The 115,343-nt window shown below is 61.7% G+C and carries 100 protein-coding genes (2 of these 100 cut by a window edge); 46 read left to right on the top strand and 54 right to left on the bottom strand.

What is annotated here, in order from left to right:
- Window positions 1-782, top strand: partial view of a glutathione S-transferase family protein gene (locus NPS56_RS11880; protein ID WP_274074773.1) — the 3' portion only. The gene continues 220 nt to the left of window position 1, outside the view; 782 of the gene's 1,002 nt are visible here — the last part of the coding sequence; its start codon lies beyond the left edge, outside the window; its stop codon occupies window positions 780-782.
- Window positions 783-899: 117 nt separating this feature from the next.
- Here the strand turns inward: NPS56_RS11880 and cysG are convergent, their stop codons facing one another.
- From cysG to NPS56_RS11850, 6 genes are all read right to left on the bottom strand, one after another.
- Complete coding sequence (gene cysG / locus NPS56_RS11875; protein ID WP_274074772.1) at window positions 900-2,294, bottom strand: siroheme synthase CysG; 1,395 nt, start codon at window positions 2,292-2,294, stop codon at window positions 900-902.
- Window positions 2,295-3,575 (bottom strand): serine--tRNA ligase, encoded by a 1,281-nt coding sequence (gene serS / locus NPS56_RS11870; protein ID WP_274074771.1) that lies wholly within the window; start codon window positions 3,573-3,575, stop codon window positions 2,295-2,297. It abuts the gene before it with no gap.
- Between the two features lie 15 nt (window positions 3,576-3,590).
- Window positions 3,591-3,965 carry a fluoride efflux transporter CrcB gene (gene crcB / locus NPS56_RS11865; protein WP_274074770.1) on the bottom strand — a complete coding sequence of 125 codons (375 nt, stop codon included), beginning with the start codon at window positions 3,963-3,965 and terminating at the stop codon, window positions 3,591-3,593.
- The gene (locus NPS56_RS11860) at window positions 3,965-5,287 is read right to left on the bottom strand and encodes a replication-associated recombination protein A (RefSeq protein ID WP_274074769.1); all 1,323 of its coding nucleotides are present in this window, start codon (window positions 5,285-5,287) and stop codon (window positions 3,965-3,967) included. Before NPS56_RS11860 ends, crcB begins: the two co-directional genes overlap by 1 nt.
- Window positions 5,288-5,440: 153 nt before the next feature.
- The gene (lolA, locus tag NPS56_RS11855; protein WP_274074768.1) at window positions 5,441-6,064 is read right to left on the bottom strand and encodes an outer membrane lipoprotein chaperone LolA; all 624 of its coding nucleotides are present in this window, start codon (window positions 6,062-6,064) and stop codon (window positions 5,441-5,443) included.
- A gap of 68 nt (window positions 6,065-6,132) precedes the next feature.
- Window positions 6,133-8,574 carry a DNA translocase FtsK gene (locus NPS56_RS11850; RefSeq protein WP_406592019.1) on the bottom strand — a complete coding sequence of 814 codons (2,442 nt, stop codon included), beginning with the start codon at window positions 8,572-8,574 and terminating at the stop codon, window positions 6,133-6,135.
- A gap of 274 nt (window positions 8,575-8,848) precedes the next feature.
- Between NPS56_RS11850 and trxB the strand changes: the two genes are divergently transcribed.
- The 4 genes from trxB to infA all read left to right on the top strand — a co-directional run bounded on the left by trxB (window position 8,849) and on the right by infA (window position 11,645).
- On the top strand, window positions 8,849-9,808 hold the full coding sequence (gene trxB / locus NPS56_RS11845) for a thioredoxin-disulfide reductase (RefSeq protein ID WP_274074766.1): 960 nt from the start codon (window positions 8,849-8,851) through the stop codon (window positions 9,806-9,808).
- 62 nt (window positions 9,809-9,870) lie between these two features.
- Window positions 9,871-10,551, top strand: coding sequence for a leucyl/phenylalanyl-tRNA--protein transferase (aat, locus tag NPS56_RS11840; RefSeq protein ID WP_274074765.1), 681 nt, complete (start codon window positions 9,871-9,873; stop codon window positions 10,549-10,551).
- Between the two features lie 56 nt (window positions 10,552-10,607).
- On the top strand, window positions 10,608-11,315 hold the full coding sequence (locus tag NPS56_RS11835) for an arginyltransferase (protein ID WP_274074764.1): 708 nt from the start codon (window positions 10,608-10,610) through the stop codon (window positions 11,313-11,315).
- 111 nt (window positions 11,316-11,426) lie between these two features.
- Window positions 11,427-11,645: a translation initiation factor IF-1 gene (infA, locus tag NPS56_RS11830; RefSeq protein WP_002553999.1), complete on the top strand. Its 219-nt coding sequence runs from the start codon at window positions 11,427-11,429 to the stop codon at window positions 11,643-11,645.
- A 239-nt stretch (window positions 11,646-11,884) separates the two neighbouring features.
- Here the strand turns inward: infA and clpA are convergent, their stop codons facing one another.
- Both clpA and clpS read right to left on the bottom strand, forming a co-directional pair.
- Window positions 11,885-14,155: an ATP-dependent Clp protease ATP-binding subunit ClpA gene (gene clpA, locus NPS56_RS11825; protein ID WP_046817173.1), complete on the bottom strand. Its 2,271-nt coding sequence runs from the start codon at window positions 14,153-14,155 to the stop codon at window positions 11,885-11,887.
- A gap of 30 nt (window positions 14,156-14,185) precedes the next feature.
- Window positions 14,186-14,569: an ATP-dependent Clp protease adapter ClpS gene (gene clpS / locus NPS56_RS11820; RefSeq protein ID WP_020799529.1), complete on the bottom strand. Its 384-nt coding sequence runs from the start codon at window positions 14,567-14,569 to the stop codon at window positions 14,186-14,188.
- Window positions 14,570-14,793: 224 nt separating this feature from the next.
- On the opposite strand from clpS, the gene cspD reads away from it, so the two are divergent.
- Entirely contained in the window at window positions 14,794-15,060 is a 267-nt protein-coding gene (gene cspD / locus NPS56_RS11815; RefSeq protein WP_274074763.1) for a cold shock domain-containing protein CspD, read from the top strand.
- 80 nt (window positions 15,061-15,140) lie between these two features.
- On the opposite strand, the gene icd is transcribed toward cspD, so the two are convergent.
- Entirely contained in the window at window positions 15,141-16,397 is a 1,257-nt protein-coding gene (icd, locus tag NPS56_RS11810; RefSeq protein WP_057399856.1) for an NADP-dependent isocitrate dehydrogenase, read from the bottom strand.
- A gap of 495 nt (window positions 16,398-16,892) precedes the next feature.
- Between icd and NPS56_RS11805 the strand changes: the two genes are divergently transcribed.
- The 22 genes from NPS56_RS11805 to nuoN all read left to right on the top strand — a co-directional run bounded on the left by NPS56_RS11805 (window position 16,893) and on the right by nuoN (window position 43,056).
- Window positions 16,893-19,118 (top strand): NADP-dependent isocitrate dehydrogenase, encoded by a 2,226-nt coding sequence (locus NPS56_RS11805; protein WP_274074762.1) that lies wholly within the window; start codon window positions 16,893-16,895, stop codon window positions 19,116-19,118.
- A gap of 190 nt (window positions 19,119-19,308) precedes the next feature.
- Window positions 19,309-19,755, top strand: coding sequence for an NUDIX hydrolase (locus NPS56_RS11800; RefSeq protein ID WP_274074761.1), 447 nt, complete (start codon window positions 19,309-19,311; stop codon window positions 19,753-19,755).
- A gap of 59 nt (window positions 19,756-19,814) precedes the next feature.
- Window positions 19,815-20,948 (top strand): tRNA 2-thiouridine(34) synthase MnmA, encoded by a 1,134-nt coding sequence (gene mnmA / locus NPS56_RS11795; protein WP_274074760.1) that lies wholly within the window; start codon window positions 19,815-19,817, stop codon window positions 20,946-20,948.
- Entirely contained in the window at window positions 20,945-21,568 is a 624-nt protein-coding gene (gene hflD / locus NPS56_RS11790; RefSeq protein ID WP_046817168.1) for a high frequency lysogenization protein HflD, read from the top strand. The genes mnmA and hflD overlap by 4 nt, the downstream gene beginning before the upstream one ends.
- A 124-nt stretch (window positions 21,569-21,692) precedes the next feature.
- Window positions 21,693-23,063, top strand: coding sequence for an adenylosuccinate lyase (gene purB, locus NPS56_RS11785; protein ID WP_007940861.1), 1,371 nt, complete (start codon window positions 21,693-21,695; stop codon window positions 23,061-23,063).
- An 86-nt stretch (window positions 23,064-23,149) separates the two neighbouring features.
- On the top strand, window positions 23,150-24,319 hold the full coding sequence (locus NPS56_RS11780; protein ID WP_274074759.1) for a cupin domain-containing protein: 1,170 nt from the start codon (window positions 23,150-23,152) through the stop codon (window positions 24,317-24,319).
- Window positions 24,312-24,737, top strand: a complete 426-nt coding sequence (locus tag NPS56_RS11775) for a GNAT family N-acetyltransferase (protein WP_032831798.1) — start codon at window positions 24,312-24,314, stop codon at window positions 24,735-24,737. Before NPS56_RS11780 ends, NPS56_RS11775 begins: the two co-directional genes overlap by 8 nt.
- Before the next feature lie 353 nt (window positions 24,738-25,090).
- Complete coding sequence (locus NPS56_RS11770; RefSeq protein ID WP_274074758.1) at window positions 25,091-25,852, top strand: secretin N-terminal domain-containing protein; 762 nt, start codon at window positions 25,091-25,093, stop codon at window positions 25,850-25,852.
- Window positions 25,853-26,328: 476 nt separating this feature from the next.
- Window positions 26,329-27,654: an isocitrate lyase gene (gene aceA / locus NPS56_RS11765; protein ID WP_007970439.1), complete on the top strand. Its 1,326-nt coding sequence runs from the start codon at window positions 26,329-26,331 to the stop codon at window positions 27,652-27,654.
- A gap of 462 nt (window positions 27,655-28,116) precedes the next feature.
- Window positions 28,117-28,530 (top strand): NADH-quinone oxidoreductase subunit A, encoded by a 414-nt coding sequence (locus NPS56_RS11760; protein WP_007905050.1) that lies wholly within the window; start codon window positions 28,117-28,119, stop codon window positions 28,528-28,530.
- Window positions 28,531-28,540: 10 nt separating this feature from the next.
- On the top strand, window positions 28,541-29,215 hold the full coding sequence (locus NPS56_RS11755; RefSeq protein WP_046037844.1) for a NuoB/complex I 20 kDa subunit family protein: 675 nt from the start codon (window positions 28,541-28,543) through the stop codon (window positions 29,213-29,215).
- Between the two features lie 73 nt (window positions 29,216-29,288).
- Window positions 29,289-31,073, top strand: coding sequence for an NADH-quinone oxidoreductase subunit C/D (gene nuoC, locus NPS56_RS11750; protein WP_274074757.1), 1,785 nt, complete (start codon window positions 29,289-29,291; stop codon window positions 31,071-31,073).
- 2 nt (window positions 31,074-31,075) lie between these two features.
- A complete protein-coding gene (gene nuoE / locus NPS56_RS11745; RefSeq protein WP_008053447.1) occupies window positions 31,076-31,573 on the top strand; it encodes an NADH-quinone oxidoreductase subunit NuoE in 498 nt (165 codons plus the stop codon).
- Window positions 31,570-32,925 (top strand): NADH-quinone oxidoreductase subunit NuoF, encoded by a 1,356-nt coding sequence (nuoF, locus tag NPS56_RS11740; RefSeq protein WP_034146908.1) that lies wholly within the window; start codon window positions 31,570-31,572, stop codon window positions 32,923-32,925. Before nuoE ends, nuoF begins: the two co-directional genes overlap by 4 nt.
- A 137-nt stretch (window positions 32,926-33,062) precedes the next feature.
- The gene (nuoG, locus tag NPS56_RS11735; protein WP_274074756.1) at window positions 33,063-35,777 is read left to right on the top strand and encodes an NADH-quinone oxidoreductase subunit NuoG; all 2,715 of its coding nucleotides are present in this window, start codon (window positions 33,063-33,065) and stop codon (window positions 35,775-35,777) included.
- On the top strand, window positions 35,774-36,781 hold the full coding sequence (gene nuoH / locus NPS56_RS11730) for an NADH-quinone oxidoreductase subunit NuoH (protein WP_274074755.1): 1,008 nt from the start codon (window positions 35,774-35,776) through the stop codon (window positions 36,779-36,781). Before nuoG ends, nuoH begins: the two co-directional genes overlap by 4 nt.
- Before the next feature lie 12 nt (window positions 36,782-36,793).
- Window positions 36,794-37,339, top strand: a complete 546-nt coding sequence (nuoI, locus tag NPS56_RS11725) for an NADH-quinone oxidoreductase subunit NuoI (protein WP_007970449.1) — start codon at window positions 36,794-36,796, stop codon at window positions 37,337-37,339.
- 9 nt (window positions 37,340-37,348) lie between these two features.
- Window positions 37,349-37,852, top strand: coding sequence for an NADH-quinone oxidoreductase subunit J (nuoJ, locus tag NPS56_RS11720; protein ID WP_274074754.1), 504 nt, complete (start codon window positions 37,349-37,351; stop codon window positions 37,850-37,852).
- A 2-nt stretch (window positions 37,853-37,854) separates the two neighbouring features.
- A complete protein-coding gene (nuoK, locus tag NPS56_RS11715) occupies window positions 37,855-38,163 on the top strand; it encodes an NADH-quinone oxidoreductase subunit NuoK (RefSeq protein ID WP_007946416.1) in 309 nt (102 codons plus the stop codon).
- Window positions 38,160-40,013, top strand: a complete 1,854-nt coding sequence (gene nuoL / locus NPS56_RS11710) for an NADH-quinone oxidoreductase subunit L (protein WP_274074753.1) — start codon at window positions 38,160-38,162, stop codon at window positions 40,011-40,013. The genes nuoK and nuoL overlap by 4 nt, the downstream gene beginning before the upstream one ends.
- 39 nt (window positions 40,014-40,052) lie before the next feature.
- Entirely contained in the window at window positions 40,053-41,585 is a 1,533-nt protein-coding gene (gene nuoM, locus NPS56_RS11705; protein ID WP_274074752.1) for an NADH-quinone oxidoreductase subunit M, read from the top strand.
- A gap of 7 nt (window positions 41,586-41,592) precedes the next feature.
- On the top strand, window positions 41,593-43,056 hold the full coding sequence (gene nuoN / locus NPS56_RS11700) for an NADH-quinone oxidoreductase subunit NuoN (protein WP_274074751.1): 1,464 nt from the start codon (window positions 41,593-41,595) through the stop codon (window positions 43,054-43,056).
- A 552-nt stretch (window positions 43,057-43,608) separates the two neighbouring features.
- On the opposite strand, the gene NPS56_RS11695 is transcribed toward nuoN, so the two are convergent.
- The 6 genes from NPS56_RS11695 to NPS56_RS11670 are packed head-to-tail and all read right to left on the bottom strand — an operon-like array spanning window position 43,609 to window position 49,562.
- Complete coding sequence (locus NPS56_RS11695; protein WP_274074750.1) at window positions 43,609-45,351, bottom strand: extracellular solute-binding protein; 1,743 nt, start codon at window positions 45,349-45,351, stop codon at window positions 43,609-43,611.
- A gap of 47 nt (window positions 45,352-45,398) precedes the next feature.
- Window positions 45,399-45,671 carry a DUF2160 domain-containing protein gene (locus NPS56_RS11690; protein ID WP_274074749.1) on the bottom strand — a complete coding sequence of 91 codons (273 nt, stop codon included), beginning with the start codon at window positions 45,669-45,671 and terminating at the stop codon, window positions 45,399-45,401.
- A 10-nt stretch (window positions 45,672-45,681) separates the two neighbouring features.
- Window positions 45,682-46,482 carry a carbohydrate ABC transporter permease gene (locus NPS56_RS11685; protein WP_274074748.1) on the bottom strand — a complete coding sequence of 267 codons (801 nt, stop codon included), beginning with the start codon at window positions 46,480-46,482 and terminating at the stop codon, window positions 45,682-45,684.
- Between the two features lie 7 nt (window positions 46,483-46,489).
- On the bottom strand, window positions 46,490-47,356 hold the full coding sequence (locus tag NPS56_RS11680; protein ID WP_020801179.1) for a carbohydrate ABC transporter permease: 867 nt from the start codon (window positions 47,354-47,356) through the stop codon (window positions 46,490-46,492).
- Window positions 47,353-48,468 carry an ABC transporter ATP-binding protein gene (locus tag NPS56_RS11675; protein ID WP_274074747.1) on the bottom strand — a complete coding sequence of 372 codons (1,116 nt, stop codon included), beginning with the start codon at window positions 48,466-48,468 and terminating at the stop codon, window positions 47,353-47,355. The genes NPS56_RS11680 and NPS56_RS11675 overlap by 4 nt, the downstream gene beginning before the upstream one ends.
- The gene (locus tag NPS56_RS11670) at window positions 48,468-49,562 is read right to left on the bottom strand and encodes an ABC transporter ATP-binding protein (RefSeq protein WP_274074746.1); all 1,095 of its coding nucleotides are present in this window, start codon (window positions 49,560-49,562) and stop codon (window positions 48,468-48,470) included. The genes NPS56_RS11675 and NPS56_RS11670 overlap by 1 nt, the downstream gene beginning before the upstream one ends.
- A gap of 355 nt (window positions 49,563-49,917) precedes the next feature.
- Between NPS56_RS11670 and NPS56_RS11665 the strand changes: the two genes are divergently transcribed.
- Window positions 49,918-51,753, top strand: a complete 1,836-nt coding sequence (locus NPS56_RS11665; RefSeq protein WP_274074745.1) for a sigma-54-dependent Fis family transcriptional regulator — start codon at window positions 49,918-49,920, stop codon at window positions 51,751-51,753.
- 196 nt (window positions 51,754-51,949) lie between these two features.
- On the opposite strand, the gene cysS is transcribed toward NPS56_RS11665, so the two are convergent.
- Together cysS and NPS56_RS11655 are read right to left on the bottom strand one after the other, a co-directional pair.
- Window positions 51,950-53,332, bottom strand: coding sequence for a cysteine--tRNA ligase (gene cysS, locus NPS56_RS11660; RefSeq protein WP_077185927.1), 1,383 nt, complete (start codon window positions 53,330-53,332; stop codon window positions 51,950-51,952).
- Between the two features lie 14 nt (window positions 53,333-53,346).
- Window positions 53,347-55,044 carry a glutamine--tRNA ligase/YqeY domain fusion protein gene (locus NPS56_RS11655; protein ID WP_274074744.1) on the bottom strand — a complete coding sequence of 566 codons (1,698 nt, stop codon included), beginning with the start codon at window positions 55,042-55,044 and terminating at the stop codon, window positions 53,347-53,349.
- A 252-nt stretch (window positions 55,045-55,296) separates the two neighbouring features.
- Here NPS56_RS11655 and NPS56_RS11650 point away from each other — a divergent pair, with 252 nt between their 5' ends.
- A complete protein-coding gene (locus tag NPS56_RS11650; protein WP_008053603.1) occupies window positions 55,297-55,800 on the top strand; it encodes a peptidylprolyl isomerase in 504 nt (167 codons plus the stop codon).
- On the top strand, window positions 55,797-56,525 hold the full coding sequence (lpxH, locus tag NPS56_RS11645) for a UDP-2,3-diacylglucosamine diphosphatase (protein WP_274074743.1): 729 nt from the start codon (window positions 55,797-55,799) through the stop codon (window positions 56,523-56,525). Before NPS56_RS11650 ends, lpxH begins: the two co-directional genes overlap by 4 nt.
- 86 nt (window positions 56,526-56,611) lie before the next feature.
- On the opposite strand, the gene NPS56_RS11640 is transcribed toward lpxH, so the two are convergent.
- The 4 genes from NPS56_RS11640 to NPS56_RS11625 form a co-directional block, all read right to left on the bottom strand.
- Entirely contained in the window at window positions 56,612-58,141 is a 1,530-nt protein-coding gene (locus tag NPS56_RS11640) for a DHA2 family efflux MFS transporter permease subunit (protein WP_274074742.1), read from the bottom strand.
- A 168-nt stretch (window positions 58,142-58,309) separates the two neighbouring features.
- Entirely contained in the window at window positions 58,310-59,512 is a 1,203-nt protein-coding gene (locus NPS56_RS11635) for an efflux RND transporter periplasmic adaptor subunit (RefSeq protein WP_274074741.1), read from the bottom strand.
- Between the two features lie 15 nt (window positions 59,513-59,527).
- Window positions 59,528-60,997, bottom strand: a complete 1,470-nt coding sequence (locus NPS56_RS11630) for an efflux transporter outer membrane subunit (RefSeq protein WP_274074740.1) — start codon at window positions 60,995-60,997, stop codon at window positions 59,528-59,530.
- A complete protein-coding gene (locus tag NPS56_RS11625) occupies window positions 60,994-61,467 on the bottom strand; it encodes a MarR family winged helix-turn-helix transcriptional regulator (protein ID WP_046817145.1) in 474 nt (157 codons plus the stop codon). Before NPS56_RS11625 ends, NPS56_RS11630 begins: the two co-directional genes overlap by 4 nt.
- A gap of 236 nt (window positions 61,468-61,703) precedes the next feature.
- On the opposite strand from NPS56_RS11625, the gene zapE reads away from it, so the two are divergent.
- Window positions 61,704-62,834: a cell division protein ZapE gene (gene zapE, locus NPS56_RS11620; protein WP_274074739.1), complete on the top strand. Its 1,131-nt coding sequence runs from the start codon at window positions 61,704-61,706 to the stop codon at window positions 62,832-62,834.
- A 116-nt stretch (window positions 62,835-62,950) separates the two neighbouring features.
- Here the strand turns inward: zapE and NPS56_RS11615 are convergent, their stop codons facing one another.
- Complete coding sequence (locus tag NPS56_RS11615) at window positions 62,951-63,655, bottom strand: YebC/PmpR family DNA-binding transcriptional regulator (protein WP_008063883.1); 705 nt, start codon at window positions 63,653-63,655, stop codon at window positions 62,951-62,953.
- 219 nt (window positions 63,656-63,874) lie between these two features.
- Here NPS56_RS11615 and NPS56_RS11610 point away from each other — a divergent pair, with 219 nt between their 5' ends.
- Window positions 63,875-65,272, top strand: coding sequence for a type VI secretion system Vgr family protein (locus NPS56_RS11610; protein ID WP_274074738.1), 1,398 nt, complete (start codon window positions 63,875-63,877; stop codon window positions 65,270-65,272).
- Window positions 65,273-65,275: 3 nt separating this feature from the next.
- Here the strand turns inward: NPS56_RS11610 and NPS56_RS11605 are convergent, their stop codons facing one another.
- Together NPS56_RS11605 and NPS56_RS11600 are read right to left on the bottom strand one after the other, a co-directional pair.
- Window positions 65,276-66,667, bottom strand: coding sequence for an FAD-dependent oxidoreductase (locus NPS56_RS11605; RefSeq protein WP_274074737.1), 1,392 nt, complete (start codon window positions 66,665-66,667; stop codon window positions 65,276-65,278).
- Between the two features lie 69 nt (window positions 66,668-66,736).
- Entirely contained in the window at window positions 66,737-68,062 is a 1,326-nt protein-coding gene (locus NPS56_RS11600) for an MFS transporter (RefSeq protein WP_274074736.1), read from the bottom strand.
- A gap of 267 nt (window positions 68,063-68,329) precedes the next feature.
- Between NPS56_RS11600 and NPS56_RS11595 the strand changes: the two genes are divergently transcribed.
- Window positions 68,330-69,202, top strand: a complete 873-nt coding sequence (locus tag NPS56_RS11595; protein WP_274074735.1) for a LysR family transcriptional regulator — start codon at window positions 68,330-68,332, stop codon at window positions 69,200-69,202.
- Window positions 69,203-69,321: 119 nt separating this feature from the next.
- Here NPS56_RS11595 and NPS56_RS11590 read toward each other — a convergent pair whose 3' ends face one another.
- A complete protein-coding gene (locus NPS56_RS11590; protein WP_274074734.1) occupies window positions 69,322-70,185 on the bottom strand; it encodes a LysR substrate-binding domain-containing protein in 864 nt (287 codons plus the stop codon).
- Window positions 70,186-70,294: 109 nt separating this feature from the next.
- Between NPS56_RS11590 and NPS56_RS11585 the strand changes: the two genes are divergently transcribed.
- The 3 genes from NPS56_RS11585 to NPS56_RS11575 all read left to right on the top strand — a co-directional run bounded on the left by NPS56_RS11585 (window position 70,295) and on the right by NPS56_RS11575 (window position 73,162).
- The gene (locus NPS56_RS11585) at window positions 70,295-71,404 is read left to right on the top strand and encodes a 2-aminoethylphosphonate--pyruvate transaminase (protein WP_274074733.1); all 1,110 of its coding nucleotides are present in this window, start codon (window positions 70,295-70,297) and stop codon (window positions 71,402-71,404) included.
- A gap of 153 nt (window positions 71,405-71,557) precedes the next feature.
- Complete coding sequence (gene phnX, locus NPS56_RS11580) at window positions 71,558-72,385, top strand: phosphonoacetaldehyde hydrolase (RefSeq protein WP_274074732.1); 828 nt, start codon at window positions 71,558-71,560, stop codon at window positions 72,383-72,385.
- A 210-nt stretch (window positions 72,386-72,595) separates the two neighbouring features.
- Window positions 72,596-73,162, top strand: a complete 567-nt coding sequence (locus tag NPS56_RS11575) for a cytochrome b (RefSeq protein WP_274074731.1) — start codon at window positions 72,596-72,598, stop codon at window positions 73,160-73,162.
- A 118-nt stretch (window positions 73,163-73,280) separates the two neighbouring features.
- Here the strand turns inward: NPS56_RS11575 and NPS56_RS11570 are convergent, their stop codons facing one another.
- The 15 genes from NPS56_RS11570 to pedF form a co-directional block, all read right to left on the bottom strand.
- Complete coding sequence (locus tag NPS56_RS11570) at window positions 73,281-74,204, bottom strand: 1-aminocyclopropane-1-carboxylate deaminase/D-cysteine desulfhydrase (RefSeq protein ID WP_425313625.1); 924 nt, start codon at window positions 74,202-74,204, stop codon at window positions 73,281-73,283.
- Window positions 74,205-74,336: 132 nt separating this feature from the next.
- Window positions 74,337-76,376 carry an NADPH-dependent 2,4-dienoyl-CoA reductase gene (locus tag NPS56_RS11565; RefSeq protein ID WP_274074730.1) on the bottom strand — a complete coding sequence of 680 codons (2,040 nt, stop codon included), beginning with the start codon at window positions 76,374-76,376 and terminating at the stop codon, window positions 74,337-74,339.
- Between the two features lie 140 nt (window positions 76,377-76,516).
- Window positions 76,517-78,253: a PAS domain-containing hybrid sensor histidine kinase/response regulator gene (locus NPS56_RS11560; RefSeq protein WP_274074729.1), complete on the bottom strand. Its 1,737-nt coding sequence runs from the start codon at window positions 78,251-78,253 to the stop codon at window positions 76,517-76,519.
- Entirely contained in the window at window positions 78,237-79,400 is a 1,164-nt protein-coding gene (gene ercA / locus NPS56_RS11555) for an alcohol dehydrogenase-like regulatory protein ErcA (protein WP_274074728.1), read from the bottom strand. Before ercA ends, NPS56_RS11560 begins: the two co-directional genes overlap by 17 nt.
- A gap of 218 nt (window positions 79,401-79,618) precedes the next feature.
- Entirely contained in the window at window positions 79,619-80,761 is a 1,143-nt protein-coding gene (pqqE, locus tag NPS56_RS11545) for a pyrroloquinoline quinone biosynthesis protein PqqE (protein WP_274074727.1), read from the bottom strand.
- Window positions 80,739-81,011 carry a pyrroloquinoline quinone biosynthesis peptide chaperone PqqD gene (gene pqqD / locus NPS56_RS11540; protein ID WP_274074726.1) on the bottom strand — a complete coding sequence of 91 codons (273 nt, stop codon included), beginning with the start codon at window positions 81,009-81,011 and terminating at the stop codon, window positions 80,739-80,741. Before pqqD ends, pqqE begins: the two co-directional genes overlap by 23 nt.
- A complete protein-coding gene (gene pqqC / locus NPS56_RS11535; RefSeq protein WP_274074725.1) occupies window positions 81,008-81,760 on the bottom strand; it encodes a pyrroloquinoline-quinone synthase PqqC in 753 nt (250 codons plus the stop codon). Before pqqC ends, pqqD begins: the two co-directional genes overlap by 4 nt.
- Before the next feature lie 114 nt (window positions 81,761-81,874).
- A complete protein-coding gene (gene pqqB, locus NPS56_RS11530) occupies window positions 81,875-82,789 on the bottom strand; it encodes a pyrroloquinoline quinone biosynthesis protein PqqB (RefSeq protein WP_274074724.1) in 915 nt (304 codons plus the stop codon).
- A gap of 55 nt (window positions 82,790-82,844) precedes the next feature.
- The gene (gene pqqA / locus NPS56_RS11525; protein ID WP_003253598.1) at window positions 82,845-82,916 is read right to left on the bottom strand and encodes a pyrroloquinoline quinone precursor peptide PqqA; all 72 of its coding nucleotides are present in this window, start codon (window positions 82,914-82,916) and stop codon (window positions 82,845-82,847) included.
- A gap of 265 nt (window positions 82,917-83,181) precedes the next feature.
- Window positions 83,182-84,702: an acetaldehyde dehydrogenase ExaC gene (gene exaC / locus NPS56_RS11520; RefSeq protein WP_274074723.1), complete on the bottom strand. Its 1,521-nt coding sequence runs from the start codon at window positions 84,700-84,702 to the stop codon at window positions 83,182-83,184.
- Between the two features lie 167 nt (window positions 84,703-84,869).
- Window positions 84,870-86,645, bottom strand: coding sequence for a PQQ-dependent methanol/ethanol family dehydrogenase (locus NPS56_RS11515; RefSeq protein WP_274074722.1), 1,776 nt, complete (start codon window positions 86,643-86,645; stop codon window positions 84,870-84,872).
- Between the two features lie 252 nt (window positions 86,646-86,897).
- A complete protein-coding gene (locus NPS56_RS11510; RefSeq protein WP_274074721.1) occupies window positions 86,898-87,836 on the bottom strand; it encodes a quinoprotein relay system zinc metallohydrolase 1 in 939 nt (312 codons plus the stop codon).
- A gap of 16 nt (window positions 87,837-87,852) precedes the next feature.
- Window positions 87,853-88,620, bottom strand: coding sequence for a quinoprotein dehydrogenase-associated SoxYZ-like carrier (locus NPS56_RS11505; protein WP_274074720.1), 768 nt, complete (start codon window positions 88,618-88,620; stop codon window positions 87,853-87,855).
- Window positions 88,621-88,629: 9 nt separating this feature from the next.
- The gene (locus NPS56_RS11500; RefSeq protein WP_274074719.1) at window positions 88,630-89,505 is read right to left on the bottom strand and encodes a substrate-binding periplasmic protein; all 876 of its coding nucleotides are present in this window, start codon (window positions 89,503-89,505) and stop codon (window positions 88,630-88,632) included.
- Window positions 89,506-89,508: 3 nt separating this feature from the next.
- Window positions 89,509-89,970 (bottom strand): cytochrome c-550 PedF, encoded by a 462-nt coding sequence (gene pedF, locus NPS56_RS11495; protein WP_274074718.1) that lies wholly within the window; start codon window positions 89,968-89,970, stop codon window positions 89,509-89,511.
- Between the two features lie 253 nt (window positions 89,971-90,223).
- On the opposite strand from pedF, the gene exaA reads away from it, so the two are divergent.
- Together exaA and NPS56_RS11485 are read left to right on the top strand one after the other, a co-directional pair.
- Window positions 90,224-92,116 carry a quinoprotein ethanol dehydrogenase gene (gene exaA / locus NPS56_RS11490; RefSeq protein ID WP_274074717.1) on the top strand — a complete coding sequence of 631 codons (1,893 nt, stop codon included), beginning with the start codon at window positions 90,224-90,226 and terminating at the stop codon, window positions 92,114-92,116.
- 91 nt (window positions 92,117-92,207) lie between these two features.
- Window positions 92,208-92,855: a pentapeptide repeat-containing protein gene (locus tag NPS56_RS11485; RefSeq protein WP_274074716.1), complete on the top strand. Its 648-nt coding sequence runs from the start codon at window positions 92,208-92,210 to the stop codon at window positions 92,853-92,855.
- A gap of 139 nt (window positions 92,856-92,994) precedes the next feature.
- On the opposite strand, the gene NPS56_RS11480 is transcribed toward NPS56_RS11485, so the two are convergent.
- The 3 genes from NPS56_RS11480 to NPS56_RS11470 are packed head-to-tail and all read right to left on the bottom strand — an operon-like array spanning window position 92,995 to window position 95,017.
- The gene (locus tag NPS56_RS11480) at window positions 92,995-93,633 is read right to left on the bottom strand and encodes a response regulator (RefSeq protein WP_274074715.1); all 639 of its coding nucleotides are present in this window, start codon (window positions 93,631-93,633) and stop codon (window positions 92,995-92,997) included.
- Complete coding sequence (locus NPS56_RS11475; protein ID WP_274074714.1) at window positions 93,630-94,892, bottom strand: HAMP domain-containing sensor histidine kinase; 1,263 nt, start codon at window positions 94,890-94,892, stop codon at window positions 93,630-93,632. The genes NPS56_RS11480 and NPS56_RS11475 overlap by 4 nt, the downstream gene beginning before the upstream one ends.
- Window positions 94,893-94,894: 2 nt before the next feature.
- Window positions 94,895-95,017, bottom strand: coding sequence for a hypothetical protein (locus tag NPS56_RS11470; protein WP_274074713.1), 123 nt, complete (start codon window positions 95,015-95,017; stop codon window positions 94,895-94,897).
- Window positions 95,018-95,174: 157 nt separating this feature from the next.
- On the opposite strand from NPS56_RS11470, the gene NPS56_RS11465 reads away from it, so the two are divergent.
- The 6 genes from NPS56_RS11465 (at window position 95,175) to NPS56_RS11440 (ending at window position 100,261) form a co-directional block, all read left to right on the top strand.
- On the top strand, window positions 95,175-96,359 hold the full coding sequence (locus tag NPS56_RS11465) for an ABC transporter substrate-binding protein (protein WP_274074712.1): 1,185 nt from the start codon (window positions 95,175-95,177) through the stop codon (window positions 96,357-96,359).
- Between the two features lie 28 nt (window positions 96,360-96,387).
- The gene (locus NPS56_RS11460) at window positions 96,388-97,347 is read left to right on the top strand and encodes a YVTN family beta-propeller repeat protein (RefSeq protein WP_274074711.1); all 960 of its coding nucleotides are present in this window, start codon (window positions 96,388-96,390) and stop codon (window positions 97,345-97,347) included.
- The gene (locus NPS56_RS11455; protein WP_274074710.1) at window positions 97,344-98,075 is read left to right on the top strand and encodes an ABC transporter ATP-binding protein; all 732 of its coding nucleotides are present in this window, start codon (window positions 97,344-97,346) and stop codon (window positions 98,073-98,075) included. Before NPS56_RS11460 ends, NPS56_RS11455 begins: the two co-directional genes overlap by 4 nt.
- The gene (locus NPS56_RS11450) at window positions 98,072-98,863 is read left to right on the top strand and encodes an ABC transporter permease (protein WP_274074709.1); all 792 of its coding nucleotides are present in this window, start codon (window positions 98,072-98,074) and stop codon (window positions 98,861-98,863) included. Before NPS56_RS11455 ends, NPS56_RS11450 begins: the two co-directional genes overlap by 4 nt.
- 118 nt (window positions 98,864-98,981) lie before the next feature.
- Window positions 98,982-99,539: a PQQ-dependent catabolism-associated CXXCW motif protein gene (locus tag NPS56_RS11445; protein ID WP_274074708.1), complete on the top strand. Its 558-nt coding sequence runs from the start codon at window positions 98,982-98,984 to the stop codon at window positions 99,537-99,539.
- Window positions 99,540-99,595: 56 nt separating this feature from the next.
- Entirely contained in the window at window positions 99,596-100,261 is a 666-nt protein-coding gene (locus NPS56_RS11440) for a response regulator transcription factor (protein ID WP_046817100.1), read from the top strand.
- 121 nt (window positions 100,262-100,382) lie between these two features.
- Here NPS56_RS11440 and nahK read toward each other — a convergent pair whose 3' ends face one another.
- The 6 genes from nahK to NPS56_RS11410 all read right to left on the bottom strand — a co-directional run bounded on the left by nahK (window position 100,383) and on the right by NPS56_RS11410 (window position 109,805).
- Window positions 100,383-102,977, bottom strand: a complete 2,595-nt coding sequence (gene nahK / locus NPS56_RS11435) for a hybrid sensor histidine kinase/response regulator NahK/ErcS' (RefSeq protein WP_274074800.1) — start codon at window positions 102,975-102,977, stop codon at window positions 100,383-100,385.
- Window positions 102,946-104,109 (bottom strand): nitric oxide-sensing protein NosP, encoded by a 1,164-nt coding sequence (gene nosP / locus NPS56_RS11430; protein WP_274074707.1) that lies wholly within the window; start codon window positions 104,107-104,109, stop codon window positions 102,946-102,948. The genes nahK and nosP overlap by 32 nt, the downstream gene beginning before the upstream one ends.
- Window positions 104,110-104,327: 218 nt before the next feature.
- The gene (locus NPS56_RS11425) at window positions 104,328-105,512 is read right to left on the bottom strand and encodes a porin (RefSeq protein WP_274074706.1); all 1,185 of its coding nucleotides are present in this window, start codon (window positions 105,510-105,512) and stop codon (window positions 104,328-104,330) included.
- A gap of 238 nt (window positions 105,513-105,750) precedes the next feature.
- A complete protein-coding gene (locus NPS56_RS11420) occupies window positions 105,751-108,231 on the bottom strand; it encodes a TonB-dependent siderophore receptor (protein WP_274074705.1) in 2,481 nt (826 codons plus the stop codon).
- A gap of 96 nt (window positions 108,232-108,327) precedes the next feature.
- Complete coding sequence (locus NPS56_RS11415; protein ID WP_274074704.1) at window positions 108,328-109,287, bottom strand: FecR domain-containing protein; 960 nt, start codon at window positions 109,285-109,287, stop codon at window positions 108,328-108,330.
- On the bottom strand, window positions 109,284-109,805 hold the full coding sequence (locus NPS56_RS11410; protein ID WP_046817094.1) for a sigma-70 family RNA polymerase sigma factor: 522 nt from the start codon (window positions 109,803-109,805) through the stop codon (window positions 109,284-109,286). Before NPS56_RS11410 ends, NPS56_RS11415 begins: the two co-directional genes overlap by 4 nt.
- A gap of 161 nt (window positions 109,806-109,966) precedes the next feature.
- On the opposite strand from NPS56_RS11410, the gene NPS56_RS11405 reads away from it, so the two are divergent.
- Window positions 109,967-110,128 carry a DUF2986 domain-containing protein gene (locus NPS56_RS11405; RefSeq protein ID WP_274074703.1) on the top strand — a complete coding sequence of 54 codons (162 nt, stop codon included), beginning with the start codon at window positions 109,967-109,969 and terminating at the stop codon, window positions 110,126-110,128.
- Here the strand turns inward: NPS56_RS11405 and NPS56_RS11400 are convergent.
- From NPS56_RS11400 to NPS56_RS11380, 5 genes are all read right to left on the bottom strand, one after another.
- Window positions 110,115-110,288, bottom strand: coding sequence for a hypothetical protein (locus tag NPS56_RS11400; protein ID WP_274074702.1), 174 nt, complete (start codon window positions 110,286-110,288; stop codon window positions 110,115-110,117). The two genes, NPS56_RS11405 and NPS56_RS11400, sit on opposite strands and share 14 nt — an antisense overlap.
- Before the next feature lie 93 nt (window positions 110,289-110,381).
- Entirely contained in the window at window positions 110,382-111,422 is a 1,041-nt protein-coding gene (locus NPS56_RS11395; protein WP_274074701.1) for a Rieske 2Fe-2S domain-containing protein, read from the bottom strand.
- A 176-nt stretch (window positions 111,423-111,598) separates the two neighbouring features.
- The gene (locus tag NPS56_RS11390; RefSeq protein WP_274074700.1) at window positions 111,599-112,972 is read right to left on the bottom strand and encodes a DUF1329 domain-containing protein; all 1,374 of its coding nucleotides are present in this window, start codon (window positions 112,970-112,972) and stop codon (window positions 111,599-111,601) included.
- A gap of 101 nt (window positions 112,973-113,073) precedes the next feature.
- Window positions 113,074-114,276, bottom strand: a complete 1,203-nt coding sequence (locus NPS56_RS11385; RefSeq protein WP_274074699.1) for a helix-turn-helix transcriptional regulator — start codon at window positions 114,274-114,276, stop codon at window positions 113,074-113,076.
- A gap of 75 nt (window positions 114,277-114,351) precedes the next feature.
- Window positions 114,352-115,343, bottom strand: the 3' portion of a protein-coding gene (locus NPS56_RS11380) for an acetyl-CoA C-acyltransferase (RefSeq protein WP_274074698.1). Its footprint extends 217 nt past the window's final position; only the last 992 of its 1,209 coding nucleotides appear in the window; its start codon lies beyond the right edge, outside the window — the gene reads right to left on this strand; its stop codon occupies window positions 114,352-114,354.

Raw genomic sequence — 115,343 nt, 5'->3', positions numbered from 1 at the left:
TCAAGGGCCTCGAAAGCCTGATCGATGTATCAGTGGTCAGCTTCTTGATGCTGGAAAACGGCTGGACCTTCGACAAGTCCCACGGCTCCACCGGCGACAAGCTCGATCACTTCGACTTCATGCACCAGCGCTACACCGCCGACACCGCCGACTACACCGGCCGCGTCACCGTGCCTGTGCTGTGGGACAACCAGCAGAAGCGCATCGTCAACAATGAATCGGCGGAAATCATCCGCATGTTCAACGGCGCCTTCGATGAATTGACCGGCAATGACCTGGATTTCTATCCGGCTGCGCTGCGCGGTGAAATCGATGCGCTGAACGAGCGGATCTATCCGGCTGTGAACAACGGCGTGTACCGCGCCGGGTTTGCCACGTCGCAGAGCGCTTATGAACAGGCCTTCGATGAATTGTTTGCCGAGCTGGATCGACTGGAGCAGTTGCTGGGCGCCAACCGTTACCTGGCCGGTGAGTACCTGACCGAAGCGGACATCCGTCTGTTCACCACGTTGATTCGTTTCGATGCGGTGTATTTCGGGCACTTCAAGTGCAACCTGCGGCGGATCGCGGATTATCCGAACCTGTTGAACTGGCTAAGGGAGATTTACCAGTGGCCGGGGATTGCCGAGACGGTGAGTTTTGAACACATCAAGAATCACTACTATGGCAGCCACAAGACCATCAATCCGACGGGGATCGTGCCGAAGGGGCCGCAGCAGGATTTTACCACCCCGCATGATAGGGAGCGGTTGAGTGGGAAAGGGGTTTGGCGCAAGGCCTGAGATTAATGCAGGTTTTGAGGGCCCCAATCGCCAGCAGGCTGGCTCCCACAGGGGATTTGTGTCGTGCACAAAACCCTTGTGGGAGCCAGCCTGCTGGCGATGGCGGCACCTCGGTCTCTAGACCTGCGCCTGAGCCCCTTCAAACCACGCCAGTTTCTCGCGCAGTTGCACCACTTCCCCCACGATCACCAATGTCGGCGCATGCACTTCATGTTCCGCCACCAGCCGTGGCAGGTCCGCCAACGTGCCGGTAAACACCCGCTGATTGACCGTGGTGCCCTGCTGGATCAACGCCGCCGGGGTATCCGCCCCGCGACCATGCTTGATCAACTGCTCGCAGATGCTCGGCAAGCCCACCAACCCCATGTAGAACACCAGGGTTTGCGCCGGCGCGACCAGGTCGGCCCAAGGCAGATCGCTGGAACCGTCCTTCAGGTGACCAGTGATGAACCGCACCGACTGCGCGTAATCGCGATGGGTCAGCGGTATCCCGGCATAGGCCGCGCAACCGCTGGCCGCCGTGATGCCTGGTACCACCTGGAACGGGATGCCATGGGCCGCCAGTTCCTCGATCTCCTCGCCACCACGGCCGAAGATGAACGGATCGCCACCCTTCAACCGCACCACGCGCTTGCCCTGTTTCGCCAGGTCGACCAATTGCTGGTTGATCTGGTCCTGGGGCACGGCGTGATCGGCGCGGCGCTTGCCAACGTAGACGCGCTCGGCATCGCGACGGCACAGCTCGAGAATCGCCGGCGCCACCAGGCGGTCGTAGAGCACCACGTCGGCTTGCTGCATCAGGCGCAAGGCCTTGAACGTCAGCAGGTCGGGATCACCTGGCCCTGCGCCCACCAGATAGACCTCACCGGTCGCCACTGGCGCTTCACCTTCGATTTTCGCCTGCAGCAAACGCTCGGCTTCACCGCCCTGCCCGGCCAGTTGCCGGTCGGCAATCGGGCCCTGGAAGACGTCTTCCCAGAACGCGCGACGCTGCTGCACATCCGGGAACAGCTTTTTCACCTGATGACGGAACCGCGCCGCCAGGCCAGCCAGCTGACCGTAGGTGGAAGGAATCCAGGTTTCGATCTTGGCGCGGATCAATCGCGCCAGTACCGGCGCATCGCCACCGCTGGACACGGCAATGATCAACGGCGAACGGTCGACGATCGCCGGGAAGATCACGCTGCACAAGGCCGGCGCATCCACCACGTTGACCGGCACGCAACGCAGATGGGCATCCTTTGAGACTTGTGCGTTCAGCGCTTCGTCGTCGGTGGCGGCAATGATCAGCACACAACCGTCCAGGTCCGCCTCGCCGTAACCGCGCGTGAGGCACTCGCCATCATGGGCGCTGACCAGCTCACGCAGCTGCGTTTCGATCTCAGGTGCGACCACCCGCAGCAGCGCACCGGCATCGGCCAGCAGGCGGGATTTGCGCAAGGCAATTTCCCCCCCACCGACGACCAACACACGACTGCCGCGAAGGTTATGGAACAGCGGCAGATAGTTCATTTAGCCGATGACCTCGAGGCCACCCATGTACGGCTTGAGTACCTCAGGAATACGGATCGAACCGTCGGCCTGCTGGTAGTTCTCCAGCACCGCCACCAGGGTACGACCGACCGCCAGGCCGGAACCGTTCAGGGTGTGTACCAGTTCCGGCTTGCCGGTTTCCGGGTTGCGGAAACGCGCTTGCATACGACGGGCCTGGAAGTCGCCGCAGTTGGAGCACGACGAGATTTCGCGGTATTTGTCCTGGCTCGGAATCCACACTTCCAGGTCGTAGGTCTTGACCGCGCTGAAGCCCATGTCGCCAGTGCACAGGGCAATGGTGCGATAAGGCAATTCCAGCAGTTGCAGGACTTTCTCGGCGTTGGCGGTCAGGCCTTCCAGCGCTTCCATGGAGGTCGACGGCTCGACGATCTGTACCATCTCGACCTTGTCGAACTGATGCTGGCGGATCATGCCGCGGGTATCGCGACCCGATGCACCGGCTTCACTGCGGAAGCACGGCGTGTGCGCGACGAACTTGATCGGCAGCAGTTTCGAATCGACGATTTCGCCGGCGACAATGTTGGTCAGCGACACTTCGGCGGTCGGGATCAGGTACAGGTCGGCTTCGCCTTCGCGGGCGATCTTGAACAGGTCTTCTTCGAATTTCGGCAGTTGACCGGTACCTTGCAGTGCCGGAGCCTGGACCAGATAAGGCGTATAGGCCTCTTCGTAGCCGTGCTCGGTGACGTGCAGGTTGATCATGAACTGCGCCAGGGCGCGGTGCAGACGGGCGATAGGGCCGCGCAGCAACGCAAAGCGCGCGCCGGACAGCTTGGCGGCGGTCTCGAAGTCCAGCCAGCCGAATTTTTCGCCCAGGGCGACGTGGTCCTGCACCGGGAAGTCGAACGCGGTCGGCGTGCCCCAGCGGCGCACTTCGACGTTGCCGTCTTCGTCTTCGCCGATCGGCACCGATTCATGCGGCAGGTTGGGAATGCCGAGCACGATGGCGTCCAGTTCGGTCTGGATCGCGTCCAGCTCGGTTTTACCGGCACTCAACTCGCCCGCCATGCGCTCGACGTCCGCCATCAACGGCGCGATGTCTTCGCCGCGTTGCTTGGCCTGACCGATGGATTTGGAGCGCGCGTTACGTTCAGCCTGCAGTGCTTCGGTGCGGGTCTGGACGGTCTTGCGCTGTTCTTCCAGCGCTTCGATGCGCGCGACATCCAGGGCAAAGCCACGGGATGCCAGGCGGTCCGCTACGTCCTGAAGGTTGCTACGTAACAGTTTGGAATCGAGCATGTCGGTCTCTCGTTATCAAAGTTTGGTCAAGGACAGGCCAGCCCAGGTGGCGAGCAGCCCGCCGAATACGCTGATGGCAGCATAGCCCAGGGCCAGAAGCACTTGCCCGCTTTCCAGCAGGCGCACCGTATCCAGTGAAAAGGATGAAAAAGTCGTCAGCCCTCCGAGGAAGCCGACGATCAACCCGGCGCGCACCTCGATCGGCACCTCCGGGCGTAGCAAAAACAGACCGTATAAAACGCCGATCAGCAAACAGCCGACGATATTAACGGCCAGCGTCGCGGTATAGAAGTGCCGCGGCCAATTAGCGTTGATCCAGTTGCCCGTGGCAAAGCGTAGCAAGGTGCCGGCCGTTCCGCCGATGGACACTGCAATGATCAGGGGGAGCACTATTTTCTCCGCTGCCGGGGGCTCAGTCGGTCGAGCTTGGCCAGGTGATTGAGCTTCTCGCCGATCTTCAATTCCAGGCCACGGGGTACCGGCTGATAGAACGGAATCGGCTCAAGTTCTTCCGGAAAGTAATCTTCCCCGGCGGCGTAGGCATCCGGTTCGTCGTGGGCATAACGGTATTCGTCGCCATACCCGAGCTGCTTCATCAGCTTGGTCGGTGCGTTGCGCAGGTGCAGCGGCACTTCCAGCGAACCGTGTTCGGCGGCGGCACGCAGTGCGGTCTTGAAACCCATGTACACCGCGTTGCTCTTCGGCGCGCAGGCCAGATAGGTGATGGCCTGGGCCACCGCCAATTCGCCCTCGGGGCTGCCGAGGCGCTCCTGCACTTCCCACGCCGCCAGGCACAGGCTCAGCGCACGCGGGTCGGCATTGCCGATGTCTTCGCTGGCCATGCGCACCACGCGCCGGGCCAGGTACAGCGGATCGCAGCCGCCATCGATCATGCGCGCGAACCAGTACAGCGCGCCGTTGGGGTTGGAACCGCGCACGGATTTATGCAGCGCGGAGATCTGGTCGTAGAAGGCTTCGCCGCCCTTGTCGAAGCGCCGACGGGTATCGCCGAGCAGGCTTTGCAGCAGGTCGGTGCCGATCTCGCTGTTGTCTTCGGCCAGGTCCGAGGCGTTTTCCAACAGGTTGAGCAAGCGCCGGCCATCGCCATCAGCAGCCGACAGCAGCATCTGGAAGCCTTCATCGCTGAGGGTCAGGTTGCGCTTGCCCAGGCCGCGCTCTTCGGTCAACGCGCGGTGCACCAGTTTGCGCAGTGCGGCTTCGTCGAGGCTCTTGAGCACATAGACCCGCGCGCGGGAGAGCAAGGCGTTGTTGAGTTCGAACGAGGGGTTTTCCGTGGTCGCGCCGATGAAGATCAGCGTGCCATCTTCGACATACGGCAGGAACGCATCCTGCTGGGACTTGTTGAAGCGGTGCACTTCGTCGACGAACAGGATCGTCCGCCGGCCGTACTGCGCGGCCTGCTGCTTGGCGATTTCCACCGCCTGGCGGATTTCCTTCACCCCGGCCAGCACCGCTGACACCGTTTCGAAATGCGCCTCGGAGACTTCCGCGAGCAACCGCGCCAGGGTGGTCTTGCCCACTCCCGGCGGTCCCCAGAAAATCATCGAATGCAGGGCACCCTGCTCCAGGGCTTCGCGCAAGGGCTTGCCGCGAGCGAGCACGTGTTCCTGACCGACGTACTCGTCCAGGTTGGTCGCGCGCAGGCGGGCGGCCAGGGGCTGGGCGATGGGGGCGCTGCGAAACAGGTCCATGGCGTACGTTTAAAACCTCTAGATAATCCTGAGATCGATGATTAACCCCTGTGGGAGCGGGCTTGCTCGCGAAGGTGGTGTATCAGTCACCTTCAATGCTGAATGACACACCACCTTCGCGAGCAAGCCCGCTCCCAAAAGGTGTTTTTGCGTTTATTCCTGGATCACGTCCGCACCCTTGGGGATGTCGAACTTGAACTTGGAAGCCGGGATCGGCTCGTTGGCCTTCACCCCGGTGAACAGGATATTGGTGCGCTGGCCGACGCTGTCGATCAGCTGCATATCGTTGACCAGGCCATTGCGGAACGACAGGCGCAGGCTGTCGAACAGAGTGTCCTTGGTTTTCGGCTTCAAGGTGAAGTCGATCACGCCGCCGGCTTCCTTGGCGCTGATATCGAAGCTCTGGCTGATCTTCGACACGTCACCGGACAGCAGCAACGCCGGGGTCTGGGTCAGGCGCTGGTCGAGGTTCTTGATGGTGGCCTGTTCCAGGTCCGGGTCCCACAGGGTGACCTTCTTGCCGTCGGAGACCATGGTCTGCTCGGCGGGCGCATTGGTGTGCCAATAGAACAGGCCCGGGCGCTGCAGCGACATTTCGCCGGCGGTTTCCTGCAACTGGGTACCCGAGCCATCCAGGGTCAGCTGGGAGAAACGCGCGGTCAGGGTCTGGGATTTTTCCAGCAATTGGGTCAGGCGTGCCACGTCCTTGTCATCGGCGTGGGCCGAGAGCGTGCTCAAAGCCAGTACCGGCAGCAACAGCATGCGGATCAGACGCATGGGAGTCCTCATAACATTCGTGGGAGTGCGGGCGGCGCCTCAGGACGCCGCCCCTTTTCAGTGTCGGGTCAGTCGCGCACCGGGCCGGGGGCCAGGACTTCACGCGAACCGTTGGTGTTCATGGACGTCACGACGCCGGCCATTTCCATGGCTTCGATCATGCGCGCGGCGCGGTTGTAGCCGATCTTCAGCTTGCGCTGCACCGCTGAAATGGACGCACGACGGCTTTCCAGGACGAACTGCACCGCTTCGTCATACAGCGCATCAGCTTCCGGATCATCGCCGTCGCCGCCACCGCTGCTGCCTTCAAAGCCGCTGCCCGCCTCTTCGACACCGTTGAGGATGTCGTCGTTGTATTCCGGCGCGCCACGCAGTTTCCAGGCCTCGACCACGCGATGGACCTCGTCGTCGGACACGAACGCGCCGTGAACCCGGATCGGCAGGCTGGTACCCGGCGGCATGTAGAGCATGTCACCGTGGCCGAGCAGTTGTTCAGCGCCGCCCTGGTCGATGATGGTCCGCGAGTCGATCTTGCTCGACACCTGGAACGCCATGCGGGTCGGGATGTTGGCCTTGATCAGGCCGGTGATCACGTCCACCGACGGACGCTGGGTCGCGAGGATCAGGTGGATACCCGCCGCCCGCGCCTTCTGGGCGATACGGGCGATCAGCTCTTCAACCTTCTTGCCGACGATCATCATCATGTCGGCGAATTCGTCGACCACCACCACGATGGTCGGCAGCTTCTGCAGCAACGGCGCTTCGTCGTGGATGCTTTCGCGCTTGTACAACGGGTCGCTCAATGGCTCGCCGGCGTCCTGCGCTTCCTTGACCTTGGCGTTGAAGCCGGACAGGTTACGCACGCCCATCTTCGCCATCAGCTTGTAGCGTCGCTCCATCTCGGCAACGCTCCAGCGCAAGGCATTGGCGGCGTCCTTCATGTCGGTCACCACCGGGCACAGCAGGTGCGGAATGCCTTCGTAGATCGACAGCTCGAGCATTTTCGGGTCGATCATGATCAGCTTGGCATCTTCCGGGCCGGACTTGAACAGGATCGACAGGATCATCGCGTTCACACCCACCGACTTACCGGAACCGGTGGTACCGGCCACCAGCAGGTGCGGCATCTTCGCGAGGTCAGTGATCACCGGCTTGCCGCCGATGTCATGGCCCAGGGCCAGGGTGACCGGGGACTTGAAGTTGTCGTACTCGGGGGTCGACAGCACTTCGGAGAAGCGCACGATCTGCCGGTCTTCGTTGGGAATCTCGATACCGACCGTGGTCTTGCCCGGAATCACTTCCACCACACGCACACTGGTCACGGCCAGGGAACGCGCCAGGTCCTTGGCGAGGTTGGCGATACGGCTGACCTTGACCCCTGCCGCCGGCTGGATCTCGTAACGGGTAATCACCGGACCCGGATGAATCGAGTCCACGGTGACTTCGACGCCGAATTCCTTGAGCTTGATTTCCAGCAGGTGGCCGACGGCCGCCAGGGATTCGGGCGAGTAATTGAGCTGTTTCTTTTCCGCCGGGTCGAGAATCGAGATCGGCGGCAAGGTGCCTTCAACGGCGCTGTCGACGAACAACGGCGCCTGCTTCTCTTTTTCCACGCGCTTGCTCGGCGCTGGCGGTTTGGGTGGCGCCGGGGCGATCACCGGCGGCACCTGCTTCTCGCGCTCGGACATGTGCTTGCTCAGGGCCTGCTCGCGTTCGATCAGGCGCTCCTTGACCTTGGCTTGCTCACGCTTGTCGGTGACGGTCGGCGCGACCACATCGTGCACGCGGTCATCGACTTCACGCAGTTGCGCAACCAGTTGCTTGCGCTCGACTCGGGCCGCCCACCAGCGATTGGCGGCGCCCTGGAACAGTTCGAACAGGTCGAGGGTGATCTTGCCGGTGACGTCCATCACCTTGAACCATGACAGGTCGGTGAACACCGTGAGGCCGAACAGGAACAGGGCGATGAACAGCAGCGTGCTGCCCTGGATGTTCAGCGCGTTCTTCGCCAGGTCACCAAGGCTCTCGCCCAGCGCCCCGCCAGCGCCGGCCGGCAGACCGGTGGCAGCATGGAAATGGATGTGCGCCAGCGCGGCACCGGAAAGCACCAGGAACACCAGGCCGATCAGGCGCCAGGAGAACAGCCAGCCACTCCACTCCCACGGCTCGTGGCGTTGACGGAAGATCTGGTAGGCCTTGATCGCCAGCAACAGCGGGAAGATATAGGCAAAGTAACCCAGCACCATGAACAGGATATCGGCGCTGTAGGAGCCCGCCGGGCCGCCGAAGTTCTGCACGTCATCGATCTTGCTGTTGTGGCTCCAGCCCGGATCGTCCTTGCCATAGGTCAGCAAGGCCATCATCAGGAACAGGCACAACGCTCCGATGGCGATCAATGCACCTTCCTTGAGGCGGTAGTGCAAGTGCTGGCGCCAGAGTGGAACAACTGTTTTGGGTGCTACGGTGGATTTCTTCAAAACCTGCTTTTCCTGCGCCAATGGCGCGTCCATCTGTTAATGACTATGAAAAAACTGCCCAATCCAGGCAGGTAAAAAAGTTAACAGGCGTAACCGGGACTACTTTTAACACTGCGCATCGGTTTTCATAAACAGCAAATGCGCTGCCTATTTTGTTACAAACACTGTTACAGCGAGGCATTGTACGGGTTTGTACGGGCGATGCCATGCTGGCAACCCTTGGGTGTAGCATAGTCAACAGCACATGACGTGCGACTCAATTTGAGCACGCATTCTCTTTCGTGACAAAGGCTTATGAGGTGTTTTTATGAGCGAAGCGAAGCATTCCCGCCTGATCATCCTGGGTTCCGGTCCCGCGGGCTACAGCGCAGCCGTGTATGCCGCTCGCGCCAACCTCAAGCCCGTTGTCATTACCGGCATACAGGCAGGTGGCCAGCTCACCACCACCGTGGAAGTCGATAACTGGCCAGGCGATGTCGAAGGCCTGACCGGCCCGGTCCTGATGGAGCGCATGCAAAAACACGCCGAGCGCTTTGCCACCGAGATCGTTTACGACCACATTCATACCGCCAAGTTGCAACAGCGCCCCTTTGAACTCATCGGTGACAGCGGCACTTATACCTGTGACGCCCTGATCATTGCCACGGGTGCCTCGGCACAATATCTGGGGCTGCCTTCGGAAGAGACTTTCGCGGGCAAAGGGGTTTCTGCCTGCGCGACCTGCGACGGCTTCTTCTATCGCAAACAGGTGGTCGCGGTGGTGGGCGGTGGCAATACCGCCGTCGAAGAAGCGCTGTATCTGTCGAACATTGCCAGTGAAGTCCATCTGATTCACCGTCGCGACAAGTTGCGTTCGGAAAAGATTCTTCAGGACAAACTCTTCGAAAAGGCCGCCAAGGGCAATATCCGCCTGCACTGGAACCAGAACCTGGACGAGGTGCTGGGCGATTCCAGCGGCGTGACCGGCGCCCGCCTGCGCGACAGTCATACCGGTGCCATCACCGAGCTGCCGCTGACCGGCGTGTTCATCGCCATCGGCCACAAGCCCAATACCGACCTGTTCACCGGTCAACTGGAAATGCGCGATGGCTATCTGCTGGTCAAGGGTGGCAGCGAAGGCAACGCGACAGCCACCGCCATCGAAGGCGTGTTTGCCGCAGGTGACGTCGCCGATCACGTCTATCGCCAGGCCGTCACCTCCGCCGGCGCCGGCTGCATGGCCGCCCTGGACGCGGAAAAATACCTCGACGACATTCCCGTTGTTTGACCGCACACTCCACGGCGGGCCCTGCGCCCGCCCCGCCCTCCCCTTCTGCAAGCCCTGATGCCATGCTGACTTGGTTACAACGCAACACCCTGACGTTCCCGGCGCTGGAAAAGGCCATGCGTGATCCCAATGGATTGCTGGCGGCCGGTGGCGACCTGTCCGCCGACCGGTTGATCCAGGCTTACCGCCATGGCTGCTTCCCCTGGTTTTCCGAAGGCCAGCCGATTCTCTGGTGGTCGCCGGACCCTCGCACCGTGCTGTTTCCCGATGAACTGCATGTGTCCCGCAGCCTGAAGAAACTTCTGCGCCAACAACGCTACCAGGTGACCTTCGATCAGGATTTCGCCGCGGTCATCCGTGCCTGCGCCGCACCCCGGGAGTATGCGGACGGCACCTGGATCACCGATGCCATGCAGGACGCCTATATCGAGCTGCACAGGCGCGGCCATGCGCACTCAGTGGAAGTCTGGGACCAGGACGAACTGGTGGGCGGGCTGTACGGCCTGGCGATGGGCCAGCTGTTTTTCGGCGAATCCATGTTCAGCCTGGCCGACAACGCCTCCAAATTTGGCTTTGCCACACTGGTGCAACATCTGAAAGACTCGGGTTTTGTGCTCATCGACTGCCAGATGCCCACCGACCATTTGCACAGCCTGGGTGCCCGGGCGATTCCACGCCGCGAGTTTGCCGACTACCTGGCGCGGCATCTGGATCAACCCAATCATGCAACCTGGGTTTGCTGAGCGACTTTTGTCCGCGTGGCTTACACTTATTCAAAAGCTTATCCCGAGGGTTGATCATGACCGAGTTGGCGCGTTTGAAGTTTTATGCCACTCAACCCCACTCCTGCAGTTATCTGCCCGAGGAGCAGGCCACGACCCTGTTTCTCGACCCTAGCCAGCCCATGGATGTGCACGTCTATGCAGACCTGTCTGAAATGGGTTTTCGGCGCAGTGGCGACCATCTGTATCGCCCCCATTGCCAGAATTGCAATGCGTGCGTACCGGCGCGCATTCCAGTCGGGCAATTCACCCCCAATCGTCAGCAAAAACGCATTTTCAAACGCAACGCCGACTTGCAGGTGCGCCCCGCAAAGCCGGGTTTCAGCGAAGAGTATTTCGATCTTTACCAGCGCTACATCGAAGAACGCCATGCCGATGGCGACATGTACCCACCCAGTCGCGATCAGTTTTCCACCTTCCTGGTCCGCGACCTGCCATTTTCCCGGTTCTACGAATTCCGCCTCCAGGGTCGATTGCTGGCCATTGCCGTCACCGACCTTCTGCCGAACGGTCTGTCGGCGGTCTACACCTTCTATGAACCCGCCGAAGAGCGCCGCAGCCTGGGGCGCTACGCCATACTCTGGCAAATCGCCGAAGCCCGGCGACTGGGGCTGGATGCGGTTTACCTGGGCTACTGGATCAAGAACTGCAAAAAAATGAGCTACAAGACCCAGTATCGCCCCATCGAACTGCTGATAAACCAGCGCTGGGTCGTCCTGAACTAGAGCAGGCCCTAAACCCCTTGGCTTGAACACCCTTTTTCGGGCACAATGCACGCCGCTTTTGCCTGGCGCAGTTGCACCGGGCCATTCATTGGACACCGAGGGCTTTACTGCATGTCGAAAGAAGACAGCTTCGAAATGGAAGGCACTGTCGTCGACACCCTGCCCAACACCATGTTTCGTGTGGAGTTGGAAAATGGGCACGTCGTAACCGCGCATATTTCCGGCAAGATGCGCAAGAACTACATTCGTATTCTTACCGGTGACAAGGTGCGCGTCGAGCTGACGCCCTATGACTTGAGCAAAGGGCGCATCACTTACCGCGCTCGCTAATCAGGTCAATACAAGACGCCCGGCTTATGCCGGGCGTTTTTGTTTGCCTGCGATTTGATGCAGCACACAAAACCAATGTGGGAGCGGGCTTGCTCGCGAAAGCGGCGCATCAGTCAACATCGATGGTGAATGTTAAGCCGCCTTCGCGAGCAAGCCCGCTCCCACAGGGGATCGGTGCACACCTGACAGACAGCAAAAAGGCGCCAATCGGCGCCTTTCTGCTTTGTTGCGGTTTGACGTCAGGCCATTTCAGCCGTGGTTTCGAACTCGAAGGTCAGCTCGCCGTCCTTGATGTCGATGTGGACCACACCGCCATGTTCGGCCAGTTCGCCAAAGAGGATCTCCTCCGCCAGTGGACGCTTGATCTTGTCCTGGATCAGGCGCGCCATCGGGCGAGCGCCCATTGCCGAGTCGTAACCGCCAGCCGCCAACCAGCTGCGGGCTGCATCGGTGACTTCCAGCAATACACGCTTGTCTTCCAGCTGCGCCTGAAGTTCGGTAAGGAACTTGTCCACCACGCTCTTGATGACCTCATGGCTGAGGCGACCAAACTGGATGATGGTGTCCAGACGGTTGCGGAACTCCGGCGTGAAGCTCTTCTTGATCACTTCCATCGCATCGGACGAGTGGTCCTGATGGGTGAAACCGATCGAAGCACGGGCTGCGGTTTCGGCACCGGCGTTGGTCGTCATGATGACGATCACGTTTCGGAAGTCGGCCTTGCGCCCGTTATTATCGGTCAGCGTCCCGTGGTCCATCACCTGCAGCAGCAGGTTGAAGACTTCCGGGTGCGCCTTCTCGATTTCATCGAGCAACAGCACGCAGTGTGGCTGCTTGGTGATGGCTTCGGTCAGCAGACCGCCCTGATCGAACCCGACATAACCTGGAGGTGCACCGATCAGACGCGATACGGTGTGGCGCTCCATGTACTCGGACATGTCGAAGCGAATCAGCTCGACCCCCAGCGCCTTGGCCAACTGACGCGCCGCTTCGGTCTTACCGACACCGGTGGGACCGGCGAACAGGAACGAACCGACTGGCTTGTCAGGCGACTTGAGGCCGGCGCGGGACAGCTTGATCGCGGTCGCCAGCGAGTCGATCGCGGCATCCTGGCCAAATACCGTCAGCTTCAGGTCACGCTCAAGGTTACGCAGCAGCTCTTTATCGGAGCTGGTGACGTGTTTTGGCGGAATACGCGCGATTTTCGCGACGATGTCCTCGACTTGAGGCACTTCGATGCGTTTTACGCGCATTTCGATCGGTTGCAGGCGTTGGTAGGCACCCGCCTCGTCGATCACATCGATCGCCTTGTCCGGCATGTGCCGGTCATTGATGTAGCGCGAAGCCAGTTCAGCCGCGGCGCGCAGGGCCTCATCACTGTATTCGATATTGTGATGGGACTCGAAACGCCCTTTCAGGCCGCGCAGGATACCGATGGTGTCTTCCACCGAAGGCTCCGACACATCGACCTTCTGGAAGCGACGTGCCAGGGCACGGTCCTTCTCGAAGATCCCGCGGAATTCCTGGAAGGTGGTCGAGCCGATGCAACGGATATCACCGGACGACAGCAGCGGCTTGAGCAGGTTCGAGGCGTCCATGACGCCACCGGACGCGGCACCCGCACCGATGATGGTGTGGATCTCGTCGATGAACAGGATCGCCTGCGGACGTTTTTTCAGCTCGTTGAGCAGCGCCTTGAAGCGCTTCTCGAAATCGCCGCGGTATTTGGTCCCGGCCAGCAGGGCACCCAGGTCGAGGGAGTACACCACGCTGTTGGCCAGCAGGTCCGGCACCTGGTTGTCGACAATGCGCTTGGCCAGGCCTTCGGCAATCGCGGTTTTACCCACGCCCGCCTCACCCACCAGCAGCGGATTGTTCTTGCGGCGACGGGCCAGGATCTGGGCGACGCGCTCGACTTCCAGCTCACGGCCTACCAATGGATCGATTCGACCCTGGCGCGCGAGTTCATTGAGGTTACTGGCATAAGCATCCAGTGGATTGCCTGAAGATGAAGACTCCCCGCCCTCGTCGTCCTGCATATCTTGCTCGCCCTCGGAGTGATCGCCGTGCCCTGGCACCTTGGAAATGCCGTGGGCGATGTAGTTGACGACATCGATACGGGCAACGCTCTGCTGTTTCAGCAGGAACACTGCCTGACTCTCTTGCTCACTGAAGATCGCGACCAGCACGTTGGCGCCAGTCACTTCGCGTTTGCCCGAGCTCTGTACGTGAAACACAGCACGTTGCAGGACACGCTGGAAGCCCAGGGTTGGCTGGGTCTCACGATCCTCGTCATGCACGGGGATCAGTGGCGTGGTGGAGTCGATGAACTCCTGCAGGTCATGCTTGAGTTTGTCGAGGTTCGCGCCGCACGCACGCAAAACGGTGGCGGCAGCCTCATTGTCCAATAGGGCCAGCAGCAGGTGTTCGACGGTCATGAATTCATGACGCTTCGAACGAGCCTCCTTGAAGGCAAGATTGAGGGTGACTTCGAGCTCGCGGTTTAACATAGCTTCACCTCATACCCAAGTGGTCGGCGATTAACCGTCCTTCTCGATTTCACAGAGTAGCGGATGCTGGCTTTCCCTGGCGTACTGGTTGACCTGCATGGCCTTTGTCTCGGCGATGTCGCGGGTAAACACTCCACATACTGCCCGCCCTTCTGTATGGACGGCCAGCATGACCTTGGTCGCCAGCTCGCGATTCAGGTTAAAAAACACCTCGAGCACTTCGACGACGAAATCCATCGGTGTGTAGTCATCATTGAACAAAACCACCTTGTACATCGGCGGCGCCTGTAAAGCAGGCTTGGCCTCCTGAACAGCAATGCCTGCGGAATCGTCGTCGTGTTCCTCCGGGCGATCTTTCTGGAGAGTCGGGCGATCCTGATTGAATGTTAGTCGAATCTGGCTGATTGCATGCATGGAAAGAAAGGTTCGTCAGTTGTGCAAATACAGTGGTGGGGGCGGTCTTGGGTGATTTCAACTCCGACTGCCTGGTCACCTTGACTATCGGCAAAACGGTGTTACAACCAATAGAGCCCACAGTGGGTAAAAAAGGTCCGCGGAGTCAACTTTTTTTCTAAGAAGTGACTGCGGATGTACTGGATGATACTCCAGTGATGGAGTCTGTTGCAGAGGGAGTTGGTATGTCAGGTGTCAAGGTCAGTGGCAAGGTGAAATGGTTCAACAACGCCAAGGGTTACGGTTTCATCAACGAGGATGGCAAGACAGAAGACCTGTTTGCCCACTACTCGGCCATTCAAATGGACGGTTATAAAACCCTGAAGGCCGGTCAAGCCGTCGTCTTCGAGATCATCCAGGGGCCCAAGGGGCTGCACGCCGTCAACATTGGCAACCCTGTCGATAGCACAAATGCCGTGACCCCTGCTACGCAACAAACCGTTACCGTTTAACGCAGCAGCGTCATCCAGTCATAAAAAAACCGCCCGACTCAATCGCTTGAGCCGGGCGGTTTTCGCATTCCCGGATTTTCTTACATGTGCGAGATCAGCGCATCACCGAAGCCGGACGAAGAAACCAGCTTGGCACCTTCCATCAGGCGTTCAAAGTCATAGGTCACGGTCTTGGCGGAAATCGCGCCGTTGGTGCCCTTGATGATCAGGTCGGCCGCTTCGGTCCAGCCCATGTGGCGCAACATCATTTCAGCCGACAGGATCAACGACCCCGGGTTGACCTGGTCCTTGCCGGCGTATTTCGGCGCGGTACCGTGGGTGGCTTCGAACATGGCCACGGTGTCGGACAGGTTGGCGCCCGGTGCGATACCGATACCGCCCACTTCCGCCGCCAGGGCATCGGAGAGGTAGTCGCCGTTGAGGTTCAGGGTCGCGATCACATCGTACTCCGCGGGGCGCAGCAGGATCTGCTGGAGCATGGCGTCGGCGATGGCGTCCTTGACGACAACGTTCTTGCCGGTTTTCGGGTTCTTGAACTGCATCCAAGGACCGCCGTCGAGCAGGGTCGCGCCGAACTCTTCGGCCGCCACTTCATAGGCCCATTCCTTGAAGGCACCTTCGGTGAACTTCATGATGTTGCCTTTGTGCACGATGGTCAGCGAATCACGATCGTTGTCGACCACATATTGCAGGGCCTTGCGCGCCAGGCGCTTGGTGCCTTGCAGGGACACCGGCTTGACGCCGATACCGCAGTTTTCGTCGAAACGGATCTTGGTGACGCCCATTTCTTCTTTAAGGAACTTGATGACCTTGGTGGCTTCCGGGGTACCGGCCTTCCACTCGATGCCGGCATAGATGTCTTCGGAGTTCTCGCGAAAGATCGTCATGTCGACGTCGCCTGGCTTCTTGACCGGGCTTGGCACGCCTTCGAACCAGCGCACCGGGCGCAGGCAGACGTACAGGTCGAGTTGCTGGCGCAGGGCCACGTTGAGGGAACGGATACCGCCACCGACCGGCGTGGTCAGGGGGCCCTTGATGGAAACCACGTAATCCTTGACCGCGTCCAGGGTTTCCTGAGGCAGCCAGGTGTCCTGATCGTAGACCTGGGTCGCTTTTTCCCCGGCGTACACTTCCATCCAGGAAATCTTGCGCTCGCCGCCGTAAGCCTTTTTCACAGCAGCATCGACAACCTTGATCATGACCGGGCTGATGTCGACACCAATGCCGTCGCCTTCGATGAAAGGAATGATCGGGTTATTAGGAACATTGAGAGAATGGTCTGCATTGACGGTGATTTTGTCGCCGACGGCTGGAACCTGAATCTTCTTGTAACCCATGCTGAACTCCATTGATTGGATTGAACATCTGGCTTGGTTCGAGCGTAACCCAGTTAAATCGGCGCGCAAACCCTATGTTCTATCGATATGCCGCAAAGCCATACAACCTGCGCCCTACAAGCCTGAAATCAAAGGGAAAAGCGCCAAACTCAAGCACGACGAACGACCTTACGCCTTGCTCGCCCCTGCGACCTTTAGACCAATGGACGACAAACGTTGTGTATGAACCATCGGCAGATTGCCAGCTACCTATGTATAATGCCGCCGCTGACTAAAGGGTCACGTCAGGTTGAACAGCTCTACGACGAGTGTTTCCACCCGATGAGACGGTCTGCTACCGCAGCCCGCCTACTTGACGCCCTACTTGATGCACCCAACATCACAGCAACGAAATCTCGATATTCGGCTCATGGATGACTTTGAACGAACGCGCTTACCCGGCGCCCCTCGAGTTTCTGCGCACGCTTTAGCAAAGAAGAGAGAGTTAATCCGAATATGCCCACCCGCTCGAAGATCATCTATACCTTCACCGACGAAGCTCCCGCCCTCGCCACCTATTCACTGTTGCCTATCGTAGAGGCGTTCACCGCCTCGGCTGATATCGCCGTTGAAACCCGCGATATCTCTCTTGCAGGGCGTATCCTGGCCAGCTTCCCCGAGCAATTGGGTGACAAAGCCGTAGCCGACCACCTCGCCGAACTGGGCGCCCTGGCCGTTACGCCTGAAGCCAACATCATCAAGCTGCCGAACATCAGCGCCTCGGTTCCGCAGCTGCAAGCCGCGATCAAGGAACTGCAGGCCCAGGGCTACGCCCTGCCGGACTATCCGGAAACCGTGAGCAGCGACGCCGACAAAGAAGCCAAGGCCCGTTACGACAAGGTCAAGGGCAGCGCCGTGAACCCGGTACTGCGCGAAGGCAACTCCGACCGTCGCGCGCCGCTGTCGGTGAAGAACTACGCTCGCAAGCACCCGCACAAAATGGGCGCCTGGGCTGCTGACTCCAAATCCCACGTTGCACACATGAGCAGCGGTGACTTCTACGGCAGCGAAAAAGCCGCCCTGATCGACGCTGCTGGCGCCGTGAAGATCGAACTGATCGCTCAAGACGGCACCACCACCGTCCTGAAAGAAAAGACCACCGTTCAGGTTGGCGAGATCCTCGACTGCGCCGTCATGAGCAAAAACGCTCTGCGTGCCTTCATCGCCGCTGAAATCGAAAGCGCCAAGGCCCAGGGCGTGCTGCTGTCGGTTCACCTGAAAGCGACCATGATGAAGGTCTCCGACCCGATCATGTTCGGCCAGATCGTTGCCGAGTTCTACAAGGACGCACTGGCCAAGCACGCTGACGTGCTGGCGCAGATCGGCTTCAACCTGAACAACGGCATCGGCGACCTGTACGCTCGCATCAAGGCCCTGCCGGCCGAGCAACAAGCGCAGATCGAAGCCGACATCCAGGCGGTCTACGCCGTTCGTCCATCCCTGGCGATGGTCAACTCCGACAAGGGCATCACCAACCTGCACGTGCCGAGCGACGTCATCGTCGACGCCTCGATGCCGGCGATGATCCGTGACTCCGGCAAGATGTGGGGCACCGACGGCCAGCTGCACGACACCAAGGCCGTGATCCCGGATCGCTGCTACGCCACCATCTACCAGGCGGTCATCGAAGACTGCAAGGCCAATGGCGCGTTCGATCCAACCACCATGGGCAGCGTGCCGAACGTTGGCCTGATGGCGAAAAAAGCCGAAGAGTACGGCTCCCACGACAAGACTTTCCAGATCAAGACCAACGGTGTAGTCCGCGTGACCGACACCAACGGCACCCTGCTGCTGGAACAGTCGGTTGAAGCCGGCGACATCTTCCGCATGTGCCAGACCAAAGACGCGCCGATCCAGGACTGGGTCAAACTCGCCGTCAACCGTGCTCGCGCAAGCAGCACGCCAGCGATCTTCTGGCTGGACCCGATGCGCGCCCACGACGGCGTGGTGATCGAGAAAGTCCAGGCTTACCTGAAGGATCACGACACGGCCGGCCTGGACATCCAGATCATGGCGCCAGTCGACGCGATGAAGTTCACCCTGCAGCGCACCCGCGAAGGCAAGGACACCATCTCGGTGACCGGCAACGTCCTGCGCGACTACCTGACCGACCTGTTCCCGATCATGGAACTGGGCACCAGCGCCAAGATGCTGTCGATCGTGCCGCTGATGAACGGCGGTGGCCTGTTCGAAACCGGCGCCGGCGGTTCGGCTCCGAAGCACGTGCAGCAACTGCTGGAAGAGAACTTCCTGCGCTGGGATTCGCTGGGTGAATTCCTGGCCCTGGCCGCGTCCCTGGAACACCTGGGCGTGACCTACAACAACCCCAAGGCGCTGGTTCTGGCCAAGACCCTGGACCAGGCCACCGGCCAGTTCCTGGACAACAACAAGTCGCCATCGCGTAAAGTCGGCAACATCGACAACCGCGGCAGCCACTTCTACCTGGCGCTGTACTGGGCCCAGGCCCTGGCTGCCCAGACCGAAGACACTGCACTGCAAGCGCAGTTCGCGACCCTGGCCAAGACCCTGACCGAGAACGAGGCGACCATCGTTGCCGAGCTCAACGCCGTCCAGGGCAAGCCAGTGGACATCGGCGGTTACTACCACGCCGACGCCGAGCTGATCAGCAAGGCCATGCGTCCTAGCGCAACTTTCAACGCAGCGGTTGCAGCGTTGGTTTAAGGTTGTAAGGAAGCACCACAAACCCCGGCCATGTGCCGGGGTTTGTGTTTTCAGAATTCACACAATCCCCTGTAGGAGCTGGCTTGCCAGCGATGGCGGCCTACCATTCAACATTGAGGGCGGCTGATCCACCGCATTCGCTGGCAAGCCAGCTCCTACAGGGGCAGCATTTCAACATTGAGGGCATTTTATGGAGTGGAAACCCCACATCACCGTCGCCACCATCGTCGAAGACAACGGCCGCTTCCTGATGGTCGAGGAGCTCAAGCACGGACGCGTGGTGCTCAACCAGCCCGCCGGCCACCTGGACCCGGACGAAACCCTGACCGAAGCCGCCGTGCGCGAAACCCTCGAGGAAACCGGCTGGGACGTCGAACCCACCGGCGTACTGGGCATTTATCTCTATACCGCCCCAAGCAACGGCGTCACCTACCAACGGGTCTGCTTCATCGCCAAAGCACTGAAACACCACCCCGAGTATCAACTGGACGACGGCATCGTCGGCGCCAAGTGGTTGACCCGCGAGGAATTAATCGAGCAGCGCGACAACTGGCGCAGCGAGCTGATCATGCGCTGCATCGACGACTATCGGGCCGGTATTCGCTTCGGTCTCGAATTGATCCGTCCTTCTCTTTAGCCTTGCGGGCTTCGGCCTGTTAGAATCGCGTCCTTTTTCAAGACACTCATTGAATCCCTATGCGTGATCCAGCCCCTTCTGACACACAAAAGAAGCGCGTCATTGTCGGCATGTCCGGCGGCGTGGACTCTTCCGTATCCGCCCTCCTGCTGATCGAGCAGGGCTATGAGGTGGAAGGCCTGTTCATGAAGAACTGGGAAGAAGACGACGGAACCGAATACTGCACCGCCATGGATGACCTGGCGGACGCCCAGGCCGTGTGCGACAAGATTGGCATCAAGCTGCACACCGCCAATTTCGCCGCCGAGTACTGGGACAACGTGTTCGAGCACTTCCTGGCCGAATACAAGGCCGGCCGCACGCCGAACCCGGACATCCTGTGCAACCGGGAGATCAAGTTCAAGGCGTTCCTCGACTACGCCATGATGCTCGGCGCCGACCTGATCGCCACTGGCCACTACGTGCGTCGCCGCGACATCGACGGCCGCACCGAGTTGCTCAAGGGCCTGGACCCGAACAAGGACCAGAGCTACTTCCTGCACGCCGTGGGTGGTGAGCAGATCGCCAAGACCCTGTTCCCGGTCGGCGAGCTGGAAAAACCGCAGGTGCGGGCGATTGCCGAGAAATACGAGTTGGCGACCGCGAAGAAAAAGGATTCCACCGGCATCTGCTTTATCGGTGAACGCCGCTTCAGCGACTTCCTCAAGCAATACCTGCCGGCGCAACCGGGCGAGATCAAGACCACCGAAGGCGAAATCATCGGCCGCCACCATGGCCTGATGTACCACACCATCGGCCAACGCCAGGGCCTGGGCATCGGCGGCCTGAAAGACGCCAGTGACGAGCCGTGGTACGTGCTGATCAAGGATCTTGCGCACAACGAGCTGATCGTCGGCCAGGGTAACGATCACCCGTGGCTGTTCTCCCGCGCCCTGCTCGCCTCGGATATCTATTGGGTCAACCCGATCGACCTGAGCCAGCCGCGCCAGCTGACCGCCAAGGTTCGTTATCGCCAGAGCGACCAGCCCTGCACACTGGAGAAGACCGCCACCGGCTACCGCGCGACCTTCGACGACCCGCAACGCGCGGTCACCCCGGGCCAGTCCGTGGTGTTCTACGACGGCGAAATCTGCCTCGGCGGCGGCGTCATTGAAGTGGCTGAACCCTGGACCAGCAAAGGCCAGGCTCAATGACCCCCACTCAGGAGCAACTGACGGCCCTCGGCGGTGTATTCCTGGCTGCCGTGCTGGTCGACAAGATCGCCAAGACCGGCCAGACCAACGAGGCTGGCCTGACCTGCATGCTCGGCAGCCTGCTGATCCGCGACCCCAAGGACACCCTGGAAGTCTACGGCGGCGACGACATCAACCTGCGCGAAGGCTATCGCGCATTGATCGGCGCCCTCGAACGCGATCCGAGCGCCCTGCAGCGTGAGCCGCTGCGTTATGCCCTGGCGATGCTTGGCCTGGAACGTCAATTGGCCAAGCGCAGCGACATGCTGGACGTGATCGGCAAACGCCTGCCGCAGATCCAGTCCCAGGTCGAGCACTTCGGCCCGGCCCACGAAAACGTGATCGCCGCCTGCGGCGCGCTGTATCAGGACACCCTGAGCACCCTGCGCCAACGCATCCAGGTGCACGGCGACATGCGCAACCTGCAGCAACCGAGCAACGCCTCGAAAATTCGTGCCCTGCTGCTGGCCGGCATCCGTTCGGCACGGCTGTGGCGGCAATTGGGCGGTCATCGCTGGCAACTGGTGATCAGCCGCCGCAAATTGCTCAAAGAGCTTTACCCATTGATGCGTAACGAATAACCCGCATCGACAGCACTGAACTCAGCAATACGCGTAATACGCCGGTCAGTTGGCGACGGACCGGCGGATTTTTTCATGTATGATACGCGCCCCATTTCGTTGCCCGACTGTCCGAGAACACCCCATGCAGCTTTCTTCGCTCACTGCGGTTTCCCCTGTTGACGGCCGCTACGCCGGCAAAACCCAGGCCCTGCGCCCAATTTTCAGCGAGTACGGCCTGATCCGTGCCCGCGTCCTGGTTGAAGTGCGCTGGCTCCAGCGCCTGGCCGCTCACCCTGCCATCAGCGAAGTGCCGGCGTTCTCCGCCGAAGCCAACGCTGTGCTGAACACCCTGGCGGAAAACTTCTCCCTGGAGCACGCCGAGCGTGTCAAAGAGATCGAGCGCACCACCAACCACGACGTAAAAGCCATCGAATACCTGCTCAAGGAGCAGGCGGCCAAGCTGCCGGAACTGGCCAAGGTCAGCGAATTCATCCACTTTGCCTGCACCAGCGAGGACATCAACAACCTGTCCCACGCCCTGATGCTGCGCGAAGGCCGTGATGATGTGATGCTGCCGCTGATGCGCCAGACCGCCAACGCCATCCGCGAACTGGCCATCCGTTTCGCCGACGTGCCGATGCTGTCGCGCACTCACGGTCAACCGGCTTCGCCGACCACCCTGGGTAAAGAGCTGGCGAACGTGGTTTACCGTCTGGAGCGCCAGATCGCTCAAGTCGCTGCCGTACCGCTGCTGGGCAAGATCAACGGCGCTGTGGGCAACTACAACGCGCACCTGTCGGCCTACCCTGAGATCGACTGGGAAGCCAACGCTCGCGCTTTCATCGAAGACGAGCTGGGCCTGGGCTTCAACCCGTACACCACGCAGATCGAACCGCACGACTACATCGCCGAGCTGTTCGACGCCATCGCGCGCTTCAACACCATCCTGATCGACTTCGACCGTGACATCTGGGGCTACATCTCCCTGGGTTACTTCAAGCAGCGCACCATCGCTGGCGAAATCGGCTCGTCGACCATGCCGCACAAGGTCAACCCGATCGACTTCGAAAACTCCGAAGGCAACCTGGGTATTGCCAACGCACTGTTCCAGCACCTGGCGAGCAAACTGCCGATCTCCCGCTGGCAGCGCGACCTGACCGACTCCACCGTACTGCGCAACCTCGGTGTCGGCTTCGCCCACAGCGTGATCGCGTACGAAGCCAGCCTCAAAGGCATCAGCAAGCTGGAGCTCAACGAGCAGAAGATTGCCGCCGACCTGGACGCTTGCTGGGAAGTGCTGGCCGAGCCGATCCAGACCGTGATGCGTCGCTACAACATCGAAAACCCGTACGAAAAGCTGAAAGAATTGACCCGTGGCAAGGGCATCAGCCCTGAAGCGCTGCAGACTTTCATCGACGGCCTGGACATGCCAGCCGCGGCCAAGGCCGAGCTGAAACTGCTCACCCCGGCCAACTACATTGGCAACGCTGTAGCGCAAGCCAAGCGCATCTGATCGACCGCTAGACCCGTTTAAGACGCCCGGCCGCGCCGGGCGTTTTTATTCCCGTATGAAAAGTGCTTTTTTTCAATAGGTTACACATGAATCCTGACATTCCTCTTCAACTTCTGGGCGGCATCACGGCACGCGAATTCCTGCGCGACTACTGGCAGAAAAAACCGTTGCTGATCCGTCAGGCGATTCCCGATTTCGAAAGCCCGATCGACGCCGACGAACTAGCCGGCCTGGCGCTGGAAGAAGAAGTCGAATCGCGTCTGGTGATCGAGAACGGCGAGCGCCCTTGGGAATTGCGTCGCGGCCCGTTCGCCGAAGACGAATTCAGCAAACTGCCGGAACGCGAGTGGACCCTGCTGGTGCAGGCCGTGGACCAGTTCGTGCCGGAAGTCAGCGAACTGCTGGAAAACTTCCGCTTCCTGCCGAGCTGGCGCATCGACGACGTGATGATCAGCTTCGCCGCCCCCGGTGGCAGCGTTGGCCCGCATTTCGACAACTACGACGTGTTCCTGCTGCAAGGCCATGGCAAGCGCAACTGGAAAATCGGCCAGATGTGCGACTCCGAAAGCCCGCTGCTGCAACACGCGGACCTGCGCATCCTCGCCGAATTCGAAGCCACCGATGAGTGGGTCCTGGAACCGGGCGACATGCTCTACCTGCCGCCGCGCCTGGCCCATTGCGGCGTTGCCGTCGATGACTGCCTGACCTACTCGGTCGGTTTCCGTGCACCGAGCGCCGCTGAAGTGCTGACCCACTTCACCGACTTCCTCAGCCAGTTCCTGCCGGACGAAGAGCGCTACACCGACGCCGACGCCCAGCCGGTGGCGGATCCGCATCAGATCCAGCACGACGCCCTCGATCGCCTCAAAGGCCTGCTGGCCGAGCACATGAGCGACGAGCGCCTGCTGCTGACCTGGTTCGGCCAGTTCATGACCGAGCCGCGTTACCCGGAACTGGTGGTCGGCCCGGAAGATCTCGAAGAAGACGACGTCCTCGGCGCGCTGGAACAAGGCGCGGTGCTGATCCGCAATCCAAGCGCACGCTTGGCCTGGTCGGAAGTCGATGACGACCTGCTGCTGTTCGCCAGCGGCCAGAGCCGTTACCTGCCGGGCAAACTGCGCGAGTTGTTGAAGATGATCTGCGCGGCCGACGCCTTGCACGTCGACAACCTGGGTGACTGGCTGGCCGACGAAGACGGCCGCGGCCTGCTGTGCGAACTGGTCAAGCAAGGAAGCCTGGGGTTTGCCGATGAATAAGATTCACGTACGTGTCGCAGACTGGCAGAAAGACAACGCCGAGATCCGGCGCATTCGTGAAGCGGTGTTCGTCGCCGAGCAATCCGTTCCGCCCGAGCTGGAATGGGATGCCGATGATGTGACGGCCGTGCATTTCCTCGCCCTCGAAGGCGACTTTCCCGTGGGCACCGCCCGCCTGCTGCCCGACGGTCACGTCGGCCGGGTGTCGGTCCTCAAGGACTGGCGCGGTCTGAAAGTCGGCGATGCACTGATGCACGCGGTGATCGGCGAAGCCGAAGAGCGCGGGCTGAAGCAGCAGATGCTCAGCGCCCAGGTGCAAGCCACGGCGTTCTATGAGCGCCTGGGCTTTCACATGGTCAGCGAGGAGTTCCTGGAAGCAGGGATTCCGCATGTGGACATGGTTCGCCATTCGGCCTGATACCGAGTCGCGGCCTTCGCGAGCAAGCCCGCTGCCACAATTGGAATGCATTCCCCTGTGGAAGCGGGCTTGCTCGCGAAGAGGCCAGTAGGCACACCACAAAACGCCCCGCCATCACGCGATGCCGGGGCGTTTTGTTGTCTAGCATTAAACTTGCCCCCTCCCAGGCCGACACACTGCTATCACCCAAACCTGTAGGAGCGAGCTTGCTCGCGATGTAGGTGAACGATGACGCGTGCTGCCTGAAGCAACGTGTCGCGATCAAGTTTTTCGCGAGCAAGCTCGCTCCTACAGACATTCCAGGCCGACAAACTGGCAATATCAACATTTTGAAGCTGGCGGAGATAACGGATATGTCCCTACGCACCCTGCTCACCACACTGCTGGTGACCTGCAGTTTACCGCTCATGGCCGCCACCGAAATCGTGCCGCTGAACTACCACACCAGCGCCGACATGTTGCCGGTGGCGCAGGATTTCATCGGCAAGGACGGCCAGGTCAGCGCCTACGGCAATCAGCTGATCGTCAATGCCGATCAGCGCAAGATCGACGAACTTAAGGCCTTGATCGGTCAACTCGACACCGCGCCCAAACGCCTGTTGATTACCGTCGACACCAACGAAAACAACTCCCAAGGCAATCAGGGTTATTCGGTCAACGGCGCCAAACCGGGCCAGACCCGCATCATCAGCCACAGCACCGACAGCCGGGACGGTGGCATCCAGCAGGTCCAGGCCACCGACGGCATGCCAGCTTTGATCCAGGTAGGCCAAAGCGTACCGCTGACGAGCAGCCAGACCGACTCCTACGGCGACCTGCGCAGCCAGACCGAATACCGCAACGTCACCCAGGGCTTCTACGTCACCGCCAACGTCACTGGCGAGATCGTTCACCTGTCGATCAGCACAAACCGTGACCGAATGAGCCAGGAACGTCCCGATGTAGTGAACGTGCAAAGCACCGACACAACCGTCACCGGCCGCCTGGGCGAGTGGATCCTGCTGGCCGGGGTCAACGGTCAGACCCAGGCCGACAAACAGGGCGGGAGCCGCAGCTACTCGACCCAGAGCCGCAACGACATGACCTTGCGGGTGAAAGTTGATACTTTGGACTAAAGCCCCGAAAACTGACTGAGGAGTCGTATTAGACCAAAGATGTAGTGCCTGAAAGAAAGCACTACAAAACGTTTGACGAGGCAAAAAAGCAAAGGCATGATGGCCTCGCTCCCGCTAATCAGGGGCCCTGGCAAGGGCCTTCGAGGCGATGTTCGCATCTACCCCGCGAACCGCTTCGTGTCTGTACCGCCCACAAGGTGTGTTTGACGAGGTTGCCGACTGGAACGAAGTTGTCCCGAGGGACGGAAGCGTATTTAGGTAAACCCGGCATCACACTGAAGTTCGCACCAAGGCCCACGACGCCCGAATGCGCCCGACAGTTCGCCCTTACCTGCTCACTTCCCCTCGAGCCCATCGTTCATCCCGTCGCCATCCCCGCCGAACCCGACTTGACCACCTAAGCTTCTGGTCAGCGAGCGCAGGAATTTTCCACCGCAGAACAACTTTTCATAAAGACGCGACGAGGTTTATCTCCCATGGCACTGACACGCGAACAGCAAATTGCAGCCCTCGAAAAAGACTGGGCTGAGAACCCGCGCTGGAAAGGCGTGACACGCACTTACTCCGCTGCTGACGTCGTCCGCCTGCGTGGCTCGGTTCAACCTGAGCACACCTTTGCAAAAATGGGCGCCGAGAAGCTGTGGAACCTGGTTACCCAGGGTGCCAAGCCAGCCTTCCGTCCTGAGAAAGATTTCGTCAACTGCATGGGCGCCCTGACCGGCGGCCAGGCTGTACAACAAGTCAAAGCCGGTATCCAGGCAATCTACCTGTCGGGCTGGCAAGTGGCTGCGGACAACAACTCCGCCGAATCGATGTACCCGGACCAGTCGCTGTACCCGGTTGACTCGGTACCGACCGTGGTCAAGCGCATCAACAACTCGTTCCGTCGCGCCGACCAGATCCAGTGGAAAGCCGGCAAGAACCCGGGCGACGCTGGCTACATCGACTACTTCGCGCCAATCGTGGCTGACGCCGAAGCCGGTTTCGGCGGCGTACTGAACGCCTACGAGCTGATGAAGAGCATGATCGAAGCAGGCGCCGCCGGCGTTCACTTCGAAGACCAACTGGCTTCCGTGAAGAAATGCGGCCACATGGGCGGCAAGGTACTGGTTCCTACCCAGGAAGCCGTACAGAAGCTGACCGCTGCCCGTCTGGCAGCCGACGTTGCCGGTACCCCGACCATCATCCTGGCCCGTACCGACGCCAACGCCGCTGACCTGCTGACCTCCGACTGCGACCCGTACGACCAGCCATTCGTGACTGGCGAACGTACCCAGGAAGGTTTCTACAAGGTGCGCGCCGGCCTGGATCAAGCCATCGCCCGCGGCCTGGCCTACGCTCCGTACGCCGACCTGATCTGGTGCGAAACTGCCAAGCCGGACCTGGACGAGGCCCGTCGCTTCGCTGAAGCGATCAAGAAGGAATACCCGGACCAACTGCTGTCGTACAACTGCTCGCCTTCCTTCAACTGGAAGAAAAACCTGGACGACGCGACCATCGCCAAGTTCCAGCGCGAACTGTCCGCCATGGGCTACAAGCACCAGTTCATCACCCTGGCCGGCATTCACAACATGTGGCACAGCATGTTCAACCTGGCGCACGACTACGCCCGCAACGACATGACTGCCTACGTGAAGCTGCAAGAGCAAGAGTTCGCTGATGCTGCCAAGGGTTACACCTTCGTGGCTCACCAGCAGGAAGTGGGCACCGGCTACTTCGACGACATGACCACCGTGATCCAGGGTGGCTCGTCTTCGGTAACCGCGCTGACCGGTTCGACCGAAGAAGAACAGTTCCACTGATCTGCTTCACTTGAGACATCAGCCGCCGCGGGCCTTATAGAAAGCTAACCGCAGCGCTGCACACCTGACGCCCCGACTGGTTCGGGGCGTTTTTTTGCCCGCAATTCCCCATACACAACAAAACCCTGTAATGCGCAAATAAGACAACTTCCCCACCCTAAACCCACTAAACAGTTTAAAAACCGGCACAAACAATATTGATTATCATTTAGCGAAAACTATGTTCGTTACATTCCTTACAAAACATAATTCCCGAAATGCCGGCTAATGCCCGCAACGCAAGGGCTACGGCGCTTTTACCGCGCGCTATGTCCTTATTCCTATAAATAATTTCGCTATAGGAATTTTACTTGCTGGGTGTTTAGCCATAAAATCAGCGGGATTGATTGCTGCGACATATCGTCACTGCTTTGTTACTTTTTCAAGCTCAGAGACCTTTGCTCTCTGTTAAGGATTACCAGCATGCCCGAAGCGACAGGACTCATGGCCCACAACTGGGGCTTTGCCATTTTCCTTCTAGGCGTCGGCGGCCTCTGCGCCTTCATGCTCGGTGTCTCCAGCCTACTCGGGTCAAAAGCCTGGGGCCGCAGCAAAAACGAACCGTTCGAGTCCGGCATGCTACCTACAGGTGGCGCCCGCTTGCGGCTCTCAGCCAAATTCTATCTGGTCGCGATGCTGTTCGTGATCTTCGATATCGAAGCCCTCTTTCTCTTTGCATGGTCTGTGTCCGTCCGCGAAAGCGGCTGGACCGGATTCGTCGAAGCTCTCGTTTTCATAGCAATTCTGTTGGCAGGTCTTGTCTACCTATTCCGAGTGGGTGCCCTTGACTGGGCTCCGGAAGCTCGGCGCAAGCGGCAAGCGAAGCTGAAACAATGAGGCTTTGGCAATGCAATACAATCTCACCAGGATCGACCCCGATGCTCCTAACGAGCAGTATCCGATTGGCCAGCGGGAAACCGTTTCCGATCCGTTAGAAGATCAAGTCCACAAAAACATCTTCATGGGCAAGCTCGAAGACGTGCTTAACGGCACGATCAACTGGGGGCGCAAGAACTCCCTGTGGCCGTACAACTTCGGTCTTTCGTGCTGCTACGTGGAAATGACTACCGCCTTCACGGCGCCCCACGACATCGCGCGCTTTGGCGCCGAGGTTATCCGGGCATCGCCGCGCCAGGCGGATTTCATGGTTATCGCCGGTACCTGCTTCATCAAGATGGCGCCGATCATCCAGCGTCTCTACGAGCAAATGCTCGAACCTAAATGGGTCATCTCCATGGGTTCGTGCGCCAACTCCGGTGGCATGTACGACATCTACTCCGTCGTTCAAGGGGTGGACAAGTTCCTGCCCGTGGACGTCTACGTGCCTGGCTGCCCGCCCCGTCCTGAAGCTTTCCTGCAAGGTTTGATGCTGCTGCAGGAGTCGATTGGACAGGAGCGTCGTCCGCTTTCCTGGGTCGTTGGTGATCAAGGCGTCTACCGCGCCGAGATGCCTTCGGAGAAGGAAAAGCGCCGCGAACAGCGAATCGCAGTCACCAACCTGCGCAGCCCCGACGAAGTCTGATCCAGATCTGCTTCTTTAATAGAACGAGACACTGGCTTCATTCTTTACGTTGACCGAAAGCGATAAAATAACCATGACTACAGGCAGTGCTCTGTACATCCCGCCTTACAAGGCAGACGACCAGGATGTGGTCGTCGAACTGAACAACCGTTTTGGCCCGGAGGCGTTCACCGCCCAGCCTACCCGCACCGGCATGCCGGTGCTTTGGGTTGCCCGTGCCAAACTCGTCGAAGTCCTGACCTTCCTGCGCAACCTGCCCAAGCCGTACGTCATGCTCTATGACCTGCACGGCGTGGACGAGCGTCTGCGTACCAAGCGTCAAGGGCTGCCGAACGGCGTCGACTTCTCCGTGTTCTACCACTTGATGTCGATCGAGCGTAATAGTGACGTAATGATCAAGGTCGCCTTGTCCGAGAGCGACCTCAGCCTGCCGACCGTCACCAGCATCTGGCCGAACGCCAACTGGTACGAGCGTGAAGTCTGGGACATGTACGGCATCGACTTCAAAGGTCACCCGCACCTGTCGCGCATCATGATGCCGCCGACCTGGGAAGGTCACCCGCTGCGCAAGGACTTCCCGGCCCGTGCCACCGAGTTCGACCCGTTCACCCTGAACCTGGCCAAGCAGCAACTCGAGGAAGAGTCCGCGCGCTTCAAGCCGGAAGACTGGGGCATGAAGCGTTCCGGCCCGAACGAGGACTACATGTTCCTCAACCTCGGCCCGAACCACCCTTCGGCGCACGGTGCATTCCGCATCATCCTGCAGCTGGACGGTGAAGAGATCGTCGACTGCGTTCCGGACATCGGTTACCACCACCGTGGCGCCGAGAAGATGGCCGAGCGTCAGTCCTGGCACAGCTTCATCCCGTACACCGACCGTATCGACTACCTCGGCGGCGTGATGAACAACCTGCCGTACGTGCTCTCGGTCGAGAAGCTGGCCGGCATCAAGGTGCCCGAGAAAGTCGACGTCATCCGCATCATGATGGCTGAGTTCTTCCGGATCACCAGCCACCTGCTGTTCCTGGGTACCTACATCCAGGACGTCGGCGCCATGACCCCGGTGTTCTTCACCTTCACCGACCGCCAGAAAGCGTACACCGTGATCGAAGCCATCACCGGTTTCCGCCTGCACCCGGCCTGGTACCGCATCGGTGGCGTCGCCCACGACCTGCCGCGCGGCTGGGAAAAACTGGTCAAGGATTTCGTCGAGTGGATGCCCAAGCGCCTGGACGAATACCAGAAAGCCGCACTGGACAACAGCATCCTGCGCGGCCGGACCATCGGCGTCGCCGACTACAACACCAAGCAAGCCCTGGAATGGGGCGTCACCGGTGCCGGCCTGCGTGCCACCGGTTGCGACTTCGACCTGCGTAAGGCGCGTCCGTACTCGGGCTACGAGAACTTCGAGTTCGAAGTGCCGCTGGCCGCCAATGGCGATGCCTACGACCGTTGCATCGTGCGCGTCGAAGAGATGCGCCAGAGCATCCGGATCATCGACCAGTGCATGCGCAACATGCCGGAAGGCCCGTACAAGGCGGATCACCCGCTGACCACGCCGCCACCGAAAGAGCGCACGCTGCAGCACATCGAAACCTTGATCACGCACTTCCTGCAGGTTTCGTGGGGCCCGGTCATGCCGGCCAACGAATCCTTCCAGATGATCGAAGCGACCAAGGGCATCAACAGTTATTACCTGACGAGCGATGGCGGCACCATGAGCTACCGCACCCGGATTCGTACCCCAAGCTTCCCGCACCTGCAGCAGATCCCTTCGGTGATCAAAGGCAGCATGGTCGCGGACTTGATCGCGTACCTGGGTAGTATCGATTTCGTTATGGCCGACGTGGACCGCTAAGCATGAACAGCACGCTTATCCAGACAGACCGTTTCACCTTGAGTGAGACCGAGCGCTCGGCCATCGAGCACGAGTTGCATCACTACGAAGACCCGCGCGCGGCGTCGATCGAAGCCCTGAAGATCGTCCAGAAGGAACGTGGCTGGGTGCCCGATGGCGCCCTGTACGCCATCGGCGAGATCCTCGGCATCCCGGCCAGCGACGTAGAAGGCGTGGCGACATTCTATAGCCAGATCTTCCGCCAGCCGGTTGGCCGCCACATCATTCGCGTCTGCGACAGCATGGTCTGCTACATCGGCGGCCATGAATCCGTGGTCAGCGAAATCCAGAGCAAACTCGGCATCGGCCTGGGTCAGACCACCACCGATGGTCGTTTCACCCTGCTGCCGGTTTGCTGCCTCGGCAACTGCGACAAGGCGCCGGCGTTGATGATCGACGACGACACTTTCGGGGATGTGCAGCCAGCAGGCGTTGCCAAATTGCTCGAGGGCTACGTATGACCCTGACTTCCTTCGGTCCAGCCAACCGCATCAAGCGTTCGGCCGAGACTCACCCGCTCACCTGGCGCCTGCGTGACGACGGCGAAGCCGTCTGGCTCGACGAGTACCAGGCCAAGAACGGCTACGCCGCTGCGCGCAAGGCCTTCGCCGACATGGCCCAGGACGACATCGTCCAGACCGTGAAAGACGCAGGCCTCAAGGGCCGCGGCGGTGCAGGCTTCCCCACGGGCGTGAAGTGGGGCCTGATGCCCAAGGACGAATCCATCAACATCCGCTACCTGCTGTGCAACGCGGATGAAATGGAGCCGAACACCTGGAAAGACCGCATGCTGATGGAGCAACTGCCCCATCTGCTGATCGAAGGCATGCTGATCAGTGCCCGCGCGCTGAAAACCTATCGTGGCTACATCTTCCTGCGTGGCGAGTACACCACCGCCGCCAAGCACCTCAACCGTGCCGTGGAAGAAGCCAAGGCTGCAGGCCTGTTGGGCAAGAACATCCTGGGTTCGGGTTTTGATTTCGAGCTGTTCGTCCACACCGGTGCCGGGCGTTACATCTGCGGTGAAGAAACCGCACTGATCAACTCCCTCGAAGGCCGTCGCGCCAACCCGCGCTCCAAGCCGCCCTTCCCTGCCGCCGTTGGCGTGTGGGGCAAACCGACCTGCGTGAACAACGTCGAGACCCTGTGCAACGTGCCGGCGATCATTGCCGACGGCGTGGACTGGTACAAATCCCTGGCCCGCGAAGGCAGCGAAGACATGGGCACCAAGCTCATGGGCTTCTCCGGCAAGGTCAAGAACCCGGGCCTGTGGGAACTGCCATTCGGCGTCACCGGTCGCGAGTTGTTCGAAGACTACGCCGGCGGCATGCGCGACGGCTTCAAGCTCAAGGCCTGGCAGCCAGGCGGCGCCGGTACCGGCTTCCTGTTGCCGGAACACCTGGACGCACAAATGTACGCCGGCGGCATCGCCAAGGTGGGTACCCGTATGGGTACCGGCCTGGCCATGGCGGTGGACGACAGCGTCAATATGGTGTCCCTGCTGCGCAACATGGAGCAGTTCTTCGCCCGCGAATCCTGTGGTTTCTGCACCCCGTGCCGCGATGGCCTGCCATGGAGCGTCAAGCTCCTGATGGCCATCGAGAACGGTGAAGGCCAGCCAGGCGACATCGAGACCCTGCTGGGTCTGGTCGGCTTCCTCGGCCCAGGCAAGACCTTCTGTGCTCACGCACCGGGCGCCGTGGAGCCATTGGGCAGCGCAATCAAATACTTCCGCCATGAGTTCGAAGCCGGTATCGCGCCTGTCAGCGCCGCCGTCCCGCCTCTGGCAAGGCCGATCGTAGTCGGCGCGTAAACGCTTAAAAAAGGCGAAGGGTCCGTGCCCTTCGCTTTTCGTGCGATGACGCCTTTACCGGCTGTGTTGATTCGCGCGGATAACAAGATTCCATTAGCCACGCCCGCTGACACCGGGCCAACGAAGAACTTTGAACCATGGCCACTATCCACGTAGACGGCAAAGCGCTCGAAGTCGATGGGGCAGACAACCTGTTACAGGCATGTCTGTCTCTGGGCCTCGATATTCCGTATTTCTGCTGGCACCCTGCCCTTGGCAGCGTTGGCGCTTGCCGCCAGTGCGCGGTCAAGCAGTACACCGACGAGAACGACACCCGTGGTCGTATCGTCATGTCCTGCATGACCCCTGCCACCGACAACACCTGGATCTCCATCGAAGATGAAGAATCCAAGGCCTTCCGCGCCAGTGTTGTCGAATGGCTGATGACCAACCACCCTCACGACTGCCCGGTCTGTGAAGAAGGCGGTCACTGCCACCTGCAAGACATGACGGTAATGACCGGCCACAACGAGCGCCGTTACCGCTTCACCAAGCGTACCCACCAGAACCAGCAACTGGGCCCGTTCATTTCCCACGAGATGAACCGCTGCATCGCCTGCTACCGCTGCGTGCGCTTCTATAAGGACTACGCCGGCGGCACCGACCTCGGCGTATTCGGCGCCCACGACAACGTGTACTTCGGTCGCGTTGAAGACGGCACCCTGGAAAGCGAGTTCTCCGGCAACCTCACCGAGGTCTGCCCGACCGGTGTGTTCACCGACAAGACTCACTCCGAGCGCTACAACCGCAAGTGGGACATGCAGTTCTCGCCGAGCATCTGCCATGGCTGCTCCAGCGGTTGCAACATCTCCCCGGGCGAGCGTTACGGCGAACTGCGTCGTATCGAAAACCGTTTCAACGGTTCGGTAAACCAGTACTTCCTGTGCGACCGTGGCCGTTTCGGCTATGGCTACGTCAACCGCGAAGACCGTCCGCGTCAGCCGCTGCTGGCCAATGGTGCCAAGCTGAGCCTGGACGAAGCACTGGATAAAGCCGCCGACCTGCTGCGCGGTCGCAACATCGTCGGTATCGGTTCGCCACGCGCCAGCCTCGAAAGCAACTACGCGTTGCGCGAACTGGTCGGTGCCGAGCACTTCTACTCGGGTATCGAAGCTGCCGAGCTGGACCGCATCCGTCTGGTCCTGCAAGTGCTCAAAGACAGCCCGTTGCCAGTACCGAACATGCGCGACATCGAAGACCACGACGCCATCTTCGTCCTCGGCGAAGACCTGACCCAGACTGCTGCGCGCATGGCCCTGTCCCTGCGTCAATCGGTCAAGGGCAAGGCCGAAGACATGGCCGACGCCATGCGCGTCCAGCCATGGCTCGACGCCGCGGTGAAGAACATCGGCCAGCACGCGCTGAACCCGCTGTTCATCGCCAGCCTGGCTGAGACCAAGCTCGACGACATCGCTGAAGAGTGCGTACACGCCGCTCCAGACGACCTGGCCCGCATCGGTTTCGCCGTGGCTCACGCCCTCGACGCCAGCGCGCCTGCCGTTGAAGGCCTGGACGCTGAAGCCCTCGAACTGGCCAAGCGCATTGCCGACGCCCTGCTCGCCGCCAAGCGCCCACTGATCATCGCCGGTACTTCCCTGGGCTCCAAAGCCCTGATCGAAGCCGCCGCGAACATCGCCAAAGCCCTGAAGCTGCGCGAGAAGAACGGTTCCATCAGCCTGATCGTGCCAGAAGCCAACAGCCTCGGCCTGGCCATGCTCGGTGGCGAGTCGGTCGACGCTGCGCTGCAAGCAGTCATCGACGGTAAAGCCGACGCCATCGTCGTGCTGGAAAACGATCTGTACACCCGTACCGACAAGGCCAAGGTCGATGCTGCCCTGAGCGCGACCAAAGTGCTGATCGTCGCCGACCACCAGAAGACCGCCACCAGCGATCGCGCGCAACTGGTCCTGCCAGCCGCCAGCTTTGCTGAAGGCGACGGTACCCTGGTCAGCCAGGAAGGCCGCGCCCAGCGTTTCTTCCAGGTTTTCGATCCGAAGTACATGGATGCGAGCATCCTGGTCCACGAAGGCTGGCGCTGGCTGCATGCCCTGCGCGCGACCCTGCTGAACCAGCCGATCGACTGGACCCAACTGGACCACGTCACCGCTGCCGTCGCTTCCAGCACCTCGATCCTGAACCGCATCGTCGATGCCGCACCGTCCGCCGCGTTCCGCATCAAGGGCATGAAACTGGCCCGTGAACCGCTGCGCTACTCCGGTCGTACCGCCATGCGCGCCGACATCAGCGTGCACGAACCGCGTACCCCGCAGGACAAGGACACCGCGTTCGCCTTCTCCATGGAAGGTTACTCGGGTTCCGCCGAACCGCGTCAGCAAGTGCCCTTCGCCTGGTCTCCGGGCTGGAACTCGCCGCAGGCCTGGAACAAGTTCCAGGACGAAGTCGGTGGTCACATCCGTGCTGGCGACCCGGGCACCCGCCTGATCGAAAGCACCGGCGACTCGTTGAACTGGTTCGCCAGTGTTCCGCGCGCGTTCAACCCGGCACCGGGTACCTGGCAGGTCGTGCCGTTCTTCCACCTGTTCGGCAGCGAAGAGAACTCTTCGAAAGCCGCGCCGGTCCAGGAACGCATCCCGGCGGCCTATGTTGCCCTGGCCAAGTCCGAAGCCGATCGCCTCGGTGTCAACGACGGTGCCCTGCTGCGCTTGAACGTGGCTGGCCAGACCCTGCGTCTGCCGCTGCGCATCAACGAAGAACTGGGCGCCGGTCTGGTGGCATTGCCTGCGGGCATCGCCGGCATTCCGCCAGCCATCTTTGGCAAATCCGTTGACGGTCTGCAGGAGGCAGCTCAATGACCTGGTTCACTCCTGAGGTGATCGACATCATCCTCGCGGTCCTCAAGGCCGTGGTGATCCTGCTCGCCGTGGTGGTCTGCGGCGCCCTGCTCAGCTGGGTCGAGCGTCGTCTGCTCGCCCTCTGGCAGGACCGTTACGGTCCGAACCGTGTGGGTCCGTTCGGCGCGTTCCAGATCGCCGCCGACATGATCAAGATGTTCTTCAAGGAAGACTGGACGCCTCCGTTCGCCGACAAGATGATCTTTACCCTGGCACCGGTAGTCGCCATGAGCGCCCTGCTGATTGCCTTCGCGATCATCCCGATCACCCCGACCTGGGGCGTGGCGGACCTGAACATCGGCATCCTGTTCTTCTTCGCCATGGCCGGTTTGTCGGTCTACGCGGTGTTGTTCGCCGGTTGGTCGAGCAACAACAAGTTCGCCCTGCTGGGCAGCTTGCGTGCCTCGGCGCAGACCGTGTCGTACGAAGTGTTCATGGGCCTGTCGCTGATGGGCATCGTGATCCAGGTCGGCTCGTTCAACATGCGCGACATCGTCGACTACCAGGCGCAGAACCTGTGGTTCATCATTCCGCAGATCTTCGGTTTCCTGACCTTCTTCATCGCTGGCGTGGCCGTGACTCACCGTCACCCGTTCGACCAGCCGGAAGCGGAACAGGAACTGGCCGACGGTTACCACATTGAATACGCCGGCATGAAATGGGGCATGTTCTTCGTCGGCGAGTACATCGGCATCGTGTTGATTTCGGCGCTGCTGGTGACCTTGTTCTTCGGTGGCTGGCACGGTCCGTTCGGCATCCTGCCGCAGATCCCGTTCATCTGGTTCGCACTGAAAACCGCGTTCTTCATCATGATCTTCATCCTGCTGCGCGCTTCGATTCCGCGCCCACGGTATGACCAAGTGATGGATTTCAGCTGGAAGTTCTGCTTGCCGCTGACCCTCGTCAACATGCTGGTGACCGCTGCGATCGTGTTGCTCAACACGCCCGCCGTCGCGGCTCAGTGAGGATAGAGAATCATGAAGTACATATTTGACATCGTGCATGGCTTCTACACCCAGCTTCGCAGCCTGGTGATGATCTTCGGCCACGCCTTCCGCAAGCGCGACACGCTGCAGTACCCGGAAGAACCGGTCTACCTGCCGCCGCGCTACCGTGGACGTATCGTCCTGACCCGCGACCCCGACGGCGAAGAGCGTTGTGTAGCCTGCAACCTGTGCGCCGTGGCGTGCCCGGTCGGTTGCATCTCGCTGCAGAAAGCTGAAACCGAAGACGGTCGCTGGTACCCGGACTTCTTCCGCATCAACTTCTCGCGCTGCATTTTCTGTGGCCTCTGCGAGGAAGCCTGCCCGACCACCGCGATCCAGCTCACGCCGGACTTCGAAATGGCCGAGTTCAAACGTCAGGACCTGGTTTACGAGAAAGAAGATCTGCTGATCTCCGGCCCCGGCAAAAACCCTGATTACAACTTCTATCGTGTTGCAGGTATGGCGATTGCCGGTAAGCCAAAAGGCTCCGCGCAGAATGAAGCCGAACCGATCAACGTGAAGAGCTTGCTGCCTTAAGGAAGAAAGATGGAATTCGCTTTCTATTTCGCATCGGGTATCGCTGTGGTGTCCACGCTCCGCGTGATCACCAACACCAACCCTGTGCACGCCCTGCTCTACCTGATCATTTCGCTGATCGCCGTGGCCATGACGTTCTTCGCCCTCGGCGCACCGTTTGCCGGTGTCCTGGAAGTGATCGCCTACGCTGGCGCCATCATGGTGCTGTTCGTGTTCGTGGTGATGATGCTGAACCTGGGGCCCGCCTCGGTTCAGCAGGAGCGCGTCTGGCTCAAGCCCGGCATCTGGCTCGGCCCGGTCGTACTCGGCGCCCTGCTGCTGGTGGAACTGCTGTACGTGCTGTTCGCCCACCAGAGCGGCCAGGCCGTCGGCCACACCACCGTAGACGCCAAGGCCGTGGGCATCAGCCTGTTCGGTCCTTACCTGCTGGTGGTCGAACTCGCCTCGATGCTGCTGCTCGCCGCAGCCGTGACGGCGTTCCATTTGGGCCGTAACGAAGCCAAGGAGCAATGACGATGCCTGCTATCCCCATGGAGCATGGTCTGGCGGTCGCCGGCATCCTGTTCTGCCTCGGCCTGGTCGGCCTGATGGTCCGCCGCAACATCCTCTTCGTGCTGATGAGCCTGGAGGTCATGATGAATGCCTCCGCCCTGGCGTTCATCGTTGCCGGTAGCCGCTGGGCGCAGCCGGATGGACAGATCATGTTCATCCTGGTGATCAGCCTGGCAGCCGCCGAGGCCAGTATTGGCCTGGCGATCCTGCTGCAACTGTATCGCCGCTTCCACACGCTCGATATCGACGCTGCCAGTGAGATGCGCGGATGAATCTTCTCTATCTGACTTTCGTATTCCCTCTCATAGGTTTCCTGCTGCTGTCGTTCTCCCGTGGACGCATCTCGGAAAACCTCGCCGCGCTGATCGGCGTCGGCTCCATCGGTCTGTCGGCGATCGTCACCGCCTACGTGATCTGGCAATTCAACGTCGCCCCGCCACAAGGCGGCCACTACACCCAGGTGTTGTGGCAGTGGATGGCGGTGGAAGGTTTCACGCCGAACTTCGCGCTGTACCTGGACGGCCTGTCGGTCACCATGCTCGGCGTGGTTGTCGGCGTCGGCTTCCTGATCCACCTGTTCGCGTCCTGGTACATGCGCGGTGAAGCCGGTTACTCGCGCTTCTTCGCCTACACCAACCTGTTCATCGCCAGCATGCTGTTCCTGGTGCTGGGCGATAACCTGTTGTTCCTGTACTTCGGCTGGGAAGGCGTGGGCCTGTGCTCGTACCTGTTGATCGGTTTCTACTACAGCAACCGCAACAACGGTAACGCGGCACTCAAGGCATTCATCGTCACCCGTATCGGCGACGTGTTCATGGCCATCGGCCTGTTCATCCTGTTTGCCCAACTGGGCACGCTGAATGTCCAGGAACTGCTGGTGCTGGCACCGCAGAAATTCCAGGCCGGCGACTTCTGGATGGTCATGGCCACCCTGATGCTGCTGGGCGGCGCTGTCGGTAAATCCGCGCAACTGCCGCTGCAAACCTGGCTGGCGGACGCGATGGCCGGTCCTACCCCGGTTTCGGCACTGATCCACGCCGCAACCATGGTGACCGCCGGTGTCTACCTGATCGCCCGTACCCACGGCCTGTTCACCCTGGCGCCGGAAATCCTGCATCTTGTAGGTATCGTTGGTGGTGTGACCCTGGTGCTTGCAGGTTTCGCCGCCCTGGTCCAGACCGACATCAAGCGTATCCTCGCCTACTCGACCATGAGCCAGATCGGCTACATGTTCCTGGCCCTGGGCGTGGGTGCCTGGGATGGCGCAATCTTCCACCTGATGACCCACGCCTTCTTCAAGGCCCTGCTGTTCCTTGCCTCCGGTGCGGTGATCGTTGCCTGCCACCACGAGCAGAACATCTTCAAGATGGGCGGCCTGTGGAAGAAACTGCCTCTGGCCTACGCCAGCTTCATCGTCGGCGGCGCGGCCCTGGCGGCCCTGCCACTGGTGACCGCAGGCTTCTACTCCAAGGACGAAATCCTCTGGGAAGCGTTTGCCAGCGGTAACGAAGGCCTGCTGTATGCCGGTCTGGTCGGTGCGTTCATGACCTCGCTGTACACCTTCCGCCTGATCTTCATCGCGTTCCACGGTGAAGCGAAGACCGAAGCCCACGCCGGTCACGGCATTGCCCACTGGCTGCCACTGTCGGTGCTGATCGTATTGTCCACCGCCATCGGCGCGATGATCGTTCCGCCACTGCACGGCGTGCTGCCGCAAAGCGTCGGCCATGCCGGCGGCGAAGCCAAGCACAGCCTGGAAATCGCTTCGGGCGCCATCGCCCTGGCCGGTATCCTGCTGGCAGCCTTGCTGTTCCTCGGCAAGCGTCGCTTCGTCACCGCCATCGCCAACAGCGGCATCGGCCGTTTCCTCTCGGCCTGGTGGTTCGCTGCCTGGGGCTTCGACTGGATCTACGACAAACTGTTCGTCAAGCCATACCTGGCGATCAGCCACATCCTGCGCAAAGACCCGCTCGACCAGACCATCGGTCTGATCCCGCGCATGGCCAAAGGCGGTCACACCGCCCTGAGCCGTACCGAGACCGGTCAACTGCGTTGGTACGCCGCCTCGATGGCTGCTGGTGCCGTGCTGGTCATCGGCGCTGTCGTGCTGGTAGCGGTCTGATATGAACCTTGCGAATTTGCGAAAGGAAACGAACCCGTCATGATTCTGCCTTGGCTAATCCTGATTCCCTTCATCGGCGGCCTGCTGTGCTGGATGGGTGAGCGCTTCGGCGCCACCCTCCCCCGCTGGATTGCGCTGATCACCATGTCCCTGTTGCTCGCTCTCGGCCTCTGGCTGTGGGCCAACGGTGATTATTCATTTGCCCCGGCGCCTGGCGCCGACCCGACCTGGGCGCTTGAGTTCAAGCACGTCTGGATCGAACGCTTCGGCATCAACGTGCACCTGGCCCTCGACGGCCTGTCGCTGTTGATGATCATGCTGACCGGTCTGCTGGGTGTGCTCTCGGTACTCTGCTCGTGGAAAGAGATCCAGCGTCACGTGGGCTTCTTCCACCTGAACCTGATGTGGATCCTGGGCGGTGTCGTCGGCGTGTTCCTCGCCCTCGACCTGTTCATGTTCTTCTTCTTCTGGGAAATGATGCTGGTGCCGATGTACTTCCTCATCGCGCTCTGGGGTCACAGTTCTTCGGATGGCAAGAAAACCCGGATCTACGCGGCGACCAAGTTCTTCATCTTCACTCAGGCTTCCGGCCTGATCATGCTGGTGGCGATCCTCGGTCTGGTACTGGTCAACTTCAACGACACCGGCGTGATTACCTTCAACTACGCCGACCTGTTGAAGACCAAGATGTCGATGACCACCGAGTACATCCTGATGCTCGGCTTCTTCATCGCCTTCGCGGTCAAGCTGCCAGTCGTGCCGTTCCACTCCTGGTTGCCTGACGCTCACGCCCAGGCGCCGACCGCAGGTTCCGTCGACCTCGCCGGTATCTTGCTGAAAACCGCGGCCTACGGCCTGCTGCGTTTCGCCCTGCCGCTGTTCCCGAATGCCTCGGCCGAGTTCGCGCCGTTTGCAATGGCCCTGGGCCTGATCGGGATCTTCTACGGTGCGTTCCTGGCGTTCGCGCAAACCGACATCAAGCGTCTGATCGCCTTCTCGTCCGTTTCCCACATGGGCTTCGTACTGATCGGCATCTACTCCGGCAGCCAACTGGCGCTGCAGGGCGCGGTGATGCAGATGCTGGCGCACGGCCTGTCGGCGGCGGCACTCTTTATCCTCAGCGGCCAGCTGTACGAGCGCACCCACACCCGCGACATGCGTGAAATGGGTGGTCTGTGGTCGAAGATCGCCTACCTGCCAGCCCTCAGCCTGTTCTTTGCAGCGGCGTCCCTAGGCCTGCCGGGTACCGGTAACTTCGTCGGTGAGTTCCTGATCCTGATCGGTACTTTCCCGATCGCTCCATGGGTGACCATCATCGCCACCACCGGCCTGGTGTTCGGTTCGGTCTACTCGCTGATCATGATCCACCGTGCCTACTTCGGCCCGGCCAAATCGGACGCGGTACTGCATGGCATGGACGGTCGCGAAATGATCATGGTGGTCGGCCTGGCAGCACTGCTGATCTACATCGGCGTGTACCCGCAACCGTTCCTCGATACCTCTGCCGCGACGATGCATGGCGTGCAGCAGTGGCTCGGCACCGCCTTCACTCAACTCGCTTCGGCCCGGTAAGAGCGCTATGGAATTCACGACTCAACACTTTATCGCGCTAGCGCCGTTGTTGATCACCAGCGCCACGATCATCGTGGTGATGCTGGCGATTGCCTGGCGCCGCAACCACTCCCAGACCTTCCTGCTGTCGGTGGCAGGTCTGAACCTGGCTCTGCTGTCGATCCTGCCAGCCCTGAAAGTCGCGCCTCTGGCGGTGACTCCACTGCTGCAGATCGACACCTTCGCCTGCCTGTACATGGCGCTGATCCTGGTCGCCACCCTCGCCTGTGTCACCCTCGCCCACGCCTACCTCGGCGATGGCGGTTCGGGTTACCCGGGCAACCGTGAAGAACTGTACCTGCTGATCCTGATGGCCGCCGCCGGTGGCCTGGTACTGGTCAGCGCGCAGCACCTGGCCGGCTTGTTCGTCGGCCTGGAACTGCTCTCGGTACCGGTCTACGGCCTGGTGGCCTATGCCTTCTTCAACAAGCGCTCGCTGGAAGCCGGCATCAAGTACATGGTGCTGTCGGCTGCCGGTTCCGCGTTCCTGTTGTTCGGTATGGCCCTGCTCTACGCCGACGCTGGCAGCCTGAGCTTCAACGGCATCGGCCAGGCCCTGGCGGCCACTGGTCTGCCAAGCTCCCTGGCGCAACTGGGCCTGGGCATGATGCTGATCGGCCTGGCGTTCAAGTTGTCGCTGGTACCGTTCCACCTCTGGACCCCGGACGTTTACGAAGGTGCTCCGGCACCGGTGGCAGCGTTCCTGGCCACCGCGTCGAAAGTCGCTGTGTTCGCGGTGATGGTGCGTCTGTTCCAGATCTCGCCAGCAGCGAGCAGCGGTGTGCTGAGCGACGTACTGACCATCATCGCCATCGCGTCGATCCTGTTCGGTAACCTGCTGGCACTGACCCAGAGCAACCTCAAGCGTCTGCTGGGTTACTCGTCCATCGCCCACTTCGGCTACCTGCTGATCGCCCTGGTGGCGAGCAAGGGCCTGGCCGTGGAAGCCATCGGCGTGTACCTGGTCACCTACGTGATCACCAGCCTCGGCGCGTTCGGCGTGATCACCCTGATGTCCTCGCCGTACAACGGCCGCGACGCCGATGCCCTGTACGAGTACCGCGGCCTGTTCTGGCGCCGTCCGTACCTGACCGCCGTACTGACCGTGATGATGCTGTCCCTGGCCGGTATCCCGCTGACCGCGGGCTTCATCGGCAAGTTCTACATCATCGCCACCGGTGTGCAGTCGCAACAATGGTGGCTGGTCGGCTCCCTGGTACTGGGCAGCGCCATCGGCGTGTTCTACTACCTGCGCGTCATGGTCACCCTGTACCTGATCGAACCGAACCTGCGTCGCCACGATGCCCAACTGCACTGGGAACAACGCGCAGGCGGCGTGATGCTGCTGGCCATCGCGGTACTGGCGTTCTTCCTCGGCCTGTATCCACAGCCGTTGTTGAGCCTGGTACAGCAATCGGGGCTGGCGGGTTGATGGCTTAAGCTTTATGCGGTAGAAAACAGAAACGGCACCTTCGGGTGCCGTTTTTGCGTTTGGCGTATCAAGATCAAAAGATCGCAGCCTTCGGCAGCTCCTACAGGTGGATCGCATTTCAAGGTAGGAGCTGCCGCAGGCTGCGATCTTTTGATCTTTATTGCCCTCTTTTTTTTCAGGAAGTTACCTGCAGGGCGGTACGCAGTAGCTGACATTCAACAGGAGGCATTTGCCGTTAAATTTGAAGACCAGCTATCCAGAAAGAAAACCCGGTAACCGACGTTTAGGAACTGATGACATGCTTGATGACTTCGAAGGTACTCAAATCTGAGACTTCCGTCCTGCTGTCAAATGTTTGTTCGGCTGATGAAGTTTGGTGACTGGGATGGCCTCATCGCGAGCAAGCTCGCTCCCACAGGGGATCTTCTGTGGACACACTAATCGCGAACACCGCCGATCAATTGTAGGAGCAAGCTTGCTCGCGATGGCGTCGGAACAGGCACAAACGCAAACGGCACCTTATGGTGCCGTTAACGTTTCACAGCTCAGATATTACTTACGCGCCGCCTCCCACGATTTCAGCAGCTCGGCATAACTCACGGTCTCACCCTGAGGCTTCTCGTTCGCCAGTTTCGGTTTCGGTGCACCCGGCTGATCGAACCAGTATTGCGCATCGCGCTCCGGGTTCATTTTCGGCGCGCAGGTGGCTTGGGCCTTCGAGCGTTCCAGACGGGACATGATCGCGTCCTGATCCTTGGCCAGGCCGTCCAGGGCTTCTTGCGGGGTTTTCTCGCCGCTGGCGGCTTCGGCGATGTGGCTCCACCACAGCTGCGCGAGACGCGGATAGTCCGGCACGTTGGTGCCGGTCGGGGTCCATTGCACGCGGGCCGGGCTGCGGTAGAACTCCACCAGGCCGCCGAGTTTCGGTGCCAGGTCGGTCATGGCTTGTGAGTTGATGTCCGACTCGCGGATCGGGGTCAGGCCGACAATGGTTTTCTTCAGCGAAACGGTTTTCGAGGTCACGAACTGCGCGTACAGCCAGGCCGCGAGTTTCTGTTTCTCAGGCGTGGACTTCATGAACGTCCAGGAACCCACGTCCTGATAGCCCAGCTTCATACCCTCTTCCCAATACGGCCCGCGCGGCGATGGTGCCATGCGCCATTTCGGCGTGCCGTCGGCGTTCATCACCGCCAGGCCCGGTTTGGTCATGTCGGCGGTGAAGGCGGTGTACCAGAAGATCTGCTGGGCGATGTTGCCTTGGGACGGCACGGGGCCTGATTCGGAGAAGGTCATGCCCGCCGCTTCCGGTGGTGCGTACTTCTTCAGCCAGTCGACGTATTTGGTGGTGGCGAACACCGCCGCCGGGCCGTTGGTGTCACCGCCGCGGGTCACGCTGGAGCCGACCGGGTGGCAATCCTCGACGCGGATGCCCCACTCGTCCACCGGCAAGCCGTTGGGGATGCCCTTGTCACCGCCACCGGCCATGGAGAACCAGGCATCGGTGAAGCGCCAGCCCAGGGACGGATCTTTCTTGCCGTAGTCCATGTGCCCGTAGACACGCTTGCCATCGATTTCCTTGACGTCTTCGCTGAAGAATTTGGCGATGTCTTCATAGGCCGACCAGTTCACCGGAACGCCTAGCTCGTAGCCGTACTTTTCCTTGAATTTGGCCTTGAGGTCCGCGCGCTCGAACCAGTCGGCGCGGAACCAGTACAGGTTGGCGAACTGCTGGTCAGGCAATTGATAGATCTTGCCGTCCGGCGCGGTGGTGAAGGAGATGCCGATGAAATCCTTGATATCGAGGGTCGGCGAGGTGAAGTTCTTGCCCTCGTTGGCCATCAGGTCGGTGATCGATTCGGTCTTGCCGTAGCGGAAGTGCGTACCGATAAGGTCCGAGTCGTTGACCCAGCCGTCATAGATGTTCTTGTCCGATTGCATCTGGGTCTGCAGCTTTTCCACCACGTCGCCTTCCTGTAGCAGGTCGTGGGTCAGCTTGATCCCGGTGATTTCGGTGAAGGCCTTGGCCAGCACCTTGGACTCGTATTCGTGGGTGGCGATGGTTTCCGATACCACCTTGATGTTCATCCCGCGAAACGGCTCCGCCGCCTTGATGAACCACTTCAGCTCTTCGAGTTGCTGATCGGCCGTCAGGGTGGACGGCTTGAATTCACTGCCAATCCATTTCTTCGCGGCGTCTTCATAGGCATCGGCCCAGGCAGACGCGCTCAAACCGCTGAGTGCCAGCATGGCTGCCAATGAAATGCTATGTCGCAGCTTATTGTTTTTGTCGAACATAGAGACCTCCTGTTTAAGTTTCGGAGCAACATTGCCGAGCGATTCGACTAGCCCCACCGCATCACAGCCAACAGCCACACCAGGGACATCGCGAAGGCGACCCAGATGCTCCAGTCGGTCACGCCGATTACCAGCAGATGCAGGTAGGCGCTGCCGAGAAGACCGATGAACAACCGATCGCCACGGGTGGTGGCAATCGGCAAAAAGCCTCGCCGAAGGATGCTCGGCGAACGCAACTCCCAGGTGGTCATGCCCACCAGGATCAAGGCAATGACAGTGAAGAATGCCGCCGTCGGGACGGTCCAACTCATCCATTCCATCATCAGCTCCTCATACCCGGCCCAGGGCAAAGCCCTTGGCCACATGGTTGCGCACAAACCAGATCACCAGCATGCCTGGCAGGATGGTCAACACCCCCGCCGCCGCCAGCACGCCCCAGTCGATGCCGGACGCCGAGACCGTGCGGGTCATCACCGCCGCGATAGGCTTGGCGTTCACCGAGGTCAGGGTTCGCGCCAGCAGCAGCTCGACCCAGGAAAACATGAAGCAGAAAAACGCCGTGACGCCGATGCCGGAGCCGATCAGCGGGATGAAAATCTTCACGAAGAACTTGGGAAAACTGTAGCCGTCGATGTAGGCGGTTTCGTCGATTTCCTTGGGCACGCCCGACATGAAGCCTTCGAGAATCCACACCGCCAGTGGCACGTTGAACAGGCAGTGCGCCAGGGCTACCGCGATGTGGGTGTCGAACAGGCCGATCGATGAATACAGCTGGAAGAACGGCAACAGGAACACCGCCGGCGGCGCCATGCGGTTGGTCAGCAGCCAGAAGAACAGGTGCTTGTCGCCGAGGAAGCGGTAGCGCGAGAACGCATAGGCCGCCGGCAACGCCACGCTCAGGGAGATGATGGTGTTCAGGCTCACGTAGTACGCCGAGTTGATGTAACCGGTGTACCAGCTCGGATCGGTGAAGATCACCTTGTAGTTGGCCAGGGTGAAATCCTGTGGGAAAAGCGTCAGGCCGCCGAGGATTTCGCTGTTGCTCTTGAAGGACATGTTCAGCAGCCAGTAGATCGGCACCAGCAGGAACAGGATGTAGATCAGCAGTGGAACAAGCTTTCTCATGCTCATGATGGCCTCAGCGGTTGGCGTCAGAGTGAGTCATGGCGGTATAGAACAGCCAGGACACCAACAGGATGATCAGGAAGTACACCAACGAGAACGCGGCGGCCGGCCCCAGGTCGAACTGCCCGATCGCCATCTGCGTCAGGGTCTGGCTGAGGAAGGTGGTGGCGTTGCCCGGTCCGCCCCCGGTCAGTACGAACGGCTCGGTGTAGATCATGAAACTGTCCATGAAGCGCAGCATCACGGCGATCAACAGCACGCTCTTGAGCTTGGGCAGCTGGATATGGCGGAACACCGCCCAGGCGGACGCACGGTCGATCCGCGCCGCCTGGTAATAAACATCCGGAATCGCCCGCAAGCCGGAGAAACACAACAGCGCCACCAGCGAGGTCCAGTGCCAGACGTCCATCACCAGCACGGTGACCCAGGCGTCCATGGTGTTCGCCGCATAGTTGTAGTTGATGCCCATGGCCTTGAGGCTCGCCCCCAGCAGGCCGATGTCGGCCCGGCCGAAGATCTGCCAGATGGTGCCGACCACGTTCCACGGGATCAGCAAGGGGATCGCCAGGATGATCAGCACCACCGACGACCAGCGCCCCTTGGTCGGCATGGTCAGGGCAATCGCGATGCCCAGGGGGATTTCGATCAGCAGCACGCACGCCGAGTAGATGAACTGGCGCAGCAGTGAATCGTGCAGGCGTGGATCTAGCAGCACTTGTTTGTACCAGTCGGCACCGACGAAGTAGCGGCTGGACTGGTCGAAAATGTCCTGCACCGAGTAGTTGACCACGGTCATCATCGGGATCACCGCACTGAACGCCACCAGCAGGAACACCGGCAGCACCAGCCACCAGGCCTTGTTGTTCTGCACCTTGTTCATGGCTGCGCCTCTTGGCTGGCATTGGCTTCGAGCAGGAAATCATCGGCGTAGACCATCAGCCACTGCGCCGGAAAACTGATGTACGCCGTGCCTTCGGGCACCGGTTTGTCTTCGGCCAGGCGCACTTTCAGCGGCGCGCCGTCGAGGTTGAGGGTCATGATCTTGTAGGTGCCGAGGTCTTCGACGTGTACGACTTGTGCCCTCAGCGCGTCATCAAAAGGCTCGTCCCATACATGGATGAACTCCGGGCGAATGCCGACTTTCAGGGTTTTCCACGTGGATTCGGCGATGCGTTTCTGCATGGCCTCGGACAAGGGCAGATGGGTCGAAGCAAAACCGACGCCACCCGGTTGCGGCCGGACTTCGATCAGGTTCATTCCCGGACTGCCGATGAAATAACCGACAAAGGTATGGCTCGGCCGTTCGAACAGTTCCCGCGGCGTGCCGAACTGCACGATCTGCCCGCCGTACATCACCGCGATCTTGTCGGCGAAGGTCGAGGCCTCCAGCTGATCGTGGGTGACGTAGACCATGGTGATGTTGAACTGCTCGTGGATCTGCTTGAGCTTGCGCCGCAGCTTCCACTTCAGGTGCGGGTCGATCACCGTCAGCGGCTCGTCGAAGAGGATCGCCGAGACGTCATCGCGCACCAGTCCACGGCCCATGGAGACTTTCTGTTTTTCGTCGGCGGTGAGGTTGCTGGCTTTTTTGCTCAGCAGGTTCTGCAGGTCGAGGACTTCGGCAATTTCCTGCACCTTGGTGTTTATCTTCGCCTCGGCCATGCCCTGGTTTCGCAACGGAAAGGCCAGGTTGTCGAACACCGTCATGGTGTCGTAGACCACCGGAAACTGGAAAACCTGGGCGATGTTGCGTTTTTCCGGGGTCAGGTTGTTGACCGCCTTGCCATCGAACAGTACATGACCCTGGGACGGGCTGAGCAGGCCGGAAATGATGTTGAGCAGGGTCGACTTGCCGCAGCCAGACGGGCCGAGCAATGCGTAGGCGCCGCCCTGCTCCCAGATGTGATCCATCTGGCGGATCGCGTAGTCCTCGGGACCGCTTGGCGTGCTGGTGTAACTGTGGGCGAGGTTCTGCAAACGGATTTCAGCCATCAGGCAACCCTCGCGACGCGCCGGCCGGGCGCCTGGACCAGCCGCCCCTGCGCATCGAACACGAACAGTTTATGGGTCGGGATGTAGATGCGGATCGGCGCATCGACGTCGTATTCGTGAACCCCGGGCAAGTGCAGCACCAGCAGGAAATGCTCGTTGCGCACGTGCAGGAAGGTTTCCGAGCCGCTGATTTCCGCGACTTCGACGGTCACCGCCAGTTCCAGGTCGTCGTCGTTGCTCGGCACCAGCGAGATGTGGCTGGGGCGCACGCCAAAGCGGAACTCGCCCTCGCCCACCGGGCGTAAATCGACGTTGAGCGGGAAGTGCACGAAATTGGCGAAGCTCACTTCGTTGCCGGCAATGCGACCCGGCATCAGGTTGATCGGCGGCTCGGAGAACAACTCCGCCGCCAGTACGGTCTGCGGCTGGTGGTAGACCTCGGACGACAGGCCGCTCTGGATTACCCGGCCCTCATGCAGAATCGTGGTGGTGCCGCCCAGGGCCAAAGCTTCGTTGGGCTCGGTGGTGGCATAGATGGCGATGGTGTGGCGCGCCTTGAACAGCTCGCGCATTTCCTGGCGCAGCTCTTCGCGCAATTTGTAGTCGAGGTTGACCAGCGGCTCATCGAACAGGATCAGTTCGGCATCCTTGACCAGCGCCCGGGCCATGGCCGTGCGTTGCTGCTGGCCACCGGACAGTTCCAGGGGATAACGCTGCAGGAATTTCTCGATTCGCAGCATCTTCGCGGTTTCCAGCACCTTGCTCTGGATCTGCTCATTGGAGACACCGGCCTGGCGCAACGGCGAGGCGATGTTCTCGAAGACGGTCATGGTCGGGTAATTGATGAACTGCTGATACACCATCGACACGTTGCGAAGGCGCACCGGGCGCTGGGTGACATCGACGCCATTCATCAGGATGCGCCCGGTGTCGGGCTTGTCCAGCCCGGCCATCAGGCGCATGAGGCTGGTCTTGCCGGACAGCGTGCGCCCGAGCAGAACGTTGAAGGATCCGGGTTCGAAACGCAGGCACGCATCGTCGATCCAGGTCTGGCCCTCGACGGTGCGGCTGACATGCTCCAGGGTTAACGACATGGCTCGGCCTTTTTTATTTTTGGAGTCAAGCGACCTGGGTGACAGAGCGACTTTCGTGCCAGAAATTTCAAGCCATTGAGCGGATTGGAGTTTTTATAAAACCGCGAAGAACCGGCGTTCGTAGCTGAACAGAAATGAACAACCTGAAGTGAACAATTGAACAGCTCACCGATTGACATTGAACAATAGTGAACAACACTCTATGGACTGTTCACGACCCCTGTAGGAGCTGCCGCAGGCTGCGATCTTTTGATTTTGTTTTTCAAGATCAAAAGATCGCAGCCTGCGGCAGCTCCTACAGGGGATCGCATGCACCATAAAAACAATAAAAATGCTGATTCAGAGGCTGACTGTCATGGCCGTACCTGCCACCGCGCTATCCCACGACGCCATCATCCAGGACTCCTGGTCCCGCTGCCGCGCGTTCGGCCTCGATCACCAGAGCACCCCGGCGTTCGACCAGCTGCCGGCTGAAGGCATCGCGCAGTTGCTGGAGAGCCAGCATTCGTTGGTGCAGACCACCCATCAGGAAGTGCTGCCGTATTACGAAAACATCCTCAGCAACTCCAACTGCCTGATCATGCTCGCCGACAATCAGGGCCAGGTGCTGACGTCCTGGGGCACCCAACGGTTTATCCAGCCGAGCCTGACCCGTGGCTTCAGCGCGGGCGCCAGCTGGATGGAGCGCTGCAGCGGGACCAACGCGATCGGTACCGCCCTGGCCTGCGAGCAGGCGGTGCACATCGAGCACGATGAGCACTTCCTCAAGGCCAACCGCTTCATGACCGGTTCCGCCGCGCCGATTTTCGATGCCGAGCGCAAGGTCATCGCCGTGCTGGATGTATCCAGCGACAGCTACCTGCCGCCCTCCCATACCCTGGGCATGGTCAAGATGATGAGCCAGACCGTGGAAAACCGGCTGATCCTCAACCTGTTCCACGGCCAGCATTTTCAACTGACTTTCAACACCGGCCTGAACAACCTCGACAGCCAGTGGGCCGGCTTGCTGATTTTCGATGAGAGCGGCCAGGTGCTGTCCGCCAACCGCCGCGCCGACAACCTGCTTGGCGTGCGCCTGTCGCGGGTCAGCATCGAAAGCCTGTTCAAGGTCTCGCTGCTGGAGCTGCTGAATCAACCCGAAGGCCTGCCCTTCTCGCTCCAGGCCTCCGGACGCAATCGTTTCCAATGCTTGCTCAAACGTCCGAAACAGGTGCCGATCCAGGCCAGAGTGTTCGTGGAACCTGCCGTACAAGCACCGGCAGCAATCAGCCTCAATACTTTGCATTTTGGCGACAGCCGTGTAGAAAAAGCCGTACGCCAGGCCGAGCGCTTGCTGGAAAAAGACATTCCGTTGTTGATTCACGGCGAAACCGGGGTCGGCAAGGAAGTGTTCGTCAAAGCCCTGCACCAGGCCAGTTCGCGCAGCAAACAAGCGTTCATCGCCGTGAACTGCGCCGCGATCCCCGCCGAACTGGTGGAGTCAGAACTGTTCGGCTATGAAAAAGGCGCGTTCACCGGGGCCAACCAGAAAGGCAGTATCGGCCTGATTCGCAAGGCCGACAAAGGCACGCTGTTCCTCGATGAAATTGGTGACATGCCGCTGCCGACCCAGGCCCGTTTGCTTCGTGTGTTGCAGGAGCGATGCGTGCAGCCGGTGGGCAGCAGTGAGTTGTTCCCGGTGGACATCCGCATCATTTCCGCGACCAACCGTTCTTTGCGTGAGCAGGTGCAACTGGGGCGTTTTCGCGAGGATTTGTACTACCGAATCGGCGGCCTGACCCTGGAACTGCCACCGTTGAGAGAGCGCAGTGACAAGGAGGCGCTGTTCAAACGCTTGTGGGAACAGCACCGCGAGCCTTCGCAATGGGCGGGATTGAGCCGCGAAGTGCTGGAATTGTTCAGCCGTCATCCGTGGCCGGGGAATCTAAGGCAGGTCAGCAGCGTAATGCAGGTGGCGCTGGCCATGGCCGAGGAACAACCGGTGCGGCCGGAGCATTTGCCGGATGATTTTTTTGTCGATCTGGAGATGGAGCCGGTGGAGACGGCGGAGCCATTGGCGGTGGATCTTGATGATGCCGAGGCGTTGAATCGGCAGTTGCAGGCGGTGGGGGGGAATATTTCGCATCTGGCGCGGCGGTTGGGGGTTAGTCGCAATACCCTTTACAAGCGGTTGCGCCAGGCTGAGCGATGAGTTGGTCGGACGGGCCTCTTCGCTGGCAAGCCAGCTCCTACAGTGTCCGTGGTGTACGAAATGTTGGCGAACAACGCGACCCTGTAGGAGCTGGCTTGCCAGCGAAGGCGCCAGATCAAACACCACTGGAACCCGCCAATCTGCCCAAAAACAAAAACCCGCACAAGGCGGGTTTTGTCTGTAACGCAAGCAGCAATCAGTCAGCCAAACGCCAGGTCGTCCCGCCCTTGCCGTCTTCCAGCACCACGCCCATGGCGGTGAGCTGGTCGCGGATGCGGTCGGATTCGGCCCAGTCCTTGCCGGCACGTGCCGCCAGGCGCGCAGCGATCAGCGCTTCGACTTCAGCCGCATCCACACGCCCTTCGGCGCCAGCCTGCAGGAAGTCATCGGCTTCGAGCTGCAATACGCCCAACACGCTGGCCAGTTCTTTCAAACGGGCAGCCAGGCCGGCCGCTGCGTTGAGATCGCTCTCGCGAAGGCGGTTGATCTCGCGAACCATTTCGAACAGCACCGCGCAGGCTTCCGGCGTGCCGAAGTCGTCGTTCATCACCTGGGTGAATCGCTCGACGAAGGCTTCTCCACCAGCAGGAGCAACAGTCGGCAGGCCTTTCAACGCGTGGTAGAAACGCTCCAGGGCGCCCTTGGCGTCCTTGAGGTTGTCTTCCGAATAGTTGATGGCGCTGCGGTAGTGGCTCGACACCAGCAGGTAACGCACGACTTCCGGGTGGTACTTGTCGAGCACATCGCGAATGGTGAAGAAGTTGTTCAAGGACTTGGACATCTTCTCGCCATTGATGCGAATCATGCCGCAATGCATCCACGCGTTGGCGTAGGTCTTGCCAGTGGCCGCTTCGCTCTGGGCGATTTCGTTTTCGTGGTGCGGGAACTCCAGGTCGCTGCCGCCACCATGGATGTCGAAGGTCTCGCCCAGGCAGCAGGTCGACATCACCGAGCACTCGATGTGCCAGCCCGGACGCCCGGCGCCCCATGGCGATTCCCAGCTCGGCTCGCCCGGCTTGGCGGCTTTCCACAGCACGAAGTCCAGCGGGTCCTGCTTGGACTCGTCGACTTCGATGCGCGCGCCGATGCGCAGGTCTTCGATTTTCTTGCGCGACAGCTTGCCGTAGCCCATGAACTTGCCGACGCGGTAGTACACGTCGCCATTGCCCGGCGCGTAGGCGTAGCCCTTGTCGATCAGGGTCTGGATCATCGCGTGCATGCCAGGGATGTGATCCGTGGCGCGCGGCTCCATGTCCGGCTTCTTGATGTTCAGGCGCGCTTCGTCTTCGTGCATCGCCGCGATCATGCGCTCGGTCAAGGCTTCGAACGACTCGCCGTTCTCATTGGCCCGGTTGATGATCTTGTCGTCGATGTCGGTGATGTTGCGCACGTAGGTCAGGTCGTAGCCGCTGAAGCGCAACCAGCGGGTCACCAGGTCGAACGCGACCATGCTGCGACCGTGGCCCAGGTGGCAGTAGTCGTACACGGTCATGCCGCACACGTACATGCGCACCTTGTTGCCATCGAGCGGCTTGAAGACTTCTTTGCTCTTGGTGAGCGTGTTGTAGATCGTTAGCACGTTATTTCCTTGAATCACTGGCCCCAGGAGTCACGCAGGGTCACGGTACGGTTGAACACCGGAGCGCCCGGTTTCGAGTCCTTGATATCCGCGACGAAGTAACCTTCGCGCTCGAACTGGAAACGGTCTTCCGGCTGTGCATTGCCCAGCGAGGGTTCAGCACGACAACCGGTGAGTACCTGCAGCGAGTCAGGGTTGATGTTGTCCAGGAAACTGGCGCTGTCTTCGGCCTTCTCAGGGTTGGCCGAACGGAACAGTCGATCGTACAGACGCACTTCGCACTCGACGCTGGCAGCGGCCGGCACCCAGTGCACCACGCCCTTGACCTTGCGGCCTTCAGGGTTCTTGCCCAGGGTGTCCGGATCGTAGGAGCAACGCAGTTCGACGATGTTGCCATCGGCGTCCTTGATCGCTTCGTCGGCGCGGATCACGTAGCTGCCGCGCAGGCGCACTTCGCCGTTCGGTTCCAGGCGCTTGTAGCCCTTTGGCGGCTCTTCCATGAAGTCTTCACGGTCGATGTAGATTTCCCGGGCGAACGGCAGGACGCGCACGCCCATGTCTTCTTTCGGGTGGCATGGCAGTTCGAGGTTCTCGACCTGGCTTTCCGGATAGTTGGTGATCACGACTTTCAGCGGACGCAGCACGCACATGGCGCGCGGGGCGCTGTGGTCGAGGTCGTCACGGATGCTGAATTCGAGCATGCCGAAGTCGACCACGCCGTCGGAGCGGTTGGTGCCGATCATATCGCAGAAGTTGCGGATCGACTTCGGCGTGTAGCCACGGCGGCGGAAGCCCGACAGCGTGGACATGCGCGGGTCGTCCCAGCCGTTGACGTGCTTTTCATCGACCAGCTGCTTGAGCTTGCGCTTGCTGGTGATGGTGTAGTTCAGGTTCAGGCGGCTGAACTCGTACTGGCGCGGGTTGGCCGGCACTGGCAGGTTCTCGAGGAACCACTCGTACAGCGGACGGTGGCTTTCGAACTCCAGGGTGCAGATCGAGTGGGTGATGCCTTCGATGGCGTCCGACTGACCATGGGTGAAGTCGTAGTTCGGGTAGATGCACCACTTGTCACCGGTCTGGTGGTGATGCGCGTGACGGATGCGATACATGATCGGGTCACGCAGGTTCATGTTCGGCGAGGCCATGTCGATCTTGGCCCGCAGCACACGTGCACCGTCCGGGAACTCACCGGCGCGCATGCGGGCGAACCAGTCGAGGTTCTCTTCAACCGAACGATCGCGGAACGGGCTGTTCTTGCCCGGCTCGGTCAGGCTGCCGCGGTATTCCTTGGCTTGTTCAGGGGTCAGGTCGTCGACATAGGCCTTGCCGGACTTGATCAACTCCACCGCCCAGTCGTGCAACTGGTCGAAATACTGCGAGGCGTAGCGCACTTCACCGGACCATTCGAAGCCCAGCCACTTGACGTCGCTTTCGATCGCGTCGATGTATTCCTGGTCTTCCTTGGCCGGGTTGGTGTCGTCGAAACGCAGGTGCGTGACGCCGCCGAACTCCTGGGCCAGGCCGAAGTTCACGCAGATCGACTTGGCATGGCCGATGTGCAGGTAGCCGTTGGGCTCAGGCGGAAAACGGGTGACGATCTGCGTGTGCTTGCCCGAGTCCAGGTCTGCCTGGATGATCGGCCGCAGGAAGTTGACCGGCACGGCTGGGCCGGTCTTGGCATTCGAGGTAGGGTCGACAGTGGGCTTGCTCATAGGATCCTTGAACGTACTGGTGCGTGGCCGTAATGAAGGCCGGACAAAACAAAGCCGCTATCATAGCCGATGCCGTCAAGTACCTGACAGAGCGCACCCTGTAAACCGTCGTATTTAATAGGCCGTAAATGAAAAAACAGCCTCGAAATTCGCGCCTGTCACGCTAAACTGCGCACCTTGGCCGAGACTGGCTGAACCGGTTGCGGGACCCAATGTCCCAACACCACGAATTCCTCTTGATGAGTAACGATCATGACCCAAGTCAAACTGACTACCAACTTCGGCGACATCGTCCTCGAACTGAACGCCGACAAAGCCCCGATCACCGTGGCCAACTTCGTCGAGTACGTTAAAGCCGGTCACTACGAAAACACCGTTTTCCACCGTGTCATCGGTAACTTCATGATCCAGGGCGGCGGTTTCGAGCCAGGCATGAAAGAAAAGAAAGACAAGCGCCCAAGCATCCAGAACGAAGCTGACAACGGCCTTTCCAACGACAAGTACACCGTCGCCATGGCCCGCACCATGGAGCCGCATTCGGCTTCCGCGCAGTTCTTCATCAACGTGGCTGACAACAGCTTCCTCAACCACAGCGGCAAGAACGTGCAAGGCTGGGGCTACGCGGTATTCGGCAAAGTGACCGCCGGCACCGACGTTGTCGACAAGATCAAAGGCGTGGCCACCACCTCCAAGTCCGGCCACCAGGACGTACCGGCAGACGACGTGATCATCGAGAAAGCCGAGATCATTGAGTGATACTGCTGATTTCAGACTTGCATCTGGAAGAGGAGCGCCCGGACATTACCCGGGCGTTTCTGGATTTGCTCGCCGGACGCGCCCGTTCGGCGAGTGCGCTGTACATTCTGGGCGACTTTTTCGAGGCGTGGATTGGCGACGATGCCATGACGCCGTTCCAGCGTTCCATCTGCCAGGCCCTGCGCGAATTGAGCGACAGCGGCACGGCGATATTTCTGATGCACGGCAATCGCGACTTCATGCTGGGCAAGGCGTTCTGCAAACAGGCCGGCTGCACCCTGCTCAAGGATCCGACTGTCGTGCAGTTCAATGGCGAACCCGTGCTGTTGATGCACGGCGACAGCCTCTGCACCCGCGACGAAGCCTACATGAAGCTGCGTCGCTACCTGCGCAACCCGATCACCCTGTTCATCCTGCGGCACTTGCCGCTGCGTACCCGCCATAAACTGGCGCGCAAACTGCGCAGCGAAAGCCGCGCGCAGACGCGGATGAAGGCCAATGACATCGTCGACGTCACGCCCCTGGAGATTCCGCGGATCATGCAGCAATACGGCGTGAAAACCCTGATCCACGGCCATACCCACCGCCCCGCCATCCACAAGCTGCAGCTTGGCGAACAGGCGGCCCGGCGCATTGTGCTGGGGGATTGGGACAAGCAGGGTTGGGCGTTGCAGGTGGATGAGCAAGGGTTTGCGTTGGCGCCGTTTGATTTCGTAACACCGTAAAGATCAAAAGATCGCAGCCTTCGGCAGCTCCTACAGGTGTACACATAACCCTGTAGGAGCTGCCGAAGGCTGCGATCTTTTAGCAGTCAATGTCCTGCAGAAGCAGGCCCCGCCTTCGCCGCAAACGGCGGTTTCGCCAGCCAGACGATCACGATCAACCCCATGAACGCCCACCCCAGCAACGTGAAGTAATCCACGGTGGAGAGCATGTACGCCTGGCTGGTCAGCACATGATCGAGCTGCGCGTACGCCTGGCTGCTCGCCCCACCCAATGAATGCAGGGCCTCGCGGGTTGCGGGCTCATAGGTGCTGATGCTCTCGCTCATGTATGCATGGTGCTGGTCGGCCCGGCGGATCCAGATCCACGTGGTCAACGACGCCGCGAAGCTGCCGCCCAGGGTCCGCAGGAAGGTCGCAAGGCCCGCGCCATCGGCGATCTGGTTTGGCGGCAGGTCCGACATCAGGATGCTCAGGGTCGGCATGAAGAACAACGCCACGCCAATCCCCATGAACAACTGCACCAGGGCGATGTGCTGGTAGTCCACTTCGTTGGTGAAGCCGGCGCGCATGAAACAGCTCAAGCCGATGGCCAGGAACGCAACGCCCGCCAACAAGCGCAGGTCGAACTTGTGCGCGTACTTGCCGACAAACGGCGACATCAAGACCGGCAGGATCCCGATCGGCGCCACCGCCAGGCCGGCCCAGGTGGCCGTATAGCCCATCTGGGTTTGCAGCCATTGCGGCAGGATCAGGTTGATCCCGAAGAACCCGGCGTAGCCCAACACCAGCACCAGTGTGCCGATGCGGAAGTTGCGGTAGGCGAACAGCCGCAGGTTGACCACCGGGTGGCGGTCGGTCATTTCCCAGATCACGAACACCGCCAGGGCAATCAGCGAAATGGCCGCGCCAATGAGGATGAAGTTCGATTCGAACCAGTCGAGGTCATTGCCCTTGTCGAGGATGATCTGCAACGCCCCGACGCCGATGACCAGGCTGATCAAGCCGACGTAATCCATCGGCTGGTAACTGGTCACCACCGGCCGCGCCTTGAGCTGCGAACGCACGACCATGACCGCGAAGATGCCGATTGGCACGTTGATGAAGAAGATCCACGGCCAGCTGTAGCTGTCGGTGATCCAGCCGCCGAGGATCGGGCCTGCAATCGGCGCGACCACCGTGACCATCGCCAGCAACGCCAGGGCCATGCCGCGCCTGGCCGGTGGATAGACGGCGATCAGCAGCGTCTGGGTCATCGGGTACAACGGCCCGGCCACCAGGCCTTGCAGCACCCGGAAGCCGATCAGCTCCGGCATCGAGGTGGAAATACCGCAGAGAAACGAGGCCAGCACAAACAGCACGGTCGCCCACAGGAACAGCTTCACCTCACCGAACCGCCGGCTGAGCCAGCCGGTCAGCGGCAACGCGATGGCGTTGCTCACCGCAAAGGAGGTGATGACCCAGGTGCCCTGCTCCGAACTGACACCCAGGCTGCCGGAAATCGTCGGCAGCGCCACGTTGGCGATGGTGGTGTCGAGCACCTGCATGAAGGTCGCCAGCGACAGGCCGATGGTGCTCAGCACCAGGCTTGGGGGCGTGAAAGACGCGTTATTGCTCATCGCGAATCCTTTGAAACCTGTTGGGCGCTGCGCCTTTTACAGACGCAGCTGACCTTTGTGGGAGCGAGCCTGCTCGCGATGGAGTGTCAGTCGACGGTGATGTAGCTGACCCACCATCGCGAGCAAGCTCGCTCCTACAGGGGGGCGGGGTGATGGTGGATTGGCGAATCAGCGATGCACGGTCTTGCTGACCGCGGCGCTGTTGTCGTGGATCAACTGGGTGATCATGGCGTCGGCCTCGGTCAACTGGCGGTCATAGATGCCGGTGCTGAACGACGCCTTTTGCGGCGGCTGTTGCGCCAGCACCGGGCCGCTCTGGTCCCGCAGGTTCACATCGACCAGGGTCGACAGGCCAACGCGCAACGGATGCTCGGCCAGCTGCTGGGCGTTGATATGAATGCGCACCGGTACCCGCTGCACGATCTTGATCCAGTTGCCGGTGGCGTTCTGCGCCGGCAGCAAGGCGAAGGCGCTACCGGTGCCGGCACCGAGGCTGTCGACGGTGCCGCTGTATTTCACGCTGCTGCCGTAGAGATCGGCTTCAATGTCCACCGGTTGGCCGATACGCATGTCGCGCAGCTGGGTTTCCTTGAAGTTGGCGTCGATCCACAGTTGATCCAGAGGGATCACCGCCATCAGCGCCTCGCCCGGTTGCACCCGTTGCCCAAGCTGCACGCTACGCTTGGCCACATAGCCGGTGACCGGCGCGATCAGGGTGCTGCGGGCGTTGTTCAGGTAGGCCTGGCGCAATTGCGCCGCGGCGGCCATCACGTCCGGGTGCGAGGAAACCACGGTGTCATCCACCAGCGCGCTGGAAGTCTTGAGCTTCTGTTGCGCATTGGCCAGGGCGTTCTGTGCCGAGGTCAGGTCGTCACGGGCGTGGGACAGTTCCTCCTGGGAAATCGCCCCGCCGACCGCGAGATTTTTCCGCCGGTTGAAGTTGTCCTGGGCTTTTTGCACTTCGGCCTGTTGCGCGTTGACCTGGGCTTTCATGCCGTCGACGTCGCTGTACAGGCCGCGAACCTGACGCACGGTGCGGGCCAGGTTGGCCTGGGCACTTTGCAGGCCGACTTCGGCGTCATTCGGGTCGAAGTTCACCAGCACCTGGCCTTCGTGGACCAGATCGCCATCGTCGGCGCCGATGCTGACGACGGTGCCGGTTACCAACGGGGTGATTTCCACCACGTTGCCGTTCACATAGGCGTCGTCGGTGCTTTCGCTCCAGCGCCCGTAGAACTCGTGGTAAGCCCAGACGCCCGCGCCGCCCAATACGACCACCGCGGCCAGGACCAGCAGCATGAACTTGCGCTTGCCCGAATCGGGATTGGCAGGTTGGGTTTCAGGGGTTGAAGTTGTATCGGCAGTGGCCATGACAAATACCTTGAATTAGTGGGTCAGCGTGGCGGGCGCGGCGTTGGCCGAGGCAATGGCCTCAGGCTGGAAACCGCCACCCAGCGCCTGTATCAGCTGGATCGACAGGTCGATCTGCTCGGCATTCAGGTTGGCCAGCTGACGCTGGGCCTGAAGCAACTGCTGCTCGATGCTGAGCACGTCCAGGTAGTTACCGATGCCGGAACCGTAGCGCTGGACCACGGTGTTGTAGGAATCCTGGGCGATGTCGGTGGCGTGCTGCTGGGCAGCGATCTGCCGACCGATATCACGCAACTGGTTGATGCTGTCGCTGACGTCGCCCAGCGCCCTGACCAGGCTTTTGTTGTACTGCGCCACCGCCAGGTCGTAGTCGGCGTCGCGGGAATCGAGGTCGGCGCGCAGGCGGCCACCGTCGAAAATCGGCACGGAAATCGTTGGTGCGACATTGAAGAAGCGGCTGGCCGAACCAAACATCGCATCCCCCAACAGGGATTCGGCACCGGCCGCGGCGCTGAGGTTCAAGTTCGGATAAAACTGCGTCTTGCCGGCGTCGATATTCTTGCTCGCCGCCTCGACCCGCCAGCGCGCGGCCACCAGGTCCGGACGCCGTCCGAGCAGTTCGGCCGGCAGTACCGACGGCAAGGCCACGGCACCGGGCTTGAGAATGTTCGGCCGGGCGATTTCATTGCCGCGATCCGGGCCTTTGCCCAGCAGTACGGCTAGCGCTATCTTGGCGCTTTGCAGGCGTTTTTCGGCGTCGATCAAATTGGCTTGGGAGGTGGCTTCCAGGCTTTCGGTCTGCTGGAACTGATACTGGCTGTCGATCCCGGAGCTCAGGCGACGCTGGCTCAGGTCGAGCATTTGCCGAGTGCGCTTGAGGTCTTCGGCGGACAGGTCATGGACGATGTGCGCCTGGCCCAGATCGCTGTAGGCGCGGGCCACGTCGGCGGACAGGGTCAACTGCGCAGCCTGCTGATCGACTTCGGCGGCACGGGCCTGGCCCAGCGCGGCTTCCCAGGCATCACGCTGACCGCCCCAGAGGTCGAAGTTGTAATTGAAGGTGGCGCTGATGTTGCGCACGGTGGCGTAGTTGTCGCCCTGCCCCAGCGGGTCCTGGTCTCGGGCCAGACGCGAACGGCTGACGCCGGCGCTGGCATCCAGGGTCGGCATCCGCGCGGCGTCGGCGGCGTAGGCCGCGGCGCTGGCCTGGTGGGCGCGGGCGTCGGCGATCTGCATGTCGGGGCTGTCGCGCAGGGCTTCGCGGATCAGGCCGTCGAGCTGCGGATCGCCGAGACTGGTCCACCAGTTGCTTTTCGGCCAGGCCGCTGGCGACAGCGTCACGCCGCTGAGGGATTGCCCCGCCTTGAGGTTTTTCGCGTCGAGGCTGACGCCTTCGGTGGTCAGGCCACTGTAGCTGGCACAACCGGCCAGGCTCATGGCCAACAGCACCAGGCTCAGGCCGGTGCGCAAGGTTTTACTGTTCATTGGTCACCTACCCGCAGCAGGGTGATCGAGTCACCGGCTGCTATCAGGATTTTCTTGAGGATCGACTCCAGGGTTTTCAATTCTTCCGGCGTGATGGCGCCGGCCAGTTCATTCATGGCCTGGGCGCCGATGTGCGGCAGACGATCAGCCAGCTTCTGGCCTTCGGCGGTCAGCACCAGCTGAACCTGACGACGGTCTGCCTCGGAGCGTTGGCGGGCGAGGAAACCTTTCTGTTCCAGACGATCGAGCATGCGGGTCATCGAACCGCTGTCCAGGGACAGGTGCCGGCACAGCTCGCCAGGCGAATCGACGCCGTACTGGGCGATGATGATCAACACCTTGAACTGCGCGGCGGTGATGCCGTGGGGTTCCATGTGCGTGTCGATGATGCGGTCCTTGAGCAGCGCAGCGCGCCCAAGCAGCAGGCCGAGGTGGCAATTGTGGAAGTCGTCTGGCGTGAAATGTTTCATCTGAACACCAATAAGCTGCCTAGGCAGTGAATGTATGTCGAGATATTACTGCCTAGGCAGTCAATGTCAACGTAATAGTTAGGTTGCTTTGTAATTAGTTGACCAATGGCGTAGGGTATTGCGCCATATAAAGGGACGTCGTCGCCCTGAAACCCGCTGGAAGCAAAACTACCTATCTGGTTAAACTACGCCGCCGCGGCTCCCGGAGCCCGCCTGAAGATCACGGGGACATCACAGTGGCCGTTAGACCGCCCAAGCATTCGCGACTCACACCGCGCTGGCCATCGTTGCGCCGCCTGTTCGACAAGGGATCAGCCGGGGCTGACCGTCACTGCGCGAATGCCCGGGTCATTCACGACTACTTCCACCACAAGGCCGGTTCCCAGGGCTACACCCTCAGCCACAGCCAGCAACGGGTGATCGACTGCATGGCGCAGCACGCCTCGACGCTGTTGGGCACCTCGGGCAAGGCGCTGCCCGGGCTTTACCTGCATGGCGCCGTCGGGCGTGGCAAGAGCTGGCTGCTCGACGGTTTTTTCCAGGCGATCCCCCTCGCCCAGAAGCAGCGACTGCACTTCCACGGTTTTTTCGCCCGCCTGCACCAGGGCATGTTCAGCCATCGCGAGCAACCGGATGCGCTGGCGACCACGCTGGATGAGTTGCTGAGCGATTGCCGGGTGCTGTGTTTCGACGAGTTTCACGTTCACGATATCGGCGATGCGATGCTGATCACGCGGCTGTTCAAGGCGCTGTTCCAGCGCGGGATCCTGCTGCTGGTCACCTCCAACTACCCGCCGGAAGGCCTGCTGCCCAACCCGCTTTACCATGCGCGCTTCAAACCGGTGATCGACCTGATCAATGCGCGCATGCAGGTCATGGAAGTCGGCGGGCCGCACGACTATCGCAGTCAGGCCAGAACCCATGCGCATCAACTGTTCACCCAGGGCCGATACGTCTGGCCCGCGACGCTGGCGCAACGCCAGGCAGCGAACCTGCCAGCGCCGAACGGGCCGGCCATTGCCCTGCCGGTCGGCGCTCGCCATCTCTCGGCCCGCTACTGCGAAGGACGTACCGTCGGCTTCACCTTCGGCGACCTGTGCGATCACCCCACAGCGGTCATGGATTATCTGGAACTGTGCCGGCGCTTCGATCACTGGATCATCGACGACCTGCCCGACCTCGCCGACTGCACGATTGCCGCGCAGCAGCGTTTCATCAATCTGGTCGACGTGTTGTATGACCAGGACAAGCACCTGACTTTGCTGGGCCAACGCTCCCTGCGCGAAAGTTTGGGTGGTGACGCGATTGACCTGGCGCGTACGCGCAGCCGGTTGGGGCAGTTGGTGGAGGTGCGGGAGGGGGTTTGACTGGGGGAAACACACATCTGTAGGAGCCGGCTTGCTGGCGATGCGATGGTGGCCGTTATGCCGCCTTCGCTGGTCAGCCAGCTCCTACAGGTGATCGGGTTAGCTGCGAGAGATGTTTAGCCGGCCAGGCCGACAAACATATCCTGCACGTCGTCATGGTTATCGAGGCCTTCCAGGAAAGCTTCGACTTCAGCCATCTGCTCATCGCTCAAGCCGCTGACCGGGTTCTTCGGCTGGTAGCCCAGCTTGGCCGACAACACGGTGAAACCTTGCTCAGGCAGGGCTTTTTGCACGGCGTCCAGGTCCGTAGGTTCGGTCAGGAACAGCGTCGCGCCGTCTTCGCCCGGCTCGAAATCCTGGGCACCGGCTTCGATGGCGGCCATCTCCGGATCGGCGTCCGGGGTGTCCGGCGAGGCTTCGATCATGCCCACGTGGTTGAAGTCCCAGGCCACCGAACCGGAAGCGCCCAGTTGGCCCTTGCGGAAGGCCACGCGGATTTCAGCGACGGTACGGTTGATGTTGTCCGTCACGCACTCGACGATCAGCGGCACCTGGTGCGGCGCGAAGCCTTCATAGGTCACGCGATGGTATTGCACGGTCTCGCCCAACAGACCCGCACCCTTCTTGATGGCACGATCCAGTGTTTCCTTGGGCATCGAAGCTTTCTTGGCCTGTTCGACCACCAGACGCAGGTGTGCGTTGGTGGCGGTATCGGCACCGTTGCGCGCAGCAATGGTGATTTCCTTCACCAGTTTGCCGAAGATCTTGCCCTTGGCGTTAGCTGCCGCTTCTTTGTGTTTAACCTTCCACTGTGCGCCCATTACTCACTCTCTTGTCTATGGCGCCGAAACATCTATTGGCCGACGCATGCCGCCAAGTTTATACGGCCTAAAGTTGGCAATCGACCAAAAAATCTCATCCACGGATCGACATTTTTACCGATGGTTGTAGGGCGATTCTGAAATTTCGCTTAGCCATGTCCACAAGGCCTGCAGGTTTCGTACCCTCGCAGTCCCTACTCCATGGTAGAAGCGCGATCGATGCACAACGACAAGGAAAGTCCCTTCACCCTGACACTCCTCGACGACCACCTCAGTTTGCAAGTGGTGCAGTTCAGCGGTCGCGAGGCCCTCAACCAACCCTATCGATTCGATATCGAAGTGATCGGCCTGGCACCGGCCCTCAACCTTGAACGGCTGCTGCAACAACCGGCGCTGCTCGACCTTGGGCAAGGCCAGGGCATTCATGGCGTGCTGCATAGCGCCAGCTGCGAACATCGAGGACGTGGCCGGATAGGCTATAAACTGGTGCTGGTGCCGGCCCTTCAAGCGCTGGACCGAATCCGATCGCGGCGGGTCTTCCAGCGTCTCAGCGTGCCCATGATCCTGCGCCAGCTGCTGGAGGAACATGACATGCCTGCAGACAGCTATCGCCTGGACCTGGCAGACGGGCACTATCCCCTGCGGCCGTTTTGCATTCAGTACGAGGAAACCGACCTGGCCTTGCTGCAGCGCCTGTGCGAGGAAGAAGGCATTCACTACCACTTCGAACATTCCGCTCAGAGCCATGTGCTGGTGTTGGCCGACGACAACATGAGCTTTCCCCAGGAGCCGCTGCTGATGCCATTCCAGGGTGATGACAGTGCTCAACCGGCGATCAGCGAGCTGTATCAGCGCCACGCTGCACAAACCGTTTTCCCACGAACGAATGCGAAAAATCGCGGTGCTTCGCAGGTCGGTGAAGGCGCAGCCAATCACGCTTTCACCCACACGAGCGCGCCCCGCTCCACTCAGGAGCAACGTCATCACGATCAACTCGACCGCCGCGATCTGCAGCGCATGCGTTGCCAGCAGTTGCAGCTTCACGGCCAAAGCAATCAGCCCCTGTTACGCAGCGCCTGCATCGTGCAAGTGGCAGATCACCCCGTGCCGGGGTTCAACGATCAATGGCTGGTCTGCGAGGCGCGACACCAGGGACAGCAGGGTTCGATCCTGGCTGAGGACAGCAGGCCCCGGCGCTACCGCAATCAGTTCACGGCCATCCCCTGGTCGACGGTATTTCGTCCCCCTCTGGACCAGGCCAGGCCGCGCATCCCCGGCTTTCAGCCTGCACGGGTCTGTGGTCCGGCCGGACAGCACGCGGCACAGGATGATCAAGGTCGTTTGCAGGTAAGTTTGTGGCCCGACACGGATGTCGATCCCGCAGAGGGCCTCTGGCTACCTGTCGCACTGACAGTGTCCCAAGCCCCAACGGAACCGATCCAGCTGCCCATGGCCGGCAGCGATGGCTGGGTCAGTTTCCTCGACAGCGACCCCGACCGTCCGGTGTTCTGCGCCAGCACCGGACAGCGCCGCAGCCCGCCAGCGGTGCGCGCCGACACCCGCCACAGTGACACCCGCCTGCTGCTCGACTGGCTGATCAATCGTCCGGACGACTGAGCCTCAGCCCTTGTCCGCCTTGCCGGCCGCGGCGGCGAATTTCGCCAGGCGCACGTCCAAGTGCCGTGGCCGACGCCCGTGGTCCTCGGCGCGCTCCTTGCGGCGGATGGCGTTGCGCACCATCAACGAGCCGAGATAACGAATCGGTTCCGGCGGGAAAAAGCCCAGCGGTCCGCTTACCAGCGGCGAGCGGGTCCAGGGGTTGTCCAGGCCCTGGACCATCGAAGCGAGGATCTGCCCGCCCATGTGGCAAGGCCCCACCCCGCTGCCCGAATAACCAAAGCCGTAGAACACGTTGCCACTGGCGCTCATCTGCCCGAAGAACGGCAGCCCGGTCACCGAGCGGTCCGAGGGACCGTTCCAGGTCGCTTCGACCTTGACCTCGGCAAAGGCCGGGAAAAAATCCGCCAGGCTGTGCCGCAACAGGCCGGCATAGGGCGACGGTTGATCGAACACCGGCAGCATGCGCCCACCATAGGCGAAGGTGTTGCCGCCCTTGCCGAGCATGATCCGGCCGTCCGGGGTGTTGTGGTAGTAGTGCACGAAAATCCGCGAATCGAGCACCGTGACGCCGCTGGTCAAACCGATTTCGCTGAGCAGGTCGGGCCGCGGCTCGGTGATCAGCATGTCACTGGAAACGATCGCCACGCTGCGTTCGAACTGCGGGAAGGCCCGGGCCATCCAGGCGTTCATCGCCAGCACCACCCGGTCGGCGCGAATGGTCCCGTGCGGGGTCTGGATCCCTGCCGGCTTGCCCTCCTCCAACCCGGTCATGGCGGTGTTTTCGTGAATCCTCACGCCCAGTTGCAAGGCGACCCGGCGCAAGCCACGCACCAGCTTGCCCGGCTGCACACTGGCGGCCGCCGGGGAAAACCAGCCTTCCAGGTGCTTGGCCGAACCGGCCATGCGCTGCACATCGGCCACGGGGCGCTGGGTGAACGAGTTGATGCCGTGGCGTTCCAGCGCCGCAATCACCGCGTCGGTCGAGCCGCATTGCGCGCGATTGGTGGCGGTATAGAGGGTGCCGTCAAGACGATAATCGGCGTCCACTCCATACTGCTCGCAGAAGGCGCCGATGGCATGGATGCTGCGTTCGGACTCCTTGACCAGCCGCACCGCCTCGTCAACGCCGAACAGTCGCTCGAGGGTGAAGTACTTTGCCGACCACGACAGCGCACATCCACCGTTGCGCCCACTTGCGCCGGCGCCGCAGATGTCCGCTTCGATCAGCACGATGTCCAGTTCCGGGTCCTGTTCCTTGAGCATGATCGCGGTCCACAAGCCGGTATAACCGCCGCCGACGATGCACACGTCGGCGCGGCTGTCGCCTTGCAGTGGCGGACAGGTTTCCGATGCATCCGCCTTCAAGGCCTGGTCCAGCCAAAAGGGTCTCATGGGTCAATCTCCAGTCAATTGTCCACACGCCGGCCTGCCGCAAGCGCAGCAGGCGACGCGGGAGAGGATTCAGGTACGCAGGGGTTTGATGGTCATCGCCCGGTTGGGGACGTAGGCAAAGTGAGTCCCCTGGCCCCCGGGGCGGCTGTTCCAGTGGGGGACCAGCACCAGCGCCGAGAACAGCGCGCAGCCAGCGAAGACAATGAACACGGTGACGGTATCGAAGTAGCCTGGCAGCAATCCGCCGAGAATCGCCCCCACCGAGCCGCATCCATTGACGAACCCGGCCGCCGTGGCGCCAGCCTTGGCGGTACCGAAATCGATGGCGGCCGCGCCGCTGATCATCGAGTCAGGTCCGTAGAGGGTCAGACCCATGACGAACAACAGCGCCACCACCAGCATCACACTGCCGGTTTGCAGGGCGCCCATGAAGAAGGCGAGCGAGACGGTCAGCGCCAACAGGCTGATGACGCAGGCTGGCATGCGCCGTGCGCCGAACAGCTTGTCCGAGGCCAGGCCGATCATGATCGGCCCGAGCAACCCGGCCAGTTCGAACGCGGTGGGAATGATCGCCGCGCCGACCTTGCCCACCGAGGGCATCTGTTCGAACACGATCACCGGGCCCCAGAGCAGAATCGCGTAGCGCGCCGGTTTCAACATGAAGTACGCCAGGCCAAGGATCAGCACGGTGCGGTTGCGCAGGATTTCCTTCAGCGGCTCCAGCACGCTGATCTTGCTTTGGGCATAAGCCTCTTCAGCGCTCAGTTCGGGCTCCGGCTCCACGGCCGGCAAGCCCACATCTTCAGGTTTGTTGCGTTGGAAAATAAAAAACAGCACGGCGACCAGCCCAACCACCGCCGCACTGGAAATGAACGCTGCGTGCCAGGAGCCGATCAGCGTGTAGGCCCACCATCCGGCGAATGGCGATGCCACCAGTCCGCCAAAGGCGTAGCAGGAACTCCATAGACCCAGCACCCGCCCGCGTTGCTCGGACGGAAAGAAACTGCCGAGGTTCTTGCACAGCCCCGACCAACCGGTGGACTGCGCCAGGCCTTGAATCAGCATGCAGGTGGCGAAGATCGGCAAGGTGGCGAAACTGCCCATCACCAGCGCTGCCGCCGCCGAAATCAGCAAGCCGCCAAGGACCACCACCCGCGGCCCGAAGCGGTCGGCCAGGATGCCCCAGGTGAATTGGCCGATGGCGTAGGCGGTCAGGTAAATCGCGTCGAGGTTGGCCATGGCCATCTTGTCGAGCATGAACGTCGGGTCTTCGCCGATGCCGAGCTTGGCAACGGAAAACGCTTTGCGGGTGAAGTAGAAAGCGGCGTAGGCGAGCCAGGTGATCGCGAAGATCTGCACGCGCCAACGCTTGATGGTGCCGATGTGCTTGTTCATTGTGGTTCTGACCTCAGGGTGTGAGTGTGCCGGCAGAATTGGAAGAAAACGCCTGTGTTTTTATTGTTGAGCACTGCGAAATCACCTTGTCCCTGTGGGCGATTCCGGTCAGATGAGTCCTGTTGTTGCACGCACAGGCTCATGGCACCCGCGCTGTTCGACTGAGCAGTCACCGGGGCTGAGGTCGATCAAAACAATTACTGATTAATAAGTGAAATCGATTTATCGTATTTCCAAAATAAGCTCAGCTTGTTACTGGAGATTCCCATGTCGGTTTCCCACGCCCAGCTCAAAGCCTTCCATGCCGTGGCCGTGCATGGAAGCTTCACCAAAGCCGCCGAGCGTTTGTTTCTCACCCAACCGGCGATTTCCGACCAGGTGCGCAAACTCGAAGAACGCTACGGCGTGTTGCTGTTCCACCGCAACAAACGCTCGGTACGCCTCACCGACCTGGGCGAGCGCTTGCTGAGCGTCACCCAGAAATTGTTCGTGATCGAAGCCGAGGCCCAGGAGCTGTTGCAGGATTCCCAGGCGTTGCAGACCGGCAGCCTGATCCTGGCGGTGGATGCGCCGGTGCATGTGCTGCCACAGATCGCCCGGTTCTGCGAGCGCTACCCCGGTATCAGCGTGAAGATCGAAACCGGCAACACCGATGAATCGCTGTTCCGCCTGTTCAACTATCAGGCCGACCTGGCATTGCTCGGCCGCGAGGTGAGTGACGAGCGATTGATCTCGCTGCCGCTGCGCAATGACCCGATGGTGGCGTTCGTGTCGCGCAATCATCCGTGGGCGGATCGCGAGTCCATCACCCTCGCCGACCTCGACGATACGCCGCTGGTGCTGCGGGAAATCGGTTCGGTGACCCGCCAGACCCTGGAAGAAGAAATGGCCGGCGCGGGGTTTCGCATTCGCCCTGCGATTCAGGTCGAAGGTCGGGAAGCTGCGCGGGAGGCGGTGGTGGTGGGGATTGGTGTGGGCGTGGTGTCGGCGGCGGAGTTCGGTGCGGATTCGCGGGTGTGCGCGTTGCCGATTATCGATTGCAAACGGCGATTGACCGAGACGCTGGTGTGCTTGCGCGAGCAGAGTTCGCGGCGGGTGGTGGCGACGTTTTTGCAGATGGTTCGCGAGAGTCTTGTGTAGGCAGGTCTGGCCCTATCGCCAGCAGGCTGGCTCCCACAGGGATTTATGCTATTCACCCATCTTGTGTACGACGCAATACTCTGTGGGAGCCAGCCTGCTGGCGATGCAGGCAACGCGGTCTAACTGGCAGGCGCCAAGCCGAAAAACGCCTGAATCAAGCGCAAATCCCGCCGCCGCTCCATGCACCCCATCATGTGCCGATTGACCAACCCCTCGCCAATGATCGGCACCGCCGCCACCCGCGGGTCATGGCTGACTTCCACCGACGACACCACCCCCACCCCCAATTCGGCAGCGACCGCCTCGGTCACCGCTTCCCGGCTGTCCAGCTCCAGCAACACCCGCGGATTGACCTGTGCCTGGAGGCAGGCTTCATCGAAGGTGCGTCGGGTGATCGAACTCGGCTCACGCAGCACCATGATCACCTGGTCCAGTTCCTTGAGCGGCACGCCTTGAGTGCGCCGCGCCCAGGGATGACCTTCGGGCACCAGGGCGCAGATCCGCGATTCGCTCAGGGCTTGCAAATGCAGGCCCTTGCGCGGCTCGACTTCGGTCAATACCGCCACGTCGGCATGCTCGGACAACAGCGCCGCCAGGGTTTCCTGGGCATTGCCCAGGCGCAGGTTGACGGTGATCCCCGGATAACGCGCGCGCAGGCTCGCGAGCATCGGCATGACCATGTGCGGGCCGTCCGCCGCCACTTCCAGGCGCCCGGTGAGCAACTGCCGGTTGGCCTCCAGCATCGCTTGCGCCTCCTCGGCCAGGCCGAACATCGCCCGGGTGATCGCCGCCAGCTTGGTGCCCTCCTCCGTCAACTCCACCCGTCGTGCGGTGCGGCGCAGCAGGGTGATCTGGTAGTGCTCCTCAAGCGCCTTGATGTGCCCGGTGACCGCCGGCTGGCTGATGAACAGCCGCGCGGCGGCGCGGGTAAAGCTGCCCTCCCGGGCCACGGCATCGAACGCGCGGAGCTGAAACAGGTTCATGAATAACTCTCACTGATGGCTGGCATAACAACAAACAATTTGATTGATAACTCGGCAAATTGCAATTTAAGCCCCGTAGCTTCATCCCATCGATTGCGAGGACACGAGAATGAGTACTGCCGCACCCATCCTGCTCACCCCCGGCCCGTTGACCACGTCGCCCCGCACCCGTCAGGCGATGATGGTTGACTGGGGTTCATGGGATGACCGCTTCAACCAGCTGACCGCCAGCCTCTGCGAACAACTGCTGGCGATCATCAACGGCGCCGCCAGCCACCACTGCGTGCCACTGCAAGGCAGCGGCACCTTCGCCGTCGAAGCGGCGATCGGCACCCTGGTGCCCCGTGACGGCAAGATCCTGGTGCTGATCAATGGCGCCTACGGCAAACGCCTGGCGAAGATCTGCGAAGTACTCGGGCGCTCGTTCAGCACCTTCGAAACCGCCGAAGACGAACCGACCACCGCCGCCGACGTCGACCGCCTCCTGCGCGCCGATACCGGCATCACCCACGTTGCCCTGATTCACTGCGAAACCAGCACCGGCATCCTCAACCCGCTGCCGGAAATCGCCCAGGTGGTCGAGCAGCACGGCAAGCGCCTGATCATCGATGCCATGAGCTCCTTCGGCGCGCTGCCGGTAGACGCTCAACAGGTGCCGTTCGATGCGCTGATCGCCGCTTCCGGCAAATGCCTGGAAGGCGTGCCGGGCATGGGTTTCGTGTTCGCTCGCAAAGAATCCCTGGCCAACGCCGCCGGCAACTCGCACTCCCTGGCGATGGACCTGCACGACCAGCACACCTACATGGCCAAGACCGGGCAATGGCGCTTCACCCCGCCGACCCACGTGGTTGCCGCGCTGCACGAAGCCCTGCTGCAATACAACGAAGAAGGCGGCCTGCCCGCCCGGCACCAGCGCTACGCCGCCAACTGCCAGGCCCTGATGGAAGAGATGGCCGGGCTGGGCCTGCGCAGCTTCCTGCCGGCCGCCATCCAGGCGCCGATCATCGCCACCTTCCATGCGCCGAAAGATCCGCGTTACCAGTTCAAGGAATTCTACGAACGAGTCAAGGCCAAGGGTTACATCCTCTACCCGGGCAAACTGACTCAGGTCGAGACGTTCCGTGTGGGCTGCATTGGTCATGTGCAACCTTCAGAAATGCGCGAAGCCGTCGCGGCCATCGGCGAAGTATTGCGCGAGATGGAAGTGCTCGAAATCTAAACCGCACCTCATTCCCCTGTGGGAGTGAGCCTGCTCGCGATAGCGGACTGTCAGCCAACACATGTGCTGAATGTCAGGGCCTCATCGCCAGCAGGCTGGCTCCCACAGTAAAAGCAGCCCCCAATTAGCCAGTTGCCACAGGATCTGATCACCATGAACTACACCAACCCAACCAAGCTGCAAGCCGCCATCCTCGACTGGGCCGGCACCGTGGTCGACTTCGGCTCGTTCGCGCCGACGCAGATTTTCGTCGAGGCTTTTGCCGAGTTCGACGTCCAGGTCTCCATCGAAGAGGCCCGTGGCCCGATGGGCATGGGCAAGTGGGACCACATCCGCACCCTGTGCGACCAGCCGCAAGTCGCCGAGCGCTATCGCAATGTGTTCGGCCGTACGCCGACCGACGATGACGTCACCGCCATCTACCAGCGTTTCATGCCCCTGCAGATCGAGAAAATCGCCGAACACTCGGCGCTGATTCCCGGCGCCCTGGACACCATTGCCGGCTTGCGTGAACAGGGGATCAAGATCGGTTCCTGCTCCGGTTATCCGAAACAGGTCATGGACAAGGTCGTCGAACTGGCCGCCACCAACGGTTACGTGGCCGACCACGTGGTCGCCACCGATGAAGTGCCGAACGGCCGCCCATGGCCCGCCCAGGCATTGGCCAACGTGATCGCGCTGGGCATCGACGACGTCGCCGCGTGCGTGAAGATCGACGACACCGTGCCGGGCATCCTCGAAGGTCGTCGTGCCGGCATGTGGACCGTCGCGCTGATCTGCTCGGGCAACGCGCTGGGCCTGGACTATGAAGGCTACCGTGCCCTCGGCAGCGATGAACTGGCCAGCGAGCGCAAGCGCATCCACGCCCTGTTCGAAGGCTCGCGTCCGCACTACATGATCGACACTATCAGCGATTTGCCTGAAGTGATTGCCGATATCAACAAGCGCCTGGCCAAGGGCGAAATGCCGCAAACCAACTGACCAAACGCGTATCGCCCCCTGTAGGAGCTGCCGCAGGCTGCGATCTTTTGATCTTGAAAACAAGATCAAAAGATCGCAGCCTGCGGCAGCTCCTACAGGGCATTCAGCGTCAGAGAGCCTTCAAGCAAACCCGGTGAAACAGGATTACAGTTAAAGCACACCGTCGATCAAGAACGGGTGGCTGCAAACCGGACCTGTGAGGAACACCGTATGCCGTGGAAAAACTCCGACTCGCGCTACAGCACCGTCTCGATCGCACTGCATTGGTTGATGCTGGTCCTGCTGGCGCTGGTTTACGCCTGTATCGAACTGCGCGGCCTGTTTCCCAAGGGCAGCGGTGGTCGAACACTGATCGTCGAATCGCACTTCATGCTCGGCCTGACCGTCTTCGTGCTGGTCTGGCTACGCCTGTTCGCCCGCAGCCTTGGCCCGGCACCGCAGATCTTTCCGGCGTCACCCAAGTGGCAAACGCTGCTGGCCAAATTGATGCACTGGGCGCTGTACCTCTTCATGATCGCCATGCCGATCCTGGGCTGGCTGGTCACCAGCGCCAAAGGTAACCAGGTGATGTTCTACGGCTTCGACCTGCCCCTGCTGGTCGCGCAAAACAAGGACCTGGCCAAGCAGATCCAGGGCTGGCACGAACTCGGTGGCACCCTCGGCTACTGGCTGATCGGCCTGCACGCCGTCGCCGGGCTGTATCACCACTATGTGGTGGGCGACAACACCCTGCTGCGAATGATGCCCAAGCGGGTCAACAGCAATACCGGAAGCTGACGCATATCAAATGTGGGAGCGGGCTTGCTCGCGAAGGCAGTGTGTCAGTCAATTAACGATGCGACTGATGCACCGCCTTCGCGAGCAAGCCCGCTCCCACAATGGATTGCGGTGCTTTTCAGGTTTTGGAGCTAAAACCCCGGCGGCCTTGCAAACCACCGGTGTGGATAAAGATCAGCCGCGTGCCCGGGGCAAACTTCCCTGCCTCGACCTGCTGCTTTAGCGCCAGCAATGCCTTGCCGGTGTACAGCGGTTCCAGTGGAATGCCGCTGGCCTGTTCGGTCTGCTCGATGAATTCAAGCAATAGCGAATCGACCTTGGCAAAACCACCGCGGCTGGCGTCGAACAGTTCATAAGACGGATGATTCACCCCCGCCTGCGCCAGGATGCGCTCGACCTGCTGTGCCACCCCATGATCGTCGGGCACCGCCAGCGCGCCGTAGACCGGGTGCTCGCCCGCTTCGGCCATCACCAGGCCGGCCAGGGTCGTGCCGGTGCCGCAGGCCAGCCACCAGCCGTCGTAGTCGTTCCAGCCCAGGTCATTCAGTTGCCGGCAGGCCAATGCCTTGAGCGGCAGGCAGCCCTGTGCACCCGGCAACCCGCCGCCGCCTTCAGGCACCGCCAGTAAGTCGGGATACTGCGCCTGCCATGGCTCCCAGAAACCCGCCTCATGCCGCGCCCGATAGCCGGCAAAACCGAGCCAGTGCAGGTGCATGCCGAACGCCTGCAAATCGTTCACCGTCGGTGTTTGCTGAGGGTGCCCGCGCAACAGGCCGACCGTGGTAAAACCGAAGCGTTTGCCGGCAGCGGCCAGGGCATGCAGGTGATTGGAATGGGCGCCGCCGAGGCTGATGATGCCCTTGGCGCCTGCCTGGTCAGCGGCTTTGAGGTGTTCGGTGAGCTTGAACCATTTGTTGCCGCTGATCAGCGGGTCGATCTGGTCCAGGCGCAGGATGGCGAGTTCGATGTTGGCTGCGGTGAGCCAATCAAGGTGGAGGCGATCGAGTGGGGCTTGGGGTAGCCAGTCGGAAGGAACAATCATCAGCGCTGGGCGACCTGAAAAACCCCATTCTACCAGCCGATAAAAAACCCTGTAGGAGCTGTCGAGTGAAACGAGGCTGCGATCTTTTGATTTTTACAAGCAAGATCAAAAGATCGCAGCCTTCGGCAGCTCCTACAGTTCAGCAGCCAGTCGCGAACCCTGGTTGATCGCCCGCTTGGCATCCAGTTCCGCCGCGACATCCGCGCCGCCGATCAGATGCACGTTCTGCCCCGCCGCCACCAGGCCTTCCTGCAACTCGCGCAGCGGGTCCTGCCCGGCGCAGATCACAATGTTGTCCACCGGCAGCACCTGCGACTCACCGGTTTCGCCGATGCGGATGTGCAGGCCTTCGTCGTCGATCTTCAGGTACTCGACGCTGTTGAGCATCTGCACCTGCTTGTTCTTCAGACCGGTGCGGTGGATCCAGCCGGTGGTCTTGCCCAGGCCGTCGCCGACCTTGGATTTCTTGCGCTGCAGCAGGAACACTTCGCGGGCCGGTGCATGGGGCGCCGCCTTGATGCCGGCGACACCGCCGCGGGCTTCCAGGTGAGTGTCGATGCCCCACTCCTTCCAGAATTCATCGCGGTTCAGGCTGGTGGCCTGGCCCTGGTGAACCAGGAATTCCGAGACGTCGAAGCCGATACCGCCAGCGCCGATCACCGCGACTCGCTTGCCCACCGGTTTGCGCTCGAGCAGCACGTCCAGGTAGCTCAGCACCTTGGCATTTTCCACCCCCGGAATCGCCGGCAAGCGCGGCGCAATACCGGTCGCCAGGATGATCTCGTCGTAGCCGCCCTCGACCAGTTTCGCCACATCGACGCGGGTGTTCAGGCACACCTCGACGTTAGTGGTCTGCAGCTTGCGACCGAAGTAACGCAGGGTCTCGAAGAACTCTTCCTTGCCCGGTACCCGCTTGGCCACGTTGAACTGACCGCCGATTTCGCTGGCCGAATCGAACAGCGTCACCGCATGGCCACGCTCGGCCGCCACGGTGGCGACGGACAACCCCGCAGGCCCGGCACCGACCACGGCGATTTTCTTGATCTGCTGCACCGGCACATAGTTGAGTTCGGTTTCGTGGCAGGCGCGCGGGTTGACCAGGCAACTGGTCAGCTTGCCGCCGAAGGTGTGGTCCAGGCACGCCTGGTTGCAGCCGATGCAGGTATTGATTTCATCGGCGCGGCCTTCGGCGGCCTTGTTGACGAAGTCCGGGTCGGCGAGGAACGGCCGCGCCATGGAGACCATGTCGGCATCGCCCTCGGCAAGGATCTGCTCGGCGACTTCCGGGGTGTTGATGCGGTTGGTGGTGATCAGCGGAATGTTCACCGAGCCGCGCAGCTTGGCCGTGACCTTGCTGAAGGCCGCGCGCGGCACCTTGGTGGCAATGGTCGGGATTCGCGCTTCGTGCCAGCCGATGCCGGTGTTAATGATCGTCGCACCAGCCTGCTCGATGGCCTTGGCCAACAGCACGATTTCGTCCCAGGTGCTGCCGCCCTCGACCAGGTCGAGCATCGACAGGCGGAAAATGATGATGAAGTTCGGGCCAACCGCCTCACGCACGCGACGCACGATTTCCACCGGCAGGCGCATGCGGTTTTCGTAGCTGCCGCCCCAGCGGTCGGTGCGGTGGTTGGTGTGGGCGGCGAGGAACTGGTTAATGAAATAACCTTCGGAACCCATGATCTCGACGCCGTCGTACTCGGCCTGCTGGGCCAGGGTCGAGCAGGTGACGAAATCGCTGATCTGCTTCTCGATGCCTTCCTCGTCCAGCTCCTTGGGCTTGAACGGGTTGATCGGCGCCTGGATCGCGCTCGGCGCAACCTGTTTCGGGCTGTAGGCATAACGACCGGCGTGGAGGATCTGCATGCAGATCTTGCCGCCCGCCTCGTGCACCGCGCGGGTGACGATGCGGTGCTTGAGCGCTTCTTCTTCGGTGGTCAGCTTGGCCGCGCCGGAATACACGCCGCCCTCGTCGTTCGGGCCGATACCGCCGGTGACCATCAGGCCGACACCGCCACGGGCACGCTCGGCGAAGTACGCCGCCATGCGCTCGAAACCGCCGGGCTTTTCCTCAAGGCCGGTGTGCATCGAACCCATCAGGGTGCGGTTGCGCAACGTGGTGAATCCCAGGTCCAGCGGGGCCAACAGGTGCGGGTAATGGGCGGCGGTCATCGGTAACTCCACAGCGAGCGATCACGGAAAAAGCGGAAGCTCTACGGCCCCCGTCAGTCATGTTCGACAGACTAAGAGCCGCGCAGCTGCGGCTCAATGACCGAAACTGACAACTTAATGATCGAAATGTGCAGCGACGCTCAAGCCGGTGCTCCCAGCAACTGGCTCAGCACGGCGCGCAACTTGCCGGGTTTCACCGGTTTGTTCAGCAGCGGCGCTTCGAGCCGTTGCAACGAGCGCCGGCACTGGTCCGTACGGTCCGCGGTGATGATCACCGCAGGAATGGCCTGGCGGTAATGCTCGCGCAAATGCCTGACCACATCACAGCCCACCACGCCGTGGTCCAGGTGATAATCGGCCAGGATCAGTTCCGGCGCCTGACCGGCCAGGGCCGCCAGCGCCGAGTGTTCATCGGTGGCGGTGACCACGTCGCAGCCCCACTGCCCGAGCAACGCACTCATGCTTTCGAGGATGCTCACTTCATTGTCCAGCACCAGCAATCGCCGGCCCGGCAGCGGATTACCCGTGCCCGGTTGCGGTGCCGCGAGGCTGATGGGCAAAGGCACCTCGCGGGATATCGGTACCTCGATGCTGAACATCGATCCGCGGCCCGGAAGCGAGTGCACCTGGATGCGGTAGTCGAGGATTTTCGCGATGCGCTCGACGATCGCCAGCCCCAGCCCCACGCCCTTGCGGTCGGCGGCGCGGCCCACGTCCAGCTGATTGAATTCGAGGAAGATGGAGTCCAGGCGATCGGCGGGAATGCCGCGTCCGGTGTCCCACACTTCCAGGCGCAGCTTGTCGCCCCGGCAACGGGCCCCCAGCAGGATGCTGCCTTCGTCGGTGTAGCGACAGGCGTTACTGAGGAAGTTGCGCAGGATCCGGGTCATCAGGCGCAAGTCGGTGCGAATGGCGTAATCGCCCATGTGCACGCGCAACCGCAAGCCGGCGGCCTGGGCCACGGACTGGAACTCCGAGACCAGTGGCCCGAGCAATTCGTCGAGGCGATACAGCGCGACATCCGGCTTGACCGCCGCTTGATCGAGGCGGGAGATGTCCAGCAAGTCGGTGAGCAGGTCCTCGGCGCCTTCCAGCGCCTGATGGGTACGCTCGACCAGCACCTGCTCGACCTCGGGCAGCTTGCGCTCACGCAAGGTCGAGATCAGCAACCGCGCGGCGTTGAGCGGTTGCAACAGGTCATGACTCGCCGCAGCGAGGTATTTGTCCTTGCTGCGGTTGGCGGCCTGCGCGGCGTCCCGTGCATCGCGCAGGGCTTCGGCGATCTGTTTACGCTGGGTGATCTGTTGTTGCAGGTTGCGGTTGGCTTCCAGCAGTTCGTCGGTGCGCGCGGTCACGCGCTGTTCCAGTTGGTCGTTGAGTTGCTGCAGGCGTTCCTGGGCAAGCTTGCGTTCGGTGATGTCGGCGACGAAACCTTCCACCAGCCCTTCCTGGTCGGGCTTGAGCAGCAGGTTCATCAGCACGTCGAGATGGCTGCCGTCCTTGCGCCGCAACTGGGTTTCATAGCCGTGCAGGCTGCCCTGGTGGGTGAGGATTTCGCCGATGTCTTCCAGCTCCTGGGCACCGCCGACAAACAGGTTGCTCGCCAGGTCCGCCAGGGAGAACAGCACCTCCTGCGGGTCCTGATAACCAAGCATGCGCGCCAGGGCCGGGTTGGCGGCGCGCATGCCGTCGTGCAGGCTGGCCTGGAAAATCCCGTGGACCGCGTTTTCGAACAACCATTTGTAGCGGTTGCGCTCGGCTTCCAGTTCGTCGAGGCGCGCGGCCAGTTCCGGGTAATGGCTCTTGCGCGCCGAATGACTGCCTAATCCGAGTAATCCGGCCAGCGCCCGTTGTTGCTCGTCAGAGGGCTTCGCCATAGACGACCTCGACATCACGCTGACTGGATTCGCGCGGGTTGGTGAGGATGCACGGATCATCCATGGCGTGTTGCGACAGGAATGGAATGTCCGAGGTCCTGACCCCATGCAGCCCGAGGGTTTCGTGGAAACCGATGGCATGCTTGAGCGCGATCAGGTGCTCGACCAGGCGCCCGCAGATCTGCCGGTGATTGAGGCCGCGGCAGTCGATGCCGAACGTCTCGGCGATGACCTTGAAACGGTCCGGCGCCGAGTCGTAGTTGAACGCCACCACGTGCTCCACCAGCACCGCGTTGCACAGGCCATGGGGCAGGTCGAGAAAGCCGCCGAGGCTGTGGGACATGGCATGCACCGCGCCAAGGATCGCGTTGGAGAACGCCAGCCCGGCCTGCATGCTGCCGAGCATGATTTTCTCGCGCAGGGCGATGTCCGTCGGGTTGGCGATCATCTGCACCAGGTTGCCGTTGATCAGGCGCATGGCTTCCAGCGCATGGGGATCGGTCAGCGGCCCGTGCCCGGTCGACACGAAGGCTTCGATGGCATGCACCAGCGCGTCGATGCCGGTACAGGCCGACAGGAACGGGTCCATGCTCAGGGTGGTTTCCGGGTCGATCAGCGACACGTCCGGCACCACCGCCTTGCTGACGATGGAGAACTTCATGCGTTCCTGCTGATTGGAAATGATCACGAACTGCGAGACGTCGGCCGAGGTGCCGGCGGTGGTCGGAATCAGGATCAGCGGCGGGCTGGGCACGCGGATGGTGTCCACGCCTTCGAACTCGAGGATGCTGCGGCCATGGGCGACGACAATGCCGATGCCCTTGCCGCAATCCATCGGGCTGCCGCCGCCGACGGCAACGATCACATCGCAGTGGTTTTCCCGATACAGCTCGGCACCGAGCATCACCTCTTCCACTCGCGGGTTGGGCGAGACGCCGCTGTACAGGCAGTATTCGATGCCCAGGGCTTGCAGGCTGGCTTCGACATCCGCCACCCATCCGGCGGCAATCACCCCCGGGTCGCTGACCACCAGCACCTTGCGCGCGCCAAAGGTCTTGGCATAGTTGCCGACGTTGTGCCGGCAACCGGCACCGAAGATGATTTCAGGCGAAACGAATTTACGCAGCTGACTGAGACTCTGGCTCATTGGAAAGCCTGTTTTTATTGTTTTGGAAGGTAAGGTCCACACTAAAGCATCCGGCTGCGAATGCAATCAGACCAATGGCTGGGTTCACTGCAGGTCCCCTGTAGGAGCGAGCTTGCTCGCGATGGTCGTCAACGATAACGCTGGGAGCCTGACACTCAGCGGCGCTCTCGGGTTCTTCGCGAGCAAGCTCGCTCCTACAGGGGGGGGTGTTGCCAGGGTCATCCGCGGTAGATCAGCTGCGAAGCCTTCGCATTGCGCAACGTCAGGTGCTCCATGCCCTGCCCCGGCGCCTCTGCTTCTTCGCGGGCCTTGAGGATCACCCCGTGATGGGGCGACTTGCTGCACACAGGGTCGGCATTGGCCGCGTCGCCGGTGAGCATGAACGCCTGGCAGCGGCAGCCCCCCAGGTCCTTGTGTTTTTCATCGCAGGAACGACACGGCTCCTTCATCCAGTCATCGCCACGAAAACGGTTGAAACCCAACGATTGGTTCCAGATGTGCTCGATGCTGTGCTCGCGCACGTTGGGAAACTGCACCGGCAATTGCCGGGCGCTGTGGCAAGGCAGCGCCGTGCCGTCCGGGGTGATGTCGAGAAACAGGTTGGCCCAGCCGTTCATGCAAGTCTTGGGACGTTCTTCGTAGTAATCGGGGGTGACGAAAATCAGCTTGCAGGGGTGCCCCTGGGCCTCAAGACGCTCACGATACTCGTTGGTAATGCGCTCGGCCCGTTGCAATTGCTCCCGGGTCGGCAACAGGCCGACGCGGTTGAGCTCGGCCCAGCCATAGAACTGGCAGGTGGCCAATTCGACGAAATCCGCTTCCAGCTCCAGGCACAGATCAATGATCCTGGCGATGTCATCGATGTTGTGCCGATGGGTGACGAAGTTCAGCACCATCGGATAACCCTGGGCTTTCACCGCCCGGGCCATCGCCAGCTTCTGCGCAAAGGCCTTGCGCGAGCCGGCGAGCATGTTGTTCACCGCTTCGTCGGCGGCCTGGAAACTGATCTGGATGTGATCGAGCCCGGCGACCTTGAAGTCACGCACCTTCTGCTCGGTCAGGCCGATGCCCGAGGTGATCAGGTTGGTGTAGTAACCCATGTCCCGCGCGGCCTTGATCAACTCGGCCAGGTCGGGCCGCACCAACGGTTCGCCACCGGAAAAGCCCAATTGCGCGGCGCCCATTTCGCGCGCCTCACGGAACACGCGAATCCATTCCTCGGTGTCCAGTTCCTCGCCGTGGCGGGCGAAATCCAGGGGATTGGAGCAATACGGACACTGCAACGGACAGCGATAGGTCAGCTCCGCCAGCAGCCACAACGGCGGCCCCGGCAGCGCGTCACTCGATCCAGAATTGCGCATGGGCCACCTCCAGGAAAGCCAGCACGTCCTCGTCGATGCCCGGCACCTCAGGAAAACTCGCGGTCAGCCGGTCGATGATCGCCGCGACGCTGCGCTGGCCGTCCAGCAGCTCGAGAATCTGCCCCGCACTGGCGTTGAGCTTGATCATGCCTTCGGGGTAGAGCAACACGTGGCAGTCCTGGCGCGGTTCCCACTGCAAGCGAAAACCCGGGCGCAGCGTCGGTGAATGCGCGCGTTTGACCAGGCTCACAGCGCGATCCCCCGATGCCAGACGCGCTCGGTTGTCACCGTGTGATACGGCGGGCGCTCCAGCTCATAGGCCATGCTCATGGCGTCGAGCATGCTCCACAGCACGTCGAGCTTGAATTGCAGGATCTGCAGCATGCGTTGCTGGGCCTCGAGGGTGACGTAGTGGGCCAGGGTGATGCGCAAGCCGTGTTCGACATCCCGTCGGGCCTGGCTCAGGCGCGTGCGGAAGTAGTCGTAGCCGGCGGGGTCGATCCACGGGTAATGGGTCGGCCAGGCATCGAGCCGCGACTGATGGATCTGCGGCGCGAACAGCTCGGTCAACGAGCTGCTGGCCGCTTCCTGCCAGCTGGCACGCCGGGCGAAATTGACGTAGGCATCCACGGCGAACCGTACGCCGGGGAGCACCAGCTCCTGGGAGAGGATTTGCTCGCGGTCGAGCCCCACCGCCTCGCCCAGGCGCAGCCAGGCTTCGATGCCGCCCTCGCTGCCAGGCGTACCGTCATGATCGATGATCCGTTGCAGCCATTCCCGGCGCACTTCGCGATCCGGGCAGTTGGCCAGGATCGCCGCGTCCTTGAGCGGGATGTTGAGCTGGTAGTAGAAGCGATTGGCGACCCAGCCCTGGATCTGTGCGCGGCTGGCGCGGCCGGCGTACATGGCTTGGTGGAAGGGGTGATGGATGTGGTAGCAGGCGCCCTTGGCGCGCAGGGCCTGCTCGAATTCGCTGGGGGTCATGGGGGTGTCGGTCATTGCCGGTCTCCGGATTTGGCGGTGTCTGAACTGACGCCTTCGCGAGCAAGCCCGCTCCCACAGGGGGAATGCGTTTCATTGTGGGAGCGGGCTTGCTCGCGAAGGGGCCATTAGCTACAACACAATGCTCATGCCGTCATAAGCCACTTCAATCCCCCGCCGCTCCAGCAGGGCCCGCTCGGCCGAGTCTTCATCGAGGATCGGATTGGTGTTGTTGATGTGGATCAGCACCTTGCGCTGGCCGGGGAAACCCTCCAGCACTTCCAGCATACCGCCGGGCCCACTTTGCGCCAGGTGGCCCATTTCGCTGCCCAGGTTCTGCCCGACTTCGCAAATACGCATCTCGTCGTCGCGCCACAGGGTGCCGTCGAGCAACAGGCAATCGGCGCGCTGCATCCAGGCCAGCACCTCATCGTCGATCTGCCCAAGGCCCGGCGCGTAGAACAGCGAGGCGCCGCTAAGCGGGTCTTCGATGAACAAACCGATGGTGTCGCCCGGTTGCGGGTTGCCGCGATTGGGTGAATACGGCGGCGCGTTACTGACCAATGGAATCGCGCGAAACTGCAACTGCGCGCAGGCCGCGATCTGGAAGGGCTCGCGGTCCAGTCCGACCGGTTGCCACTGCAAGCCGCCGTTCCAGTGACCGAGCATGGTGAACAACGGGAAGCCGCTGCTGAGGTCCTGATGAACCCGCTCGGTGCACCACACGTCATGCGGGCAGCCTTCGCGCAGGCTCAGCAGCCCGGTGCAGTGATCGATCTGGCTGTCCAGCAGCACCACGCCGGCGATGGCGCTGTCGCGCAAACGCCGCGCCGGCTGCAGCGGCGCAAAACTGTCGAGTTGTGCGCGGATGTCCGGTGAAGCATTGCACAGCACCCAGTCCACACCGTTGTCGCTCAGGGCGATCGACGACTGCGTGCGACGCTGGGCCCGCACACTGCCATTGCGCACACCGGCGCACTGGCGGCAGTTGCAGTTCCACTGCGGGAAACCACCGCCGGCGGCGGAACCGAGAACGCGGATGTGCATGGGCAATGCTCCAGAAGGCAGGCCCGGCCAACGCCACGGCTGGCCGGGTGATCAATCAACGGTTGGCGAAATACATCGTCACTTCGAAGCCAATGCGCAGATCGGTAAACGCGGGTTTAGTCCACATGGGTCATTCCTCTTCTTGTGCCGGGCGATTCCGGTAGAGCCATTAATGCACGGTGGGCCAGGGGGTCGAATGCTACTTTCGAAGGAGGTTTGGGGGTGATTTGGTAGGGGGGGGGGGGTGACACAAATTTCCAATACCCCACATACCCATGTGGGAGCGGGCTTGCTCGCGAAGGCGGCGTCACATTCAACAAGATGGTTGACTGACACTCCGCTTTCGCGAGCAAGCCCGCTCCCACATTTTGTTTCGCGGTGAATTCAAGGGATCAGAAGAACCCCAACGGATTGATGTCGTAGCTCACCAGCAGGTTCTTGGTCTGCTGGTAATGGTCGAGCATCATCTTGTGGTTCTCCCGGCCGACACCGGACTTCTTGTACCCGCCGAACGCCGCATGGGCCGGGTACAGGTGGTAGCAGTTGGTCCACACGCGCCCGGCCTTGATCGCCCGGCCCATGCGGTAGGCGCGGTTGATGTCGCGGGTCCACAGGCCGGCACCGAGGCCGAACTCGCTGTCGTTGGCGATGGCCAGTGCCTCGGCTTCGTCCTTGAACGTGGTGACGCCCACCACCGGCCCGAAGATTTCCTCCTGGAACACGCGCATCTTGTTGTGGCCCTTGAGCAGCGTCGGCTGGATGTAATAGCCGCTGGACAGGTCGCCCTCCAGACGCTCGGCCGCGCCGCCGGTGAGCAGTTCGGCGCCCTCCTCCTGGGCGATGGCCAGGTACGAGAGGATCTTGTCGTATTGCTGTTCGGAAGCCTGGGCGCCGACCATGGTCTCGGTGTCCAGCGGGTTGCCGCGCTTGATCTTGACGATCTTCTTCATGACTTCGGCCATGAAGGGTTCGTAGATCGACTCCTGCACCAGGGCCCGGGACGGACAGGTGCACACTTCGCCCTGGTTGAAGAACGCCAGCACCAGGCCTTCGGCGGCTTTTTCGATGAACGCAGGTTCCGCGTTCATGATGTCTTCGAAGAAGATGTTCGGCGACTTGCCGCCCAGCTCAACGGTGCTCGGAATGATGTTCTCGGCGGCGCAATGCATGATGTGCGCGCCCACCGGGGTCGAGCCGGTGAAGGCGATCTTGGCGATGCGCTTGCTGGTGGCGAGGGCCTCCCCGGCTTCGCGACCGAATCCCTGGACGATGTTCAGCACGCCGGCAGGCAGCAGGTCGGCGATCAGTTCGGCGAAGACCATGATCGACAGCGGCGTTTGTTCTGCGGGCTTGAGCACGATGCAGTTGCCTGCCGCCAATGCTGGCGCGAGTTTCCAGGCAGCCATCAGCAGCGGGAAGTTCCACGGAATGATCTGCCCCACCACGCCCAGGGGTTCGTGGAAGTGATAGGCGGTGGTCAGTTCGTTGATCTCGGCGGCGCCGCCTTCCTGGGCGCGGATGCAGCCGGCGAAGTAACGGAAATGGTCGGCCGCCAGGGGCACGTCGGCGTTGAGGGTTTCGCGCACGGCCTTGCCGTTGTCCCAGGTTTCGGTGACGGCGAGGATTTCCAGGTTCTGCTCGATGCGGTCGGCGATTTTCAACAGCACCAGGGAGCGGTCCTGGGCCGAGGTCTTGCCCCAGGCATCGGCGGCGGCATGGGCGGCGTCCAGGGCCTTGTCGATGTCGGCGGCGCTTGAGCGCGGGAATTCGGCGATCACTTCGCCGTTGACCGGCGAGGTGTTGGTGAAGTACTCGCCATTGACCGGCGCGACGAATTCGCCACCGATGAAGTTGCCGTAGCGTGGCTTGAACGTCACGACGGCGCCAGGTGTTCCGGGTTGGGCGTAGATCATGGTGGGCCTCTGTCTGGGTCGATGCCTGTCGTGCCGACAGGCGATGCACCGATACTAGTGAGCCCCGCACGCCAGACGAATGCATCGTTGGCAGGAGGGGCTCTCGTCATTTGGTCGTAGGCGTTGCACACACCCAAATGTGGGGGGGTTATGCGGTGGACTGGGGATTAGTGTTTGGCAACGAGGTCTTTGGGCAACTTGAAGGTCCAGAGCATGCCGCCCTGGTTGAAGTCCTTGACCCGCTTGGCCACTTCGCCGCCCCACAGCGGCACGGCGCCGCCCCAGCCGGAGAGCACCGAGACGTACTGTTCGCCGTCCATTTCCCAGGTCACGGGCGAGCCGAGCACGCCGGAGCCGGTCTGGAATTCCCAGACCTTCTCGCCGGTCTTGGCATTGAACGCCTGCAGGAAGCCTTCCGGCGTGCCAGTGAACACCAGGTTGCCCTTGGTGGTCAGCACACCGCCCCACAGCGGCGCGAAGTTCTTGTGGCGCCAGACTTCCTTGCCGGTTTTCGGGTCGATCGCCCGCAGCACGCCGATGTAGTCTTCATTCAACGGCTTGATGGTGAAACCGGCACCGAGGAACGCCGCGCCTTTCTTGTAGGCGATGCCTTCGTTCCAGATGTCCATGCCCCATTCGTTGGACGGCACGTAGAACAAGCCGGTGTCGCGGTTGTAGGCCATCGGCATCCAGTTTTTCGCGCCGAGGAAGGCCGGCGCGACGAACACCGAGCTGCCCTTGGCTTCCGTGCCCGGTGCGCCAGGACGGCTGGCTTCGTTGTAGATCGGCCGACCGGTCTTATCCAGGCCGGTGGCCCAGGTGATCTTGTCCACGAACGGGAAGCCGCGGATGAATTTGCCGTTGGTGCGGTCCAGCACGTAGAAGAAACCGTTGCGGTCAGCGGTGGCCGCCGCCTTGATTTCCTTGCCGCCCTCGGTGTAGTTGAACGACACCAACTCGTTGACGCCGTCATAGTCCCAGCCGTCGTGGGGCGTGCTCTGGAAGTGCCACTTGATGGTGCCGTCGTCCGGGTTGAGCGCCAGGCGCGACGACGAGTAGAGGTTGTCGCCAGGGCGCAGGTGCGAGTTCCAGGGCGCCGGGTTGCCGGTGCCGAACAACAGCAGGTTGGTTTCCGGGTCGTAATAACCGCCCAGCCAAGGCGCGGCGCCGCCGGTCTTCCACAGGTCGCCCGGCCAGGTCTTGCCGGCTTCGCCGCCGGAGATGCCGTTTTCCACGGCCTTGCCGTCCTTGTAGACGTAACCCATGTGGCCTTCCACCGTTGGCCGGCTCCACAGCAAAGTACCGTTCTTCGGGTCGTAGGCTTCGATCTTGCCAACCACGCCGAACTCGCCACCGGCCACGCCGGTGATCAGCTTGCCGTTGATCACCAGCGGCGCGGCGCTGATCGAGTAGCCTTCCTTGTGGTCGGCGACTTTCTTGCTCCAGACCACCTTGCCGGTGTCCTTGTTCAGCGCCACGAGCTTGGCGTCGAGGGTGCCGAAGATCACCAGGTCGCCGTACAGCGCGACGCCACGGTTGATCACGTCGCAGCAGGGGCGGATGTCATCCGGCAGGCGCGCATCGTATTGCCAGAGCTTCTTGCCGGTACGCGCATCCACGGCGAACACCCGCGAATAGGAGCCGGTCATGTACATCACGCCGTCCTTGATCATCGGCTGCGCCTGCTGGCCGCGCTGCTTTTCCCCGCCGAAGGAGAACGCCCACACCGGTCGCAGCTCCTTGACGTTGTCGACGTTGAGGATCTCCAGCGGGCTGTAGCGCTGACCCTGTACGCCGAGGCCGTTGGTGACGATCTGCTCGGGGTTCTTGGGATCCTGGAGAATGTCCTGGTCGGAAACCCCGGCCAAGGCCTGGCCGGACAACAGCATGGCACTGAGCAGCAGGCTCAAGACGAAGGGCTGGCGACGTGCGGGTTGAGTCATGACGGCTTCCTCTGCAGTTTTTGTTATTTCCGGGAAATTTTCCCGGTCTGGTGCAGATTCTTGGGCGCCGCCGCCCGGACAACAATTGCCCGCAATGTGGAGTTTTCTAGTTCCTTGGTACAGGGTCGGATGCCGACCAACACCCCCTGTGGGAGCGGGCTTGCTCGCGAAGAGGCCTTTACATTCAACGTATGTATTGCCTGGCACACCGCTTTCGCGAGCAAGCCCGCTCCCACAGGGGATTTGGGTGGGTCAGTTGTTTGAGTTGGAATCGACTCGGGTCATCTGCACTCGCTCGTAACGCGGGTACAAATGACTGACGCTGCGGATCAATTCGTAGCGGCTGAGGTTGATCCCGGCAAAGCGCTCGGGAATCGGGCTGCGGATCATCTCGCTCATGTCGCTGCCGTTGGCCGCGCCGTCGCGCATCAACTGATCGAGCCAGCCCAGGTAGTCGCGCATTTGCGCGAAGGGCTGTGGATCGCTGGCGACCGGGCCGTGGCCGGGCACGATCAGTGTCCAGGGTAAAGCCTGCAGGGTCGCGATGTCGGCCAGCCACACCGCCAGCCCCGGACTGTTGGGCGTGGTCAGCGCCCGCTGATAAAACACCAGGTCCCCGGCGAATAGCACGCCGGTTTTCTGGTCGAGAATAGCCAGATCCGCACCTGTATGCCCACCCAGGCTCAGCAGGCGCAAATCGTGATTCCCAAAACTTTCCACACCCGGCGTCAGCGCCTGCGTCGGCAACACCACTTCGGTGCCGCGCATCCAGTCGCCCACCAGCCGGTACATGTTCTCGGCCATGGCATCGCCCTGCTTTTGCAGCAGCTCGCTGGTGCCGGCCAGTGCGCCAATCGGCACGTCGGTAAACGCCTGGTTGCCCAGCACATGGTCGGGGTGATGATGGGTCAACAGCACCTGGATCACCGGCTTGTCGGTGGTCGCCGCGATGGCCCGGCGCATGGCCTCGCCATAACGCCTGGACGGTCCGGTATCGATCACCACCACGCCCCGCTCGGTCACGATGAACGCCGTGTTGACGATGTTGCCACCGTTATCCCTGGCGAAATTGTCGGTGCTGCCTTCGAGCAGCCAGGTGTCTTCGGCGATCTGCCTGGGCTTGAGCGAGTACTCGAGTTCGGCCATGGCCGGCAGGCCCAGGCCGATCAACAACAGCAGCATCCAGCGCATGACAGGCTCCTTGGATTCAGGGGATCGACGCATCGAACCGATTGCCGCTGTTATCGCGCAACAACAGGCGCGTCGGCCCTGCCCCTTCGATATCAAAGGCCAGGCTGGGGTTTTCGCTGACGGCGGGGAACAGCTCGAGGCGGGCCAAAAGCTGATCGTGCTGATTGCGCAACTCGGCATGGTTGAGGAAAAATTCCGGGATGCCGCTGACCATGCCGTTGTCCATTGGATGCGCCACCTGCAGGCGCACGCGGCTGAATGCCTCCCGCGGGTAACGGCCGCCCAGCACTTCGCCGATGTGTTCTTCCCAGCCCGCCTGGGTGCGTACCACGCTGGGCGCGGTGCAACCGCCGCCTGCCGCGTCGATCAGGGTCGAACCGACATGCCACACCCCGTCACGGGTCAACACCGCCGCGCGCAAGGGCGTGGCCTGTTCGACGCGGATGCGGATCGACAGCCACGGCAACACACCATCCAGCGGTTCGAAATCGACGATTTTCGGCAGGGGATTGAGTTCCGCCCAGGCAAGGATTTTCACCACCTCGCCCTTGAACGCCCGGGCGTCGATTTCCAGGGGCACTTGCCGGGCATCTTCGGCGAATGGCGGCGCCAGCAGCTTGACCCGCTGGTCGAACACGAACGGCGCATCGCCCAGCATCTGCTTGTGATAGAAGGCCCACATCACCGACGGTACCGGATCCTGGCCCGGATCGATGTCCACCGCCCGGGCAGCCGGGCTCAGGATCAGCCACACGACCAACAGACAACTCCCTCGCCAGATCATCCCTTGCTCCTATTGGTACATCTCGGGCACGTCGTAACGCAGGCCGTAATGGCCATAGATGGTTTTCACCGAGCCTTCGCGGATCAGGCCTTCCAGCGCCTCCTCCACGGCATAGGCCAATTGCCGGTTGCTTTCGTGCACCGCCATGCCGATCTCCCAGAGCTGCTTGCCCATGTTCGGGTAGGCGTTTTCCGCCAGGGTCAACTGCGGGTCGGCCGCTTCATGCACTTGCCAGTCGATCTCGCCGCGCATGGCCATGACCGCGTCGACCTCGCCGGCCTTCATCGCCGCAAACGCCTGGGGCACGCCCGGGTAGTGACGGGTCTTGCCGGCGAGCATGCCGTTGAACACCGAGGTCAGGTAGAACGAGGGCACGCTGTCGACCTCGACGCCGATCGGGTGTTGCTCGAACACCGCGACGCTGGCCACCTTGTCCAGCCGTCGACGGTCGTAGGCGACCTGCCACTGCTCGTTCTGGTATGGGCCGAACATCACCACATGGCCGTTTTCCATCTCGCCGAATTCGTTGCGTTTCTGCGCGTAATCGCGGTCGTACGGCACCCGCATCATCAGGTCGGCCAGTTGCTGGTTGTGCAGCGGGCTGGCCCGCCAGATGTAATCGCGCAGGTCGTCGTCGAGCTTTTCCCCGGCGGGCGCCCAGATCAGCGTCAGGCGCACGCCCAGCGCCTTGGCCAGCGCCTGGGCCAGTTCGACATCGACACCCCGGGGCTGACCGGCGTCTTCAAAACTGTAGGGGGCAAAATCCTTGTAGACCGCCACTTTCAGCTCCCCGGCGGCGATCATTTCGTCATAGTTGCGAACCTGCGCCTGCACCGACTGGCAGCACAGCCACACAGCGCCGATCAACACCGCGAGCAGGCGCATGGGTCACTCCTCGACGTGGACGCTGTCCAGGTAACTGCGCACCGCCCACAGGGCTTCCTGGCTCAGGTAGTCGGCCATCTTCGGCATATACACGCGGCCGTCACGCACCGCGCCATGGCGCACCCGCTCAACGAACCATTCATCGCCCGCCTCGCCGACATCGAGCATGCGCAGGTCCGGCGCGATACCACCGGACTTGGCTTCCAGGCCATGGCAGGCCGCACAGTTCTGGTTGTAGGCCGACGAGCCGATTTCCACTGCCTTGTCGTGCTCCGGGGAACTGCGGTAAGGGTTCACGGCGGCCCAGCCGTCGCCATCCACCTGGACGCCGGCATCCTTGATCGGGGTCAGGCCTTTGGTCTCAACGGCTTGTGGCACCACATTGCCGTGGGCCCATACGGAACCTGCACTGATAAAGCCGGCCAGCAGTCCGGCAACGAGCAAGGCGTTGCGTTTTGTTGTCATTGTTATGCCCTCTGGATTGCACGCAAGACCTCTTGGCAGAGGCTATGGCAACCATCTTAGGAACCCCGACGCGCTGACCCCATGCTGCTTTGGTGGCCGCCGTCTAGTCCCTTGGTAGTAAGGCCTTGGAGGGACGCCCAAATCAGGTGGCCCCTGGGAATTTTTCCCGGCAACGGCGGGACATTTTCCGTATCCGCCACACGGCGGGCGCCCCACCCTGTGCAGGCCAAAACCTCCACTGGGAACTGCCACCATGACAATAAGATCGCTACCCGCCCTTTCCCCCCTGACCGTCGCCGTGCAGACATTTTTGCTGGCCGCCAGCCTGTCCCTGAGTGCTACTGGTCATGCCGAGTCCACCCCGGCCACCGCTGGCAAAAACGTCAGTTGGGAAGACATTGCCAACGACCACCTGACGACGAAAGACGTGCTGCAATACGGCATGGGCACCAATGCCCAGCGCTGGAGTCCCCTGGCCCAGGTCAACGACAAGAACGTGTTCAAGCTGACCCCGGCCTGGTCCTATTCCTTCGGTGACGAGAAGCAGCGCGGCCAGGAATCCCAGGCCATCGTCAGGGACGGCGTGGTCTATGTCACCGGCTCGTATTCGCGGGTATTCGCCCTGGATGCCAAGACCGGCAAACGCCTGTGGACCTACAACCACCGCCTGCCGGACAACATTCGTCCGTGCTGCGACGTGGTCAACCGCGGCGCGGCGATCTATGGCGACAAGATCTACTTCGGCACCCTCGATGCGCGGCTGATCGCCCTGGACAAGAACACCGGAAAAGTGGTGTGGAACAAGAAGTTCGGCGACCACGCCGCGGGCTACACCATGACTGGCGCCCCGGTGCTGATCAAGGACAAGACCAGCGGCAAGGTGCTGCTGATCCACGGCAGTTCCGGTGATGAGTTCGGCGTGGTCGGCCAGCTCTACGCCCGCGACCCGGACACCGGCGAAGAAGTCTGGATGCGGCCTTTCGTCGAAGGCCACATGGGCCGCCTGAACGGCAAGGACAGCACCCCCACCGGCGACGTCAAGGCGCCGTCGTGGCCGAACGATCCGACCACCGAGACCGGAAAGGTCGAAGCCTGGAGCCATGGCGGCGGCGCACCCTGGCAGAGCGCCAGTTTCGATGCCGACACCAACACCATCATCGTCGGCGCCGGCAATCCGGGCCCCTGGAACACCTGGGCGCGCACCTCGAAGGACGGCAACCCGCACGATTACGACAGCCTCTACACCTCCGGCCAGGTGGGCGTCGACCCGAGCACCGGCGAGGTCAAATGGTTCTACCAGCACACGCCGAACGATGCCTGGGACTTCTCCGGCAACAACGAGCTGGTGCTGTTCGACTACAAAGACAAGGACGGCAAGACGGTCAAGGCCACCGGCCACGCCGACCGCAACGGTTTCTTCTACGTGGTCGACCGCAACAACGGCAAATTGCAGAACGCCTTCCCCTTCGTCGACAACATCACCTGGGCCAGCCACATCGACCTCAAGACCGGCCGCCCGGTGGAGAACGAAGGCCAGCGCCCGGTCAAGCCATTGCCGGGGGAGACAAAGGGCAAGCCGGTGGAAGTCTCGCCGCCGTTCCTCGGCGGCAAGAACTGGAACCCCATGGCCTACAGCCAGGACACCGGGCTGTTCTACATTCCGGGCAACCAATGGAAAGAGGAATACTGGACCGAAGAGGTCAACTACAAGAAAGGCTCGGCCTACCTGGGCATGGGGTTTCGCATCAAGCGCATGTACGACGATCACGTCGGCACCCTGCGGGCGATGAACCCGACCACCGGCAAGGTGGTCTGGGAGCACAAGGAACACCTGCCGCTGTGGGCCGGCGTGCTGGCGACCAAGGGCAACCTGGTGTTCACCGGTACCGGCGACGGTTTCTTCAAGGCCTTCGATGCGAAAACCGGCAAGGAGCTGTGGAAATTCCAGACCGGTAGCGGCATCGTCTCGCCGCCGATCACCTGGGAACAGGACGGCGAGCAGTACATCGGCGTGACCGTCGGCTACGGCGGCGCGGTGCCGTTGTGGGGCGGCGACATGGCGGAGTTGACCAAGCCGGTGGCCCAGGGCGGCTCGTTCTGGGTGTTCAAGATCCCGAGCTGGGATAACCAGACGGCGAAACGCTGATCCCCACCGCCAGCAACCTGCGCCTACAACGCGAACCTGTAGGAGCCGGCTTGCTGGCGATTGCGCCCCTCCTCACAACGAGACGCCCGCCATGAAGTACCTTCCCCTGCTGCTATTGCTAAGCGCCCTCCCGACCCACGCCGACAACGGCGACGAGACCCCCCTGATCATCAACGGCTGCACCATCGCCGAACACAGCCAGTGCCCCGGCGCCAACCTCAAGGGCGCCAACCTGAGCAACCAGGACCTGCGCAACATGAACCTCAGCGGCGCCGACCTGCGCGAGGCCGACCTGCGCCACGCCCGCCTCGACCTCGCCAACCTGGAAAAGGCCCGCCTACAGGGTGCTAATCTGACCCGCGCGAGCCTGCAGCAAAGCAATGCGCGCCTGGCGGATTTCACCGGCGCCACGCTGGTGGCGATCCAGGGCTGGGGGATGTTCGCCCAGGGCGCGCAATTCGCCAACGCCGACCTCAGCGCCGCCTACCTGCAATTCGCCCGCCTCTCCGGCGCCAGATTGCACAACAGCAACCTGCGCGCCGCCGACCTGGAGATGACCTGGCTGAGCAAGGCCGACCTCAAGGATGCCAACCTGAGCGACGCCAACCTGCAGGAGGCCAAGTTGGGTGAAAGCAACCTGGAGCACGCCAACCTCAGCGGCTCGCGCCAGCACTATGCGAATTTTCAGGATGCGAACATGGAGGGCTGTACGGGGTGCCCGACGACTTGGGACAAATGACCAGAATGCAACACACCCCCCCTGTGGGAGCGGGCTTGCTCGCGAAAGCGGAGTGTCATTGAGCATTTTCGTGACTGACACACCGTCTTCGCGAGCAAGCCCGCTCCCACAGGGGATGGGTGTTGAATGGACGAGCGAGTCACCCCGCCTTGCGCACCACCCCCATATCAATCCCCAGATGCACCAGCTCGGCATGGGAGCTCACCTGCAACTTGCTCTTGAGCAACGTCAGGTGATTGGAAACCGTCTTGCTGCTGATGCTCAGTTGCTCGGCTATCTGCCGCGCCGGGGTGCCCTTGGCGAGCATCACGAAAATCTCCAGCTCGCGCTGGGTCATGCTCTGCAGGCGCGGGTCGCTGGCGTCCTGTTGCGCATGGCAAGCCAGTTGCGTAGCCAGCGGCTGTTCGATGTAGGCGTGCCCGGCAAGCACGCGCCGCACCGCCTCGATCAACACTTCTGGCGCCGAGCTTTTGGTCAGGTAACCCGCGGCCCCGGCGTCCAGTGCCTGGCGCACCAGCGGCAGTTCATCGTGCATGCTGAAAAACAGCACCCGCAGTTGCGGCAAGCGCTGGCGCAAGCGCCGGGTGGTTTCCAGGCCGCTGATGCCGGGCAAGCCGAAATCCATGATCACCAGCTGCGGCACGCTCTCCTGAACGCGCAGCAACGCTTCCTCCCCCGTTGCCGCCTCACGCACCTGCAGCGCCGGCAACAGGGCGCGCAACAGGCTGGCGTAGCCCTGGCGGACTACCGCATGGTCATCGACCAGCAAAATACTCATGAAACCTCCAGGGGCATGCTCAAGGCCAGCGCCCAACCGGCGCCGGGGTGACTGATGATGCGCAACTCGCCGCCCAGGCTACGGGCGCGTTCGCGCATCGAATACAAGCCGACGCCGGGGCGCTGGGGTTGCGCGGCGCCGCGACCGTTATCGCGCACCAGCAGGCGCAGGCGCGCGCCCTGATGTTGCAGGCGCACCCGCACCTGGCTGGCGTCGGCATGCCGGGCGATATTGGTCAGGGCTTCCTGCAGCAAGCGGTACAGATGGGTCTTGTCTGGCGCCGACAGCGTTGGTAACTGCGCACTGAGGCGCAGTCGACAATCGATGCCCTGGCGCCCCTGCCATTGCTCCACCAGCAAGCGGATGGCGTCGGCCAGCGACAGGTGTTGCAGGACCACCGGATAGAGGTTGTGCACCAATGCCCGAAAGCCCTGTTGCAGGTGTTCGCAGTTGTGCTCCAGTTCCACCATGGTGCGCTCGACGGTTGCCGGCTGATCGGCCACCAGGCGCAGCAGACAGGCCTGGGCACGGATGCCGGCCAGGTACTGACCGAGATCGTCGTGCAGGGTCTGGGCCAGTTGGGTGCGCTCCTGTTCCTGTACGGCCAGCAAGGCCTGGGTCAGCCGGGCGTTGTCGCTGCCGGCCTGTTCCAGCGCCGCGGTCATGCGGTTGAAATGCACCGCCAGTTGGCGAGCCTCGGGCACCCCTTCGGTGCGCAGGCGCACGTTGAGCTGGCCGGCGCACACCTGCTGCAGCGCCCGCAGCAACTCATCGAGCAAGCCCATGCCGCGGCGCACGGCCCAGCGGATGGTCAACAGGCTGACCAGCAGGGCCATCGCGCACAGGCTGAGCAGCTGTTGCAGGGAATCCCGGACTTCGTCGATTTCATCCCGCGGGTCGACTGCGATCTGCACCCGTCGGCCATCGGCCAGATCGAGAACGCTTGCGCCGTGTCGGCCCTCAGTGAACAACAAGCGTGCGAGCCAGGCATCGAGTCCGTCCTGCACGGCTGGCCGGGGTTGTTCATCCGCCGCCAGCCAGTGCACACGCACATGGCGCAGGCCTTGGGTCAGCCGTGGTTGCAGGCTGACCGGGTCACGGGCGGCGGTTTCGCTCAGGTACTCGACCACCGCTTCGGCCGATTGCAGTTCACGCTCCACATCCGCCAGCGCCTGATGCACCAGCAACGCCGTGCACGCCAGGGTGACCAGCGCGAAAAAGCCGCAGACCCACAGGTTGATCCGCCACAGGGCCGACATGCCTAGCGCCCCGGTGTCGCGGGCATCACCTGCATAGGTGCGGGACGCGGGCCATGGAGCCGGTCGACGCCGATCAGGGTGAGAATCAGCAGGAGCGGCAACAGCAGTGCCTTGACGATACGCATGCCCAGTCCCCTCCAGAGTCGTGGCCTTTATTGCCCATGCTAAAACCGCGCCGCCCGGTGCGGGCTACTACCTTGGTACTGGCTGGTTGGTACTTTCTGCATATTTCCACGCCTGCCCGGGCTTCCTATGCTGGCGCTACCTGTAATGGAGTGCCCTATGCGCCAGCTTGCCCCTTACGCCCTGATCTACCTGCTGGCGATTGCCTGCGCCGCCGGGCTGGTCACCCAGAGCCAGGCGGCGGACGCGCCCTTGCAGGTGCGCATCGGCTACCTGGGTTATCGCCCGGACCCTGGCCCGCTGCTGTCGAACGTCATTGCCGAACCCACCGACGCCGGGCTGCGCGGCGCCGAACTGGCGATCACCGACAGCAACAGCACTGGGCGTTTTCTCAATCACGCCTACAGTCTGGTCAGCGCCAGTGTCGACAACCCGCAAGCCTTGCTCGAAGCGGCAAAATCCCAGCATGAACAAGGCCTGCGCTTGTTCGTGGTGAACGCACCGGCCAGCAGCCTGCGCCAACTCAGTGCTGCGCTGCCCGACAGCCTGCTGTTCAACGCCGGCAGCCCCGACGACAGCCTGCGCAGCACCGATTGCCTGCCCAACGTGCTGCACAGCCTGCCGAGCCGGGCGATGCTCGCCGATGCGCTGGCGCAATTTCTGATAGTGCGCAAATGGCAACGAGCGCTGCTGATCGTCGGCCCGACCACCGACGATCAAGCCTACGCCGCCGCCCTGCGCCGCGCGGCCAAGCGCTTCGGCCTGCAACTGGTGGCGGAGAAAGCCTGGAGTTTCGATAACGACCAACGACGCAGCGCCCAGGCCGACATGCCGCTGTTCACCCAGACCGCCGAATACGACGTGGTGCTGGTGGCCGATGAGCGCGGCGATTTCGGCGAATACGTGCCCTACCAGACCTGGTACCCGCGCCCGGTCGCCGGGACTCAGGGCCTGACCCCGGTGGGTTGGCACAAGACCGTGGAAACCTACGGCGCCGCCCAGCTGCAGAAGCGCTTCGAAGCCCTGGCCGGCCGCTGGATGAACGACCGCGACTTCGCCGCGTGGATGGCCGTGCGCAGCATCGCCAGCGCCGTGAGCAAATCGCGCCAGACCGAGCCGAGGGCGATCCGCGACCTGGAAATCAGCGACCAGTTGCCGCTGGACGGTTTCAAGGGCCGCAAGCTCAGCTACCGCCCCTGGAACGGCCAGTTGCGCCAACCGATTCCGATCGTGCAGCCGCGGGCGCTGGTCAGCACCTCGCCCCAGGACGGTTTCCTGCACCCGTTCAACGAGATGGACAGCCTGGGTTACGACAAGCCCGAGGTCAGCTGCCGCTTTCCCTGAATACAACAACTACAACAAGGAAACTGCCATGCGCCGCACTCTTCTTTCCTGCGCCCTGCTGCTCGCCGCCAGCCACGCCGTCGCCAGCACCGCCTGGGTCTCCAATGAAAAGGACAACAGCCTCAGCCTGATCGACATGCAGACCCTGCAAGTCACCGACACCCTGCCCGTCGGCCAACGCCCCCGTGGTCTGCTGCTGTCCCACGACAACAAGCTGCTGTACATCTGCGCCAGCGACTCGGACCGGGTCCAGGTGATGGACGTGGCCACCCGCAAGATCATCAAGGAACTGCCCTCGGGCAAGGACCCCGAGCAATTCGCCCTGCACCCCAACAATCGCTGGCTGTATGTCTCCAACGAAGACGATGCGCTGGTCACGGTGATCGACACCGAGACCTCCAAGGTCCTCGGCCAGATCAACGTCGGCGTCGAGCCCGAAGGCATGGCCGTCAGCCCCGACGGCAAGTGGGCGGTGAACACCAGCGAAACCACCAACATGCTGCACTGGATCGACACCAGCACCCAGACCCTGGCCGACAGCACGCTGGTGGATCAGCGCCCGCGCTTCGTCGAGTTCTCGCCGGACGGTTCACAGCTGTGGGCTTCGGCGGAAATCGGCGGCACCGTGACCATCCTCGACGTCGCCAGCCGCAAGATCCTCAAGACCCTGAACTTCCAGATCAAGGGCGTGCATCCGGACAAGGTCCAACCCGTGGGCGTCAAGCTCAGTGCCGACGGCAAGTACGGCTTCGTCGCGCTCGGCCCGGCCAATCATGTGGCGGTGATCGATGCCAAAACTTTCGAGATTCTCGACTACCTGTTGGTGGGTCGACGGGTCTGGCAGATGGCATTCACCCCGGATCAAAAGCAGCTGCTGGCCACCAACGGCGTCAGCGGTGACGTTTCGGTGATCGATGTCGACAGCCTCAAGGTCAGCAAATCGGTGAAGGTCGGACGATATCCGTGGGGCGTGGTGGTGACCCCATGAACGCCCTGGAAGTCAGCGACCTGAGCTTTGCCTACGGCCCTCGGGAGGCCCTGCGCCAGGTGAACTTCAGCCTGGCGCCCGGGCGTTTCGCCGCGCTGCTGGGGCCCAACGGCGCCGGCAAATCCACCCTGATCGCGCTGCTGACAAGGCTCTATGACCTGCAGCACGGGGATATCCGGGTCGGCGGCTGTTCATTGCGCAGCGCCCCGCGCCCGGCGCTGAAACAACTGGGCGTGGTGTTCCAGCAAAGCACCCTGGACCTGGACCTCAGCGTCGAGCAGAACCTGCGTTATCACGCCGCGCTGCATGGCTTGTCCCGGCGCCAGACGCGCCTGCGGGTCGACGCGGAACTGGCCCGCCAGGCCCTTTGCGAGCGCCGTGGCGAACGGGTGCGCGAACTCAATGGTGGCCATCGCCGTCGAGTGGAAATTGCCCGTGCACTGCTGCACGAGCCGCGCCTGTTGCTGCTCGACGAAGCCAGCGCCGGCCTCGACCCGGCCAGTCGCCTGGCGCTCAACCAGCACATTCGCAAGCTGTGCCACGAGCAACGCATCAGCGTGCTCTGGACCACCCACCTGCTCGACGAAGTACAGGCCAGCGATGACCTGTTGATCCTCCATCAGGGCCGCCTGGTGGCCAGCGGACAGGCCGACGCACTGAGCCTGGAGCACGGCGGCGACCTGGACTCGGCCTTCACTCGCCTGACCACCTCAGGAGCTGCCCAATGAACGCGTACTGGCAATGTTTGCGCGGCATCGTCCTGCGCGAATGGCTGCGTTTCGTGCTGCAACGCACGCGGTTTCTCAGCGCCCTGGTGCGGCCATTGCTATGGCTGCTGGTGTTCGCCGCGGGCTTTCGCGCCGCGCTGGGCATCGCCATCATCGAACCCTACGACACCTACATCCCGTACGAGGTCTACATCATCCCCGGGCTGGCCTGCATGATCCTGCTGTTCAACGGCATGCAGGGGTCACTGTCGATGGTCTACGACCGCGAGATGGGCAGCATGCGCGTGCTGCTCACCAGCCCCCTGCCCCGCACCTTCCTGCTGTGCAGCAAGCTACTGGCCACATCGCTGATTTCGCTGCTGCAGGTGTATGCCTTCCTGGCGATTGCCTGGCTCTACGGCGTGCAGCCGCCGGTCATGGGGTTGCTGCTGGCCCTGCCAGTGTTGCTGCTGGTGGCCTTGATGCTCAGCGCCCTGGGCCTGTTGCTGTCGAACGCGATCCGCCAGCTGGAGAACTTCGCCGGGGTGATGAACTTCGTCATCTTCCCGCTGTTTTTCCTGTCATCGGCGCTCTATCCGCTGTGGAAAATGCGCGAGGCCAGCGAGTGGCTGTACTGGTTGTGCGCGCTGAACCCGTTTTCCCATGCGGTAGAGCTGGTGCGTTTTGCCTTGTATGAGCGGTTCAATCCGCTGGCGTTGGCGGTGTGCGTGGGCCTGACCCTGCTGTTTTCGCTACTGGCCGTACTCACCTTCAACCCTCAACATGCCGCCCTGCGCAAATCCACCTGACCACGAAATTGAGCATGGAAAATTAATACTTTAGTACTGGTCCTACCTGTCTATCGTCGCATTCCCAACGCCTCGCGACTGGCATGTAATGGCTGCATAACTATAAGGACCAGACCCCATGCCGCGTGCCTCACGTCACCTGCTGCGTCCCACTCTCGCTGCGCTGTCGCTGGGCCTGTGGCTGGGCGGTGCACAGGCGCAAGCCCCGCTGTTTTCCCCCGATGGCTATCGCATCGACCTGTACCGCAGCCCCACGCCGGAACAACTGCCAGGCGCGACCATCATCGACACCCCAGGCCTGCAAGCGCTGCTCGGGCAAAAGCCGCGCCCGCTGCTGATCGACGTCTACCGTCGCCAATGGCTGCAAGGCCGCTTCATCGAAGACCAGCCCCACGAAAACCTGCCCGGCAGCCACTGGCTGGCGAACACCGGCGACGGAGAGCTGACGGCGCAATGGCAGGACTACTTCGCCGACCACCTGAAAAAGCTGACCGCCGGCGACCCGGCGCAACCGTTGGTCTTTTACTGCCGGGCCGACTGCTGGTTGAGCTGGAACGCCGTCAAGCGCGCAGCCTCTTTGGGCTATAAGACACTGTATTGGTACCGCGATGGCCTCGACGCCTGGCAAGCCGCCAGCCTGCCGGTCGCACCCGCTTTGCCCGAACCCTTTCCCTGAGCTTTACGCGTGCCTGTAGTTGCCACACCATAATCAAAATAATGAGGTGAAAGGCCATGTACAAAATTCTGATTGCCGACGATCACCCGCTGTTTCGCGAAGCCATACACAACGTCATCAGCGATGGTTTTGCCGGTAGCGAGGTGATGGAAACCGCCGACCTGGACAGCGCCCTGGCGTTGACCCAGGAGCACGATGACCTGGACCTGATCCTGCTCGACCTGAACATGCCCGGCATGCACGGGCTCAATGGCCTGATCAACCTGCGCAACGAAGCGCCGACCATTCCGGTGGTGATCGTCTCCGCCGAGCAGGACAAGCAGATCGTCCTGCAGGCCATCACCTACGGCGCGGTGGGTTTCATCACCAAGTCCTCGCCCCGTGCCCAGATGACCGAGGCCATCCAGCAGATTCTCAATGGCAATGTCTACCTGCCCCCGGACATTATCCGCACCACCAAAAGCAGCACCCACCGGCGCATGAACGATGCCCCGAGCTTCCCGCCGGAACTGTTGCAGGCCCTGACCCGCAAGCAGCTGCAGGTGCTGGAGCGGATGACCAAGGGTGAATCGAACAAGCAGATCGCCTACACCCTGGAAATCGCCGAAACCACGGTCAAGGCCCATGTCTCGGCAATCCTGCGCAAACTCAACGTGCACAACCGGGTGCAGGCGATCCTGAGTGCCGGAGATATTGATTTCGGGTCTTATTTGCGGCGTTGAAACAGAAGACCGCGTCGTTCCCATCGCCGGCAGGCCGGCTCCCACAGGGGATTTGTGTACGACGCAGATCCCTGTAGGAGCGGGCTTGCTCGCGAAGAGGCCCTCACAAACACCAAATAACTCATGGCCTGGCGAGCAAATGACTCATCGCCGTCTTCAGCTTCATCGGCCGCACCGGCTTGTGCATCAGGGTATGCCCCAGTTCGCGGATCTGCTGCTTGAGCTCGTTGCTGTAATTGGCGGTGATCATCATGGCCGGGATCGCGCAGGCGCGGCGGGCGTTGATCCGCGCGACGGCATCGACGCCGTTCTGGTCGTTGTCCAGGTGATAGTCGGCAATCAACAGGTCGGCGCCAGCATGGTAGTTGTCCACTTGCCGCGCCAGGTCATCTTCCGACAACGCCGTCACCACCCGGCAGCCCCAGCCTTCGAGCAACGTGCGCATGCCCGCGCAAATGGTCGCATCGTTGTCCAGCACCCAGACCCGCGCCCCGCGCAGCCGTTCGAGCATCGGTTCGCTCATCGGCAGGCTCGGCAATGGCTTGGGCGCGGTGGCGCTGATTGGCACCTCCACTGCGAACATCGAGCCCCGGCCCGGCCATGAACGCACGTGGATGCGGTGCCCGAGGATGCCGGCGATTTTCTCGACAATCGCCAGCCCCAGGCCCAACCCACGATCCTGATCCGGACGTTGCACGTCGCCGCGCTTGAACTCCTGGAAGATTTCTTCCAGGCGATTTTCGGCAATGCCCATGCCGCTGTCCCAGACCTCGATCGACAGGCTGCTTTGATGCCGCCGACAACCCAGCACCACACGACCGCTGTAGGTGTAGCGAATGGCGTTGCTCAACAGATTGCGCAGGATGCGCGCCAGTAACTGGATGTCGCTGCGCACCAGTGCCGAACAGGGGATGAAATGCAGTTGCAGGCCCTCGCTGCGCGCCACCTCGGTGTATTCGGCGGCGAGATTTTCCAGCAGTTCGCTCAAGGCGAACGGCGCCACATCGGCCTTGATCACGCCGGCATCGAGCTTGGAAATATCCACCAGGGTGCCCAGCAGACTCTCCACATCTTCCAGGGAATTGCTGACATTGCGCACCAGATGCTCGTTGGCGATAGGCTCGCGGCGCTCCAGCAAGGCGCTGGTGAACAACCGCGCGGCGTTCAGCGGTTGCAGCAGGTCGTGACTGACCGCGGCGAGGAACTTGGTCTTCGACAGGTTGGCCTGTTCCGCCTCCAGTTTGGCCTCACGCAAGCGTGACTCGACCCGCCGGCGCTCGTCGATTTCACGCAGCAACTGGTCGTTGAGCTGGGTCAGTTCGGCGGTGCGTTCGCGCACCCGCAGTTCGAGGTTCTGATAGGCCTGGTGCAGCGCTTCGGCGGTACGCCGGCGTTCGGTGATGTCGCGGATCAACACGAAGATCCCCACCACCTCGCCACTGGCCAGGCGATTGGGCACGTAGGAGCGCAACATGTAGCGCTCCTGGTTGTTGACGTTGGTCTCGGCGAATTCGAAGGTCACGCTCTCCCCGGCCAGCGCCCTGGCCACGTAGGACTCCAGGCGCTGGTAATGCTGCTCGCTGTGCACCTGGCGCAGGCTCTGGCCGAGCATCACGCCGCGCGGCCAGCAGTACCATTCTTCGTAGACCTTGTTGGTGAACTCGTAGACCAGGTCGGCATTGAGGTAGGCGATCAGCGCGGGCACATGGTCGGTGATCAGGCGAATCCAGCGCTCGCTTTCGCTCAGGGCCTGGGCGTGCTGGTAGCGCTCAGTGATGTCGGTGAAGGTGTTGACGAAACCACCGGCCGGCAGTGGATGGGTGCGAATTTCCAGGACCCGGCCATCGTACAGGCGCTGTTCGCAATCCTGCACGGGACGCCCGTTCGCGCCACGACTGGCCGGGGTCAGCAGGGTCAACTCGCTGTCGGCGATGACTTCGGCAAAGGGCCGATGGGCCGCCACCGGCGCCAGGCCGCTGAGTTCCAGGAACCGCCGGTTCCACAGCTCCAGGATGCCCTCGGCGTTGACCATGGCCACGCCTTGGGACAGGTTGTCCACCGCCCGTTGCAGCAAGTGCGACTTCTGCGCCACCGCCTGCTCGCGGCGCATGGTTTCGCTCTGCTTGACGTCGGTGATGTCGGTGAACAGGATCACCCGCCCGCCCTCCTGGGTCGGCCGCTCGCTGACCTGCAGCCAGCGCCCGTCCTGCAGGCGATACAGCAGGTTCTCATCGGCGTGCCCGCGCGGCTCCTCGGTAAACGGCCCGTTGTTCATCATCAGGCGCTTGACCTCGCCCAGGCGCATGCCGGCGTTGATCCGCACCCGGCTGTGGGTCCAGAACGCCCTGAAGCGGCTGTTAAACAGGACAATGCGTTGATCGGCATCGAACAGCACGAAGGCATCGGAAATGCTCTCGATGGCGTCGATCAGGTGTTGATGGGCGGTTTCGGCACGCAGGCGGGCTTCGCTGAGCAGGTGGTTGCCCGCCTTGAGCTCGGCCATGGCCTGGTTCAAGGCATCGGTGCGTTCACGCACCTGCTCGGCCAGCACCACCGAATGCTGGAACGCGGCATAGGGATCGTTGCCGCGGGTGATGCCGGACTCGATGCGCTCGATCAGCGCCGCGTTGATGCGCTGCAGTTTCTGATTGTCGTGCTGCAGGACGGCGATTTGCGCCCGCAGTTCAGCGCTGTCCAAGGGAGCGGCCGCGGGCAATGGCAACGCCGGTGAAGGTCTGGTTGATGTGCATGCCATTGAACTGTTCTCCGTAGGTGTTGAAGCCCATCACCCGCTGTTCGCGCAGGAAACTGCCGATCTGCTCCAGGCTGCCGGAGTCTTCCAGCTCCAGGCGCCTGAGGAAACAGTCACAACCGATGGTCAACAACAGGTCGCCGAGGCGCTCCTGCAAGCCGTCGAACAGGCGTTGCAGGTTCGGCAGCATCGGCCCCGGGGTCATGGCGGTGAGGACGATGCCGTTCTCTACGGCGCAATAAAAACTCAGGCTCAGGTCCGGATGCACCTGCTGGATGGCGCGAACGTAGTATTGATCGTTGATGCGCACCGCCAGGGGGTGTGCGGCGAAGATCCGGTGGTCGAGCTCGGCCACCGGCACGCCGATGTGCCGGGCGTACTCGGCGGCGGCCGGCTCGGCGTTGAGTTCGAAGACTCGCCGCGAGGTGCTGTCGGCGCCGGTGACCACCAGCTTCTCCGCGCGCGGCAGGATGTGATGGGTGGTGAACACTTCGAAGTCCAGCCAGGTATTGACCAGCACCACCACCGCCGCACCGCTGCGAAAGCCGCCGTCGAAGTAGACATGGGTGTGGGTCAGGTAGTTGTCGTCACCGGCCGAGCCGCCGAAATGCGGAATGTCGCCCAACGCCGCACTCAAGGCGGCGAGGACCATTTCCTCGCGGCTGGACAGGCCATCGAGCAAGGTCAGGGCAAAGCTGTTGCCCTTGATCGGGGCCAGGGTATTGCTGCGACAGCCGTTGACCAGGCGCTCGACCATCTGCTGCGCGTCGATCAGGCTGAAGTGCTCCATTTCGTCGATCAGTTCCAGGGCGATGGAAAAGTAACGATGATCGAAGCCCACCGCCGTCACGCAATTGCGCCCATAACCCTGCGGGGTGATTTCCCCGGCGCTGGTGCACCCCGCCAGGCGTATCCCGCCGAACCCTTGTTGCAAGGCGCCGCCCAGGGCCTGCAAGTCGTATTCGGCGGAGCAGAAGAACAACACGAACCCCAGGTGCGGGTGCAGCAACTGCCGCGCCAGCTCCTGCGCCACCTGTTGGGGATCGGTGGCCTGGGACATCGCACTGACGATCCCATCGTTCTGGACCTGCTGCATGGTCGCCCCTCGCAGGTGCGTGTGTATGAGGCACGAGTGTACGAAGCCTGCGAAGGGCCACGAATGCTACTTGGGTAGCAGGTAGCCGCTTCAATGGGATGAGAGCTGTGTCGCAGATCCCGCGAACACCACCCCCCTGTAGGAGCCCGGCTTGCCGGCGAAGGCGTCATAGAAATCGCCTTCGCCGGCAAGCCGGGCTCCTACAAGGGGTTCGTGGTTTACCAGGTCAATACCGCCCCCAGCGCAACGGTATCGGTGTCTTCGTTCTGCGCACTGTTGTCATGGCCGTTGATTTCGAACTGGTTGTACTCGGCCACCAGCTTGAGGTTGTCGTTCACGTCATGGAACAGCGCGATGCCGCGGGTCTCGTAGTCGGCGCCGCTGCCGACCACGCCGTTGCCATCGTCATTGGTCTTGCCGTAGGACAACGCCATGCGGTTCTTGCCCAGCTTGTAGGAGCCCTGCAACAGGTAGCCGTCGCTGTCGACGTTGCGCAGAGTCGGCTCGCCGGCGTTGTTGGTGAAAAACGGATTGATGCCCTTGGCCTGGAAACCGGAGCCGGTCAGGGACAAGCCGCCCATCTTCGCCTGCACGCCGTAACCGACGCCTTTGGACGTGACGGTGTCGACGGTGGAATCGGTATTGTCCGAGGTCTGGTAGCTGCCGTTGACCCAGCTGTAGATCTTCGCCCCGGCGAGGTCGAACTGGTAGGTGATCTCGCTCTCGGTGCGCGGGTTTTCCTGGTAGGCCTTGCCGGTGGGGCTGCTGTCGTTGGTGTCCACCGGGTCCATGATGCCCACCGCCACGCGCAAGCCGTCCATCACTGGCGTACGGTAGGTGATCTGCGAGGTCGGGAACGGATAGGGGTAACCGGTGCCGATGTTGCCGAACGACACCCCGCCACCGTCCACCAGGCCCAGGGTATCGCTGACCTGACCGTAACCGGCGAGCAACTCGTCGAGCAGGATGTTGGAGCGCGCGAACAGGCCGAAGTCCTTGCCGATCAGCACTTCGCCCCACTCAGGGTTGGCCACGGTGCCGTAGAACTGCCGCACATCGATGGCGGTGTCGGTGCCATTGGTTTCACTGTCGTTGATGGTGACCCAGAACGAGGCGCGGGCACCGAGCTTGAGGTCATCGACCTGCTTGCCCATGTTGAAGCCCAGGTAGTTGGGCAAAAAACCCATCTTCACCCGCGATTGTCGGCGATCGTACTGCTCGCCGGCGCGGTCGACATCGCTGTTGACGTAGAAGGCATTGATGTAGCCGTCGGTGGAGAACGTGGTCTGGTCTTTGTCGTACAGCATGATCTCCGCCTCGGCCATGGCGCTCAGGCCGAAGGTAGACAGACTGGCAATCAAGGCAGGCAAAAAACGCTGGGTGAAGTTCTTGTTGTTGTGCATGGCGCGCTCCGCGACTGGGACGAGTTGTCGGGGGCGATTATCGAAAGCGCGAGGGCAGCGCCATACGCTGCCTTCGGGGTGGAATCGAGGTGCTTTGGCATGGCCGCATGCGCGCGATAACTGTGGCCTAAGACCGTCTGTCGGCAAGGCTCACCACTTAGGATGTAGGCCTGTAGCACCATGAAAAATGCCCAAGTCTTGCGACCCGGGCATTCGTTCCTCGACTGTGCTGCCAGCGTCAGAAGCTCGCCTTGACCGACAACATGAAGTTGCGTGGATCGCCGTAGTAGTTACCGAAGGACTCGGTACCGATGGTGGTGTAGTAGCGCTTGTCGAACAGGTTGTTGCCATTGAGCGCCACCGACCAGGTGTCGTCGATGCGGTAGCCGATGCGGCCGTTCCAGATCGCATAACCCGACTGGGTGATTTTCTCGCCGCTAGAGGGCGAAACCCGGAAGTTATCGCTTTGCGCGTTGACGCCAGCACCAATAGTGAATCGCTCGAGTGACCCGCCCAGGGCGTAATCGCCCCACATGCGCAACAAATGCCGAGGCACATAACTGTTGAACGCCGCGCCATTGAGGCTGCTGTCGATGTCGTCGAGGGTCTTGGTCTGGGTGTAGGTATAACCGGCCAGCAGCTGCAGGCGTTCGATGACTTCACCGCTGATCTCGGCCTCGAAACCCTGGGCGCGTACCTTGCCGGCGTTGACGTAGCAGTAGCCATCGGAGGACGGGCAGGACGAGTTGAAGTCGGTCTGCGCCTGGTCTTTCTGGATCGTACGGAACAGATTGAAGGAACTGTTCAGTCGACCGTCGAACCAGGCGCCCTTGATCCCCAGCTCGTAGCTCTGGCCCACCAGCGGCTTGAGCGCCGAACCGTCTTCGGAGCGGTAGTTGCCTTGCGGGGTGAAGATTTCCGCGTAGCTGGCGTAGGCCGTCAGGTTCTCGTTCAGGTCCAGCAGTACGCCGGCAAACGGCGTCACCTGCCCGGTCTCGGTGGTGCTGGAGTGCTCCGAGGTGCCGGTGTTGATGAAGTCGGAATCGGTATCGGAGTTGTACCAGCTCACCCGACTGCCGACGACGAATGTCAGCGGGTCAGCCAGTTTCAAGCGCAGGGTCGAGTACACGCCCTTCTGTTTGGTCACCGAATTGACCGGCCCACCACGGGACGAGTTGTCGATGAAGTAGCTGTCATCCGGCTCGGGGATATGCTTGTCGGGATTGAACACATTCTGGCGCTGCGGCAGAAACGCCACCGAGTAGAAGTCGTCCTTTTTCGAACGGCTGGCGTTGACGCCCACCACCAGTTCATGGCGTTGACCGAAGGCGTCGAACTTGCCATCCACGTAGGCGTCCAGGCCGTAGTCGACCTGATCGTAGTCGTACATGCTGCCCAGCATGCCGGTGGTATTGATACCCGGCGTCACGGCGCCGGAAGCGAAGGCGTACTTGATGTCCTGGGTGTTTTTTGTATAGACGCTGGCGACCTTCAAGGCCCAGTCGTCGTTGAGCTGGTGAGTCAGGTCGCTGAACACGGTGGTGCGCTGGCTGCGCCAGGTGTTCCACGAAGGATCGAGGCAGGTCGAGCGGCTGAGCTTCAGGTCGCTGCCGTCCCGGTAACGCGGCAGGCCGCCCCAGCAAGGGTTGGCATCCACGTCTTCATAGGCGACGCCCAGGCCAAGGGTGGTGTCAGGGCTCAGGTCAAGGTCGAGCGCGCCGTAATACACCTGGTCCTTGCGACTGGCATCGTCGACGAAGTAATGCCGGCTCTGTTCGGCGACCACGGCCCGCCCGCGCAAGGTGCCGGATTCGTTCAATGGGCCACCGGTGTCGACCTGGCCTCGATAGTTGTCCCAGCTGCCACCGGACAGGGTGATGTCGGTGTGCGCCGAGGTCTGGCCGCGCTTGCGTACGAAGTTCACTCCGCCTGCGGTACCGCCCGCGCCTTTCATCATGCCCGCGGCGCCGCGCAGGATTTCCACCCGGTCGTAATACGCCATGTCCTGGCTGAAACTGTCGGCCTGGACATAGAGGTTGCCCATGTCCAGGGGCACACCGTCGTACTGGTACTGGCCCGACATGCGGAAGCCACGGGAATAGAAGTACTTGCCGCCCATGGTCGAGTCGTAGACGGTGATGCCCGGGGTCTTTTCCATGACCTGGTCGATGGTGTTGAGGTTCTGGTCATCGAGCATCTTGCGCGTCATCACCGTGACCGATTGCGGCGTCTCCCTGAGCGAGTGCTCGCCCTTGCCGAGGGTGACTGCACCTGTGGTGTAGGAGCCGCTGTATTCGGTGGTCGCGCCCAGCACTTGGCCATTGATGTTGGTCGCGCCCAGTTCCAGCGCCGAGCCGACAGTGGGAACCGGTCGCAGCACATAAGTCCCGTTGGCCTGGGGCTCGGCCTGCAGGCCGCTGCCACCCAGGATCCGCGCAAAGCCTTCGCTGACGCCAAACGCACCCTTGAGCCCGGGGGATTTCAGCCCGTCGGTTTGGCGCGCATCGAACGACAGCGCAGCCCCCGCCACGCTGGCGAAATGACTGAGGACTTCGGTCAGGCTGCCGCCGGCAATGTCAAAGGACTTGATTGAGCTGTGCTGTTGCTCCAGCGGCTGTGCCGCCATGGTTACCGTTGACCAGACGCCCGCCGTCGTTGCCGCCAAGAACCCGACCTTTACTGCGGTCGTCAAACGACCCGGTTTGTACACCCGAAACATGCTTGCCCTCCCCCAAAAACAATCGGTAAACACTCATTGAGGGATGAGCCGAACGTTGCGTATGAAAAGTGCAAAGGCAGACAAACTTTTTTCAACTCAGTGTGAAAGCGCACTGGCAGGCGCCGACACATCGACCCAATATCGGCTGTAGCGGGTGATCCGTAGCGAGAAGCCACTCTCCAGCGCAGCCAGCGCCAGGTCGGTGTCATCAATGGGGAAAGCGCCGGACACCTTCAGCTGCGCGATACTTGGATCGCAGCGCAGCACGCCGGTGCGATATCGCGAAAGGTCGGCCAGCAACTCGCTCAAGGGACGATTGATGGCAATGATGCTGCCCTGTTGCCAGGCTCCCACCGACGCATCGTTGCGCCGTACCGCCCCCAATGAGTGGCCATCGAAGTCCAGGGACTGGCCGGCTTCCAGACGTACCATCGAGCCTGCGGAACGGACCTCCACGGCCTTCTCGAGTACCGCCACCCCACCGCCCTGCCCATTGTAGCGGACGAGAAAACGCGTGCCGAGCGCGAGCACCTCGGCATGATGGGTGAGCACCTTGAACGGCCGTTTCAAGGGATCGACCGCAGTCGTCACCTGGATCTCGCCGCGCAACAGTTCGAGCACACGTTGACGACCGTCGAAACGCAGGTTGACCGAGGTGTCGGTGTTGAGCAGCAACGTGCTGCCGTCGGCCAGGCGAAACTCACGGCGCTCACCCACGGCGGTGCGGAAATCGGCAAACAGGTTGCTGGAAGTTTCACTGCGCAAGCCCAGCCAGCCCAGGGAACCGGCTGACGCGAGCACCAACACACTGCGCAACACCTGGCGCCGGGAGCGATCAGCGCCACGCAACGCTGGCGACGCCAGGGAACCCGGCACACTCGCCATCTGCTCGCTGACGTCGACCATGCGTTGCCAGGCCTGGCGATGGGCCGGATCGCCGGCCAGCCAGTCGTTCCAGGCGGCCAGGTCGGAATCGCTGGCGATACCCGAACGAAGTCGGGCATACCAGCGGGCAGCGGCGCCAATCGCCTGTAACTCGGCGGGCGATAGGCTCATGCCAGTTGCAACTGAATCTGCATCAGGCAGCAATGCTCCATGGCCTTGGCCATGTAGTTGTTGACCGTGCGGGTGCTGATATTCAAGCGCTCGGCAATCTGCGGGTAAGTCAGGCCGTCGAACTGGGACAGGATGAACGCCTGCTTGACCTTCGTCCCCAACCCTTGCAGCAGGCGGTCGATTTCCACCAGGGCCTGCAGCAGGATCGCCTGTTCCTCCAGCGAAGGCTGCTGCCACTCAGGCATGGCGGCCAAGGCTTCCAGGTAGGACTGTTCCAGCGAGCGACGGCGAAACAGATCGATCAGCAAGCCCTTGGCGATCATCGACAGGTAAGGTCGCGGCTCACGAATCTCCAGCGCATTTCGCGCCTTGATCACCCGCACAAAGGTGTCCTGCGCCAGGTCCGCCGCATCGAACGCATTGCCCAGGCGCTGGCGCAGCCAGCCATTGAGCCAACCGTGATGCTCGCAATACAGATCATTGACGGCGCTGCGCAGGGATAAATCGTTGGCGGACATGAGGTGGAATAGTTCGCGAGTGATAATGACTCGCATTGTCAGTCGTGCGCAGGGTAATTTGCAATAGCCACAACGGCCAACCCGCCTCGCCGCACTGGAAGGTGGGGCCAGGCAACGGCTACGCTGATATCATTCAAGTACTTACAAGCCGGGTAGAAAACATGAACCGTCAAAAAAAGCTGCAGCAGTTGTTCAAGGCCAAGGCCAAGAAGGCCAGCGCCAAACTGGCACCGAAAAAACCGAAATACATCAGCAAGGCTGACCGATTGAAACTGGCGGCTGAAGCCGGTGACGCCTCGATCAATTCCCCTAGCGAAAATTGATCCAGTTCGGCGCGCTCGAACTCATCGCCACACAGCTCGCGTAACGCTTGCAGGCCTTGACGCTGGCAGGCTCCGGCGGCACCGACACCAGCACGGTCAACACCAGGAAAAACAGGATCAAGAACGGTACGTAATAGGCGAGATGACTTTTTATTTTCATTGTCAGTGCGCTCGTGGCCCTTGAATCGAAACTGCGTGGGCAGTCCCCTTTGTAGAGGCGCCTTCGAGTGAGCGAAGGCGCCCTGTCACGCTGTCAGCGCTCGTCCACCGTGATGAACTCGCGACGTTCTGCCATGAATGCCGGCACGTCGTCCTCATTGGTGAAGAACTGCTCGTACCACTCGCGCAACTGGTAGACCGGGCCATCGGTTTCGGCCAGTACCGGCTTGTCGATGCGGATCTTGTGCTTCCAGATCACCACGTCCTGGTAGAACGAGTCGCGGTTGCCCTGGACATAGGCCCTGGCCACTTCCTGGTTCTGTTCTTCGGTCCAGCCCGGCACCCGCTTGACCATGCAACCAAAGCGCAGGTCGAAGCTGTTCGGTGTCACCGGCACGTGGCTGTTGAGCAGGATGGCGTGGATGCGCACGTCGCCGAACATCGAGCTGATGTGGGTGAAGTGGGTCGCCGGCCCGTAGTAGGCCGACGGCGCGATCAAGTCGCCGCCCAGGCGCTCGGAGTCGCCATGGAAAATCTGATGGCCGATGTGGCCTTCGAAGACGTTGGCGAAATACTTGGTCGGCGTGCCGTGCACCGGCCCGAAGTGCTGGGCGTCCACCAGGTTATCGACCAGCTCCCGTGGGTTGGTCTCGATGTGCATGGTGTCGATGTTCCAGTCGTGCACCCAGTCCGGATCGTCCATCTCGGGCAGGTGCGGAATGACCACGCCCTCCTTCGGCGCGCGGCCTTCGGGGTTGTTCCAGACGAACAGCAGGTTGTTTTCCTCGCAGGTCAACCAGCTGCGGGTCTTGGCCTTGGGTGGGATGCGCTTGCAGTAGGGAATCTCCACGCATTTACCGCCGGTGTCGTACTTCCAGTGGTGGAACGGGCATACCAGCCGGTCATTCTCGATGGTGCCCTGGGACAGGTCGGCGCCCATGTGCGGGCAATAGGCATCGAGGATGCTGATGTTGCCCTGGCTGTCGGCGAAGGCCACCAGGCGGGTGCCAAAGACTTCCAGGGTGTGGGGCTTGCCATCACGGTAATCGCTGGCATTGCCCAGGCAGTGCCAGCCGCGGGCGTAACGGTGGGTACGCTGGGCGTTCTCGATGTTGATTTCAGCGAGTTTGGTCATTGTTGTTGTTCCTCGGTTGCAGACTTGGGCAGGCAATGCCCCCAAGAAATACAGGGTGATCCCATGGCCGACATCATTGGGTAGCCGCGCCGGCAGGTCATCCTTCAGTTGGACTAGATCAAACGCGATCCACTCTCAATGGGCGCCCCAGTCACCAGGGGCGCCGCACTGGACGGTTACTGGCCGAAGCGCCGGGCAGCCTCCGGGCCGAAGTCCCGGGGACTGAAGCCGGTTTTGTTCAGCAGGTAGCCATTGCGCTGTTCGTTGATCAGGTTGAACGCCAGGTAGCTGCCGGCGTTGAGGTCGTAGTACAGGCCGACGCCCGCTTGAGGCCGCTGGCTTTCGTAGGCGTAGAAGTAATTCAGCATCGAGGTCCGCCACAGCTCGCCACGGTTGTCATAGTTGTCGGCGAGCATCGGGAACCAGGTGTCCTCGTCGATATACAACTTGCGCTTGCCATACAGGTGGCGATAACCCGGCTTGAGGGTGCCTTCGAGCTCCCACACCCGATGGCGCTCATAACGCATCGCATCGGGATTGATGTGGCCCGGCGTCAGCAGATCGGCGTACTTGAGGTTGGCCGCGTGCAGGCGGTAGGTGTTGTAGGGGATGAACATCTCGCGCTTGCCGACGATCTTCCAGTCGTAACGCTGCCCGGAACCGTTGAACAGGCGCACCTCGTCGACGGTGATCGAGCCGCCGCTGCCAGGGAACGACATGTCGAAGCCATAGCCGGGCGACTGGCGCACCCGCCGCGTACCCGGATCGTAACGCCAGGCCTGGCGCGGTTCGGTCTTGTCATTCCAGAACTCGGTGCCGGTATTGATCTCGCCCTTGTCCCGTTGCGGCAGCAGGGTTTCGTTGAGATAGAACGACGAGTTGCCGGTGGTCTCGCCAATCCTGCCCGGCTCCAGCGCCGGTGCCAGGTTGCGCGAATGCACGCGTCCCCAGTTGATGTTGCCATCCTTGAGCACGTAGGCGTTGTCGGAGGTGTATTCCTCGGTCCAGGCACGCAGGGTAAAAGCCGAGGCGTTCTTCAACAGTTCCAGGCCGCTGCGCGGTACCGGAAAGGCTGTGCCGCCGGTTTTGCCCACTACCCCTTCACCCTCATCCACCAGGCGAGCAATGCTGGCGTTCTCGCGGGTGGCTTTGCAAACCGCGTCGTCGAAGCGGAAATCCCGGTGCGAGGGGTAGATCGGCATCTTGTAGGTGCCCGGGAACAGCTTGAACAGGGCTTTCTGGCCGTCGGACAGGTAGTCGTTGTACTGCGCGATGTTCTGCGCGGTAATCACGAACAGCGGTTTTTCGTCCGGGTACGGGTCTACCGGGTGGTTACCAGTGCCCTTGAAATCAACGTGGGGCGGTGCGCCCAGCCATTTGCCGCTGAACGCTGGAATGCTGCCGTCGGCGTTGCCGGCTTTTTCCGCGCCCACGCACGTCAGGTCTGTGCCCAGGCGGGAGGCATCTTCGGGTGCGGCATTCACCGTGCCGATGGCACAGCCCAATATCAACGCCAACGCCCAGCCAGGGGACTGATTACTGCCGGTCATTTTTATTCTCCTTAGGTTCGACAACGGTGGCCCAGTATCGACAGCCCGGTAACCCGGCAGCATCGTCCGCACGGACTAACGCATTTTGGTACGCCCCCTCGTCATAGCCGCGCCGCCGCCGGCTGCGGCGCGCCCAGGGCGACCACACTGTTGAGCATGATCCGCACCAGCTCCGTCTGGCGCCGCACGCCGGTCTTGGAAAAAATCGAGCGCAGGTGCGCACGCGCGGTATTGCGGCGGATATTCAGGAATTCCGAGGCCTCCTCCAGCGACAGGCCGTTGGCCAGTTCCAGGGCCAGCGTGGTTTCCGCCGGGGTCAGGTTGTACAGTTGCGACGTCAGCACCGTGCTCACCAGCGACTTGCTCACGGCATCGCGCACATACACCACGACCGTGGGTTTGCCATTGCCTTCGAGCAGGTCCCCCGAGGGAATCAACTCCACCACCACGCCCAGGCTGACCTGCCCGGATGGACGGGAAATCGAGGTCGCCTCGGCCACCTGCACCCCTCTGCTGGCGCCCTGCCTGGCGCGCTGGAAGGCATTGCGCACCAGCCGCGCCAACTCCCGATTGTCGCTGGGGTAAGTCGCTTCCAGCCGCCCACCGACAACCTTGAGGCCGTCCTGGCTGTCGAGGATTTCCCGGGCCACGGGATTGAGTTGCACCACAGTGCCGTGCTCATCGAGCACGATGGTCGCCACCGCCAGGCGGCTGATCGTCTGTGAATAAAGGCTGCCCAGCGACTCGCTGCGGTCGAGCAGCGAATACATGTGCAAGGCCCGGCGCAGGTGGGGCAACAACATGGCACACATGGCCCGCTCGGCGTCACTGAACCGTGGCTGGGCCCGTGGTCGATTGATTCGGAAACGCACCGTGCCGCCATCCGGCATGCGGATATCGGCTCCGAGCATGTGGTAGCAATCGTAGGGTTGACAGTACAACAGGTAAAACGCCGAGCTGGCCCATTCGCTGTCGCTGATCAGTTCGTCGACGGTGAACACCGTGTCGGTGGGCAAGCCGTCGAACAGGGTGGATTTGGCGTAGTAGGCGTAGTGGTTGATACCGCCCTTGCCCAGTTCGACATCTCCGGCGACCACCATCGGCGACAACAGCGGCTCGTCCTGGACCCGCAGGATCAAAGTGACGAAATTGGCCTTGAACAACGCTCGTACCTCGCGCAACGCGTCGCTCAAGCTGCGGGTATCCATCGCCGAATCGTAGATGTTGCCGATGATCCGTTCGTACTCGGCCAACTCCAGGCCCATGAGCGCCAGGACCTGTGCATTGGGCATACAACTTTGCATAACCATTCCCCAGCAGGGGGCCCGAGTCTCGGGCCCCATGGATTTAATCGAGCGGACGGCGCTGCCCCGCTCGCTTCATGGCAACTCGAACAGGCCGGCGGCGCCCATGCCGCCACCGATGCACATGGCAATCACCACATACCGCACGCCGCGACGTCGCCCTTCGAGCAAGGCATGGCCGACCATGCGCGCGCCGGACATGCCGAACGGGTGACCGATGGCAATCGCCCCGCCATTGACGTTCAGGCGATCTGTCGGGATCTGCAGCGCATCGCGGCAATGCAGCACCTGGCTGGCGAAGGCCTCGTTGATCTCCCACAGGCCGATGTCCTTGACGCCCAGGCCAAAGCGCTTGAGCAGCTTGGGAATGGCGATCACCGGGCCGATGCCCATTTCCTCAGGCGCGCAGCCACCCACGGCAATGCCGCGGTAGATGCCCAGTGGCGTCAGCCCGCGGCGCTTGGCCTCGGCGCGACTCATCAGCAGGCTGGCCGCGGCGCCGTCGGAGAATTGCGAAGCGTTGCCGGCGGTGACGTACTCGCCCTGCTCGATCCAGGCGCCGTCCTTCCACACCGTTTTCAAGCCCGCCAGGTCTTCCAGGCGCGTATTGGGCCGGTTGCACTCGTCTTTCACCACTTGCACGCGTTCATGGCCACTGGGCTGGCCATCGGCGGCGAACAGCAGTTTATCCACGGTCAGGCCGACGATTTCATCGTCGAACAGGCCGTCTCGCTGAGCGGCGGCGGTGCGCAGCTGGCTAAGCAGCGAATATTCATCCTGGGCGGCGCGGCTGATGCCATAACGACGCGAGACGATCTCGGCCGTCTCGATCATCGGGATATAGGCGCTGGGCATCACCTGCAGTACGGCTTCGGAACGGGCGCGATAGGCGTTCTTGTGTTTGGTCTGGGTCAGCGACAGCGACTCCACACCGCCGCCAATGGCGATGTTCATCTCGCCGGTCATGATGCCCTTGGCGGCCATGCCGATGCTCATCAGGCCCGAAGCGCACATGCGATCCACGGCCATGCCCGGCACGCTGTCCGGCAAACCGCCGGTGTAGGCGC

The organism is Pseudomonas putida, from assembly GCF_028682635.1.
Taxonomy (GTDB): domain Bacteria; phylum Pseudomonadota; class Gammaproteobacteria; order Pseudomonadales; family Pseudomonadaceae; genus Aquipseudomonas; species Aquipseudomonas putida_AE.
Note: the sequence above shows the minus strand (reverse complement) of the source record. Positions and strands in the feature narration are given on the sequence as shown.

Bases quoted from the DNA above. Each gene is read 5' to 3' on its own strand.
- NPS56_RS11695 (WP_274074750.1), bottom strand. From the start codon at position 45,351: ATGTTCGACAAAAACAATAAGCTGCGACATAGCATTTCATTGGCAGCC.
- NPS56_RS11670 (WP_274074746.1), bottom strand. From the start codon at position 49,562: ATGTCGTTAACCCTGGAGCATGTCAGCCGCACCGTCGAGGGCCAGACC.
- NPS56_RS11565 (WP_274074730.1), bottom strand. From the start codon at position 76,376: ATGACCGCCGCCCATTACCCGCACCTGTTGGCCCCGCTGGACCTGGGA.
- NPS56_RS11625 (WP_046817145.1), bottom strand. From the start codon at position 61,467: ATGAAACATTTCACGCCAGACGACTTCCACAATTGCCACCTCGGCCTG.
- cspD (WP_274074763.1), top strand. From the start codon at position 14,794: ATGTCAGGTGTCAAGGTCAGTGGCAAGGTGAAATGGTTCAACAACGCC.
- exaC (WP_274074723.1), bottom strand. From the start codon at position 84,702: ATGATCTACGCCCAACCCGGAACACCTGGCGCCGTCGTGACGTTCAAG.
- hflD (WP_046817168.1), top strand. From the start codon at position 20,945: ATGACCCCCACTCAGGAGCAACTGACGGCCCTCGGCGGTGTATTCCTG.
- NPS56_RS11445 (WP_274074708.1), top strand. From the start codon at position 98,982: ATGCCGCGTGCCTCACGTCACCTGCTGCGTCCCACTCTCGCTGCGCTG.
- NPS56_RS11630 (WP_274074740.1), bottom strand. From the start codon at position 60,997: ATGAACAGTAAAACCTTGCGCACCGGCCTGAGCCTGGTGCTGTTGGCC.
- nosP (WP_274074707.1), bottom strand. From the start codon at position 104,109: ATGCAGCAGGTCCAGAACGATGGGATCGTCAGTGCGATGTCCCAGGCC.
- NPS56_RS11575 (WP_274074731.1), top strand. From the start codon at position 72,596: ATGCCGTGGAAAAACTCCGACTCGCGCTACAGCACCGTCTCGATCGCA.
- NPS56_RS11585 (WP_274074733.1), top strand. From the start codon at position 70,295: ATGAGTACTGCCGCACCCATCCTGCTCACCCCCGGCCCGTTGACCACG.
- NPS56_RS11640 (WP_274074742.1), bottom strand. From the start codon at position 58,141: ATGAGCAATAACGCGTCTTTCACGCCCCCAAGCCTGGTGCTGAGCACC.
- serS (WP_274074771.1), bottom strand. From the start codon at position 3,575: ATGCTCGATTCCAAACTGTTACGTAGCAACCTTCAGGACGTAGCGGAC.
- pqqB (WP_274074724.1), bottom strand. From the start codon at position 82,789: ATGCACATCCGCGTTCTCGGTTCCGCCGCCGGCGGTGGTTTCCCGCAG.
- nuoH (WP_274074755.1), top strand. From the start codon at position 35,774: ATGACCTGGTTCACTCCTGAGGTGATCGACATCATCCTCGCGGTCCTC.
- phnX (WP_274074732.1), top strand. From the start codon at position 71,558: ATGAACTACACCAACCCAACCAAGCTGCAAGCCGCCATCCTCGACTGG.
- nuoC (WP_274074757.1), top strand. From the start codon at position 29,289: ATGACTACAGGCAGTGCTCTGTACATCCCGCCTTACAAGGCAGACGAC.
- NPS56_RS11385 (WP_274074699.1), bottom strand. From the start codon at position 114,276: ATGCAAAGTTGTATGCCCAATGCACAGGTCCTGGCGCTCATGGGCCTG.
- nuoK (WP_007946416.1), top strand. From the start codon at position 37,855: ATGCCTGCTATCCCCATGGAGCATGGTCTGGCGGTCGCCGGCATCCTG.
- NPS56_RS11600 (WP_274074736.1), bottom strand. From the start codon at position 68,062: ATGAACAAGCACATCGGCACCATCAAGCGTTGGCGCGTGCAGATCTTC.
- NPS56_RS11775 (WP_032831798.1), top strand. From the start codon at position 24,312: ATGAATAAGATTCACGTACGTGTCGCAGACTGGCAGAAAGACAACGCC.
- NPS56_RS11850 (WP_406592019.1), bottom strand. From the start codon at position 8,574: ATGGACGCGCCATTGGCGCAGGAAAAGCAGGTTTTGAAGAAATCCACC.
- NPS56_RS11605 (WP_274074737.1), bottom strand. From the start codon at position 66,667: ATGAGACCCTTTTGGCTGGACCAGGCCTTGAAGGCGGATGCATCGGAA.
- NPS56_RS11835 (WP_274074764.1), top strand. From the start codon at position 10,608: ATGACCGAGTTGGCGCGTTTGAAGTTTTATGCCACTCAACCCCACTCC.
- cysG (WP_274074772.1), bottom strand. From the start codon at position 2,294: ATGAACTATCTGCCGCTGTTCCATAACCTTCGCGGCAGTCGTGTGTTG.
- NPS56_RS11480 (WP_274074715.1), bottom strand. From the start codon at position 93,633: ATGAGTATTTTGCTGGTCGATGACCATGCGGTAGTCCGCCAGGGCTAC.
- NPS56_RS11675 (WP_274074747.1), bottom strand. From the start codon at position 48,468: ATGGCTGAAATCCGTTTGCAGAACCTCGCCCACAGTTACACCAGCACG.
- pqqC (WP_274074725.1), bottom strand. From the start codon at position 81,760: ATGACCGACACCCCCATGACCCCCAGCGAATTCGAGCAGGCCCTGCGC.
- NPS56_RS11395 (WP_274074701.1), bottom strand. From the start codon at position 111,422: ATGACCAAACTCGCTGAAATCAACATCGAGAACGCCCAGCGTACCCAC.
- exaA (WP_274074717.1), top strand. From the start codon at position 90,224: ATGACAATAAGATCGCTACCCGCCCTTTCCCCCCTGACCGTCGCCGTG.
- NPS56_RS11800 (WP_274074761.1), top strand. From the start codon at position 19,309: ATGGAGTGGAAACCCCACATCACCGTCGCCACCATCGTCGAAGACAAC.
- nuoG (WP_274074756.1), top strand. From the start codon at position 33,063: ATGGCCACTATCCACGTAGACGGCAAAGCGCTCGAAGTCGATGGGGCA.
- NPS56_RS11860 (WP_274074769.1), bottom strand. From the start codon at position 5,287: ATGGACCTGTTTCGCAGCGCCCCCATCGCCCAGCCCCTGGCCGCCCGC.
- nuoJ (WP_274074754.1), top strand. From the start codon at position 37,349: ATGGAATTCGCTTTCTATTTCGCATCGGGTATCGCTGTGGTGTCCACG.
- NPS56_RS11465 (WP_274074712.1), top strand. From the start codon at position 95,175: ATGCGCCAGCTTGCCCCTTACGCCCTGATCTACCTGCTGGCGATTGCC.
- NPS56_RS11405 (WP_274074703.1), top strand. From the start codon at position 109,967: ATGAACCGTCAAAAAAAGCTGCAGCAGTTGTTCAAGGCCAAGGCCAAG.
- NPS56_RS11420 (WP_274074705.1), bottom strand. From the start codon at position 108,231: ATGTTTCGGGTGTACAAACCGGGTCGTTTGACGACCGCAGTAAAGGTC.
- NPS56_RS11595 (WP_274074735.1), top strand. From the start codon at position 68,330: ATGTCGGTTTCCCACGCCCAGCTCAAAGCCTTCCATGCCGTGGCCGTG.
- NPS56_RS11415 (WP_274074704.1), bottom strand. From the start codon at position 109,287: ATGAGCCTATCGCCCGCCGAGTTACAGGCGATTGGCGCCGCTGCCCGC.
- NPS56_RS11510 (WP_274074721.1), bottom strand. From the start codon at position 87,836: ATGCGCTGGATGCTGCTGTTGTTGATCGGCCTGGGCCTGCCGGCCATG.
- nuoN (WP_274074751.1), top strand. From the start codon at position 41,593: ATGGAATTCACGACTCAACACTTTATCGCGCTAGCGCCGTTGTTGATC.
- clpA (WP_046817173.1), bottom strand. From the start codon at position 14,155: ATGTTAAACCGCGAGCTCGAAGTCACCCTCAATCTTGCCTTCAAGGAG.
- NPS56_RS11515 (WP_274074722.1), bottom strand. From the start codon at position 86,645: ATGACTCAACCCGCACGTCGCCAGCCCTTCGTCTTGAGCCTGCTGCTC.
- NPS56_RS11460 (WP_274074711.1), top strand. From the start codon at position 96,388: ATGCGCCGCACTCTTCTTTCCTGCGCCCTGCTGCTCGCCGCCAGCCAC.
- infA (WP_002553999.1), top strand. From the start codon at position 11,427: ATGTCGAAAGAAGACAGCTTCGAAATGGAAGGCACTGTCGTCGACACC.
- NPS56_RS11390 (WP_274074700.1), bottom strand. From the start codon at position 112,972: ATGACCGGCAGTAATCAGTCCCCTGGCTGGGCGTTGGCGTTGATATTG.
- NPS56_RS11475 (WP_274074714.1), bottom strand. From the start codon at position 94,892: ATGTCGGCCCTGTGGCGGATCAACCTGTGGGTCTGCGGCTTTTTCGCG.
- NPS56_RS11455 (WP_274074710.1), top strand. From the start codon at position 97,344: ATGAACGCCCTGGAAGTCAGCGACCTGAGCTTTGCCTACGGCCCTCGG.
- icd (WP_057399856.1), bottom strand. From the start codon at position 16,397: ATGGGTTACAAGAAGATTCAGGTTCCAGCCGTCGGCGACAAAATCACC.
- NPS56_RS11570 (WP_425313625.1), bottom strand. From the start codon at position 74,204: ATGATTGTTCCTTCCGACTGGCTACCCCAAGCCCCACTCGATCGCCTC.
- trxB (WP_274074766.1), top strand. From the start codon at position 8,849: ATGAGCGAAGCGAAGCATTCCCGCCTGATCATCCTGGGTTCCGGTCCC.
- NPS56_RS11770 (WP_274074758.1), top strand. From the start codon at position 25,091: ATGTCCCTACGCACCCTGCTCACCACACTGCTGGTGACCTGCAGTTTA.
- NPS56_RS11805 (WP_274074762.1), top strand. From the start codon at position 16,893: ATGCCCACCCGCTCGAAGATCATCTATACCTTCACCGACGAAGCTCCC.
- NPS56_RS11470 (WP_274074713.1), bottom strand. From the start codon at position 95,017: ATGCGTATCGTCAAGGCACTGCTGTTGCCGCTCCTGCTGATTCTCACC.
- NPS56_RS11615 (WP_008063883.1), bottom strand. From the start codon at position 63,655: ATGGGCGCACAGTGGAAGGTTAAACACAAAGAAGCGGCAGCTAACGCC.
- NPS56_RS11505 (WP_274074720.1), bottom strand. From the start codon at position 88,620: ATGATCTGGCGAGGGAGTTGTCTGTTGGTCGTGTGGCTGATCCTGAGC.
- NPS56_RS11485 (WP_274074716.1), top strand. From the start codon at position 92,208: ATGAAGTACCTTCCCCTGCTGCTATTGCTAAGCGCCCTCCCGACCCAC.
- NPS56_RS11450 (WP_274074709.1), top strand. From the start codon at position 98,072: ATGAACGCGTACTGGCAATGTTTGCGCGGCATCGTCCTGCGCGAATGG.
- NPS56_RS11780 (WP_274074759.1), top strand. From the start codon at position 23,150: ATGAATCCTGACATTCCTCTTCAACTTCTGGGCGGCATCACGGCACGC.
- NPS56_RS11590 (WP_274074734.1), bottom strand. From the start codon at position 70,185: ATGAACCTGTTTCAGCTCCGCGCGTTCGATGCCGTGGCCCGGGAGGGC.
- NPS56_RS11400 (WP_274074702.1), bottom strand. From the start codon at position 110,288: ATGAAAATAAAAAGTCATCTCGCCTATTACGTACCGTTCTTGATCCTG.
- NPS56_RS11425 (WP_274074706.1), bottom strand. From the start codon at position 105,512: ATGCACAACAACAAGAACTTCACCCAGCGTTTTTTGCCTGCCTTGATT.
- NPS56_RS11610 (WP_274074738.1), top strand. From the start codon at position 63,875: ATGCACAACGACAAGGAAAGTCCCTTCACCCTGACACTCCTCGACGAC.
- ercA (WP_274074728.1), bottom strand. From the start codon at position 79,400: ATGAGCCAGAGTCTCAGTCAGCTGCGTAAATTCGTTTCGCCTGAAATC.
- nuoL (WP_274074753.1), top strand. From the start codon at position 38,160: ATGAATCTTCTCTATCTGACTTTCGTATTCCCTCTCATAGGTTTCCTG.
- NPS56_RS11665 (WP_274074745.1), top strand. From the start codon at position 49,918: ATGGCCGTACCTGCCACCGCGCTATCCCACGACGCCATCATCCAGGAC.
- NPS56_RS11500 (WP_274074719.1), bottom strand. From the start codon at position 89,505: ATGCGCCTGCTCGCGGTGTTGATCGGCGCTGTGTGGCTGTGCTGCCAG.
- nuoM (WP_274074752.1), top strand. From the start codon at position 40,053: ATGATTCTGCCTTGGCTAATCCTGATTCCCTTCATCGGCGGCCTGCTG.
- NPS56_RS11690 (WP_274074749.1), bottom strand. From the start codon at position 45,671: ATGGAATGGATGAGTTGGACCGTCCCGACGGCGGCATTCTTCACTGTC.
- NPS56_RS11410 (WP_046817094.1), bottom strand. From the start codon at position 109,805: ATGTCCGCCAACGATTTATCCCTGCGCAGCGCCGTCAATGATCTGTAT.
- aat (WP_274074765.1), top strand. From the start codon at position 9,871: ATGCTGACTTGGTTACAACGCAACACCCTGACGTTCCCGGCGCTGGAA.
- pqqE (WP_274074727.1), bottom strand. From the start codon at position 80,761: ATGCGCAATTCTGGATCGAGTGACGCGCTGCCGGGGCCGCCGTTGTGG.
- NPS56_RS11635 (WP_274074741.1), bottom strand. From the start codon at position 59,512: ATGGCCACTGCCGATACAACTTCAACCCCTGAAACCCAACCTGCCAAT.
- NPS56_RS11760 (WP_007905050.1), top strand. From the start codon at position 28,117: ATGCCCGAAGCGACAGGACTCATGGCCCACAACTGGGGCTTTGCCATT.
- NPS56_RS11655 (WP_274074744.1), bottom strand. From the start codon at position 55,044: ATGAGCAAGCCCACTGTCGACCCTACCTCGAATGCCAAGACCGGCCCA.
- NPS56_RS11560 (WP_274074729.1), bottom strand. From the start codon at position 78,253: ATGGCGAAGCCCTCTGACGAGCAACAACGGGCGCTGGCCGGATTACTC.
- NPS56_RS11440 (WP_046817100.1), top strand. From the start codon at position 99,596: ATGTACAAAATTCTGATTGCCGACGATCACCCGCTGTTTCGCGAAGCC.
- pedF (WP_274074718.1), bottom strand. From the start codon at position 89,970: ATGACAACAAAACGCAACGCCTTGCTCGTTGCCGGACTGCTGGCCGGC.
- NPS56_RS11685 (WP_274074748.1), bottom strand. From the start codon at position 46,482: ATGAGCATGAGAAAGCTTGTTCCACTGCTGATCTACATCCTGTTCCTG.
- lolA (WP_274074768.1), bottom strand. From the start codon at position 6,064: ATGCGTCTGATCCGCATGCTGTTGCTGCCGGTACTGGCTTTGAGCACG.
- mnmA (WP_274074760.1), top strand. From the start codon at position 19,815: ATGCGTGATCCAGCCCCTTCTGACACACAAAAGAAGCGCGTCATTGTC.
- aceA (WP_007970439.1), top strand. From the start codon at position 26,329: ATGGCACTGACACGCGAACAGCAAATTGCAGCCCTCGAAAAAGACTGG.
- nuoE (WP_008053447.1), top strand. From the start codon at position 31,076: ATGAACAGCACGCTTATCCAGACAGACCGTTTCACCTTGAGTGAGACC.
- NPS56_RS11650 (WP_008053603.1), top strand. From the start codon at position 55,297: ATGACCCAAGTCAAACTGACTACCAACTTCGGCGACATCGTCCTCGAA.
- NPS56_RS11755 (WP_046037844.1), top strand. From the start codon at position 28,541: ATGCAATACAATCTCACCAGGATCGACCCCGATGCTCCTAACGAGCAG.
- nuoI (WP_007970449.1), top strand. From the start codon at position 36,794: ATGAAGTACATATTTGACATCGTGCATGGCTTCTACACCCAGCTTCGC.
- purB (WP_007940861.1), top strand. From the start codon at position 21,693: ATGCAGCTTTCTTCGCTCACTGCGGTTTCCCCTGTTGACGGCCGCTAC.
- clpS (WP_020799529.1), bottom strand. From the start codon at position 14,569: ATGCATGCAATCAGCCAGATTCGACTAACATTCAATCAGGATCGCCCG.
- NPS56_RS11680 (WP_020801179.1), bottom strand. From the start codon at position 47,356: ATGAACAAGGTGCAGAACAACAAGGCCTGGTGGCTGGTGCTGCCGGTG.
- nuoF (WP_034146908.1), top strand. From the start codon at position 31,570: ATGACCCTGACTTCCTTCGGTCCAGCCAACCGCATCAAGCGTTCGGCC.